The sequence below is a fragment of the Pedobacter sp. ok626 genome (assembly GCF_900100435.1).
Taxonomy (GTDB): domain Bacteria; phylum Bacteroidota; class Bacteroidia; order Sphingobacteriales; family Sphingobacteriaceae; genus Pedobacter.
The window spans coordinates 1-115,343 of the sequence record NZ_FNEX01000007.1; the positions used below are offsets into that span (position 1 = coordinate 1).

Consider the following 115,343-nt stretch of genomic DNA (forward strand, 5'->3'; position numbering starts at 1 on the left):
TATCGTAAACAACGCCCCGTCGATGTAGAACCCGTATTTGCACATATCAAAGCTAATCGTGGCTTCAAACGGTTTTTATTGAAAGGGATAAGCAAGGCTGAAGTAGAAGTCGGGTTGCTTTCCATCGCTCACAACTTAAAAAAATGGAAAGCGTAAAGCTTTTTGTATCGTTGTTTAATGCTAAAGTACACCGGGGAACATAGATGCATACACAAATCAACGTTCAACCAAAACTTGTAGCTTTGATCTGAAAAAAGTAGCTAATAACTCAAAAAATAACACAATAAAAAAACCGTCTCATAATTGACTTATGAGACGGCTACTAGTTTTATACATAATCAAAAAACTTGTTTACAATGGTTAATGTTTCCCTTTTCCATTGCCCTTTCCGGCTCCATGACCCTTCCCCTTGCCGTTCCCATTCTCTTTTGAATACATTTTTTTGGCTTGTCCAGGAGACATTCCATGAGGATGGCCTTTAACTACATAATAGCGTGGATCGTCACTATATTTGATCACCTTTTGCCCTTTTACTTTTTTATATTTTCCATAGCGCACCCTATCATTATCAAAATTATGATAGGCGTCCCTTGAATTGATTACTACCTTATACCCATTATACAGATCGTATCCGCTATACCTGGAGGGCAATGATACTGAAAAGTTCCATCTACCATTATCCATGTAAATAAACTGTCTTTTTGGTACATAATAGTAACTCTCAATGTCCGGAAGGTAATAGTAATCTACATGATCGTAACCAACAGGCCCCCATAGGGGTTGTGATCCGATATTTACGTTTATACTCACTTGTGCAGAAGACCGGAACGAAACAAAGCCAATTGCAATAAGAAGAGTTAGAAATATTTTTTTCATAATTATAGTCGGTTACCTTAATAAACAATTGAATCACGTAATTGTTATTTATTATTATTGCTTAAGTGTAATCGTACCTAAACTGGTGTTTTGACCAAGAGCCACATTAACATTTGTAATGGTACTGTCTCTGTAGCCAACTACGGGAACAAATTTTACTGAATAGCTACCTGCCCCAAGTCCACCAACAGTAAATTTACCAGTCAAAGGATCCGCAATTGTACCTACGGTATCAGTTCCTGCAATTACCAGCACCTCTGGATGACTCAACAACGGCAATACAGTTCCAGATACTAAGCCCGACGTTGCTGCTGTGACCCCTCTAACTACAGGTTTAAGCAAATACTTACCATTTCCAGTGCTCACAATAGATTTCGCCGCATCAAAATCAAGCAATAATGAATACGTTACCCCCGGAACCAATGATGGGTTTGCTTTAAGTTTAACTTTCCAGCCAGACGATTGTCCACTTGGAGTAGTGAGTGCCTGTGAAACCCCACCGACCACAATAGTATTTCCTGAATCATTCAATACTAGTCTAATTTCAGTGATTTCCCCGCTTGGCATTTCTCCTGAGGCAACCAGAATATCAGGATTACTGCTACCAATTCTAAAATCCAGGATATTAAAAATATTTGTAGTGGAAGCAAAAGTATAAGGCTTACCATCTGAAAATAGTACGATTTCCTTAACACTCAGGTTGATTTTGTCAAAGTTTCCAGGTGCATCAGTCATTCGGATCTCGACTTTGGTTGTTCCGCTCGCAGAACTATCACTGTCCTTTTTGCATCCAATAAAGAGCGCAAGTCCTGCAAAAAAGCAGGCTAATCCAGAATACATGATTCTCTTTTTCATAGTTTTAGATTTTAGTGAATATTAACATTTTCGTTACTCAAAATTGCAGTGCGAACATGAATTCAACATGAAATTCTGAGTTTATTTGACCCCAAAATTTCATCTTAAATTCATGTTCAATGGTGACATTTGTTACGGTGACAAAATCTTTATATTTACATAATGAACAGACCACTCATTTTCAAGGCGTTGTTAACTTTTATTTTTTCCGCCCCCTTTTTGCTTTGGGCGAGCGTACCGATGAAAAAAGGAAATTTAATCGATACTGCTAAGTACCAATTACAGGATGAGAAAAAGGATAACAAACAAAAACCTGATCAGAAACCGGAACCCAATAAACCCGATATCAGAGAAGTACCTAAAGCCCGTAAACAAACCCGACCTCCTGTAGTGGTGGTCAAACCAAATATTAAAGTAAAGCCTATAAAGGTTATCCGTCCAAAGATCAAAAGACCGTAGTGCATACCCTATGATGAGATTTATATTTCTACTAGTCTTGATTTCTATGGCTTCCTATACTGTGCAGGCACAGCAGGACAGTACTGAAAAAACAACCCTCACTTTAGCCGCTCTCTACAGCAGCAACGTGAGTTATTATGGGCAAGCTACGAATGAAAAGCTCCCTTATATCCTGATTAATGCAACAGTCAGGTTTCCAATTGGCCTGTATTTTTCTGCAGGTTCATATAAGCTTTTAAATTATGGTGGAGGTTTATCTGAAACAGATCTTGGAGCTGGTTTTGATTATGACTTTAATGATCAATTCAGCACGGGAATAGCTTATACACGTTCCTTTTTCCCTTCAAACTCGCCATTATTACAGGCCTCGAACGAAAACAATTTGAATTTCTCAGCTAAGTATAGCTGGCCCTGGCTCAAAAGCTCATTTAGTGCCGACTATGCTTTTGGGCAACAGAATGATATTTTTCTAAGCCTTACGCATTCCAAAGAGATCAGCATAGGCAGTTTATTTAATGAGAAAAACGCCCTTTCAGTAGAACCTGCTATAGAACTGGTAGCAGGCACACGGCATTTTTATGAAACCTATACAACAAAAAAGAACAATCGGGACAAAGCGAATGGAAAGGGCAAAGCTCCTGTTTCAGCCGGGAATTCAAATTCAACGATCACCACTACGGTAGCTTCTGACAGTTTTAATCTATTATCTTATAATTTTAAACTCCCACTTAGCTTAAGTAGGGCCAATTATATCGCAGAAGTTAGTTATCAATTATCCGTTCTTGGACCTAAAGCCGAAGCTGAGTTAAAACATCAGCAATCGTTTTTCGGTCTGGCTTTTTACTATCAGTTTTAATCCAAATTCCTATGAAAGTATTAATCGTTGAGGATGAAAAAACACTGGCGCATGAAATGGATTCTTTTCTAAAAAAAAGCTTTTATCTATGTGATATTGCGCATACCTTCAAAACCGGGTTGGAACAATTAGAACTGAATAAATACGACTTTATATTAATAGATTTAAGTTTGCCGGACGGCGATGGATTGGAAATCCTGAAAAGAGCCAAAAAGAACAATCCTGACGCGGCTTATATCATTATTACCGCAAGAACTCAGCTAAAAGACAGGATTAGTGGACTGGATCTTGGTGCCGATGATTATCTGGCCAAACCATTTTACCTTTTAGAGCTGCAATCCAGAATGCAGGCCATTGCTCGCCGGAAATTCAGCATCACCGAAGAATTATTATCTATTGGCGAATTCCATATAGATCTTCCAAAAAGAGTAGTCACATTTGGCCCGGAAAAGATCGAACTTTCTCGCAAAGAATTTGACCTACTGAGTTATCTTCTACTCCATAAAAATCGGGTATTGACCCGTGCTCAACTGAGTGAGCACATTTGGGGCACCTTTGTTAATGATGATTACGATTCAAATTATATAGACGCTCATATCAAGAACATTCGTAAAAAATTAAATACATGGGCGGATACAGAATGGCTGGAAACAGTGCGTGGTGTAGGCTACCGAATTAAAAAATAACATGAAATTATCTACTAAACTTACGCTTTTCATTACCGGATCAAAACTGGTAATTGTATTGTTATTTGTTCTGGCGTTACCATTTCTTGTGAAACAGATCGCTTCAGAATATACCAATTATACCTTAAAGCAGCAGCGGAAAAAAGTGCTCGATATCATAAAAAAGAATGGCACTGACTATTACTTTCAGGGTGAGGCTAATTATGGCAGCTATACGATGCTTAAGGAAGAGTTCATAGCCTTACTACCGGTAGAATCCAACCTAAACATGGATACGATTAAAAATTCGCAACGTCTTATAGAAAGGGATACACTGAACTATCGAGTACTGAGCTATACCTTTAAAAACAAGGATAAGAATTATCTATTGGAGATCGGCAAAACAACTGCAAGTATCAATCAGTACAACAAGCCTTTACAACGATTTGCCTTATATGTGTTGATCACGCTGATTGGGCTGACCATACTCATTGACCTTACTTTTATTCGTGTGTTGATCCGTCCGCTGGCAAAAATTATAAAGACAAAGCTAATAAACCGGAAATTCCCGTTTAAAGATGGGCAAAAACGGGTTCAAACCAGTACAACTGATTTTAAATACCTGGATGAATCTCTAATCCTTTTAATGAATCAGATCAATGAAGCCTTTTACAAGGAAAGGGAATTTACATCTAATGCTTCCCATGAGCTAATGACACCTATAAGTATTCTTCAGAATAAAATGGAAAATCTGCTTACGGACGAAACCCTGGATGAGCCATCTACTTTGGCTATCATAGAGATGATGAAAACTGTAGACAGGTTAAAAAACATCACCAAATCTCTGCTGTTGATTTCCAGAATTGAAAATGAGCAATACATCAGAAAGGAACAGGTAAAGCCGCTAATACTATTTAACGAGATTGTAGAGGAGATCAGTCACCGACTCGAGGAAAAACACATCAAAATTATTCTGAATGTCTCAGCAGCGGCAATATTGGAAGGAGTTAATAAAGACTTGTTGTTTCAATTGTTTTTTAATCTGATTCACAATGCCATAAAGTTTAATCGGAATGAGGGAAGTATTTTTATAAAAGACAGCTACTTAAATAATGGCGCTTATGAGATTATTATTACTGATACTGGCATCGGAATTCCTAAAGAGGACTTACCATTTGTTTTTGACCGTTTCATGAAAACGAATCTATCTGGTGATGTAGGATATGGTTTAGGATTAGCCATCGTAAAAAGTATTGCGATGTACCATCAAATACAAATTAATGTTCAATCTGAGATTGGTGAGGGTACGACTTTTAAAATAATATTCCCTAAAAATTGATATTGCGACACCGCTTAATTACTAACTATCCTCCAATTTTGCACTTCTCAACCTTAAAGAGTTTAAAATAACCGATACGGAACTAAAGCTCATCGCCAGCGCTGCAATCATAGGTGAAAGTAGGATCCCAAAAAAAGGATATAGAAGACCCGCCGCGACTGGTATGCCCAAAACATTATATCCAAGGGCAAAAAACAGATTGCCTTTTATATTGCCCATTACTTTATGGCTCAGCAACCTTGCTTTTGCAATACCATTCAAATCACCTTTTACTAGAGTAATCGCGGCGCTCTCTATGGCTACATCTGTTCCTGTGCCCATGGCAATTCCAATATCTGCCTGAGACAACGCAGGGGCATCGTTAATGCCATCACCTGCCATGGCGACCTTTTTACCTTCGGCCTGTAATTTCTTTATTTCATTCAATTTATCTTCCGGCAACATTTGCGCTTCGAAACCATCCAGATTCAAAGTTTTGCTTACGGCTGCAGCGGTATCTTCATTGTCTCCGGTAAACATTATAACCTTCACCCCTTCTTGCTGAAGCTTATGGATAGCTGCTGCACTGGAGGCTTTAATTTTATCAGAAATTACCACAAAGCCAATAGCTTTATTTCCAGCTGCCAAATAGGATACTGTTTTACCTTGCTTTTGTGCTGCTTTGGCTTGTTCTTCCAACTCAGGAGCAATTTTCGCTTTAACATGCTCCATTAACTTCCGGTTGCCTAAAGCCAATTTTTCTCTCTCAAGCTCGCCCGTTACGCCCTTACCTGTTACTGCCTCAAAATTTGAAATAGGCTTAATGCCAACCTTTTTCTCTTTGCCATAGTCTAGTGTAGCTTGGGCCAAAGGATGTTCACTACTACTGTTCAGTGCTACGATTCTTTCAAGTATATCTTTTTCGGTAAAATCAGAATCAGCACTAATAATGTTTTCGACTGATGGTTTGCCTTCCGTAACCGTTCCTGTCTTATCGATAATCACGACATCGATGGCATTCATTTTCTCTAAGGATTCTGCATTTTTAATGAGCACGCCAGACTGAGCACCTTTTCCTACGCCTACCATAACCGACATTGGTGTGGCAAGCCCAAGCGCACAAGGACAGGCAATGATTAAAACAGCAATCGCATTTACAAAGGCGTAAACATAGGAAGGTTCAGGCCCATATACTGCCCATACTCCAAATGTAGCGATGGCGATCAGTACCACTACGGGTACAAAATATCCTGAAATCTTATCTGCTAACTTTTGAATCGGTGCTTTGGAGCGACTAGCAGAGTTTACCATCTCAATAATCTGGGCCAATAGTGTTTCTGAGCCTACTTTTTCAGCGAGCATCACAAAAGTTTTATTCCCATTGATTGTACCCGAACTTACTTTATCTCCGGGCCCCTTTTCCACTGGAACAGGCTCCCCGGTGATCATAGATTCATCAATGGTAACCTCTCCATCTTTGATACTCCCGTCAACAGGTATTTTCTCCCCTGGCTTTACCCGCAGCATATCATCCTTCTGAATATCATCTATCGAAACCACAGATTCTTTACCTCCTACAATCTTTGTGGCCGTATTTGGAGCCAGTTTCAACAGTTCTTTAATGGCACTATTGGTCCTACTATGTGCCCGGGCTTCTAAAAGTTGTCCAAGCAATACCAACGTAAGAATAACAGTTGCTGCCTCAAAATACACATAAACAGTACCATGATGTGTTTTGAATTGGTCTGGAAAAACACCTGGAAAAAGAAGGGCTACAAGACTGAAAAGCCAGGCCACCCCAGCACCAATGCCAATCAAAGTAAACATATTCAAATTCCAGGTTATTATGGAACGCCAAGCCCGCTCAAAGAACATCCGGGTCGCATAGAAAACTACCGGAAGAGAAAGTCCAAATTGCAGCCAGTTCCAATATTCAAGCCCCATCAGTCTGAATAGTGGATTATTAGGGATCATCTCTGTCATCGCGATCATAAAAATGGGGATAGTAAAAAGGGCCGCTATCTTAAACTTAGTCAGCAGCTGTTTGTAGGTCTTATCTTCTTCCTCACTTGTGCCGGCAATAGGGATCAAGTCCATTCCGCATATAGGGCAGGCTCCGGCTTCATCTCTGATGATTTCAGGATGCATTGGGCAAGTAAACTGTGTCGTTTTGTTTAACACAGGCTCCTTTAAAAGATCCATACCACAAACCGGACAAGTTCCAGGTTTATTATATGTTTTATCTCCTTCACAATGCATTGGACAATAGTATACGCCTCCTGCTTCTTCGTTATTCAGCTTCGCAGCAGTTTTATCATGATGCTGGTGGTTTGAATGGCTCTGGTGATCAGCATGCTTGTCTTCGGTAGGTTTCATGATAAGATGATTAATAAGTTAATAATTTAATGTGATTCCAGCCCCGTAGCCCATATCACTATCATAGTGGGTAGATAGACCAAAATACTTAGTGACGATGTATCTAAATCCAGCCATATATTCTTTATCTGTGTTGACCATGAATTGAAACCGGAGTCTTTCGGAAATAGGTATGTCTTCTCTCCTCAATTGAAATCTGACATTTCCTTTATGATCTAATGAAGCATCTGCTACAACTAGCATTGGCAAAGTATACTGAACCCCTAAATGAAATACGTGTCTAAGATTTTTGGTATTGCTTTGTCCGAAAAGATTGTCTGCTGGGGATAAGAATTGCCCAAAAATATTTTTGACCATTGGGTCAACTGTTCTTTTACGAAGGTCCCAGCCAATATAAGGGAACAACCATTGGTTTCGACCTATATATCTTCCAAAATGACTTTCCGTTTCATAACCCATTTCTTTATCAAAGCCGACTCTCCATTCTGCAGTGAAACGATAACGGGTGTTGGACAGCATAATTTCGCCATCACTGCCATTGGATTCAATTCCTATTCTTGCCATAGGATGAATTGCCTGGTCGTCGTGAAACAACATTCGCTGGGCCATTTTCGGATCAGGAATTTCAGGATTGGGTGCTGTGTTTTCATAACTGAAAACACGTCCCATTCCACTCATCATGTGGTATAGGATATGGCAGTGAAAAAACCAATCCCCACCAGCTTCAGAAGCCGCAAATTCTATGGTATCCCTTTCCATCGGCATAATGTCTAAGACATTTTTTAGTGGAGCATTTTCCCCTTGCTCATTTAGCACCCTAAAATCATGACCATGAAGGTGCATAGGATGACGCATCATACTATTATTGAATAAGATGATACGCACATTTTCACCCTTCTTAATCAGAATTTTATCGCTTTCAGAAATAGTTTTGTTATCCAAAGTCCATACATAACGGTTCATATTCCCGGTAAGATTAAACTTTAGCTCCTTCCATGAAACATTGGGTAAGGTTGTTTTTTTCGGGTCACGAAGCATTCCGTAATTTAAGGTAACGATGTTTGAGGACTCGGGATACATAACTGCATTCATATCCATGATCTGGTTCTGCATTTTCATCCCCTTCATTTCGATCATGTTACCTCGCATATCCATCATGTCGTTCATCATCTTCATTCCGGCAAAATATTCCAGCTTTGGCAATTTCTGGGCTGGAACTTTTTCTCCTTTGCCCAACCACAATGAAGCAGATTTTGTCCGGTCTTCGGGTGTTACCAAAAACTCATAGCTTTTATTTTCTGGAATGCTAACTACAACATCATAAGTTTCAGATGCGGCTATGATTAACCTATCCACTTCCACAGGCTCTACGTCATTTCCATCAGAAGCCACTACAGTGATTTTACCTCCTGCGTAAGTGAGCCAAAAATAGTCGGATGCACCGCCATTAGCGATACGAAGTCTTACTGTATTTCCGGCTTTAAATTGAGGTTGTTCATTTTGGTTCTTGCCATTGATTAGAAAGGTATCATAATATACATCGCTGACATCCATAGCATTCATGCGTTTCCACTCATTGGCAACTTTGGTTTTGAAATGCCCCGACCTGATGGCCTCTGCATAACTTTGAGTAGTTCCCTTTTTAATGGCAAACCAATCGTTAGCATTTTTCAGACTCCGGTTTACCTCCTCAGGTTTCATATCCGTCCATTCACTGATGACCAATGGAATTGTTGGAATGTCCCACTCTTTCCTTTTGTTGAGAATAAAAGCACCATACATACCAATTTGCTCCTGAAACATGCTATGACTATGATACCAGTGTGTCCCCGTTTGAACGATAGGGAATTTATAGACATAGGTAGCATTTGGCATAATTGGCATTTGCGTAAGGAAAGGAACTCCGTCCATTTTGTTCGGCAGAAACAGTCCATGCCAGTGAAGAGATGTTTCTTCCTTCAGGTTATTATGTACATATATCAATGCCGTATCACCTTCAGTAAAGGTTAACGTTGGCATTGGGATCTGTCCGTTTACCGCAATTGCTCGTTTTGTTTTTTTTCCATAAGTGACCGTAGTGTCTGCTATGTAAAGGTCATAACGCACTGTCCGAGGGGGTTGATTACTTGAAATGGTTTTTCTTCCCATTCCATCATTCTTTTGGGGCATATTTTTCATGGGCATTTTCATTCCCTTCATATCCTGCGCAGAAGCTGCAGAATAAAGGATCAATAAAAAAGCCATTAGTATGTTTTTCATTGCTATGTGATTAAAGGTTAGTTAGAAATTCTTTTTACTTAAACTATCCTTTGAATTTTGAACCCAAATGCATTTTTGCTATCCTAAAGCAGAATTATTTGATAAAATCTAAAAATCAATTGTACAGCCACAACCCCCAAATGAGGGTGAAGCTGTACAATCAACAAACAGGATTACTTTAAAGTTTCCTTTATTGCCCCACAGGTTAACATTTGTTTACCGTAATAAGGATTTTTGATCGCTGCATTATCAGAAAGCCAATAACTTTTTTTCATTGGACAATAATCATAATAAACCGCCTCATTAGTAAGCTTTACAGTTTTGGCCAGTTTAAAAAGATCAACTGAAAAGTTCGCGAATTGCGCTCTTTGTTGGGATAGGTCTTTGCTTTCGGAGATTTGTTTAGCGCCAAGTGCTAATTTATCTTTAAGGCCTATAAAAGCTGTCTTTTCTTGTCCAGACAATGATTTCAGATCTATTTCGGCTAATGTTTTAGAAAATTCAGTCGCTGATGAAGCTGCAACAGCGGCATCGGAATTCACCAACGCATTTTTGATGCCGTAATAAGAAGTTAATAATGATTGCGTTTGATTATTTTGAGCGAAAACAGGTTTAATCCATGCAGTAGCTATTAAGACAACTGCTAAAAATATATTTTTCATGATTCAATAATTTAATGTTTATACTAATTTTTGTGCGTAGCAATAGCCTGGTAAAAATGTACTTACAGACTAGTTCGCTATAAATCAACTCCTAGCAATTAAATTTTATATCTGAAAACTCTGAATAACGATACGGATGTCTTCGTTTGGCGGTCGGGATCGATGGTCTACATAAAAACGCTGTTCCAGTTGAGTACTGATTAACGGAGCGAACAACTTATAAGAAAAATCAGGCAACCAAATGAAAGACAAAGCAACCTGTGCTTTAGCACTGTCTGGAATTAGTTTGCTCTGGGCAACCAAGTCATTTACCAACGTTTTGCAACAATGATCTTCGGTTGAAGAAATGAGTCTTGTTATTGGCTTATCCTTCTGTCCGTGCCTATCTGCATGAGAATGATTTTCATCATGATGATTTCCCTCCATTGTTAAAGCACACCCCAAACCAACAACGGTATTGAGTAAAAATATCACTAACAGACAGATAGCTTTACTTTTCATGATGATACAAATCTATATAAAGATGCAAAATTACATTTACACTATTTCGAGTTTTTTTTATATCTAATTGACCTTAAGCATATCTATTTAGCTATATTGCCGCCAAATCTGAACAAAATTTGCAACGAATAAGGTCCTTCATACTGACTCTAATAGACTTTTTCTATCCACCCTTTAAGAAGGTGGTTGGTCAACAGACTTTCAGGTATGCGGTATGTGGGGGAAGTAATGCCATGCTGAATCTTCTGATTTTCTCCCTTAGCTATAATCTTATATTTCATACCGATATCATATACCTATTGGGGCTTCCGATTACCAGATATATTGCCTCTTATATTGTTGCGCTTTCCGTCAGCTTCCCAATAGGTTTCTGCCTAAATAAGTATGTGGTATTTCAACAATCAAATCTTCAAGGGAAAACACAATTGATGCGTTATGGCGCATTAACTTTCAGCACAATATTTTTAGATTATCTCCTATTACATTTATTGATAGGATATTTCAAGCTTTGGGCAACTGGTTCGCAGGCATTCATCATCATTATCCTCTCCTTAATCAGTTATTTGGTTCAAACCCACTACTCTTTCAAAACGGTAAAAAAGTAGTTATAAATTAGCTGTAAACTGATGGCTGGTGCCATTCTTATAGCTCTGTTTATTTAGCCAAGCCATTAAAAGATCCATTCTGCTGATCATTGAATCCCCGGAGTTTTTGCTCACATACCCTGGAAAGCCATACTTGTTTTTATCAGTCAGATCTGTAAATTCCCATGGGTGAAAATATAGGTTTACATAACCATCATTTTTATAGCTTCTCTTTACCAGATATTTGTAAATCCATAAGGGGAAGTTGTGAAATGAAAGCCAGAACAAAGGTATCCTGAATGTAGGACTAACCGATGCTGGTAGTTGCCAAACTTTGCCCTGCCGAAAATAAGTCCTGGAAATATGTAGGTTGTTATATCTGCCAGGCAACCAGGTTGGATTAATCGAACTGTTATAGGAATAACCAGCATCTTCAATTGCCTTTTCGTCAACTGGCATCATTCTGGGCATGCGAAAGCCATGAATTTCTGAGCCAAATAGCTCTTGAAGCTTCAATTTAGAAGCCAACAAGTCAGTTACCTCAAACTTGGAATGGTAATAGCCATGTGAAGCGAGTTCATGTCCTTCATTCTTTATTCTTTCTATAATATCCGATGCGTTGATTGCGAAAGTTGCCGTAGAAAAAAAGGTAGCTTTTATATTATGTTTTTTTAGCAAGTCTAAGATAACGTTAGTTCCCTGAACAGAAATCGTGATCTGATCCTCAAAATCAATGGTTTTGCCATATTCAAACGGCATATCAAATTCTTCAATGTCAAAACTAAGTAGTACCATTATTTGATATTGTCAATGTTTGTAGATCTGATGATATAGTTTGGCCTGTTTTTGGTCTGCATAAACATCTTTCCTATGTATATTCCAATTATCCCCAGAATGATCAGCTGCAATCCCCCAAAAAATGCAACGGTACTGATTAGTGAGGCCCATCCACTTACCCCTTTGCCAATACATAACGCATGTATGACGTATGGAATATAAAGCAGGGATAGAAATGAAAAGAAAAAGCCCAAATATACTGCCATATGCAACGGTTTAATGCTCAAGGATGTGACCCCATGAACGGCCAAACGCATCATTTTACTCCTATTGTATTTACTTGCCCCAGCAAATCTCTGTTCGGGTATATAATCAATTGCAAACTGCCTAAAACCGAGCCATTTGACGAGTCCTCGAACGAATAAGTCATTTTCTTTAAAATCTTTAAAGACATCAATTGCTCTACGGTCCAAAAGCCTAAAATCAGCAGTTCCAGGTTCTAGCTCAATATCAGAAAGAAAATTAAGCAACTTGTAAAAATAAGCAGATGTTTTTCGTTTCTTGTAGGACAGCCTTTTATCTTCCTTTCTTCTCGTATAAACCACATCGTATCCTTCCTCCCATTTTTCGAGCATCTGAATAAACATTTCAGGTGGGTGTTGCAGATCAGCATCGAGTGAAATCACACAATCGCCCTTTGCAAAATCAAGCCCTGCTTTCAATGCTGGTTGATGTCCAAAATTCCTGGAGAATTCGATGTAGAAGAAATTATCTTTAACCCTTGCCAGCTCTTCAATAACTTCAAGAGTTCTATCTGTTCCTCCATCATCCACGACAAGTACCTCGAATCTATAGTTCAGCTTCTCGAAAACCTTTTCTATTCGATCAACAATGACAATGATGTTATCCTCTTCGTTATGAGCAGGAATAACGACTGAAACCAGCTTAGGCATTTGATTCATTTGTCTTTAGGTTATAAGCGTCGACCAGGGTAAGCAACCAAACCACAAAAAAGGGCACACACAGCATCATCGACAGCATGGGATATTTTAAGGCTAAGGAATGAAATAAGAACTGAGGGAAACTACAGGAGAATATGACCACTAGCCCCAATAAATAGTGCTTCCAAATCTTCTTTTCTGTTAGCAGGTACCATATCCCCACACCTGGTATGGCTATGATATAAGTGCAATCTTCCGATCCCGTACTGAACAATACGGTAAACATCAATGTTGAAGCTAAAATCAGCAATTGAAAATTCTGATCCGCATATCTTTTAAAATTAAGATAAGGAATGAGGAACAGAACGCCACCAATCATTAAGAATGTGAGATTTGAGATGCCTGGATTAGACAATGCACCTCTTAAAAAGCCCATTATCGAAATATTATTATCCGATATATTGATTGCGTTCTTATTGGTGAGTGAAACCGCCCATCCCTTATATGAATTAATGATAAATTCTGGAGAGGAGAAAAACATTGGCAATACGAAGAAAACTACAGCCCACATCAATAGGTAAAGCACAAACCTCTTTTTATCCTTCACGAATAAAAAGAAAGCAAGTCCGACAATACCGTAGAGCTTGATGAACGTTCCCAATACAATAAACAGCGTAGACCATAGACCTCTTTTTTTATTCAACTGCGTATAGCTCAAAATAATAATTGACGCAATTAGAGGATTTGATTGTTCACTGAGTAAGGAGGAAATCAGGCATGGTATCGCGATAAGGAAGATTAGGTTTGTCTTTTTTAAAGGAAGGGTATTTATAGCAAAAAACAGTGCGAGCGTAGTGAAAAGATCCCACAGAAATAATCCCAGACCATTGGGTAACAAGGCAAATGGCATAAAAAAAACGCTGAAGACCGGCCCATAATGATTAGAATCGAAGTGATACTGTGGATATTCAGCATAGAAGGAAGTCTGATTGATCAGATTCCTGAAGGTATTTTCAAAAATAAGGTAATTGTTATACCTATGCGTAATCAACGATTGTGCGGCTAAAGCAACGGCAAGCAGGAGCCAAATGCTTAGCGATATAGTCTTGTTTCGGTCCAGTTTGAAACTGGATGGAGTTGTTAATAAAGATTTTATAAGAGTCATTTATGTCCCTGAAAAGTTACAATGTAAGTACTATTAATTTAATTTCAAAAAAGCCCTACAAAATTAACTCAATTTAAAATAACAATAATAATCCGAATGTTAAAGTTGGATTAAATTATAATTTTTCTGTGGCGACAAAGTAAGTGGGATCTTCATAAATATTGACTGAAATAACTTCATCGGCGTTTTTCAACAGCCTACGGCAATCATCACTTAAATGTTTTAATCGAAGTTTTTTGCCTGCTTTATTATACCTTTCAGTTAATTTGTTTAACGCCTCTATTGCAGACATATCCGTAACTTTGCTCTCTTTAAAATCAATGATCACTTCTTCTGGATCATTTAATACATCGAATTTTTCGTTAAAGGTTGCTACAGATCCAAAAAATAAGGGTCCATATATTTCATAGTGCTTTACCCCATTTTCATCAATGTATTTCCTGGCTCTAACTCTTTTGGCACTTTCCCATGCAAATACCAAGGCAGAAATAATAACGCCTATTAAAACAGCTAAAGCAAGATTATGAAGCCATACCGTTATCACCGCGACCAGAATCCCAACAAATACGTCTTGCTTTGGCATTTTATTGAAAATTTTAAAGCTGATCCATTCGAAAGTCCCTATGGCAACCATGATCATCACACCGGTTAATGCTGCCATTGGCACTTGACCAATGAGTGGTGCTCCAAATAATATAATTAATAGAATGGTTAAGGATGCGATGATCCCCGATAACCTTGCTCTTGCTCCCGCAGATAGGTTTACTAAAGTTTGTGCAATCATCGGGCAGCCTCCCATTCCAAAGAAAAAGCCATTTAAAATATTCGCACTTCCCTGAGCAATACATTCTTTATTGCCATTGCCCCTTGTTCCAGTGATTTCATCTACCAGATTTAAGGTTAAAAGGCCTTCTGTTAAACCAACTCCTGCCATAATTAAAGCGTAGGGAAAGATGATTTGTAAAGTTTCGAGGTTTAGCGGGATATTTGGAATATGAAAAGGTGGAAAACCACCACTTACTGAAGCAATATCACTCACTGTTTTGGTATGTATACCAAAGCCCAGAACAATAAGAAAGACAACAATAATCGCGACTAATGAAGGTGGTACTGCTTTAGTAATTTTAGGAAATAAAATCACGATAGCGATAGTTAAGGCGACTAAACCTGCCATGATCAACAAGGGTTCGCCCGTTAACCAAGTTAATTCACCATCTACAACCGTTTTAAACTGTCCGAGTTGCGCCATAAATATAACAACGGCCAATCCATTTACAAAGCCATACATTACTGATTGGGGAACTAATCTGACGAATTTTCCTAACTTGAATAGACCGACCAGAATTTGAATAATACCTGCTAATGCTACCGCAGCAAATACATATTCGATACCATTGGACTTCATTAATGCAATCAACACGATGACTGTGGCACCTGCTCCTCCCGAAATCAGGCCTGGTCTGCCGCCAAAGATAGAAGTAACAAGCCCCATAATGAAAGCGGCATATAAACCAACCAATGGAGGAAAGCCCGCTAAAATGGCAAATGATAAGGATTCGGGCATCATAGTCATGGCCACAGTGATTCCCGCCAGAATTTCAGTTTTATAGTTGATCTTTTGCGAAAAGTCGAAAAAACGTATAGGAGAAGACATTCTTTAATATTTGAACATCAAAAGTAACGAAAATATTGCTGCTTGGCCTTGGGCTATGCCAACAAGGCATCTGACAATCATCTTTCTTATCTTACATCAATGCCAGGCAAACGGGCCATACCTATTTTTGTATTACAAAATAAGAAAGGAAATTTATGGCACAGTTTGTTTTACATAAAGGGAGCACCAGGGGACACGCCAATCATGGCTGGCTGAATGCTCATCATACGTTTAGTTTTGCAAATTATCACGATCCGGAAAGAATGCACTTTGGTGTATTGCGGGTTTTAAATGATGACAGTATTGACGGGGGAATGGGGTTTGGCACACATCCGCACGACAATATGGAAATCATTACCATCCCTCTGGAAGGCGCGCTAGCACATAAAGACAGTTTAGGAACATCCTCTGTCATACAACACGGAGATATACAGGTGATGAGTGCGGGTACGGGTGTACAGCATAGCGAGTTTAACGGCAACGCTGATCAGACCGTAAAATTACTTCAGATATGGCTGTTCCCCAACAAAAAAAATGTGACTCCACGCTATGGACAGATTACGCTGGACATTACCAAAAGACACAATAACTTCCAGCAGATTTTATCTCCGGATCCGGATGATGCAGGAGTTTGGATACATCAGGATGCCTGGTTCTCTTTAGGTACTTTTGATGAGAATTTTGAAACCGATTACCAGATCAAAAAACAAGGAAACGGGGTTTATGCTTTCGTTATTAAAGGTAGCGTAACCATTGATGGACATGAACTGAGTACCCGTGATGGATTGGGTATATGGGATACGGATAAAATTAGCTTTAAATTCAATACGCCAGACACAGAAGTACTGTTAATGGATGTACCAATGAAACTATAAATCCCTATGAAAAAACTGACCATTTTATACGTTGGTCGTAACCAGGAGATTACCGACACCATGAACCGCCTTTTAAATGCAAGGGAGGAGTGGAAAGGAATTACAACCTGCCTGGACGAAGAAGCACTGGTAATGGTTAAGGATACGCACATAGATCTGGTATTGCTGGGTAACGGGATCTCTGCTGTAGCAGAGGAAAAACTAAGGGCTGGCCTGATACGTGTCAGGCCAGCCCTTAAAATTATTCAGCATTACGGAGGTGGTAGCGGATTACTTTATGGCGAGATTATGGCGGCATTTCGATTAGGAGTAATATAGATTTCTTTCTTTTGCATATTTATACTGAAGTTATACCTGCTAATCAGTCCTACACCAATAGAACCATCAAAGCCGGGATCCCAGCTTTCGGTTTGGCCCCCTCCGGCCATAAGGGTAACCGACATGTTTTTAAGAGGCGGTACATTTGAAAAAGAAAATGCGGCTGCCTTTCCGGCGAAGGTAGGGGTGGTCATTCCCATGCTTACTGTACTCCCGTGACTTTCGGATTTGAAGCCACTTACCAGCAGCTTATGCTGCTTTACAAACGGACGGAAACAAATCAGGTTGTAAGCTGCGCCGGTATCAAAGACAAAATTACCGGTATGGGGCTGATCTGCTGTAATGCTTAACGTTCCATGGATGATAAACAACCCGGCAGGAATGGTAAAAGGAATGGCAGTGCCTCCTTTTTCTTCAAAATCTCCGAAATTGTAAAGCAGCAATTCCTTGCGGTCATAATCTACTTTAACAATATAATGCCGGGCCAGCGTATTACCGATGATCCCATCGGTTCCCTCTTTATGCATTTCCTTGAATATAGCGATACTCTGATTTTTAAAATCAAAACTGCCCATGTGTACTGTATTTCCGCTGGAAATTGAAATGTCCATAGATCCACCTACTACTGAAGCTTTCTGAGTACGGGTAACCTTTAAACCGATAGAATCTGCCAGACCTGCTCCTACAGCCATCCCATCGGCCCCTGTGTCAAACAGCAGCTTTAATGGACGGGGAAAATCATTTAGTTTTACGGTAAGGATAATGGTGCCATTGCGACTTTCGAATGGAATTTTGGCAACTAACTTTGCCTGCTGCTGCGCGATAGCAAATTGCTGCAGGCAAAGTAAGAATATGACAAATAACTTAAATCTAAGGTTATCCATTTATTTCGCTAAGGTTTTTTCAAGTAAAGCTTTAAGCTCCGGATTAGATGGTCTGGGTGAATCTACCGTTACGATTTTCCCTTTGCGGTCAAAAACCAGGAAACGCGGAATAGTATTCACCTTATAGTATTGTGAAAACTCATTTCCAGGGCCACCTGCAAATAATTGTGTGCCACCTAGCTTTTCGTCTTGGATCATCTTCAGCCATTTGTCTTTGTCTTTAGGGGCGTCGGTTGATAAGCTGATAATCTCCACATCCTTTCCTTTCATTTCCTCTTCAAGTTTCTTAAGATGAGGAATTTCTGCTTTGCAAGGACCGCACCAGGTGGCCCAAACATCTACCAGCACAACTTTACCTTTTAATGAAGCCATAGACACTGTTTTACCTTCTTTATCTGGATAAGAAAACGCATAAGCATCATCACCAGGTTTTAGCGTAAGTAAAGGGGTCGCGATATCCAGGTTTCTTTTCTTCTGACCAGCGGTCAATATATATTTTCTGTAAGCATCCATCAGGTCTTTGTAGTCAGTATAATTTTTATACCTCATAGCAGTTTCCAATACAGCATCTCCTTTAAGCGTATCGTTGGGTATAAAAGAAAGTGTGCTTTTAAGCCCTTCCAAACCAGGAGCATATTTTATATTCTGCTGTCTCAAGTTTACGCTGATAGTCGCACTTAAAACCCTACTGCCCCATGGATAGCTATATAACAGGCTTGTATTTTTTGCCAGATCCTTTGCTTTAAGCGTAGCATAGTAAGGACTGTACTCTTCAACCGAAGGATGCGCAGAACGCGGCGTGTTCAGAAAATTAGTGGCATAGTTTACCATATCCAACTGAATGATGTCCTTCATCTGCTGATTGAACTTTTTATTTTTGGTAGTTTTTCCGTTTAAAAATGTTCTGGATTGTGCAGCAATTGTTTCCAAGTCAGGAAAGAAGTCTACGAAAGTGCTATTTACGCCCATAAAATTAATAGACTTCTGGTAGATAGGATCACTTAGTTTATTCCATTGATCCAGCAAAAGGTTTTCCTCAGTGTTGTTTTTTCCGGTAAGCTCGTAATTTTTCTCATCAAGCGTTAACGACAGCTTATCTCCGGCTTTCAGGTAAAACCTGTAATTTTCGTTAGGGCTTACTGCGGTTCCGGTGCCAATTACGTACAGACCTTCATAGCCAGGGTAAAACAAGAAGCCAAATTTACCATCCTCAGCTGGTACCGAGCTGGCAATTTCGATTGTTTTTCCTTCATCAACCTTGAATAGTTTTACTGCAGGGCGTTTCTTTTTTAACAAGCCGGTTACTTCAACCGGGGTTTGGGCAAAGGCAGTCACTGTTGTTAAAGACAACAACCCTGCGACAGCTAACTTTTTAATATTCGAATTCATTTTTTTCATTATTTAGATATTAGCGCTCTCTGTAATTTATGCTTTGGACCTTTCCAAAGCCCGTATAAGTGTCCAACAGTACCAGATCTCCCATTATCGGAGGGACATCATATCGGCTAAGTGATCCATTTTCCCCCTCGGGCTTTGCAGGATCATAACTTGCCACCATTAGTTTATTCAAATCCGGGTATTTAACTGTGCTATTAAATTCATAGAACTTCAGAAGCGATACCTTTTTAGCCCCAAGGTCCAGCATCATTTTAGTTTGTTTGGCAGACATATCATATTCGTACACTTTTCCAGCGACACTATAGAAGATATATCCCAAATCCGGGCTTACCGCATAAAACTCTGCTTTTGCAAAATCAGCAGCAGTTATCTCAGCGAAATAAGACTGAAGGTTATCGCTGCTTCTAAAACGGGCAAGGTAAAGTTTAGCCGTACCTGGGTCCTTTAAAATAGAAAACACTTCACCTCCATTAAATCTGACCCACTTCATATAAACCATATCCATTCCTGTGCTAAAGCTAAATTTCTTAAGGTCAATCGTAGGATCCTGAATTACGGTACTGGTTGGAGCTTGTCCTACATGCTTAATGAACCGTCTGTTAACTTTATCATAAAAAATGGCGTGATCTGCACTTACAGGCTGACTTGCAATAAATGGAGCCACTTTTATAGCCTTTTGTTCTGCAGCTATGTAACTGATAGGAGCTGTAAAATAAATATTTTGAGGCCGATAGTAATAATAAGCATTCTCTTTGCCAACCATATAAGCTGCATTCCCCCCTGCATTTCTGATTTCATCTGCATAAAATCCTGCCGGTATATCTCCGTACATTTCATTTTTTAAGCCCATTGTGGGTGTCCATTTAAAGGTATTAGGCTCCACCTTCTCCGTGCTTTGATCTGTACCAAAATAAATACCGTAAGATATTTTATCTGGTCCAAGCAATAATCCGGTATTATAACTATAGGTCATAATCGGCTTGCCCTTTAATGTGAGTTCTGACGAGGTGGTTCCCAATAAATCTTTGATCAATTCAAACTCACCTGTTGTCTTTTTGGAAAGCATATCTACGCGGGCTGTTCCGTTTACATCACACATCAGGAACCAACCTTCATTGATTTCGTTAACAACTTTCAAAAAGAATTTCTTACGGTATTTAACCCCACTAGCATTATCAGTTACCCCATAGTAAAATTCATATGTGCCGGCTATCAATGGCAGTAAAACATCAAGGTTCTTAGTCGTCGCCAGAATTTTCATTACAACTCCTCCACCTCCATTTGGAGAGATGTAAGCCCATTCATAACTATATTTATTGACATCTGTTCCCGCATCTAAACTAAATGTAAGTTCTGGATTGATCTGAAGACGTTTGCCAAAAGTTGCGGTTATGTTGTCGGTAATTCCACCAAATTTGACCACCTCATTTATTTCATTGTAATTATAATTACCCAAATCCTTTTTACAGGAAAGCAGGGTGGTTGCTGCCAATGTGGCAATAACGAATAGCTTATATATTTTTTTTAACATAACTTTTAATTAAAAGAGATAAATACTATTGAGCAGATGGGCCCATCACCATTTCTGTGCCGTCGTCCTCATATACAGTTTTTCCTGCCAAGCGCATTTCGTTCAGGTAGCGCTGCATGTATAAGCCGTAGCCTAAAGTTTCCCCGATCTGGACTGATGTATCTAAATATGCGGGATCTACATTCAAAACTGTAGTCATCAGCTCCAGCTTTTTCCGGCTAAATTTCCCAAGATAACCATCCAGCCAACGCCCCGGCCTCTTAATGATGTCATTAATAAAATACCTGTATTTTATATAGCTTATTTTCTGCTTTGTCGTCGCATTGATTGTCTTATCAATCATTGGGGTACTAAAGTTCTCATTTGGTTTCAGATCAAAAAATAGGGTAACGCCCTTAGTTTGCAGATCTGTAGTACGAAAGAACTTTATCCTGACGGTATCAGTAACCGTATTTTTCTTAATTGTGAATACCTTTGGCAGCACGTCATAATGGGTACCAGCAATAGCTGTTGAAGCTGGATCAATAACAAGTTCATAAGTTCTGTCCTGGCTACTAGGGGTACTAACAGTGGTTGTAATCACCGTTACGACTGAATCTTTCACTTTTGCCAGCGAAAAGGATAAAACGCTGGAATCGGTTAATACCTCCCCCTGGAACTTCAATCTTCTATTTGTTTCATTAAAATAGACAGAAGGTAACCCTTCATAAGTCTTCAGTTCTTGCTTCTTACAGGAAAACATGGTAATTAAAAGCAACAAAACTGAAATATGTACTGTAATTCTTTTCATCGAATGTATATTTTAGTGTAGGATTATTAAATATTATTGACGGTATTGGCTCTCCGAGGCCGGAAGCGGCACCACGAAACCGATAGTGATGTTACCACTACCCGTGCCACTGCCCACAGATGTTATATTTCTTCTTTTATAATAATAGAACAACTGACCTTCTCCAAAAAACTCTTTTTGGTATTCCTTCTGCAGTTCCGTATTTATATTTACTGTTGCAGCCAGATTACCAAGGCCACGGTTTAAGCGTACGGTATTCAGATATTTAATAGCTTCAGTCGCAACGGGCTCACATTCTGCAGCTATATAATATAGCTCACTGATTTTTAACAAGGGAATGGCGTAACGGAACATCATTTTCTTTTCTACAACGTCAGCGTATTTAAAGAATGTCCTATAGCTTTTAATACCGGTTGTTGGAATCTGCCAGTTCAAGTTATAACGGTAGTCGCTTTCATTAGACTCAAATACTGCCGAAAGCCTGGTAGCAGCCGGAGCAAGAATTTTAGCATCTGCTACTGAAGGATCAAATATGAGATTGTATCTGTTATAAAGCTGTGTGTTTTGGACGCCCAAAATCATCTCTGAGGTAAACACCCTATCAGGATTAATTTTTTCACTTAACGCATTTTGCAAAGTTGTCCATGGAAATTTATCTCCATTTTGTATGACTGCTTTAGCAGCTGATAAGGCAGAAACTTTGTCGCCACGGTACATATTGGCCCTAGCTTGTAACCCTTTAACTGCATAGTAATTAAGTCTGTAATTTCGACTGTTGTTAAAGAAATTGACTTCAGCGCCGTATTCTGGAATATTAACTCCACCTGTTATGATCGGGTCGGTCTTTAGAAGTTGCTCTGCATGGGCCAGATCTGCAAGAATCTTTTGCATGACGTGATTTGCCGGTAACAAGGGATTAATCGCCGATTCCGAGCTGGTATAATAAGGAATTGATTGTTTTGTGGAATCTGCTGTATTGTATCTGGGACCAAACAGACGAAGCACGTCCAGATGCAGCATGGCTCTTAATCCAATGGCCTCACCCCTGTAAATGGAATCGGTATTGGCATCCAACACCCCCTTGTATTTTTCAAGATTCTCCAGGAAGCCATTAACGTTTAATATGTTTGTATAAGCTTTCGTCCAGATACCATCAAACCTGGTGGTTGCGGGTGCATCGGCATAAGCGTAACTGGCTATTTTATTCCAGTCGTGCGTTGAAGGTATATTGTACCGTTGTGCCAGCACATCCACGGTAGAAAGTGTTAAACTTTCCCCATAAGAATCGGTATTGGCCAGATTAATGTAAAAACCATTCAATACAGAATTAATTCCACTAACGGTAGAGAATACCTGGGTCTCTAGAACTTTGTCTTCAGGTTGTATATTCAGGTATTTTTTGCAGGATGACAAAGCCATAACTGATAGCAGCAGGGTTGTCATCAATTTGATATATTTCTTTTCCATTGTAAATGAATTAAAATGAAGCTCTCATGCTTAATGATACTGTTCGGGCAAACGGATAATCGATTCCACGCTCACTTCTGACACTAGAAATTCTGAACGTTTCGTTAGAAATTGCTGTGAAATTCAATGATCCGATTCCGATTTTTTTCATCCAGTTTCTGTTGTCAAATGTATAACCCAAACTAACTGACTCAGCGGCTATTGTATTTTCCCTTTGTACGAAACGAGACGATTGAATTGGTGTTGCGGTCGTCATATTGATTGCCTTGAAACGGGCTACATCACCAGGATTTTTCCACCTGTCATATAAAGCTCTTTTGTCCTGGTTCAGTGTAATCCCTGAAAAACTTATATTTTCAACTTTATTAAACAATGCAGTATTGTATATATCAGATCCAAATCTGTAACGCAGATTAATACCAAGATTAAAGCCTTTATAACTAAAATTACTGGTCATTACGCCTTCTATAGTTGGTACAGTATTACCTACCATCTGAATATTCCCTTCATTATAATCAAAAGAATACTGTCCACCTTTAGTCAAAAACACCTCTCTACCAGTTGTTGGGTCTATACCTAATGATTGGGCAGCCCAAATAGCTTCTGCACTGTACCCATCATTAAATCTGATCAATGATTTACTCAGCTCCTGCTTTTTGTTTAATGAGTTTAAGGTATTGCTGAAGCCTCCATATTTACTTTTGTAAGCAGCACCGGTAACACTTAACATCCATACAATTCGCTGATCAAGTTTATAGATTGGTGCATAAGACAATTTAAACTCCATCCCATTATAAGTTAAATTACCCACATTCATCGGGTAGTTAAATACGCCAGTTGAAGAAGGTAAATCTACTCCTACTACAAGAGGATTGGTCTTCTTATTATAGGCATTGATATAACCACTTAACCTGTTGTTTAAAAATATAAAATCGAGGCCTAAGCTAATCTGGGTCGTCTTTTGTGGCTGCAGGTCGGGATTGCCAAGCGTAGTTAAACTCACACCCTGGCCAAATTGATTATAGTTGACATTACTGTTATAGTCATACACTGAAATAGAAGTGACACTGCCATAGTTCTGGTTTCCAGTCACCCCAATATTTCCATAAAGTTTTAACCTGTCTATCCATTTTGTATTTATCAAAAAGTCTTCTTTATTAAGATTCCAGCCAGTTCCAACTGCATAATAAGGAGAAAATTGTTTGTTGTTACCAAAAGCCGTTGACCCGTCTAAACGATAGGAAACGTCGAATAAATAGCGATCGTCGTAAGCATAATTTCCTGAAAAAGTTCCGTTTAGAGTACGATATAACCCTGCTGCTGCTGTTGGAGCACTATTTTGAACATAGCTATAGGCAAATCTAGGATTACCATTACTCCCGGCCGGAAAACCCTCTGCACTTGAAGAAAAATTCTGAATGCTATTTTCATTAATCGTACCCCGAAGATTGGCATTGATCACATGTTTTCCAATCGATTTATAATAAGTTAATAACAGATTACTCTGATAACTAAAATTGTTGGTCTTATTATTTGTGTATTTTCCTTTCTGAAGCACACCAACATCTTCAAATGTGCTGCTTTCAGGTGCCTCAAACCTTTCTGTAGTAGTGTTTCCTTTGGTGATTTGCAACGATCCCACTATTTTTAACTCCTTGGTTAAATCATAGGCGATATTAAGGTTATTTTGTACTTCAAGGTTTTTACCGCGGTTATATTGAGGCAAAGCTGCATCAAAAAGTGGATTTCGCACTGTCACATAATTCAAAAGACTATTAGAGGGGTGTGACCGTTCAAGATATCTTTCAGTCGAGTTTTTAATGAAGTAAGGATTGGCGTTGACATATTTTGAAAAGGAACCATAAGGAGATTCTGTAGAGGAGTAGCCTCTAATGAAAGTAATATTATTGACATTCAGTCTGTTTTTTCTATAAGTCAGGTTAATACTACCGCCATAGCTATCCCGTCCCGAGCCCTTCATTGCCCCGCTTAGTGTCTTATAATTCATGCCCACCCCATAGGTGAAGTTGGCATCTCCGCCTTGTGCAAATATCGATGAGTTATTTGAAAGTCCTGTTTGCAGTGGCTCATTAAGCCAATAACTGTCTACCCCTTTCTTTACCGAAGAAAGATGATCATTATAGAGCTGGTCCAGGTAAACTTGAAGACTGGGCTCACTTGCCAAGGCCGAATAGCGCCCCGACAAAAGTTCAAATTCGAGTTTTTCGGCCGAGTTCATCATGTTATACCCTGATATATCTGGTAGCTCCATTCTAAAATCATTAGTATAAGTAAACTGAAGTTCACCGGATTTAGGACGAATGGTCTCAATAACCACGACTCCGTTAGATGCTCTGGCACCGTACAGGGCAGTTGAAGCTGCATCTTTAAGCAATGTTACCGAACCTACACGATTCATATCCAAATCAACAATAGTTTGTAAGGTAGCTTCAAATCCATCTAAAATAAATAAGGGCTGATTAGGATCTGCTCCAAACTGATCTTTTAAACTGGCAGAAGGCACACTGGATTTACCTCGGACTTCTATTTGCGGCATTACGTTCGGATTTGAACCTGCCAGGTTATTTACATTGATCACAAAAGAAGGATCCAGGGTTCTTAAACTCTGAACAATATTATTGTTACCGATGTTTTTTAGCTGATCCCCACTAAACGTTGCTGTTGCACCAGTAAAGCTGTTTTTGTTACGGGTAATACCGGTACCTGTAATTACCACATCTTTCATATCGTTCTCTTCTATCTTCAATTTAATAGTCAAGGGAGATTTAGCTCCTTTAACTTTAATTTCCTGGCTAACATAGCCGATATAGGAAATGATAAGTACATCATTTTCAGAAGCAGGCATAATTAAAAACCGCCCCTCCTTGTTACTAACGGTTCCTCTGCTTAAATTACCTTTAATTTTAATCGAGGCCCCCGAAATAGGAACATTGCTTTCGTCAAGTATAACCCCACTCACAGATAATTGCTGTACCACTACAGATTCGGGGAGATTCTTTTTGATAATGATGGATTTATCTTTTATTTCAAAGGTAAGATTCTGTCCATATAGGCAATTTATCAATGCATCCGCTAGGCGTATATTCTTCAAATCGACATCAATCGGATGCACCGATTTCATAATTTCCGCATCATACAAAAAATCATAACCAGTCTGATTTCTGATTTCCTTAAACACTTTTTTCAGTGGAATATTCTTTTCAGAGAGCGTTACGCGTTGGCCGAAAGAAGCGGCATTGACCTGCAATAAAAACATGGTCATCATAATTATGATCATTTTCATAATCAATAATAATTTGGGCGGGAGCCAAAAATTTGGCACGCCTAGGTTAAAAGCATTTGATTTCATACTTTTGAAATGGTTTGAGTTGATATTGAATGGTTGGACTAATTATTCTTCTCTCCTTTAAGGAGAGAAAGGTTACCTCAAACTTTTGCCGGATTGTGCTTCCAACACTTTCCGGTTTTTTTATTTAAAGCCACCTGATTTTCAACTCTAGCTTGGTTTGTGTAGTAGTTTCTTCATTCTTATTGGTCTTTATATTTAGGTATTTAGTTAATTACTATTTAGTTACAACAATCCTTCTTCCTTCTATGGTAAAATGAACTTTGCCTGTTGATTCGATAAGTGACAAGACCTCTGAAATGCTCTTAGCGCGGGAAACTAATCCTTCCAAGGTTACATTTTTAGGCACGTCATCGCGATAAATAACCTGTACATCGTACCAACGGGCTATTTTACGCATAATACTCTCCAACCTTTCTTCTTTAAAGACAAAGTCCCCATTTTTCCAATCTATTTCATCTTCTACCTCTACTGTAAGAACTTTCAGCCCATTGGATTTCAATTCTGCCTGCAGGCCTGGCTTCAGTATGACTCCAGAAATCCCACTTGATTTAGGGATCACTTGTACGCTACCTTCCAGTAAGGTAGTTTTCGTACTGTTGTCATCGGCATAACTTTTGACATTAAAGTGCGTGCCTAAGACTTCAACTTCCTGCTTATCTGTTGCGACAATAAATGGCTTGTGATTAGCTTTTTTTACTTCAAAATAAGCTTCGCCCTTCAGCTCAACTCTTCTTTCATTCATCGCAGTAAGATTAGCCGGATACCTTAAAGATGAGGCTGCATTTAACCAGACTTTAGATCCATCCGGTAAAAGGATTTGATAATATCCTCCACGTGGGGTTTCAATAGTATTAAATTGCATCTTCTCCTCCCCCTTACTTTCAACAACCGTATAAATCAATTGCCCATCTGCCGCTTTTGTAATTGTTATACCTGACTGATTGGCGAATGTTCCTTTAGAAACATTACTTAAATCGATCTTTGAACCATCAGCCAGGGTTAGCATCGCTTTGTTACCCCCCGGAACAATTGTCGCTAAGCCTGAAAGATCATTTACAGTCTGATCTTTAGCACTTTGGTAATAAATCAGACCTACTGCCATACAAATGGCAACCGATGCGGCTATAGCAATTCTCGGCCACAATCTGACCGCCTTGCCCATACGGGAATGAACTGGTAACTCCATCCATACTTTAGCTTTTGCTCCTATTACATCTTCTGGAATCAGATTGGTTGCTTCATCTTCAAAATTAAGATACCAGCTTTCCAGCATGGCGAGCTCCTCATCGGTGCAAATGCCAACTTTATATTTTATTAATAATTCCTTTGCTTCTTTGTTTTCCATTGATACTTGAAGAGAAGTGCCCCCTTTAAACTATAGACGGCAAGACGGGTAGGTATGGGGTAGATAGAATTAATAAAAATTTAAAATAAACTTTACATGCTCAAAAAAAGGGTCATTCCGAGCTTTGAACGCAGAATCTTCAAGGCATTATTGACTTGCTTTCTAACGGTTTGTTCAGATAAATTGAGTTGTTGAGCAATTTCTTTATGAGTCATGACATGCTTACGGCTAAGTTCAAATACCTCGCGCATTTTTGGTGGGAGCTCAGAAATACCCTTTTCTATCAAAGAGGCAAGTTGCCGTTCCCTGACCTGGTGATCTGTAATGCAATAACCGGTTTCAATAAAATGCTGTAATGAACTGACATATTTGTTTTCTACCTGCTGGTGAGCGATGACATCCATAATTCTGTTCCTCACAGAAGTATACAAGTAAGCTGCTAGACTTGTCCTAATCATTAAACCGCTTCTTTTGCTCCACAATCCTGCAAAAAGCTCGTGAATTACGTCCTGCGCTTCCTCTTTATCGCGTAAACGATTATATGCATGAATGTACAATTCGTCAAAATAGCGGTTGTAAATTACCGTATAAGCGCTGGCATCCCCCTCTTTGAGGAGATTTGTTAATTCATGATCCGAAATATTTTTTAAATCTACGTCTTGCATTTATCCCCGGGAGATCGAAATGCGCACATTCCCAGTGCAATAATAGGAATTTATATGCTTAAGCGTATAAGATTTTATAGCCCTCCAATTACTTCGTCAAGATTAGTTAAAAAAGATACTGCATTTTCGATGTTAAATACCATTGGCGGTTTAATTTTTAAAACATTATGAAATGGCCCGTCTGTACTAATCAAGAAACCGCGGTCTCTCATTCGTTCCACAATCACATCAATCTCTGGCACGGCAGGCTCCAACGTTTCCCTGTTCCGAACCAATTCGGCACCAACAAATAACCCTTTGCCCCTCACATCTCCAATGATGGTATGTTTCTCCATCAATTTTCTAAGGCCTTCGAGAAGGAAGTCACCCGTTTCGAGCGCCCGTTGCTGCAACTCCTCATCACGGATCACATTCATCACTGCGATACCGGTCTCCATTGATACTGGATTACCACCATAGGTATTAAAATACTCCAATCCATTGTTAAAAGCCGCAGCCACTTCTTCTGTCAATACGACAGCAGCAAGCGGATGGCCATTCCCAATTGGTTTTCCAAGCACCACAATATCGGGTTCTACATCTTGTAATTCAAAGCCCCAGAACTTTTCGCCTACTCTGCCAAATCCGACTTGCACCTCATCAGCAATACACAAACCTCCGGCAGCCCGTACATGACTATATACGGCCTTTAAATAACCATCGGGCAATGGTATTTGTCCACCAACACCAAGTAACGTTTCGCAGATAAATGCAGCAATACCAGTTCCCTTGTCAGCCAATTGTTTAATGATACCAGCAATATCCGCCGCATATTTTTCTCCTGCATGTTTGTCTCCATATCGATAATGTCCCCGATACAAGTCTGGGTTCATTCCTTTGTGAATGTAAGGTTGTTGACCGGATCCACCTTTACTATCAAATTTATAAGGGCTCAACTCCATTGCCACTGTGGATGTGCCATGATAGGCATGATCTAATACTATGACGTCCTTTTGTTTCGTAAAATGCCGGCTTATACGAATCGCAAGATCATTGGCCTCACTCCCAGAATTGCAGAAATAACAAACGTTTAGCTTAGCTGGTAAAGTAGAGGTCAGCAATTTAGCATAATCAACCAGACCATCGTGCAAATACCGGGTATTGGTATTCAATTTGGCTAGTTGTTTTTGCATCGCTTTAACCACCACAGGATGGCAATGACCTACATGGCTCACATTGTTTACACAATCGATATAAGTATCTCCTTTATCATCGTAAAGATACTGTAGTGCCCCTCTGGTAATTTTTAAATTCTTTTGATAACTGATGCTCAGATTCGCGCCGACTACCTGCTTCCGCTCCGTTTTTAAAGCCAAATCCAGGTCCTCATGCCCCAATACAGTTGCATAACCACAGCATAGGTTAAACTGATTTTGCGCATATAATGGGTTGATTTTTATCCATTGATACATAAGTGTCCACGCATCCTTTTCTGATATAAAATGGTGCGCATTTTCGCTCTGACTTCTTTGCAAAGCAGAGGTAGTAACACTTTTACAAAGACGTGCAGCGATCAGGTAATACAATACCGATAGTTCTTTTTCCAAAAGCGGATAAATTCGGTGATAACTTTGTATTAAGGTTAAGGCAGCACTTAGGGGATCTTGTTTTTTAAACATCACATAGGTGCAGGCAATTGCGACATTATTAATCAAGTGGCTCTCTACCATATCACCAAAGTCGATTATTCCACTTACCTGCCCATCTTTAACTAGCACATTATAATCATTCGCATCGTTGTGGATCACTGCTTTTCTAAGCTTATGTAGTAAAGGTGTAACCTCCATTTCATACTGCAATAGAAAGTAATCCACCATTGTCCTTTTCTCGTGATCTTTAATCTCCTGTAAATAATCACGACAGTTCAGCACTTGAGAAAGGTCCCATTCCGTAAAACGGTAGGCGGCGGGATGGCTAAAATCTTTAAGGTTAAGATCCATATTAGCCAGGGTGGCACCAAGACTTTGAATCGCCTCGGGCGGACAATCCTTTAAATCGCCCATAAAAGTCCCGTCGAGATAGGACAATACCCTTAGATACAAAAAACTGCTATCAACTTCTAAAACGGTATAAGCTCCGCCATCTAAATTGGCCAACACATTTTGTATCCTTATATTTTGATCCTTCTTTCTTAAATGAGCCATAGCTTTAAGCTGCGCTTCTAAAAAGTAAGGATCAAGAAGATCTGTGGTTGCCTTAGCAATAAGCTTAGTTCCTTCGGCATCCTGGATCAGGAAATTCTGATCTTCATAACCAAGTATTTTCTCTATGGAAGAAACTTCCATGTTATAGTGTTTCTGGAGTAATTCTTTTAAGTATTGTTCGGAAATTATCATATCCTATTTTCTTTTAACATCATTAATAAGTGAGCGGCCGACCAGCTAAAACTTTTTGCATTTAAACCCTTTCCGCTAAGCGGATGATAATTTTCCCGAATTGGCCCCTGTCCGGATAAACCTTCTGCGTTTTCGAGTAGCTTACCTAAGAAATAACGCGCCTCTTTATGGTATCCGTACCGCTGCAGGCCACTTAATCCAAAATACACTTGATCCAGCCAAACCGGCCCTCTCCAGTAACCTTTGGTTGGATCAAATTTTGGATGATCTGCCGCCAGTGTAGGTAAGGGAACCAGGGTGTTAAACTTACTTTTCTTTTGCATCATTTGCAATACCAATTCAGCCTGTTTGGGGCTGGATAATCCGGCCCACAATGGTATCCAACCTTCTGGCCCCTCTGCTGTTATCCACTGCCCATCCATTAACCTATCATAATAATATGATTTTGTCTCGTCATAAAAAGTGGCATCAATTTGTTTCTTCAATGGGGCGAGTTGCTTCCGCCATTCTATAGCTTGATCTTTTAAGCCCAAAATAGCTGCAATTTTAGCCAGGTACTCCTTTTCAGTATACAGATAGGCGTTTAAATCTACAGACTCTTGGTTTAGTGACCATGCCCTGTCATTATTTTTAAACAGTACAGCCTGATCAAAACGAACGGCATTATCCATTCCACTTTCCCAGGCCGCAGCAATCCGGGTTCCATCAGTAGAGCCATATTCACATAGCCCGTTTTTATTATGGTCTCGGTTTTTATACCACCAATTGTGGTATTTGACTAGCTTAGGATAAATACTTTTCAGAAAGTTTTTATCTGGTGATTGCTCATAAACTTTCCAAACACCCCAGGCTGCAAGCGGAGGTTTGGTATCACGCCAATTGTTTTCTTGCTTATCGGCGTAAACACAATCTGCAACCATTCCATATTCATCCTGATAATCGAACATGGAAAGAATATTATTCTTTGCCAGCTGAGGATTAAAATAGCTTAAACCTACAGCTTGTTTCCAGCTATCCCAACTCCAAAAACCATAAAAGCCCTGGTAATTCAAGGATGGAAATACACCATCATGTAGCAAATCTTTTGCTTTGCTTCTCCAATTGGTCATTAGGGTTACAATAGATTTTACCGCGATCCTTTTTTGTATGGAATCCTTTACTATAGCCCCAGGGGCATTAAAATAACTATTCAGGTAATTATTCCAACGTAACCTGTTCGCCTTTAGTAAGCTATTGAAATCGCCAGCAGCTTGGACCATTTTAGGGGATTCCAGATCATACCGTTCCGTATGGGCTATACTATAAATTTTCCCTGGCAGCAATGCAAATCCAGCTTGCGTCGCCTTATACCCCTTATTGTACAATTCAAAAGTAAGTTTATTCTTTTCTGGAAAAACGACCTGAAAGCGATGGTTACCATTAAAATCTACAGCAATACCATTTCCCTGCTGTTTCAATCTGGTTTCTGTTAGCAACACCTGCCCTGACCAATCCAATTGCAGATTTTTTTTTACTGAAGAAAGGTTGCTGATATGTGTATTAATCATGGCTTCGCGGCTAGACACAAAGATCAGTTGCAGCTGGATCTTTAATCCATCAATCCTCAGCTCCTGTGATAACAGACCTGGATAGTAATGAATTTCGACCCTGGCTTTACTTAAATTAATCAACTTTCCAGATTCCTTTACAGATAACTTAGCCATTGCATTAGCCAACCAAATCCCATTTATATCCATCACCATGGGACCGATAAAAGTGCCGTAATCTGCAGCATCAACTGGTAGCGTGTAGGCATGCCATGCCCCCATATCCGAAAACACATTAGCTTCTATTTCAGTGGGATTGTTTACATGGTAACCTAATTTTAAAACATCTGCGAATTGCTTTGCTGAACCTTGTCCAAAAGTTGTACTCAGTAGCAAACTGAGTATCCCTACTAAATAATACTTCATCTTAATCCTTTGCTCTTTCTGTTAGAATTTCTTTACTAAATACTGGTCGTAGTGTAAACGAGTAGCGATAATCTTTGTATGGGAGACGGTATTGCGGGTGAGTTTGTGCTCCCCAACTATTGTCTCCACCTATGCCCATCTGTTGAAAATCTATATTCCACCAAATCAGATTTTCATCAACCATTGAACCACCGTGGATATTCTCTTTGGCATCCCTATCATAGTCGAGGTTTTTCATATCAAAATGTAGTACCCCTATACTTAAGGCCGTTTTACCAATAGCCATTAATCCTGTTCCGGCGGGATTCTGCAATGCCGCCCAACTTACATCTGTGCGGTAACCGCTTTCTTGAGCCCTCGGATAAGGGTAAAAAAGCGCATTTGCTTTCACTTTATATAAGTCAACAGCAGACGCATAGTTTCTATCTATATAGTTATCATATGGTCCCCGTCCCAACCAACTTACCTGATCATAACTTGGATTTAAGATCACACGCATCCCAATTCTTTGTGGTTCCGGGTATTTCCCCTTCCCTGTTTTCAACTGATAATCCACTACCACATCTCCATCGCCCTTCACCTCGTAATTAATATTGACATTTGCATCTACTGAGGGCAGAGAATAAACTGTTTCCACTTTGTAAGCCGAAGCGGAAATCTTAGTATACTCCAGACCTTTCAATTGCGCTGTTTTGAACGCGTTTTGCCAGGCCTGACTCCTGATCTGCAAGCTATTGCCAATATCGTTATCTGTTGCTGCCCGCCAGAAGTGAGGTTCCAGGGCTTGTTGTATCAATTCCTTATCAGCCACCCGATAGCTTTCCAAAAGCCCGGTTTTTTGGTTAAAGCCTACAGCAAAACCTTTTCCTGAAAAGAGCAACTTACCATTATCATTTTTCAATGCTAATAGCGCTATTTCCTTCTCCATAGCCATTTCTACATCCGCTTGTATAGGCAACATAAACTGTTCCTTTGCAATTACAAAACCCGCGGGTAATAATGCTGTCGCTTTCCGATTCTGGAACTCAAGACTGATGTAATACACGACGCCTCGCTTTGGCATAAAAGAAGGTACATTTAATCCAACATCCTTAGCTTCTCCTGGCAAAAGCGATAACTCCTCAACATTGCCTTGAGCGACAATTCTTCCATCTCCTTTAATGAGCCAATTGAGCTTATAATTGGCCAGATTGGTAAAATCAAACCTGTTTGTAATCCTAAAAATATATTTACCCAGATCTTTAGCTTCAAAACCAACATTCTGATAAACCTTTTGCAGCTCGTAAGCCTGGGGATGAAAACTGCGGTCCGCTGCTAACAAACCATCGGCGCAAAAGCTAGTATCGCTGGTTAGTCCTACCGTTCCCATATCGCGACCAAATCCCCATATTTTATTTCCTTTTTTATCTTTTATCGCAAAAGTCTGATCACAAAAATCCCAGACAAAGCCCCCCTGCAACTGCGGATACTTATAAATCAAATCCCAATCATCTTTCAGGTTACCCCCACTGTTACCCATCATATGTGCATATTCGCACTGAATCAAAGGACGGTTACGCCAGGTTTTTACATAGTTTTCCATCACTGTGATCGATTTATACATAGGACAAAAGATATCAGAATAGCGTTCGTCTTTAGCCGCTTCGTATTGTACAGGTCGACTATCATCATTTGCTTTTAGCCAGGTATAGCAGGCCATGAGATTTTCACCAAAACCACTTTCATTTCCAAGCGACCAGGTGACAATGCAGGTAAAGTTCTTATCCCTCTCCCACATGCGCTGCACCCTATCCAGATAAGCTTTTTTCCATATCGGCTTGTCGGACAAAGTTTCCAAGGGAGTAAGACTCATCCCATCACATTCTATATTCGCCTCATCCACAACATACAATCCGTATTTATCGCAGAGCGCATACCAGCGCTCCGCATTGGGATAATGACTGGTGCGTACTGCATTTATGTTCATTTCTTTCATCCGGCGGATATCGAGCAGCATATCTGCCTCAGTAATCACTTTGGCCGTATTCATATTGAACTCATGCCGATTTACCCCTTTGATTTTAATTGGCACTCCGTTGACAAGGAACAAACCTTTTTTTACCTCCACTGTTCTGAAGCCAAGGGAATGAACTATACTCTCCACCTTTAATCCCTTCTGATTGAGGTGTGTAATTTTTAGCTGATAAAGATTGGGGTGCTCTGCATTCCAGGATTTTACGTTGGATATTTTTGTCTGAAAACTCAACCTCTTATCTGTCTTAATTGGCTGTTGCGACTGGTAGATAACTTTACCTGAAGCATCCAAAAGTTCCGCCTTTAGACTCCCTTGTTCTTTTTGACCCGGAGTTTTATTAAAGTCCACGGTCAGTGACAATAATCCATCTTTATATCCCGCATCAAGCGTGCTGGTGACTCTAAAATCAAACAAATGAAAAACTGGCCTAGCGATAAGGTAGACACTTCTCTCAATTCCACTTAATTTCCACATGTCCTGCCCTTCCAGGTAAGTCGCATCACTAAAACGGAATACCTGTAATGAAACCGTATTTCTACCTGTTTTAAGGGCCTTAGTAATGTCAAATTCTGTAGGAGTTTTGCTATCCTTGCTAAAACCAATATACTGGCCATTGATCCATAGATAGTAGAATGAGTTTACTGCACCCAAATGGATAAATATCTGTTTCTCTATCCAGGATGGATCGATGGTAAATTCTCTTTGATAGGACCCTACGGGATTATAATCTTTGGGAACAAAAGGTGGGTTTGGAGGAATTGGGTACTCTACATCAGTAAAGATATACTTATCAAAGCCTTCTGTTTGCCAGTTTGCAGGTACTTTTATCTGCGACCAATTTTTAGTTTGTTCGGGACGCTTAAAAAAATCGAGCGACCTCAATGAGGGGTTCTGTACCAATTTAAATCTCCACATTCCATCTAATGAAAGCTTTGCCGCTTCGCCCGGAATAAAATGAGCATGCGCGGGAGAATTATTAAAAGAAGGTTGTTGTGGATTTTCCCAGTCATTTTGCTGCGCAAGCAACATTTGGGGGATCACAAGCAAACAATATAGCAGGAATTGGAAAGTTTTATAGGGATTCATCGGCAGATTGTAAAAAGCAGGGGGTGGCCCGAAAGGCTGTTAATCCTTCCAAAATACCCCCTACAGGTAAAAGTTCAATTAATAAGCGCTGAGATTAATGCGCTTGGGGATTGTTGTTTGTTTCTTTCAGTGGAGTAGGATAGAAAGCTTTGTCAGCCGTGAATTTTCTTCCTGCTGCCTGCATATTCTGATCCAATAAGCCCCAACGTCTGAGATCATAGAAACGACTACCTTCAAGTGTAAACTCCATCACCCGCTCATGCATAATGATATTGAACACAGCCTGCTTGTTTCCTGTTGGTGCATCTGGAAGGTTGGCTCTTTTCCTTACCTCGTTAACAGACTTTATCGCATCAGGGTTATTTTGCTCATTCAATACCTCAGCATACATTAATAGCACATCCGCGTATCGCATAAGTGGGAAGTTAATGGCGTTGGATCTGCCTAAGCGATCTTGATTTGCAGGAGTCCATTTTCTAAACGCAATGGTTTGTTTACCTACACCAAAAGCGGCATTATAAGTGCTTCCATATACTTGGGGACTAGCTGGATTGTTAAAATAAGGGTCATTGAAGAAAATACTTGGGTATACCCTTCCATCATAGCTGCCACCGGTGGCAATCTTCCCTTCTTTTAGCATTTCGGTCAGGAGTCGCGGTGTTCCATAAATCTCCCCGTATCCACCAAGTTCTGCTGCGGCTACCCAATCACTCAGGTAAGAACGGTAAACAGCACCGCCAGTTGCATCGGCCGATTGCTGAAGTTCAAATACTGATTCTACGCTGTTTTTTGTAACGCCATTAAACATATCGCCAAAGTTCGGATCAAGGCTATACTTTTTGGAAGTAATCACAAGCTCCAACCACTTTTTTGCCTCTACATAATAAGCAGTCGAATTGGCTTTGTCATCGCCGGCACGATAAAGGTATACTTTACCTAAATAAGCATCTGCAGCCCCTTTTGTCACCCTACCCAACTCCGTTGCTGGCCTATCCGAACGTAGCGGTAGATCAGGCTCTGCCTCTTTCAGGTCTTTCAGAATAAACTCATATACCTCTGCACGAGAAGAGAAGGCCTTTGCCAAATCGCCTTCAGAAGTAGGCACTTTGTCTCTAATAATGACCCGACTAAAATTATTCAATAGCTTAAAGTGATAGTAGGCTCTCAAAAATTTAGCTTCTGCAAGAATTTGCTTTTTACTAGCGTCATCAATAGCTGCACTAGTCATTTTGCCTACATTTTCGATCACCTGATTGGAGAAGTTGATTCCCTTGTAATTCTCTCGCCAAAGCAGATCGATGGCATAATTCCCTGAGGTGAAATTAAAATTATAATGCTCTACCCACCATGGATAATTAAAGGCATCGGATCCCGGCAAGACATAATCTTCGCGATAAAACTCGCGTACAGAACGAGCTTCAACATAATTGTCCCAGCCTACAAAGCCTTCCAGTTGAGAATATGCAGCCGCCAGACCAGACAAAGCCCTGTCTTTATTGGTCCAGAAATTATCTACGGTTAGCTGATCCGGAATTTGTTGGTCCAGCTCACTCTTTTTGCATCCAGATGCTGTCAGCAATGCGATGCACAATCCTATATATAGTTTATTTGCTTTCATTTTTAGAAAATTGAATGGTTTAAAAAGTCAATTGAACACCTGCTAACAACCTCTTGTTTTGTGGATACAACATGCGGTCTACTCCAGTATCCAGCGCGCTAAATGTTCCAACTTCTGGATCCAAGCCGGTGTATTTGGTAAAGGTTACCAGATTCTGACCGCTTAGATAAATCCTCAATTTCGAGAACTTCATTTTCTTTAATACATCGTTTGGTAAGGTATAGCCCAGCTGAACTAGTTTTAATCTTAAATAAGCACCATTTTCAAGAAATCTCGTCGACTCTCTGGTATTCAAATTTGGATCGCCAAGTACCGCCCGTGGCATCGATGTGTTGGTATTTTGGGGAGTCCAGGCTGTTAAAGTATTGGCCAGGAAATTTCTTCCCGCATCCATTCCTTCGAGCTCAAAACGATTTCCATTGTAAATTTTATTGCCACCTACACCTTGCCAGAAAAGTGACAAGTCGAAGTTTTTAAAGCTTACACCAATATTTAAACCGTATTCATATTTGGCAAAGCCTGAGCCCTGATAAGTTTTATCTTTCTCATTTATTACGCCATCGTTGTTGGTATCTCTAAAACGAACGTCACCGGCAACAGCATCAGGCTGTAAAGGATCTCCCGCAGCATTCTTATAATTTGCCGCTTCTGCATCCGATTGAAACAATCCATTAGCTTCATACAAATAGAAAGCTCCGATCTCTCTACCCACAGTAGTTTGAGTAGGAATATGATCTGTGCCGAACCTTAGACCTGTACCAAACAATACCTGATCTGGATTGGCCAGGCTAATTACTTTATTTTTTAATAAACTGAAGGTACCGCCTAAATCAAAGTGCCAGTCGTTTTTAGTAAACTGGTAATTCGTTTCCAGTTCAAGCCCCTTATTAGAAATCTTTCCCACGTTTAAAATTGGATCCAGCAAACCCGCTGAAGGCGGAACTTCTTTTGTGATTAATAAACCATCGGTAATGTTATCATAGTAGTTTATCGACCCTTTTAATGAATTATTGAACAATCCGAAATCCAAACCTAAGTTTTTCGACTTCAGCGTTTCCCATTGCAAATCACGATTTAACAGTGAGTAGCTTGCTGATCCAGGCCATGGCGTAGAACCTGAGCCTTGCACATAACCGCCAGACCAGTTGTTAACCGTTGTGATTAATGCCTGATGGTCATAATATCCCAGTGCACCTTCGTTGCCCAACTCTCCGTAACTTGCTCTTAATTTTAAATTGCTTAACCAGCTTACATCTTGTAAGAAAGCTTCTTTGTTGATGTTCCATCCTAAAGCGACAGAAGGGAAAACACCGTAACGTCTATCCTCCCCAAAGATTGAAGAACCATCGCGACGTACAGATACCTGCAACAGGTATTTATTATCATAAGCATAGTTTAATCGCGCCAGCGTTGATAAACGCACGTATTTATTGTTTGATCCTGCGGCATTAAATGTTCCGCCAATACCTGCTGTAATGGTGTTAAAATCAGGATTACTAAAGCCTGCAGGCACTTCAGTCTCTACAATATTGCCATTTACAACTGTCCGCACAATGGTCTTCCCATCGACCGTTGCACTTAAAAAACGATTGGTTTTCTCCTGTGCAGTATAACCAACTACCAATTTGAAACTGTGTTTATCAATATCCAGATCGTAATTCAATAGATGCTCCATCAGGCGCTCCTTGTAATTTGAGGTACGGTTAAATACTCTTGGAAAAGACACCAGTGGATCATTAGCATTTGCCCTGAATGAAGGACTATGCTCATAATCATCCGTTTGTGCATTGATATAACTCAAATTGGCTGTATAGCTTAATCCTTTATACAGCTTAAGATTCAATTTTACATTTCCTGCAAGGTATTTTGTTTTTGAATTCGCATCCCGAAAATGATCGATACCGATCGGATTTTGGAATTTAGGCAATCCATCTACGGTTAAGGCATATCCGTATTGCTCCTTGTTATCGAAGACCGGAAGTAAGGGTGATTGGAAATAACTATCCTTTACATCGAATTTCGCCGCCTCCGAAACAGTTTCAGTATACACAATATTACTGCTTACATTAAGTATACCCTTAGTGAAATCATTTCTTGATTTTATTGATTTCTTATTGAATTTAGAGCCAATAAAAGTTCCCTTGTCATCTGTTAAATCACCACTTAATGCATAGGTCAGGTAATCACTTCCACCGCTTAATCCTATGTTATAATTCTGCGAAATACCTCTTCTATTGATCAGATCCTGCCAATCGGTATTGACGCCAGTGTTTTTTGTTAAATAGGCAGGAAGGTTGGCAGGCAATACACCCGCATTGGTATACATTTGAGTATGCACTTTTTTATAACCATCGGCATCCAGGAATTTATATTTTTCTGTTGGCGTAATGGTACTGTAAAAACCAGAGAAATCAATTATAGGTGCTCCTTTTTTTCCTTTCTTAGTGGTAATCAGAATTACACCGTTGGCACTATTTGATCCATAAATAGATGCAGCAGCACCATCTTTTAAGACTTCTACTGAGGCCACATCATTGCTGCTCAAGTAGTATGGATCTCCTGGCACACCATCAATGATATATAGTGGCTGGTGCATACCAAATGTACCAATACCTCTTAAACGCACATCCGAAGCTTGACCTGGGTTACCACCTGGGCTACTTACTGATAGCCCGGCCACCCTTCCTTGTAAAGCATTCACAGGATTATTAGCGGCAACCTTGTCTAAAGTCTCACCACTTACCGAACTTACGGCACTGGTCAAATTGCTTCTTTTTTGCGTACCATATCCAATCACCACCACTTCGTTCAATCCCGTCATATCCATCACCATCTTTACTGTGATCTCTTTTCCACCAACAACGGTCACTTCCTGAGTTTTAAAACTCACCGCCGAAAAAACTAGAATATCGTTAGCTGAAGCTCGGATAGCGAAATGCCCCGCGGCATCTGACACTGTTCCTGTAGTAGTCCCTTTTACTTTAATGCTGATACCGGCTACCGGCTGGTCAATCTCATTTAGCACCTGCCCTTTTACAAGGTTGTTCTGAGCAAAAGTTTCGCCTGTGACGAATAACAGGAGTAGTCCAAAAAGAAAATGAATTGGCCATCGTAAATTTTTAATCATAATATTTGGTTTTAAGGTTGATCTAATGCCGGACCTTCTGATCCGGCTGATTGGTTACTCAAACCTAAATATTAACTGAGGTAAAAAACGATTTTCAGCACCCCTACATCATACACAATTCACCACTACACGACCTCTACAAGCTGCGTTAAAGCGCATTAAAATGCGTTTTAGTAGATTTAGAAAGATTTCAGAAAATCATTCAAGCTGTCATTGGTTGACAATCCAAAATGTTTCCTCAACCGGTATCTTGCCATCTCTACAGACTTAACTGAAATGTTGTTTAGGGAAGCTATCTCTTTAATAGAAAGATTGAGTCTGATCTGTGCGCACAACCTTCGCTCATTTTGGGTAAGCGTAGGGAATTTTTGTTGCAGATTGTAAAAGAAGTCCTGGTATTTGGCTTCAATCTGTAAGTTGAAATCTTCAATATATTTTTCGCTATTTACGTCGTAGCGAAACTTATTAACCAGCTTATGAAGTCGCTGCATGGCATCTTCGCCTCCGCTCTTTTCAAGAACGGTTAATTCTTCCATAAAATTACCGATCACTTCATTTCGATGAGACATGTACATAGAGTAGTTTTTGAGCTCAACATTATTAAATTCAAGCTTATTGCTAAGGAGTTGCTGCTTCACTTCGGCCAACTCTGTTTTTTTCCGTTGCCTATTTCGTAGTTTATTGTAAATTAATAAGCCTATAATGATCAGCAGCACGACTATGATAGCCAAGGTATTCCGCTGATATGATTTTAAGCTCTTTTCGAGATTTAGTGCCTTAATTTGTCGCTCCTTTTCTTGAGCTTCCCGCTTCATCGTCAGTGTTAACAAAGCATTAACCTTGTTTTGAGATAAAAATTCTTCACGGATGGTATTGTATTTCTGGATGCACTCGTAAGCATTCTTATAATCACCGGTAAGCTGGTACAGTTGAGAAAAGATCTTATAATAGTCGAGCAATTTTTCCTTTTTAGAATTGGAGGTAGATTTCTCTATGTAAACAAATGCCTTGTCCAGGGCTTGCTTAGCGTCCTGATAGCGTCCAAGCTTAACTAAAGAGAAGGCCATTTGATTGTTTATTTCTGCAAGTGAAAGAACCTGACCTGGTGAGTATTCGAGCGCCAACTGGAAATAAAGTATTGCTTGCTTATAATCCCCGGTATTATTGCTACTTATTCCAAGATTATTATAGGCAGCACTAATTAAAGCCTTATTATTGAACTTTTTTGCATGTACCAATACCTGTTTAAAATAAACGACGGCTTCCCTAAACTCATTTTTCAACTGATAAATTAGGCCAATTGCATTCAAAGAGACGGCGGCTTTTTGTTTGTTCCCGGCCTTTTCATACAAATTGTAAGCCATCGTATGATATTTAAGGGCAAGCTCTGCATTTTCGACATCATAATATATCCAGCCTAACAGCGTGTAAGTAGCTCCAATTTGTTCGGGGCTTCCCTTTTCTTTATAAATCTCTAGTGCATTAAATCCATATTCAAGGGCCAGATCATAAATATCATTGTACAAATATCCCTCAGCAAGAATCACTAGAGCATCAGCCTGTTGTGACTTTAATCTATTCTCATAAGCCAGCAGATAAGCTTTATAGGCATAAGCAATTGCCTGATTTGTAGCATCACTGTTTAACTCCTTAGCTTTTTTATTTAAAACACCAATTCTCTCAACTATAGAATCTTGTACCAATATGTGATCGGATCCGGCGGCGGAGTTGATACCACAGATTGCACAAAGAAAGAAGAGGGCTATAAAACAATTTATTCTCGGCATTGATCCTTATTTTTTCTTTCTTAAAACGAAATTACAATATAGACAAAATAGGTATTCAATCTTTTATTTCTCTTAATATTGCAGGAACAAATAAAGAATTATGGATTTTTACGGATACGTCAATACAGCTCAATTAGATCTACCTGAAAATGCTCCAACAGGTTACCCTTTTGATATTCCGACCATACGAAATTTCAAAAAAATGACTTTTCACCCAAAAGTGACCTATTTAATCGGTGAAAATGGAATGGGCAAGTCAACTTTATTGGAAGCAATAGCAGTTAATTTAGGATTTAATGCAGAAGGTGGTAGTAAAAACTTCAACTTTGATACGCAAGCTACCCATTCCAACTTACATAATTATTTGAGAATTTCTAAGGGTGTTCACAAGATGCGGGACGGCTTCTTTTTGAGAAGTGAGAGTTTTTACAATTTGGCTTCTGAGATCGATTCAAGGGATTCAGAACCAGGAGGAGGAGGACGTATCATCGATTCTTATGGAGGCAAATCTTTGCATCAGCAATCTCACGGAGAGTCTTTCTGGGCGCTATTTATGAATCGTTTTGGTGGCTCTGGACTTTATATTTTAGACGAACCGGAGTCTGCATTGTCCATTACACGTCAAATGGCAATGCTGGCACAAATGGACAAGTTAGTTAATCAACGTTCTCAATTTATCATTACCACGCACTCCCCGATTATATTAGCCTATCCAGACGCCACTATTTACCAGATGACGCCGGAAGGGATAAATAAAGTGAAGTATAAGGAGACGGACACTTACCAACTATATAAGGGCTTTCTAGATAACCCTGAGCAAATGACATCAATCTTATTGAGTGATTAATCCTACACGAATCTTTTTCTTAGCTTAATTGCTGGTCTATTATTTATTGTGTATTTTGTTGAATAGTGCTATTTTAATGATATAATGCAGAACAAAGAAATAGAAACCTTTTGTCCAGCCAGCAAGGAAGAGTGGAGACAGTGGTTAAAAGAGAATCACAGTTCGAGCCAGTCTGTTTGGCTTGTCCAGTATAAACAAAACTCGACCAAACCGAGTATGAGCTGGAGCGACTCAGTGAACGAAGCGCTTTGCTTTGGCTGGATTGATAGTACAAGAAAAACAATTGATGAGGAAAGCTTCGCACAATTCTTCTGTAAGCGGAAGCCAACCAGCAATTGGTCAAAGATCAACAAAGCAAAAGTTCAGCGCTTAATAGAAGAAGGATTGATGGCAGAAGCCGGTTTTAAAAGCATTGAAATAGCAAAGAAAAACGGCTCATGGTCCATTCTGGATGATGTTGAAGAATTGATCATACCGAAAGATCTGGAGATAGCATTCCAATCACAGTCTGGTGCAGAGGACTTTTTCAACAGTCTGAGCAAGTCTGTTAAAAAGATGATACTGCAATGGCTTATTCTTGCCAAACGACCAGAGACCAGACAAAAAAGAATTGCGGAAACAGCAGAACTCGCAGCTCAAAAACTAAAGCCGAAACAGTTTAGATAAAGGAAAAAGCAAAATATTCAATATAAGTTCCCACTTTTGTTGAAATTTTGAGCGATGCTCAGATTGTAATTTGAATAAACACCATAAATATTGAAACAAGCTAGCGAAAAGCCTGAAGATCACAAACTCAAAAGAGGTTTACAAAACAGGCATATTCAATTAATTGCCCTTGGCGGAGCCATAGGAACAGGATTATTTTTAGGCATTGGTCCGGCAGCTGTATTGGCTGGTCCTTCTGTAATTTTAGGCTATGCACTAGCCGGTATTATTGCCTTTTTTATTATGCGTCAGTTAGGCGAAATGGTGGTTGAAGAACCTGTTTCGGGTAGTTTTAGTCACTTTGCCAATAAGTACTGGGGATCTTTTGCCGGTTTTGCTTCTGGCTGGAACTATTGGGTGCTGTATATCCTGGTAAGTATGTCGGAATTGACTGCCATAGGCATTTACGTGCATTTCTGGTGGCCGGAAATTCCACTATGGTCATCGAGTCTTTTCTTTTTTATAGCTATCAATGCCTTAAACCTCACGTCTGTAAAGGTATATGGTGAGGTAGAATTCTGGTTTTCCATCATCAAGGTCGTAGCCATTATTGCCATGATCATTTTTGGCATTTATTTGCTTTTTAGTGGTAGCGGAGGCGAACAGGCCAGCATTCAAAATTTATGGAACGATGGTGGCTTTTTTGCAAAGGGCTTATTTAGTGCAGATGGCAAAGGGGGCTTTCAGGGATTGTTTGCCGCCATTGCATTAATCATGTTCTCATTTGGTGGACTGGAATTAATTGGAATAACAGCTGCAGAGGCAGAGCAGCCTGAAAAAACAATTCCTAAGGCTACCAATCAGGTAATTTACCGGATTCTGATTTTTTATGTAGGTGCGCTTGTCATCCTATTTTCATTATCCCCATGGAAAAACATTACGACCGATAGCAGTCCGTTTGTGATGGTTTTTGAAAGCTTAAAAGGCTTTCAGTTCACCCTTATGGGCAAAACCATCTACTTTACAAGTTTGATTGCTAATGCGCTTAATGTTATTGTATTGACAGCGGCTTTATCTGTCTATAACAGTTGCGTTTACAGTAACAGTAGAATGTTGTTTGGCTTGGCTGAACAAGGAAATGCTCCTTCTTTCTTATCGAAGCTGAACAAAAACTCGGTTCCTATAAATGCAATTCTAATTTCTAGCTTATTTGCAGCAATATGTATTATCGTTAACAAGCTAATGCCGGAGAAGGCATTGGAGATTTTAATGTCGCTGGTCGTATCCTCGCTAATTATCAATTGGCTGATGATCAGCATTACCCATTTGAAATTTAGAAGGAGTAAAGAAACAGCTCAGGTAAAAACCAAATTCCCTTCTTTTATCTATCCGCTATCGAACTATATATGCCTGATATTTCTATTAGGTATTTTGGTAATTATGTGGATAACGGGGTTAAAAATTTCGGTCGAGTTGATTCCAGGATGGATTCTATTACTGTATGTTTGCTATCTGTTGGTGAGAAAAAATAAAGCAAAAGAAACCATCTCATAATTCACTTATGAGACGGTTTCTTTTGGCTGTGATTACCAAATATTAAATTAATCTGGATTTTGTACAATATTTGTACTTGTTTTTATTTCAGCATCCGGAATTTTTAATAGCAGCTTATTACTATTCCAGGGAAGAGCACGGGTACCAGTCCCCACAGTTTTATGCATGCGACGCAAGTTATGTAAACGATCACCCTCAAAAGCCAATTCCCTGATCCGTTCTTTTTGTACCTCAGCTAAAATATTAACGGCAGAAATGGGCACTGGTGCCTCAGCATATCCACTATTAACACGCTCCCGAACCAAGGTAAGATCTGCCAATGCATCAGCGTAAGCCTTTGCATCCGTTGTGGCTTTCATGGCATTAATTTCTGCCCGGTTTAAAAGTAATTCCGGAGAACGAATCAATGGAATATTTTCGAGCACTTTGTTGTACTTTTTAGTGTACCTCTTCGTACCAACTATAGTAATCAGTGCATATCTGCCATCCACTTTCGCAGCAGGCGTAATTGTAAATTGCGCATCTGTTAAAAACTGAGAACTAATGGATAAATGAGGATTTACAGAAGTGCTATAAAGATACTTTCTAGTAATTGCAGTATTTATTGGTGAATTTGTAGCACTTATAAAATCAAAAATCGTTTCAGTAGGCGCACTGGCCTGGGCCCCGGTAGTATTGAAAGGGAATAGTGCAATTGTAGCTGCATCTGCCGCAGTAATACCTGCCGGATAAACCTTACTGTTGCGATACAATCCAAATCGCTCCATTTTTCCTGCTTCAGGACCAATTACTTTATTCACTTGTAATATGGTATTGGAATAATCGTTCATCTGAAAATAAACCCTTGCCAATATAGCCGATGCAACATACGTTGTCGCTTTCCCCCTTCTTGCTTGATAAGGAGGGAGCAATAACTCTGCTGCTTTAAGATCACTAATGATGGATTGATATACTTCTTCTACAGTAGCACGCCCCTGTCCAATAACTTCTTCAGGTTTAGTAACATTAAAAACAGGTTTTGTTCTTAAAATTACCCCACTATTAGGTGCTGTAGAATTATAGCCATACTGATGTCCATAAAACCTGACCAGTTCAAAATAGGTCAGTGCACGGATAAATAATGCTTCTCCTTTTATTGCATCACGTTTAGTATCATAAAATTCAGGATCTTTTTCGCTGGTTATTATTTTATTATCTATTGCATAAATAATGAGATTCGCATTTTGAATCGCCCTGTAAGCCAGACTCCAGCTTTTTTCATATTGGGCCGCTTTCATGTTACGATTAAACAACTCCACATATGGATCATTTGGCAAATTCTCAGTTACATTAATTTCAACATGATCAGCCAATAATTCCGGAAAAACTTTCCAATATCCGGAAAGCGTTTCATCATGCGCTATCGCACTATAAGCTCCATAAAGTAAATTATCTATGCTACTTGCCGATTCCAGAACATCATTTGTGGTCAACGTTGAATGATCAGTTTCTTCAATCTTCTTACAGCCAGAAAATATAGCAACTGTCAGTAATAAAAATATTATCTTCTTCATTATACTTATTTTAATGATTAAAAATTCAAGTTAAAGCCAGCAGCAAAAGTCCGTACCTGTGGAAGATCCATATAGGTGATCCCCTGGTACAGATTTCTATCCAGGCTGGCACTGTAATTTCCAGCTACTTCCGGGTCCCACCCTTTAAACTTAGTGATGGTAAACAGGTTCTGTGCAGAAACAAATAGTCTCGCATTTTTAATAAACTTAACTTTCTTCAGATCATTTTTGAAAGAATAACCTAACGTAATATTCTTCATTCTAAGATAAGAGGCGTCATGTAAAAAACGGGTCGTATTACTGCCTGCAACCGGATCATTATAGACCAATCTTGGATAATCAGCATTTGTATTTTGTGGTGTCCAACGACCGATAGCAGCTTCCCGTAAATTATTCTCTCCTCTTAAATAACTCAAGTCACGTTCCCCCTCGTCCAATACATAGTTCCCATAAGAGAATGTCATTAACACACCTAAATCAAATCTCTTATAGGACAATGTATTATTTAAACCTCCAAAAAACTTTGGTGCTGAAGGTTTATCCGATTGGGCAACTCTGGCATCATCTATTTGCGATGCGCTGGTTGCAGCCACTTTTTCACCTGCTAAATTATAAATCAATTCCTGACCAGTACTCGGATCTACACCGGCATACTCAGCCAGATAGTATGTACCAACAGCTGATCCTACCTGTGTAATGATATTCTTATGATAACTCAGTTGCGCTGCGGTAAGTCCACCTAAATTTAAAATCTTATTTGAATTCGAAGTGACAACCAGGTCGCTCGTCCATTTAAGGTTCCTTCCAACCAAATTCTTACTGGAAATACTTACTTCCAAGCCCCTGTTACGCATAGATCCTGCATTTATTAACAATGCAGATTCTACCACCCCTGCTGATAATGGTGCATTGTAAGCAAGGATCAGGTCATTAGTAACCTTGTTATAAAAATCAATTGTACCTGAAATTCTTTTATTTAAAATGGTATAATCTATACCCACATCAAACTGCGTTAATCTTTCCGGCTTCAAATCTGCAGTACCCAGACTTTGCATATGCAGGCCTGTTTGCAGTAAGTAGCGAGAATCTAGATTTATATTCCATCTTTCCAATGAAGCATAATTTCCGATACCAGAATTTCCCGATTGACCATAGCTTACTCTAAGTTTTAAGGAGTTGATGACAGCAGATTTTTTCAGGAAATCTTCTTCTGAAAGCAGCCATCCTACCGAAACTGCTGGCGATGTAACATACTTATTGTTGGCGCCAAAGCGCGAAGATCCATCTGTACGAATGGTAGCCCCAGCTAAATATTTATCTTTAAAAACATAATTTGCATTTGCAAAAAAACCTAAAAAAGCAGCCGTATTAGCCACTAGCGCAAGTGGTGTTTTTTGATTTTTATAATTGGCAGTACTAGGTTCTCTGGTAAAATCATTTCCAAATCCCTCACCTTCAGCAAAGAATATTGGATTTTCACTATAATTATATTCAACACCTGCTAAAGCTATGATCTTATGTTTTCCAATACTTTTTTTATAGTTTAGAGTACTATGCCCATTATACAGGTTGTTTGAATATTTTTCATATCCTGCATATGCAGTCGGAAAACCCTCCCTTCCCGTACCAGAGCCAATGGAACCATTACGCACAACTTTCGCCAGATAGTTGGAACGCTTAATGTAATACCTCTCCAATGAGGCATCTGTATTTAAAATCAGGTCTCTGTTAATGTTGTAAGTAAAGTTTGCTGATAGAAAATACCTGGAAGTTTGCTCCTCATTGTTAAAGTATTCTTTAGATTGAAAAGCGTTCACATTATTTCCAGGCACATTAAACGTATTGGGGTTTATTGCAGAAAACAATGATCCATCTGGGTTAAGATAAGGAAACACTGGTAAATTACTTTGCGCAGCGTTAAAGCCACCACCCACACTTCTACCAACCGGCATCGTACTGTGATTTGAATAGTACATACCCATATTAACCCCAATATTTAATCTTTTGGTGATTTGATTGGTTACTTTTAACCTGGTCGAATACCGCGTTAAATCATTCCCATTCAAAACGCCTTCCTCATTACGATAAGCACCAGATAAGTAGAAATTAGTCTTGTCACTCCCGTAAGATGAAGTTAATGAAAGTTGCTGGACATTACCCATATTGAGCAGCTCATCCAGGTTGTCATTATCTGTAGCCTGCGCAAGCGCTCTGTCAAAACCAGGCCTAACAGGCAAGGGACCATTTCCGGTACCACCACCATTTACCCAGGATTCATCTAACAATTGAAGATATTGGGCACCATTTAAGCTATTGATCCGTTTGGTTAAATCGGTGACCCCTTGATAGAAGTTGAAATTGATATCACTTTTATTTTTTTCACCCTTTTTAGTTGTGATCAAGATAACGCCATTGCCTCCCCTTGCACCATAAATGGCAGTAGAAGCAGCGTCTTTTAAAACTACAAGAGAAGCCACATCATCTATATTAAAATCACTTAATGGGTCAAATTGTGCACCCCAGTTACCCCCTGCTCCCTGTTCACTAACTTCACGAGGGCCTGAATAAACAGGTACACCATCAATTACATATAAAGGTTCTGAATCTGCAAAAATGGAAGAGTTTCCTCTAATTCTGGCACTCACTGTGCTTCCAGGCATACCATTGGCCTGAACAATATGGAGTCCGGAAACTTGCCCAGCCAAAACACTTTTGATATTCTGGGGCAGCAGGTTCTTTAATTGTGTGGCTGACACCGGGCTTACCGATCCTGAAATATATTTCCCAGGAATGGCATTGTACCCAATATGAACCAGCGGGCTATCTAAAGATTTAATCACTTTAACAGGCAATTTGTTGTTTACCTGAGCCAAAGCAGTACCTGAAACTGTGAGGGCCATTATAAAGCTTAATATTTTTCTTATCATGAGCATATTTTTATAGATCGCTATACTTCCTATTTCTTAATTTCTAAATCCACTTTATCATTACCTGGAGATTGTGCAGGTACAGGTGTACTTGTTATTAGATTTGAGATGGGTACATTGACCACCCTTATACCCACATAACTAAAAACATTATTCCTGTTTACCCTGGCGATATAATAACTGTTAGGCCTAAGCAACCCCATCCCTGGTACCAGTACATCGGCGTTAACAGAAAGTGTTGTAAATTGATTGGCAACAGCAATTGAATTAAAGGCTGCGGCATAAGTAGATGGGTTGGCCGTATATTTAGCAGCATCAGCCAACTTAAAAAGTGTATTATTCTGACTTGAAAAACCAGTTGTTAAGGGATAATCCTGGCCTCTATAAGACTGATAGCTGATATAAGTCACAAGATCTTTTGTTGTGGCCGGACCCGACACAGCCACACCAGCAGTATTTAATAAATCAAAGGCTGCGAATTTAAATATGGAATTTGAGGGTCTGTACAAGCGGACAGCCTGCAAACCTAAACTTTTCATCTTCACTGTATATTCCCCTTCGTAAGTTCTACTTGCTGTAGTCCCTATAAATTTGAATTTCATATCTGCATCAATAACCACTGCTGATGGTGGCAAAGCGTATTCAAATTCACCATTGCCAGCAGTAAATTCTGATGTTTCAGTTACATCAGGATATTGAGGCAATGAAACATAATCATTACTTCCCGGAAATTTAAAGCGAACACCAAAAGATGTTACGGGTTCCGGAGATTTAACCCTTACCTGAAATGTGATAATAGATCCGGGTAAAGCTTCCTGATAAGGCTTAACAGGGCTATATGATATACCTTCAGGAGGCGAAATCGTAACATCCCCCTCAACGCTCTTCCTACATCCCGATACCCAGGTTAATCCACATAGTAATATCAGAACTAATATATATCTCATCATATTATAAGTTATTGGAATAAAATATTTTGCTAATTTTTATTAATAGTTATTTTCTAACAGCGGGTTTTTATCCTGTTCGGGTAAAAAGTACTTAAGCACTGTTTCCAATCCGTCCCAAGGCAATGGTGCAACAGAAGGGCGATTTCCAGGAGGAATATCAAGCTTAAGTCTTTTCAGGTTCCATAACCTGTCTCCCTCAAAGGCCAATTCCCTTAAACGCTCCGTTCGTATAGAATCCAATAAATCAGCCTGATTAATTGTAGGTAACAGCGGTGAAATTCCTGCACGCAATCTGGTTACATTACAATCTTTAACAGCAGCATCTATATTATTATCCATCGCATAAATTTCGGCACGGCTTAATACCAATTCGGCCGATCTTATCAATGGAAGACTTACCTGGGCCAGGAAGCCATATTTCGCCGGCATTAATTCTCCGGAAGATAAGGTTCTAAACAATTGTACTTTTCTCTGATCTATATAGGGTGCTTTATTTGAGAATTTAGCAAGCTTTTCAAATGATGTAGAAGCTACCGAATTAACTCCTTGTGCATTAACAATGGTACCTGCTGTGGCTATTGTAAAAGCTTTAAATAAACTATAACCCTGACTGTTCCACCAATGACTATGGCCATTACCAGCATTCGGTTTTGTATCCATCCAAATAACTTCACTATTTGTCAGATCCTGCTCTTCGCCACTCATAACCCAGACACCAGTAACATCAGGATGAAGTGCATGCCGGCTCAGACTCCCGGGAGTAGATCCAATTGTTCTATCAATTACCTCCCTGGCTTTAACATAGTTTTGTTGTTGAAAATAAACCCTGGCCAATACACCCCGGGCAGCATCTCTATAGGCTCGGCCATTATAATTTGGAGAATGTACGCCTGGAATAAACCTTTCTGGCAATAACTGTCCAGCTTTGATTAAATCATCTATAATAAACGCGTATACCTGTGCAACCGTAGCACGTCGCTTAATCTGGCTTTCCCTGTCTGAAACGGGTTCTTCGTTAATGATGATACCCGGGTGGGAATTATCCGGAGTAGCTCCCCAGGCTTTAGCGAAAAGTTTTACAAGCTGGAAGTGGCATACTGCACGCACAAAATAACACTCCCCCATTACCCGGTCTTTATTGGCCGCAAAATCCCTATCGTTCTTCGCAATGTCATTTTGAACAGCCCTGAGCGTTAAGGTCGCAGTATTGATGGAATTGTACATTTCCCGTAACTTGATGTTATTTACTCCCCTCAGATCAGTCGGCGTCATGGTCTCTTCTGCTACCGCACGCAAGTCTCTTTTGTAAAAATTAAGATAATTGGGGTAATTGTCCGGCTTATAGTATATTTCGTCAGACATGAGTACCGACCAATGGGTATGATGTATCATATTGGCCATTGTAAAAAAATAGGAATAACCAACAGCCGCATCTACGCCATCCATGGTACGTAAAGCAACCTCTTCCACAGCGACAAAAGCGGGAACAATCTCCAGTTTTTTTTCGCAGCCAATAAAACCCAATATTGGCAACATAAATAGTAAAAATATTTTCTTTTTCATCTTTATATGATTAAAAACCTATGTTAAGACCTAAGGTTACTGACTTACTAAGCGGGATAACATTTCTGATCACACCGTAAGCGACATTCCGTTCTCTGTAGTTTGTTTGAATGGTTATAGCTTCAGGATCAACCCCTTTAAATTTAGTCCACATCCATAAGTTTTGTCCGGTCAAATTCACTCTAACAGACTTCATTTTTATCCTGGAAAGCAGCCTTTCAGGCAGTTCATACGAAATCTGCAGGTTTTTTAAACGTACGTAGGATGCGTCAGATAAGAAACGGGTAGTGTTCATAGAACGTAGTGGATTATTTTTATTGTCACTATAATACACCTTAGGAATATCACTATTCGGATTGTCTGGTGTCCATCTATTTAAAATAGATTCAGGAAGATTTCCGAGGAAAACATTCGCAATTTCCGAGTTATTTTTCAAACTGATATTACCAACATAGCTCATCGCTCTTTCACCCGCATCTAACAGATAGTTTCCAACCCGATAAGAGAAGAATACATTCATGCTAAATGATTTATAAGAAAAAACATTACTAAAGCCACCATAAAATTTGGGAGCCGATGGTTTATCATATTGCGGTTTACGTGCATCGGCTAATTGCTCAGCGGTTAAGCTCGTGGCTAAAACAGTGTTGTTATTTTTATCACGAATCAGCTCTCCTCCAGTAGCCGGGTCTACACCAACATACTCAACCAAATAAAAAACTGGCGCATTTTTGCCTGGGTACAATTGCACATCACCCTGCCCACCGGATACGGTTTTAGGGTCCAGTCCTCCAAGACTTACTATTCTGGTAATATTATGAGAAATATTAAATGATGATTTCCATTTAAAAGCCCCTGTAAGGATATTTGAATTGATGGAAAACTCTAATCCTTCATTATACAGACTACCACGGTTTTCCAGAAAATCTAAATCAAGAGTTGGCACATTATACCCAAATGTGACAGGAACAGGAATTGACAAGAGCATGTCGGTCGTTATATTTTTATACCATCCAACAGTACTCGAAATTTTTCCACGTAAAAACTCCATATCTATACCTGCATCGTACTTTGTACCTTTTTCCCAATGCAATTGTTCATTTGCAGGTTGAACGGGCATGTTAGCTGCAGTACCTAAATACCCGCTAACACTAGGTGATCCTGTTTGCCATGTGTTCTTGGCAGAAAGATTACCTATACCCCCAGAGTTGCCCGTCAAACCAAAACTTCCTCTGAATTTCAAGAAAGTAAGCACCTTGTTCTTTAAAAACTTTTCATCCGAAGCTATCCAGCCTAATGAAAAAGCTGGAAAAGTGCCAAATCTCTTATCTCCACCAAAACGTGAACTACCGTCACGATTTACTACTGCAGAGGCCAGGTAACGCCTGTTGTAATTATATTGCACACGAAAGTAATACCCTAGTTTTGCATCTGGATTTCCCTGTACACCTGTTTGATAATTATTTCCAATACGTCCGGTCTGAGATGGATAGATCAAATTACTGTTGATCAGGTTATCACCATACAAAGCTTCATAAAAACCATTGGTGGTAGAAAAACGCATTCCCATTACACCATTTAAATTATGTTTTTTCTTAATGACCCTGTTATAAGTAAAGAAACTATCAAAGGAATTAGAATATCCATAAGAATTTGTATGTGTAGCTTTTCCTTTTTGATCATTTGCAAAAACGCTTATAGTAGCATCATTGGTTACATTAAGCAGTCCTGAAAGGACAGAAGGTGCAGATTGGTCCCAGTCTTCCCTTTGAGCCAGGGTCTTAAATTTCAAACCTTTAATTACATCAACTTCTAAATATACAGATCCCCCTATCCGGCTTCTTTTGTTCAAAGAATTATAAAGATCGCGGTCTTTAAAGGCTTCTGGATTAGTCCAAGGGTTAAAATAAGAACCATCGGCATTGTAATATGGATAGATCGGTAAATTAGAGCTAAGCGCCCCTCCATATCCACCTAAATTAAGGGTACTGCTAGAACCCAGTTTATGCTCAGTATTGTAAGATGGAGTTATACTTGCTCCAAAGCGTATTCTTTTACTCAGGTCATGATCAATGTTAAGTTTGAAGTTAAACTGATTCATGTCGGTACCTTGAATGGTACCCACAGTTTGTTTATAGGTACCACTTAAATAATATTTCGTTTTATCTGTTCCATTAGAGGCCGAAACCGTTAATTCACGAAAAACTCCGGTTTGCAATACATGGTCAAATGCATTATTATTGGTAGTATCTGCCATTCCGCGTGTATAACCAGTCATACTGGGCAGCGGACTGGCAGGCAATGGCAAATTAGCATTGGCAGGATCACTGTAAAATGTATTTCTGTAAGCTTCGTCAAATATTTCAAGCAATTGTGGCCCGTTCAGTAATTTCTTTTCTTTAGATATCTGTGTAATACCTGAAATCACATTAACGTTAAAGCTGGTTTTTCCCGCCTTTCCACGCTTGGTGGTAATGAGTATAACACCTCCGCTACCCCGTGCACCATAAATAGCACTTGAAGCAGCATCTTTTAATACCTCAATAGATTCAATATCGTTGGGGTTAATATCTGCCATCACATTTGTATGGCTGCTGTTTTGATCGTTTCCATTGCTTTGCGGTGCATCACCATCTCCATTCAGTCCCTGCATTACCGGAATTCCATCCACCACATATAATGGACCTGCACTACCATTAATAGTATTCATACCACGTATTCTCACATTAACTGCTGCACCAGGAACACCACTTGATTCGTACATTTCTACACCTGGCATTTGCCCTTGTAAAGCATTTTGAAAACTGTTTACATTGTACTTTAAAATTTCTTCTCCTTTAATACTGGAAATAGAACTTGTAACTTCCCGTTGCTTTTGGGTTCCATAACCGATCACCACAACAGCATCCAGGCTATTTACGTTGGGCTTCATTTTTACATCAATTACAGTTTTTGATCCAACAGGAACTTCAGCAGCAGTATACCCTACATAAGAGAACACTAAAATTCCCTTTGCCTCCGGCAACTTTATGGTATATCGACCATCAGTATTGGTAGTCGTTTTAATCGTAGTTCCTTTTAGTGTTACGATGACACCAGGAAAAGCAGTTCCGTCCTCGTTAACAATTTTACCATTTATTGTTACTGGAGGCAGCAGCAGTTTTAGGTTTATATGACTTGCAGAAAGAGCTTTAGAATGGACAAACAATCCACAACAGATTATAGCCATTACAAGTGGAAAGTAGTAATAAAATCTTCTTTTCATTTGAAATTAATAAAAAAATTAATCGTAAAAACTTCGACAGATTTAGTTATCGAATAATTAATTGAAGGAATGATATCATGTAATCATTCACGATTACCCCGAGGGTAATCACCGCTTTTAAATAAGAGGGCTACTACTTGATGAGTAAAAATTTTCATATCTGATCTATTTGGTTTAATTGGTTGTTGTGAAACTAATTCTATAAAGTACATTTGGCGTATACACTGATCTCATTTCAGTATACTATGGTTACAAAATGGACAAAGAATGCTAAAATATGCAGCCCTACAAAATCGTAGTATGATGAACGGGATTCAGCTCCTGCTGTTTAACCATTTCATCAAACTTTGCAGCACGTTTATCGTCAAATTTCGCCAGGGTTACCCACTCTTTGCTCCCATAAACTCCTGCTTTCGTATAATCAAAAGGCTTAAAGTTTATTTTGGACATCAGGCTTTTGTTCTTTATTCTGAAGTCTAAAGTGGCCGGATCAGCAAATTTAGGATCAGCAATAATGGAATGTTTATCTTTTCCGGCTTTCTGCCAATCTTTAAACGACTGTTTGGCTATACTGATATCGCGGGTTCTGGTATCCCAGTAGGCATTATAATCTGCAACGAAATTAGTTTTATCCCACCTGATCCCTGTTAAATTACCTTGATTGTAACAAATAATGTTGTTGGTAAAATTGAAGCCATTGTGAGGTTCAATCCTGGTCGATTCCAACTGGGCACGTATCTGATTATAGAATATATTGTTACGGATAGTATTGTCCTTTCCATAGTTCTGATGAAAAGCAGAACTTTTACAGGAATACACCAGGTTATTTTCCATTACAATACCGGTAGAGCCTTCATCTGTATATAAGCCCCATCCGCCATAAGTCCGGGAATACACATGATGAATAACATTATTACTCACAGAAGTACCTTCGGAAGGGCCTAAGGTATAAACGCCGCCCATATCACTCAATACACCCCAACCCACATGATGAATATGGTTAAACTCAATTTTATTCCGTTTTGCAGTACTCTTCCCATAACCCCAAATCCAGCCGGCAGAAATACCGGAATAACTAAAGTCTGCAATTTCATTATGCGTCAGTTCGTTATCACTTGCTGTAAAAATAACCAGGGCAACGGCACAAGGGAATACGTACCCACCACCACGAACAATGTTGTTATTTACAACAATATTCCTGGTGTTTTCGCCACCTTCTGCAAGGTTTATTTCTCCGATCTTAATGCCTCCCGCCCCAAGGTCGTGTAAATAGCAGTGCTCAACTTTACTGTCGGAACAAGCTTTTCTAAACCAAATTGCATTACTGCCTGTATGTGCAATTTCACAATTGATGAATTGAATTTTTGTTGCATAATCAACCATTACCGCCGCTTCAATTGAGGCCGCAGCCTGCATTGGCTCATTACCCGACTCAGGCATCTTATAACCGGCTACCTGAAAGGAAATATTCTCAAAACGCAAGTTCTCAACCTTCTTTTCTTTACTGCCTTGTATGGTTAAAAATTTATCATGTACAGGTGCAAAAAAAGTTGTTTCCGAAATGGATTCATCCGGTTTAGGAACATAATATAAATAGCCCGTAGATACCTCCAAATACCATTCGCCGGGATCATCTAATCCTTTTTTTACATTCTCAATAGTAAACAAGGTTTCTTTATCTATTTTATTCCAGGGCTTCATACCCTTGCCCACTATATAAATCGCCGTATCCTTTGCACTGTAGCGAAATATTTTTTTTCGGGTATTGTCCCATTTATGATAAAATGTAACCACTGCATCCTGTAATTCAGCAGCCGGAATGGTATTGAGAATCGCAGCCTGTTCCGGTAAAAGACTTATCTTTTGTACGCCCAGGTGGGGAACAAGTTCGGTCCCTTTTTCTATAATTACTTCCTTCACAGCTTTTGGCCGATAAAAATCCAGATTAGGAAATTTAGCTCTTACTGCCCGATTTCCAGAAACATACAACTGCTCGAAACCCCATCCTAATCGCTGAACTTCAGGAAGGTGGGCTCTCCATAACCGATCATTTACCTTTTCAAAGCCCTTTACTTCTATTCCTCCATAAAAAACGGGCCTGGCACCTGCCTCAGCAACATAACTAACCGATATGGTGCCAGAACCACCATCTTCTGCCGTATATACCACCGGATCTTTCATAAAATAATTTCCAGCAGCAATAACCACCTGAATATCAGCCAGATTACCCTGATTTTTCAGCGCTCTAATTTTATCTCTAGCTCCAGCTAATGAAGCAAGCGGGCTTTCCCTGGTACCAACGTTTGCATCATTACCGCGGGTTGATATATATATCGTGGTTGAAAAAGCACTGTTTGCGATGAGGATTGAAATAACAAAAATAAACAGGCTTTTAATTTTAGTATTTAGCATAAACATAATTTCTATCGGTTAAATGTGATTGTCTTGATATCAAATGCAATCCATATACCTATTTCCTTACTCGTAGTTTTGTAAACAAAATATAGATTTTGTAATCCTTTCACCGGCTCTATAGGAATTTCAAAATCTCCAGATTTTTTAGTTAAATCAATGTATTTACTCCCTATGACTGGTCCATTTTCAGAACCTGTTCTAATCTCCAGGGTGCCAACCAAATTGTTCGTAAGCGCATTTACTGTTAAAGACTTAATATTCATAAGGTCAAGGCCTTTAAATACAATATAGGCGCCATTCTTTGTAAATCTAACCGTCTCTTCGGCTCTCTTATTCATCACTACATGACTGGTATCATAATTATTAGCTAGTAAAGTCGCATTTCTAAGTACCAACGTCTCTGTGGCAGTTAAAGCCGGCATACCATTCGCGCCTTTATCTGTATAACTTGCCGTAAAATAATAAACCCCTTCCCGGCTTGTCTGTTTCAGCGTTTTCAAGGTACCATTCATTGGCAAAGAACCTGCATCTTTAGGCTTCGAAAGTCCCAGAATATAATCTATCATATCAGAGACAGCAGCTTTGGTAACCTGCGGATGTGCAGACATTGGAACTTCGCCCCAACTACCACTACCCCCTTCTTTAACTTTACGAATCAACAACTCTTTATCTTTTATCTTGTAACGTGCTGCGATCTCCATAAAACTCGGACCTACGGTTCTTTTATCCATAGCATGACAAGCATTGCAATCACTTGCTGCCATCGCCAAACTCCCTTTATGCTGTATGGCATTCCCCGAATGTCCTTCGGAACTTACCGGCTTCAACAATATCAGATCTTTTCCTTCCGGTAAATAATCAAAGCGAACTTTAACATCCGCGGCATTCTTGCTGCCCTGACTTATTACACCATCCTCCTTATCATTCACTTTTACAGCATAAGTAAACTCCTGATTAGCCCAGTAAAAAGTCCGGTTTAAATTTGTCTCAACATTTACCTGAGGTGCTTCATTCCCCGCTTTAATTTCTAAAGAGGTTTTCTGAAATTCACCTTTCTGATCTGTTACCGTTAGCGATACCTTATAAAGACCCGCCTTATTAAAAGTATGTTCCAAAACCTGGGTTTTACCTAATACAGATCCATTAGCCAACTGCCATAGGTAAGTTAACTTATCCCCCTTGTCATAATCAAATGAATGCTCAGCCGAAAGCCTCACTTTCAGCGGTACTGCCCCCACAGGTTTATCTGCAGTAGCTTTAGCTACCGGTCTACGGTTATTTTCATAAAACTGAATTTTAACTAATCTGGAATCATCATTAACAGACTTCCAGAAATTCCCATATTCTAATATATACAAAGCTCCATCCGGGCCAAATTTCATATAAATAGGTTTTGAGAATTTTGTAGATGGCATGAATGGTTCGATACTTTTTAATCGTCCCTGATCATCAATAGATACCGTCATGATCCAGTTTCTGGCCCAATCAAAGATGAAAACCTTACCGTTATAATAAGTAGGAAAAAGATGCGTTGCATTTTTATAAAGATCACGGTAATACACAGGACCAGCCATTGATGAGCGCCCACCGTTCCCAACAATCGGAAACTCTGGAGATTCTGTATAAGGGTACCAGAGAAACGCAGGTTGCGCAGGTGGGAGATTTTTTGAGCCTGTATTGTTAACCGATAAGTTTACCGGTGCTGCGGGATCAAATTTTTTGCCGGAAAGTCCGGTAGCAAAATCATAACTTGTATAGGGGATATTGTTACCAATAAAATAGGGCCAGCCAAAATTACCAGGAGCTTTGGCCTGATTGAACTCATCATAACCCCTTGGGCCCCGGCGATCAAGACTATCGACACCTGCATCGGGACCTATTTCGCCCCAATATAAATACCCGTTTTTCTGATCAATAGAAATGCGATATGGGTTTCTATTGCCCATCACATAAATCTCTGGCCTACCTTTACTCCCATCTTTTGGAAACAGATTGCCATCTGGAATCGTGTAAGAGCCATTATCAGCAGGTTTAATCCTTAAAATTTTTCCACGAAGATCATGCGTATTGGCAGCAGATTTTTGCGCGTCATAAGAAAGCCTTCCGTCACGCTGATCAATTGGCGAATAACCACTGGACATCGAGGGATTGGTATTATCCCCTACTCCAATAAACAGATTGCCCCCAGGCCCAAATTCCAATGATCCAGCCGAATGACAACAACCACGTATAACAGGTATTTCTATCAGTATCTTTTCAGAAGATAAATCAAGTGCCTCATTAGACAATTTAAACCTGGAAACGCGTTGCCCCACAACTTCATTTACAGGCTTCTTTTCTCCGGCAGGTCTTTTAACCGTCGGAGAATAAAATAGGTAAATCCATCCATTCTTTTTAAAGTTTGGATCCATCGCTAAACCCAACAAACCATCCTCGCTGTCAATGTGAACATCCAATGTACCCAATAGCTTTACCTTTTTACTCTCCGGCTTATACATTCTGACAGCCCCTCTTCTTTCAATGTAAATTACATCCAGATCAGGGGTAATGGCCAATTGCATAGGCTCCAGAATCTTCTGGTTCAATGTCTCCAAAGCAAACCTGTTCTCATCCGGTTTGGTTCCTTCTGAAGTAATGCCCGCAGGGATAATCGGTTTAACCGCTTTACCTGGTTGTTGTGCAGAACAAGGGCTAATGAATAAAAAGCCACATCCCAGAATCACCACTAAAAGAAAAATTCTCTTAAACATTATTAATACTTTTTTTTCGCACATAAATCGCTTATAAAAGGTCGGTCAACAAATAAATACTAACCGCTATAAATTTTAAATACTTTGTTGCATTGCTTATAGCTATGCAAGCCTGTTTACTCTAACAAGTTTCCGACAACCAAAACATTACCTACAAACCAACTATTTTCCTTGTAGTCGTCCGGATTCAGTATTGTTGTATTTCTTGTTAATAAAATTTTTGCTTTATCAAACTCCTTTGCCGATACCACAAACTTCACTTCGTGCACTCCATCAGGTAACGCTTTTAAAAAGAAAGCGTTCATTCGATAATTGTTTCCCCAGGCATCAAACCGCATCACCTCAGTGGTTGGTTCTCCATCAATAATCACCTCTACAATACCACTTTTAGGTCCTATTAAATCGTAAACACCCAAAGCTGTACCGCTAAACTTAATGGTAAAAGAAGCACCCGCTTTCCTGGCTTTGTACAAAACAGGCATGTTATTTTTAAACTTCTTTTGCAATTCATCTGTTTGAGAAAGCGCTTCCCAATCATTTTTGGTTGCAACTTTTGATAGGGGTAGCGTCTGGGCTTTTTCCCAGTTATCTTTTATATAAGCTTTTGGTAAAGCATGAGACTGCCCTTTCGCAAAAGAAGACATCCTCTCAAAATTCCTGGCCACTACCTTTGCATAAATAGGATGACCGGAGGCCGTTAGCGGATGTGTCTTATCTTTGGTAAATACAATTTTATCAGGGTTTTCTTCTGGATTGCCGGTAAACACAAGCTTACCAGCATCTAACAGACGAATCACCTCTACCCCCATGTGGATGGAAGGAATATTATAATGCGCCGCAATTTGCTCCATCGCTATTGCCGTAGGCTGAAAGCGGCCCGCCTGCAAATCTTTAACGCCATTTTCTGCAATGGTATATACAAAACAGATATCTGCATTGGGGTATTTACGCCATGTTTTTCGCACAATACCTTCCATACTTCTGTGAATCCCCTCTGCCGGCAGACCACTATCATTAACTGCAAATTCTACAAAGATCAAGTCAGGACTTTCGCTTAATACGTCATGTTCCAAACGGAAAACGCCCAGATTAGAACCTGTACCACCAATGGCGGCATTAACCTGTTTAAACGTAGCCTTTGGATAGGTAGCAGTAAGCCAGTTAAAGCTAAGATCGCGCCAACCACCTGTCGCCTGTGTAATGCTCCCCCCAAAATAGGCGACAGTAACCGCCTTACCAGATTTCACTTTTCTGAAAAAATTTGGAAGGCCTCCTCTCTGATGAAATTCTTCCAACTTTTCAGAAGGAACCTCTGCACCAAAAGTCGCGGCACCAGCAGTCATCCAAAAGGATAAAAGCAGACAAAAGCTAAGGAGGCTTCTGGTATTTAAAATACATAAATTTATCATGGTTTTTAACTCAATTAAATTCCTTTATTTTAATGCTTCTGAAAGAGATTTTATCCCCATGATCCTGCAATAGAATACGTCCCTTTTTTGCCAGTCCGAAATTTGGTAAATCCTTATACCTGCTTTCTTTAACCAAGCTAAGAAACTTAGTACCTCTCACATACTCCAATACCTTATACCCATTTAACCAATGCTCTATGCGTCCATCCGGATATGCTCTGATTATTGCATGGTTCCAATCTCCAATTTTCCTAATTTCAATCTTTTGAATCTGTCTTTTATCAGCTGGAATTATATCATCCAGCGATGCCAGACTGCGGTTCTTGTTTTTTCCCAAGACAGAATCGGGATAACGGCTATCGTCCAAAAGATCGTACGCTAACCCATTTGTTTTTCCACCAGTGTTATCAAGCTCCGAGAAAAAGTATTTAACACCGGTATTGGTGGCCTCATTCAATCTAAAATCAAATTTCAACTCAAATGCAGTATACTCCTTTTCGGTTACGATACCTCCCCCAGAAGTCGATTCAGTACCTCTGGCACTACCTTCTCCGCTTAACGTTCCCGTTTTTATGTCCCATCCTTTAGCAGGGAACTTAGTCTCGTGAACACCACGCCAACCTTCAGTAGTCTTTCCATCCCATAATAATTTATATCCATTTTTCATTTCCTGAGGAGATAAATCATTAGGAATATTGTTAAAAACGAATATATCATCTAAAGGAGAGGGCTTAAGGCCTTCGGTCTTGATCATTATATTTTTAAATCGAACCTTTTTATCAGGAAGAACGGCACTATTAACTCCATGAAGCTGCAGGGCAATAAATCCGGAGGCAGAAGTCGCATCTAGCACATGTGCTATCGGGACGCCATTGATCCATGTCCGGATAGTATTTCCTACACATTCGACACGGCATTTGTTCCACTGCTCTGCTTTAAAAGTGTTTCGCCCTTCAGGGTTATATCTTGAAGAATAAAGCCAGCCTCTGCCGTTTTCTTCATAGATACCACCACTTGATGAACCTGGATCCTTTCCTGCAGGCGGGGCAATTTCAAACTGGTACCCATAAACACGGCCATTTAGATAATCCTTAGAACTTTCACTACGAAGCTGAACACCTGAGTTTAAATTGTTTTCTGAATATATCTCAAATTCCAGGAAGAAGTCTCCATAAGACTTTTCAGTACACAAAAATGAATTTTGATTTTCCGTGGCAATCGTGGTTCCAACAATTTCCCCGTCTTTAACTTCAAAAGGAGCCTTACCGTTTAATTGTCTCCAACCTTGCAGGTCTTTACCATTAAACAAGGGAACCCATCCGTCACCTAGCCTAGTGGTCGCTCTGAATTTATCTTTAATAAAGTTTTGGGGATTTGCTGAATCCTTAGGCGACACATATAGCTTGTGCCGGGCAACTGCTGTTAAGGAAAAGAGGCATAAAAAGGTCAAGGCAATCTGTTGTGTACATTTCATTTTTATTTTAATTTGGTTAGCGTTGGTTAATGCTCCTAAGATAAATATGGTTTAAGTCAACAAACTGTACCATAGTAACAATCTATTGTACTATCAGAAAAAACAAGCAAACAGCACTAAACAAGCAACACAAACCGAATACTAAATATGAATCCGTTGCTGCTGTCTATACTCACTAGGGGAACATTTGTAGCGTTTTTTAAATTCCCTGAAAAAATAACTTTGATTATTAAACCCGGATCGATAAAATATTTCGGAAATTGTAAGCTGTGTATTTTGCAATAACAGCACTGTTCGCTGCAAACGGATATGCTTAATAAATTCCGGAGGCGTCATATTAGAAAGAGATTTAAGTTTGCGATACAACTGCATTCTACTCAACGCAAGTTTCGACTCCAGATAAGTTGCATCCAGATTAATATCTTCAATATTACTTTCAATAATCTCTACCAGCTGATTCAAAAACTGCTTATCTGCATCAACCAGGTTTTTCTCTCCCAAACTTATTACAGCTCCATCTTTCTTAAAAATATCATGCAGACGCTCCCTGTATTCCAATAGTTTCTTTACCCTGACCAGCAAATGCATTGTATCAAAAGGTTTAGGGATGTAAGCATCTGCACCAGCATCATAACCTTCTGTTTTCTGTTCCATGGCAGTCCTTGCAGACAACAGAATAAAAGGGATGTGACAAGTGTCTGGTGAGTTCTTCACTTTAGCGCAAAACTCAAGTCCGTCGATATCAGGCATCATCACATCACTTATAATCAGGTTTGGACTTACAAACTTCAATAATTCAATCGCCGCTCTGCCATTCTCTGCCTCATAGAGGATGTAATTTTCCTCGAGTACATCCTTAAGTAAATAACGGATTGCCGATTCATCTTCAACAATCAATATAGTTTTTTTCTCTACCTGTCCCAACTCCTCCATCAAGGATCTCTTGTTATTCTCCTTTGTACTCAATTTCGTTTCACTATCCGTATTCGCAGTAATTGCCCTCAAAAGGTATGATGCCGTATGAGTTGATGGCTCTGCACCATCCTCGTGATCTGTCCTAGTAGATAAAGCAAGTATGGTGGTAAAACATATCCAACTATGATCATTAACAACTTGAATGTCTCCCTTAAGCAAGTGAACCAACTGGCGGGTAAAAGCCAGGCCTATACCATTACTATAATGATCTGACTGGCCACCATCGACCACAAAAAACTGATCAAATATTTTACTTAACTGGAGTTCAGAAAGCTGGCAGCCTGAATTTTTAATTTCTATTACCAGCTGGTCCACTGCTGAGTTCCTGGTTACAGAAAATATAATCTTTTGATCAGGATCAGAATGCTTGAATGCGTTGGACAATAGATTAAAAATAACTTTTTCCAGCTTGTCCCTATCCATCCACCCAACAATTCCAGCTTCAACCTCTATAGCATACTCCAAATTCTTATCATCGCATAAAGACACAAATAATTCACCAATACTTACCAATAAACCAGATATATCGAAGTAACTGTCCTTACTTTCCAGATGTCCGGCTTCTGCTTTTCTGAAATCCAATAACTGGTTAACGAGGTAAGTTAATCTGGAAGATTGCTGATGCACGATAGATAAAAAATTATGCTCTTTAGGATGATCAACCAGATGGCTGCTGCGATAAATGACACGCTCAATAGAGCCATTAATTAATGTGAGTGGCGTTTGCAGTTCATGCGTAATATTCGTAAAAAAGTCAAGCTGTTCCTGATGGATGTTTTTATCTTTCAAGCGCAGCAATCGTTCTGTTTCAAATGCATTCTTCTGCTTCGTCTGCTTCTTCATATATTTAAAAACAAGCACAACACTGACAGATACCAACATAATGTAACTTGTTATTGCCCACCATGTTTTCCATGGTGGTGGTAAAACATTAATTTTAAGCACAGCAGGTTTTTCATTCCATACGCCCATGTTATTTCCCGCTTTAACCTTAAAATAATAAGTCCCTGGGTCTAAATTAGTATACGTTACACTTCGTTCATTTGCCTTAACATAAATCCAATCCTTATCAAAGCCTTCCATTTTATAGGCATAAGTCATATTTGCGGGATCCGAAAAATGAAGCCCTGTAAAACCAAGTGTAAAGACATTGTTTTTATGACTAAGGGACAACTCTTTGGTTCGGGCAACAGTCTCTTTTAAAATCACATCGCCATTAACCACACTATCAATCCCAACTTCATGATTAAATATTTTCAGTTCCGAAATCAATACCTCAGGTACAATCGATCTTCTTGAAACCATATCGGGGTCAAATATGAGTAAGCCATCGGAAGTACCAAAAAGCAACTGATGCTCATTATACTTAAAGGCAGAACTACTACTAAAACTAAGCATTGGCAAATAATGCTCAAATTTTTCCTTTTCCATGTCGAACCTCATCAACCCTTTAAGTGAGCTGATCCACAGGATTTTTCCTTTCTCTGGTAAAATACCATTTACAGCTTTATCAGATAATCCATCGCTCTCCAGATAGTTCTTTATCTTGTATTGATAAACCCCATCCTTTTGTCCCGAAATGCTCAGTTTACTTAGTCCGGATTCCGATCCCGCCCAGATCACATTCTGTGGGTGTTCGACTATAGAATAGATGATATTTCCCGTCACCTGCTTTCCTGAGGCATCCGGTAGTACCCTTATAAACCTACCTGTTTCAGGATTAAATAAGTTAAGGCCCAAACTCTCAAAACCTACCCATATCATTCCCTTATGGTCTTCATATAGTGACCGCACAAATGCGGAACTGAAACTACCGGGATCCTTTTGATTATGCTGATAAGTAACGGTAGAGCCATCTGGCTTAATCTGTAAAAGCCCATCATTTTTACCCAGCCATAAGTTTCCTTTCGAGTCTTTCAAAAATGCAAAAACGGCACCGCCAGCCAGAATCATTTTCGAAAGTGCGGGATTCTGTTGGTTCAGCAAAGAAGCTCCGCCCAAAGTCCCTGTATAAACATGTTCTGACGCATCTATAAAAAGTGATCGGTGTGCATTAAATGAAGAAAATGCAGATGGCATCCTATAACTCAGGGTTGTATTTCGTAAAAGATTATAAGAATACAGTGCATTTTTTGCTGTTCCGATCCAGATATTCTGACCATCCCGCGTAAAAACACTACGTACTTCATCTTCGGCACTACGATTCTGAAAAGTAAAATACTGAAAGGGTAACATCTGCAGATTCAACTTGTTCAATCCCATTTCTGTACCACACCAAAGGTTATTTGTCCGATCAATAAACACCTGATAAACCGTATTATGGCTCAAACTTTGATTATTCAATGGATTATTTTTGTACAACTTAAAGCGAGCCGCAGTTGTACCAGGCTTCTCGATACTTGCCAAGCCACCATCAGTTGCCAGCCATAAATCCCCATTGGAAGTCTTACAAAGATCAAATACCTCGGTATTTGAAAGATTTTTTTTATTCCCTAAAAAAAAATTCAAATCATCAAACTGCTCATATTTTCCAGCCCTGGCGTTATAACTAAGTCTGATAAGGCCCTGGGCGGCCGTAGCAACGTAAAGGTCACCATTATTTTCGAGCATAGACCAGAAATAGTTCCCATAAGAATCTGGCTTTACTTTAAGTTCGTAAAAACTGGAGATATCAGTTCGAGTATTGTAACGTACAACCCCCGCCGCCGTCCCAATCCAAATATGATCATCTACAGATTTAATAATTTTATTGATATACGTATTAAAAGGAAACTGACTAAATTTCTCAAATTTTCCTGTTGCAGGATTAAATCTGGCCAGACCATCTTGAGTGCCAACCCATAACTTTCCTGAAGGGTCGAAATGCAGCGCTGTAATTTTATTAGAAAACAGCGATTTACTGTCGTTAGGTATGGACTTAAAACTGGTAAACTTTTCTTTTTTAGTGTCAAAAAAATTCAAGCCATTTAAAGTCCCTATCCATATATTCTGATTACTGTCCTCACAGATTGCAAAAGTCCAATTACCTGAAATACCAGACGTGTTATTTTTATGATAGTATTTTTTAAAGTCATAACCGTCGTACCTTGCCACTCCGTTCATGGTACCCACCCACAGATGGCCTCTGCTATCCTGAAACAAAGATCTGACTCTATTGTCTGGCAATCCATCACGGCTTAAAAACCTATTGAACAACAACTCCGGCACGACATGGGTTGTGGCATCCTGCCGACCATATGAAGAAAAGGAAAGCAGGAAAAACACGATAAACAAAGTGGCTCTCATTTTTACTTCAGATAGCCTCCAATTTTAAGCAGACTGGCCCACAATTCATATCCCTCAGCGATGAGATGAAGGCCATCTTTTGTAAGGTTAGCTTTTAAATGCTGGTTTTCATCAACAAAATTGGGATATAGATCAATAATTGTCACCTTCTTAGTTGCTAGTTTTCTGATCTGCTCATTCAACCACAATATGTGTTCATCTTTACCGTAATGATTTTTAAATTTTGCGAAACTACTGTTCACAGGCAATAGGGTATAAAAGTAAATTTTCGTGCGCTTGGAGCCCTTTCTGATTCTACTGATCATACTTTTATAGTTTCTAAGTATTATCGTATCCGGAATATTCACGGAGATATCATTAATTCCGATCAGAATAAAAACCTTGGCAGGTTTACGATTAATTACTTCGTCCAGTCTTTCCAGGACACCAAAGGTAATGTCACCTGAAATCCCTCTGTTCCTTGCATTAGGGAGATCTAATAATTTACTCCAGTTGGTACCGGCAGTAATGCTATTGCCGAGAAATATAAAATCTTTTTTGGATTTAGGTTCGGCACTGAACTTAGCAACCAGTTCTTTATACTTACTGGTGCGTTGGGTACTGTCCCATTTTACTGTCTGCGCAAATGAACTGCTAACGCTTAGCAGTGTGATTAATGAGATTGTGGCCAGGGCCCTAATAAACTGTTTCATTGACATGTTATTTTAATACGTGCTAAATCTTTTCTCTGTTCCAGGTAAATATGATAAAGAGAACAAAAGCAGGAAAAACAATTATAAGCTTTATGAACTTAATTAATCATACAGAATATCAAATACCCGACGTTTACATCATTAAGTGCATAACTTTGTTAAAATAGTACACTTCTTCGAATAACTCGATAAAATGGAACAGGATGGGGATTGGAACCAAATATGAATGGTGCACTGAATGGAACAAGATTCTCTTATACAAACCGCAACACAGTTTATAACCTGGAACTGGAAGTTAACGACTACTTAATAAGCACAAATGATCTTTCAACAAAAAGCAAAGAAAGCTTTGGCGCTAATAAAATTGGCAATATAATTACCTCTTATTCCAACAACGAAAAAGCCATGACACTTCAGATTGAGACAGCTACTAGTCCAGTATTAAAATGAAAGTTAGTTAATAGAAAACCGAGACCAGATTACAATCAAGGGAAGTAACCTGGTAAAGGCTATCAACTATCCATAAATAGTGTGGTTAAGAATTTAAAATCAAAAAATGGTGGTAGCTTTTCAAGCTAACACCTTTGCAATCGGCCACTCAATTTCTTGGTAAAAAGTCATAAACATCCTATTCTCCGTTTTCAATATCAGACACCCACAAATTCCCAGCTCCAAAGTTAGCTTCATGAGATTTTGAAGCTCTTATTATTAAAGATCCCCCTTTTTGAATCTCATCATGCGTCAACCAGGCTCTGTCTAAAGCTTTACCATTTAATGAAACACCTTCGATATAAATATTTTGGTCACCAAAATTTTCGACTTTGATCTTCAAAGGGTTCGCGCCGGATTTGATGACGACAGATTCGAAAAGCGGCACATTAAGATAATACACCGGCCAACCCACACAAGCTGGCTGAATACCCATAGCTGAAAGTACAAACCATCCTGACATTGCACCTGCATCGTCATCCATTGTACGGATGTAAGCTTTAGACTCGTTTTTATAGATACGGTCAATAAAAGAACCTATCCCTCTACTGTTGTCATTAAAATAGTGCTGGATTACAGTGTCTACAGCCAGTTGATGCACCAGCTTCTGATATTTCCATGGTTTTGTTGTTGCCTGATAAAGCTCCTGTGTTTGCAAATCAGGTTCATTGGCTTTATTAAAATAGTCGTTATCAAAGAAATCGTCAAGTTGGGTTGTGAAATTTTGTTGCCCACCAGTAAGTTCAACCAAACCCTTTAAATCGAAAGGCACAGCCCATCTGTATTGTCTAATCGTTCCCTGGTATAAACTACGTGCTCCCATTCGGTCAACATCCTTTGCTGATAGGTCCTTAAAATCTTTTAACCAATACTTTTTATATTCCAATGCGCGTGCTTTATATTTTTCACTCCGCGCATCATCACCAAATTTCTTGAACAATCCTGATAAAGCCCACATATCATAAGAAGCTTCGAGTGACTTATCTGGTTTACTAAAGTCCAAACGATTTGCTTCTGCAAGAACAGAATCTTTAATAGCAGGAAAATCAATCTTATAGCCTTTCCTTACTGCATCGAGTAAAACAACCATTGAATGCTCCGTTCTGACTGTATTGGAAGGTTCTGTTGGACCTGCAAAATCTTTTTTTCCATAAGGATAAAGATTGGCAACAGAACCCACTATATCTCCATAAGTTTTGGGATACAATACAGAAAGCAGTGGAAGCTGACTTTTATAATTGTCCCATATTGCCCATCCATGATACCGTGTGCTATCTGATCTACGCAAACTTCCATCTACTGCTCTGTAAGCGCCATCAGCTTCCGAAATATTATAGGGTGATTGTATAACGCGATAAAGAAGTGAATAGAAGAGCTTCATACGCGCTGCATCACCTTTTACTTCCACTTTACTTAACAGGTCATCCCATGCTACTGCACTTTTTTGCTTTGCAGATGCGAAGGTATCTTTTGTATTTGCCGACTTAACGGCATAAGACGTATCTACGGCTGATATGCCTACACTGACCTCAATATCCTTTGCCTCGCTCGATGGCACAGCTACAAGAACATGCCCCCCTTGATCTTTCCATACTACAGATTGATCAAACTTTAATTGATAATAAACCTTATAGGTACCGGCACGACAGGTAGTTTTTGCCTCAATCCAACCAATAATGGCATTTCCTTCTATCACATGCGATTCGTCTACAAATGCATTGTTAAATGTATGACCAAGATCAATCAAGAAACCTTTTTTACCGACTGGCATGCGGTACTGATGCAATCCTTTCTGTTTAGTCACCACAAAGCTTGCCCTAATTCCATTGGTAAATCCTATCTGATAAAACCCTGGGCTAGCTTGCTCAGATGATTTGATTAAAGGTTTATTATCGTCATTATCTCCCAAAAAAGGCTTTACAAATAAAATCCCCCCACTCCCCTGACAGCCCACCCCCTCAAACCTACTGTGGGTAAAGCCAACAACTTCTTTTGCCAGATGTTCATAGCCAGTATGTGTAGTGGGATAGGTCTGAGGAGCAATGCTAATTTCACTATGTGGATAGGAAGCAGCGGGAGACATCTGCCCATGGTCGCCTGAAGACCCAAGAAATACATTTACCAATTTGCCTTTGCTGTTGTATTTAGTTTGGGAAAATCCTGCATTAACAAATATCAATAGCAGCCCCATTAAAAAAAAAGAAGTAATCTTCATAATATGCGTGTTTTGTTTTTGCGTATTCATTCTATTGAAAACAAAAACCAATAATAGAAATATAATTAATAACGTTTATCTGTTAATTAGAGATTAAATAATCTCTCTGGGTTTCGTACAAGGTTTATATTATATAAATCTTAAGAAATTCATAACTGCGCTTACCCTTGATCTGGACAGAAGACCTTATATGGAGCCTATTTGCGGATCAGTGTACCCATGTTCTGCTGTTTCAACACGCCCTGCAAAGCTACGCCCAAATTTCTCGTATCCCTCAATAGTTATATATAAATCGTACCAATGATGACACTTGTGTAAATTAATGGGCAGTAAGTAATGCTTTCCTGCCTCCAATCCAATATTATGATGCGGTAATTGATAGGCTTTATGCTTGATGCTAATATTAACGAATTTATGATGGCTGTTTTTAGCCAAAATTTCGATATTTCCTGCAGCAGTATAGTTAACATTGATAAATACATCGGGATCATTTTCATCCCCATTAAAACCTCTGAGAAAACCATTTGGTCCCAAAAGTTCTATTTGATAATTACCATATTCGAAGCTATCGAGCGACCAATCATAAGTTAATTCATCACCAGGTTTTACAGCAAAAAACCAATTGGCTATTGCTTTGCCTTGTCGTTCCAAATCTGGTTTAAGGCCATAGCCATTAACATTGAAAGGCACTCCTGCTTTCAGACCGGATTTCATGGAAACGGTTAGCACATTTTTTATCTTGTTTAACACACCATTGGCATGTAGTTCATAAGGTAATGCGCATGAGAAGCGTGTTCCTTTCTCCTGTCGGGGAAATGTGCTAAGCAACTTTGGGTCTTTATTTACCTTGGCTATATCTTCCGGGCTTAACGATTTAAAATTACCTGGTAAAGGCTTAAATTTAGCCTGATGAATATGCTGAACGGTATTTTTTAGTTTTAACGAGCTTGGATAGCTTATTTTTTCACCATTATACGGCCGAAATACCGAGGTAAGATCACCGCAAACAGTCCGTCTCCATTCACTAATATTGCTTTCTTTAAGTTGCTTACCCGTTTTTTTACTCAAAAATACCTCTAAAAAACGAAGACATGAAGTATGGTCGAATACCTCAGAATTTACCCAGCCACCACGTGTCCAGGGCGAAGCAATTACCATGGGCACCCTAAAACCCAACCCAATTGGGCTCACACGTTTGCGAGAGGCTGGTGATGGTCGATTCGCCTCATCTTCTGCAGTAACGTGCTCAACTGCAGTATCTATCCCTTCGGAACAGATACCTGTTTCTGGCTTAGTGGTAATTGGCGGAACGAATGGCGCAACATGGTCAAAGTAACCATCGTTTTCATCGTAGTTTAAAATAAATATGGTCTTCTTCCATATCTCCGGGTTTTGGGTCAGTATATCCATTACTTCCGACACGTACCAAGCACCATACCAGGGAGAAGTTGGATGATCAGAAAAGTTACCGGGTGCAGCAAGCCATGATACAGTAGGCAATCGACCATTTTTCACATCCTGCCTGAATTGATATAGCGTATCACCCTTTGGAATCGCCACTTGGCGTTCTTCGTTACCGTCTTTATAAGTAAAAGTGGTAAGTTGGCGATAATTCGGATCCTTAATATTTGTTACAAAGGCCCTTTGATGAATGCTTTTTTCAAAGTCTGTCAACTTATCAAAAGGTTTTGCAGCGAGTTCATCCTGCTCCTTTTTCCCCTTTTCGAGTTGTACCTTCTTTTTTAAAATACGCTCGGCAATAGCAGGTGTGCTCGTCTGTTGTTGTAATTCGGATATCTCTTTTTCGAGCAAGGCTATCTTTTTAGGTAAAAATTCTAAATGCGCCTTATGCAGTTTTACATTGTATTGCTTATAAAATTCAAGGTTGTTATCGGCAAAGTTCGATAGCCAACTGCCTTCCTCGCCAACAAAACCAGTTTCGATGCTTAGTTCGTTTTGGTATACTTTCCACGATACCCCGGCTTCTTCCATTCTTTCGGGAAAAGTTTTGCAGCTGAGATCACGAAAGTTGATTTCATCATTAAATACCAATGCACGCGATTGCGCATTTTGCTCTTCGCGTATAGTACCTGCCCAAAAATAAGAGCGGTTTGCGCTGGTTCCAGTTAATGATGAACAAAAATTTTGGTCGCACACGGTAAAGGCATCCGCCAATGCATAATAAAAAGGGATATCCTTACGGTCATAATACCCCATGGTAAGCGGCATATGGGCATAATCTTTATCGCCCGAGCGTTTGCTCTCCAACCAACCGTCCATGGCGCCATTGTTATGGGCATCTACCTGGTTCTCCCAAGAGTGGGGCAATGATTGCATCCAGGTGGCTTTGGAGTTTTTTATATCGAGGTTGAAGGGAATGTAGGTTTCGTTCATTTTATTACGCTGCAACCATACGGTATTGAGGTCGGGCATACGCATAGCACGAGGATCATCGAAACCACGGACACCTTGCAATGTGCCATAACAATGGTCGAAAGAACGGTTTTCTTGCATGAGGAACACGATATGTTCAGCATCAAGATAAGTGGTTCCTTTATCGGCATTAATGGCCAATGCTTTTTGAATAGAGCCCGGCAAAACGGAGAATAAGCCGGCATAGCCGGTTAGTAAGGTTGCCTTTTTAATAAAATCGCGACGGGTATCGGCCATAAAAAATAGCTGCTTTTTAAAATTGTTATACGAGTTATTTATGAATTGCCTCAAAGCTAAGCTTACCATCATAATTTGTAATTAATAAACAGTTAATAAGTGGCTTGATTAGAATCGAATGAAGGTATGTTTTAATGCAGATATGCAATTAATCAATTATTAAGTATTTATTAATAAGGGCGAACGTAATTTACGGGAATTAGCAAAAAATCTTCATTATAAAATACCATCATAGTTGACAATGATTAAAACTAAACAGCTGCTTACATCAGCACTACTATCATTCACATTTTTAAGTACAGCAACATATGTTAAGGCGCAAGACAGCAATGCTGGCGAGGCTAACTTAAAATATATTGATCCGCGCATTGGCAATATAGGTGCTTTATTGCAACCCACCAGACCAACTGTACAATTGCCCAACCAGATGATCAGGATGTACCCTCAACGAGCCGACTATGCCGACGACCAAATCCTGAATTTTCCTTTAAACATTGTTTCGCACCGTCTTGGCGAGGTATTCTCTATTAAACCAATTGTAAAGCCCATAACCACTGACGCTTGGCAGCAAAAGCAAGCATACGACCATGATCTGGAAGTTACCCGACCATGGTATTATTCTACTTACCTGTTAGATGACGAAACAACTATTGAATTTACAGCAGCAAAAAAAGCAGGTATCTACCGTTTCAATTTTTCAGCTGGAGCAGCTAATAAATCTGTTTTACTTGGCTTGTACAACGCAGGCGCAGGTTCGTGGAAGTTTACTGGAGGAAACGAAGTTATGGCTACCGAAACCTACCGCGACAATATAAAAGTTTACATGTATGGTATGTTTAGTGCAGTAGGCAAAGTCGGTACGGTTACCGGCAATGAACTATCAGCCAAAAACTCGGTTGAAGGCAGACGTGTTAAAGCTTATTTAACGTTCCCCAAAAATAGTAAAGACGAAATCGTATTCAGGTATGCCATATCCTACATAAGCACTGAGCAAGCCCGTAAAAACTTCGACAAAGAAGTAAAAAATAAAACGTTTGAGGAAATAAAAACCAACGGCGAGAAAATATGGGCCAGTGTTATCAATAAAATAACTGTTGAGGGTGGCACAGAAGCGCAAAAACGTTCGTTTTATACCGCCTATTATCGTTGTTATGAGCGTATGGTTGATATTACCGAAGACCATAAATATTTCAGTGGGTATGACAACAAAATTCATGATACACAGAGACCGTTTTATGTAGATGATTGGGCGTGGGACACCTATCTGGCACTGCATCCGTTAAACAATATCTTGAATCCTACAATGGAAGATGATATGCTCAACTCCTATGTAAACCAATATGAGCAAAGCGGCTGGATGCCCACATTCCCCGTTTTATTTGGCGATAATCCATGTATGAACGGATTCCATTCATCAATCATAATATTGGATGGATACCGCAAAGGCCGCAAAAACTTCGATATACAAAAAGCCTACAACGGAATGTTTAAAAACGCAACACAAGCAACCATGCTACCATGGCGAAATGGCGATAAAACCCCACTTGATGATTTTTATTACAAAAACGGCTATTTCCCAGCTTTAAAACCCAATGAGCGGGAAACAGTTACAGCCGTTCATCAATTTGAAAAACGCCAAGCAGTTGCTGTTACGCTAGGTGCCAGTTATGACGATTGGGCGGTTAGCCAGTTAGCTAAAGAGCTTAACAAAACAAATGACTACCAACTCCTTAACAAACGTTCATTCAACTATAAAAACCTTTGGAATAAGGATATACAGTTATTTATGCCCAAAGACAGCGTCGGTAAATGGATCATGATTGATCCCAAATTTGCAGGTGGCATGGGCGGTCGTGATTATTATGATGAAAATAACGGATGGACCTATTTATGGCAGGTACAGCACGACATTAGCGGATTAATTGAATTGTTAGGTGGGCAAGCAGCGTTTAAAGCTAAACTCGACCAACTATTTCATGAACCACTTGACCGCAGCAAATACGAATTCTGGAGTAAGTTTCCTGATGCTACGGGGTTAGTTGGACAGTATTCAATGGGCAATGAACCAAGCTTTCACATACCTTACCTCTATAACTACGCTGGCGCCCCATGGAAAGCGCAAGAGCGCATAAGACTGCTGCTAGACCTTTGGTTCAAAGACAATGTATTTGGAATCCCTGGCGATGAAGACGGGGGCGGTATGTCGGCATTTGTAGTATTTTCTTCAATGGGCTTTTACCCTATAACACCCGGCATCCCAGTTTATACTATCGGCAGCCCCGTATTTGAAAAAGTTACCATAAACCTGCCCGAGGGAAAGCAATTCACCATGTCAGCTGCTAATTGTTCGGTTATTAACAAGTATATACAAAGCGCAAAGTTAAACGGTAAGGTTTTAAATACGCCATCGTTTACCCATGTCGAATTAATGAACGGTGGCAAACTTGAGCTGGTTATGGGACCCAAACCTAATAAAACCTGGGGTACAGGCAAATAGCGGCTACCAATAAAAGATAATTAGCCAAACAGCGCAAAATCTATTATATAAAATCAATAATTCTCCATCACCCTACACCATCGTAATGTTTAAACTAAAACTTTTTTTTAGAATTTACTTGCTCCTCTGCGGACTTGTAACTGCCACCTATGCACAATCAAATTTTAAGCTGGTTGAAAATTTTGACAACACTAAACCTATCTATGATAAAGTAGGCCGAGGCATCTGTGTTACTCAAAATTCTGTTTTAACCACTAAAGATGCCTACCTATGCTTTGGCGAGAAAACCTGGGCTAACTATGAAATTACTTTTAGCGCAAGAGTGCCGCAAACAGAGGAACAGGTACAAATTTGCGCGGGTTTCAGAGCTGCCAACCGCGACGACCGGTATATATTGATGTTAAAAGGCGGTATTCAAAAGTTTTTATACCTTGCACGTTTAGGCTATATGGGTTCAGATGATTATCTGACAATAAAGCAATTGGATTTTCAGCCGGTGCCGGGCAAATGGTATACCTTCAAGATACAGACAGCTAATAACCGTATCAGGGTATTTTTAAATAACGAAACCGAGCCCAGAATAGACTTTACAGATCAGTTATCTCGCTTTGCTCCTGCGGGTAAAGTAACGCTTGGAGGCAGTTGGATAACCAACGAATTCAAGAATTTAACAATCACTTCTTTAGACACTGCACACATAGGATCACAGTCGGTAAAAGAATATGCCCCAATGGCTATAAACAAAGAGGCCAAACGCATTGCCGAACGCAATCGATATAAGCCTTTATTGATAAATAAAATAAACGCTGGTCGTACCGAAATATCGCTTAACGGCAAATGGTTATTTGCCCCCGATTATGAAGTAGCAAGTGATGATATGGCTACATCGGCAACCGAAAGCGACCAAAAATGGCATGTAATGACTGTGCCCAACTTTTGGAATCCCCTAAGGGTGTGGCTATATGGCGAACGTTACAACGGTGGTAGCAAAGGCGTAGCCGACAATTTTTTCCAGAAAGAAACCGACCGCTGTGAGGCCTATACTTTTGATTATCAAAAAACTAAAACTGGCTGGTATAGGCACTGGATTACACTACCGCAGAGCGCAAAAGGCAAAAAGCTGCAGCTTGCTTTCGATGCGGTGTCAAAAGTTGGTGAGGTTTATATTAATGGTAAATTTGCTGGCAAACATATTGGAATGTTTGGTGATTTCAAGGTAGATGCAACCCACTTGATGCGTCCCGGCAAAAACCTGATTACCGTAAAAGTAGTATCCGAATATGTAAAAAACATAAAAGATCCCGACAAGGTAGTTGGTGTTGCTGTTACGGTTGATGTTACCGAAAAAATGGTAAAAGACCTTGCGCACGACTTCTTAACTGAAGATCCCGCCGGTATCTGGCAACCCGCATCATTAATTATTACCAACCTCGTAAGTATTGAAGATGTATTTATTAAACCCGGATTAACTGGTGCCGATTTTGATATTACCGTTAAAAATAACGGAAATGCTCCTGCCTCTTTTTCTGTAGCAACTGATATCAGCGATGCGAGCTTACCCAGCGTACTTTACAAAGGTCAATCTTTAACCGGTTTAACGATTAAAGCCGGTGAAGAAAAGACCTTTACTTACAGCATTTCTAATTTAAAGCCAAAGCTATGGTCACCCGAACATCCTAATTTGTATAATTTCAATTTTGCATTAGTCAATGAGGATGGCAAAACGCAGTTGGATGCCAAGGTTATTCGTTCAGGTTTCCGCACATTTAAAGTGCAGGGCGACCGCTTTTTGTTAAACGGGAAAAATTACTGGCTGCGTGGCGGCAACCAAACAGCACAACCGTTAGCACCAAATGATACTGCACTAGCATTTAAATTCAGTAGACTGATGAAAAAAGGTAACATCATGATCACTCGCACACACACTGCCCCCTACACTGAAACCTGGATGAACGCATCAGACGAGGTCGGTATTGGCGTAAGTTTCGAAGGCACATGGCCTTGGCTGTTTTTAGGGACTAGTATGCCCGAGCAAAACCTTATTGAGCTATGGAAAACGGAGTTTTATGATATCATCAAAAAATACCGAAATCACCCTTCGCTGATCATTTGGACCGTGAACAACGAAATGAAGTTTTATCAGAACGATCCAGACCTTGACCGCGCTAAAATCAAAATGCACATCATATCAGATGTGGTAAAGCAAATGCGGGTGATCGACCCCTCGCGTCCTATTGTTTTCGATTCAAATTACAAAAGAAACATAAAACGCTTTGGTGCCGATTTTTTTAAGGACATCGACGATGGCGACATTGAAGATCCACATGGGTACATTAACTGGTACAATGGTTCGCTGTTCGATCAATTTGATGGCCAGTGGCAAAAAGGCAATAAAACAGACGGCCGTCCGCTAATAAGCCAGGAAATGTCAACCGGGTATACCGATGAAACGGGGCACCCAACGCGGTTTTACAATTATATGCACCAAACCCCATCAGCACTTATTGGCAAGTATAGTTACGAGTATAACGACCCTAAATACTTTTTAACCAGCCAGGCATTCATTACCAAAGAACTGGCAGAGGCATTGAGGCGCAGTAATGATAAAGCAGCCGGAGTATTACATTTTTCGGCATCTACCTGGTTTACCAATGTATACCAACATGATAAAATAAAACCTTGGCCTGTTTATTATGAAATGAAGGATGCGCTGCAACCTGTTCTCGTATCGGCCGAGTTATGGGGAAGGCATTTTTATGCCGGCTCTCCTTTATTTACCCGTATCTGTGTGATAAACGATAAAGAAGATGGAAGCATATTGCCAGCAACCGAATTGAAATGGGAACTAACAGATAACACAGGGAAAGTATTTGCTAGCGGCCAAAAGCCCATTGCAGCCATTGAAAATTATGCCCGCCAATGGATTGAGCCTGAAATTACCATCCCCAAAAATCTCCCTCAACAGCGTGTTAACGGAAAGCTAGTTTTACGTTTACTGGCCGATGGAAAAACTATAGCCCAAAACAGTTACAATTTGTTGTTTATGAACCACAAAGAGTTGGATGCCGAAAAACTGCAGGGTAAAAAAATTGTGGCGGTTGACTTTAATAAAACTATTATCCCATCGCTGGAGTACATGGGCATAAAATATAAAAATGCAACTACCGTTACCGCAGCACTTGGGCAAAAAGCCGATGTGCATATTTTTTCGGGTCTTGATAGTGCCAACACCACCCCATCACAAATCAGCGAAATTAAATCTCTACTTCAAAAAGGTGGCCATATATTGATAACCCACTCGGGTAATTTTCCCCACAAACTGTTCCCAGAGTATATCAGAAGCATTGTCGAAGTGCCCAATGAAGTAGCGAATATAGACATACCCGAATCGGATATTTTTAATGGAATTGAGCCCCTTGATATAAGATATTTTAACAATAATAAAAGAGAAAAGCCAACTGTAATTGCTGATGCTTTCCGTATTAACCGCAGTCCCAACGTGGAACCACTTTCTTCATTTGTAAAAATTCATGGCTACCTGTCGAGCGATGTTGGAGCCCGGATGAAAGCGCTCGACAAAATCAAGGGCTTTCCATTGGTGAAAATAAAAGAAGGTGCAGGTAGCGCTATTCTGTCAGCAATATTATTTGAAAAGGCCACAACCGACCCAGTAGCAGCAAAACTGCTGGTTAACATTTTAACCGGGCTGGCTAAATAGTATACGTCATTCATTCAAAACTATATCAAATAAAAATGATGCGTAACAATTACGCATCATTTTTATTTTAACATGAAGTATTATTTTGATAAAACAAAATTAACTTTATACCATTGGAAAATATTAGTTATTCTGTATAGTTTTGACAGTCCATAGCCTTCGCATTATAAATTGCTAAAAAATAACTATCGATGAACAACCTTTACTTGTTAAGCAATGGCTTTGAAATGGATTAATAATGGTTATAAATGAGATTGATTTGTCGTAGCTTTAAAGTTGTATTCTTTTTTATCCCCTTTTGTTTTTGTGTTGCATTAAAAAGTTATGCCCAATCCTATGGCTTGGGATTTTCAAGTTATGAAAGCGTCCAGGATAAAAGAACTTCGCTTGATTTAAGTTCGAGTAAAACACTATGCTTTAACGGTAACTTCGAAATGGACTTTGATTTGGCCTTTTTCCCGAAGAGCCACTATTTTGGTTATATCTTCAGAATAATTGAAAATGATTTGCGTAATATCGACCTGGTTTACAATACCTCCGCCGAAAAAAAATACCCTTTTGACATTGTAGTAGGCGAAGCCCGTACAGGAATTTCTTTTAGTATTGATGCCAATAAGCTCTATGACCAATGGAACAAACTGCAGATAAAATTCGATTTTGACACCGACAGGATTATATTACATAGCGGTAAAAACATCTACATCAAAAAAGGATTACATCTTAAAAAGAACGCTTGTTATAAGATTTTCTTTGGAGTAAACAGCTGCGATGCGTTTCGCAGTACCGATACCCCACCAATGAAGATTAGAAACATTCGGCTATTTGACGACGGGAGAATAAGGTATCAATGGCCATTAAATGAAGCCAGTGGAACTATAGCTCATGAGATTATTACTCAAAACAACGGAGTGATTGTAAACCCTAAATGGGTTGCGGCGATGCATCATGAGTGGCAGGCTGTAAAAAGCTTTAAGATTAACGGGACAGCAAGTGTTGCGTTCGACTCCAATGCCGGAAAACTTTATCTCATCGCCACCGACTCCCTCTATACTTATTCGGTAAAAAACCTTGCTTGGGACAAAAATGCATATAGCAATGGAGAAATTATCCTTAACCGTGGCAACCAGGCTATTTACGACCGTTTTAGCAACAGCCTCTACAGCTTTTATACCGATAAAATGTTTGTAAGCAAGTACGACCCTGTAACCAAAAGTTGGGACAAAAATTTTAAATCCGATCGAATAACCAGTTACTGGCAGGTAAACAAATTTATTTCGGCTGCAGATAGCTCACTGTATATTTTGAATGGTTATGGCCGCCTGAATTACAAAAAGCAGGTTCAACAGGCCAACCTTGTAACGCGCAGCTGGGCCTTTGATAGCGTTAAAGGCGACTTTTATATGCCCCGCTACCTCGCGGCTTTAGGAACAAACGCTAATGCTGATACGGCCTATATTTTGGGAGGCTATGGTAGCAAAAGCGGCCAGCAGATCCTTAACCCAAAAAACACCTATGATATGATGCGCTTTGCGGTAAAAGATAAAGCGTTTAAAAAGCTTTTTGATTTAGCAGTCAAAGGTGAAGAATTCACGTTTGCCAACTCATTGGTAATTGATGACAAAACAAAGACCTATTACGGACTGGTATTTCCGCAACATAAATACAATTCATCGTTAAGGTTACTTTGCGGCTCATTAAATAATCCATCTTATGATTTAATTGGCGATAGCATACCTTATACCTTCCACGATATTCGTTCTTTTGCCGATTTATACTATTGTGCCGAGAGTAAAAAATTTATTGCAGTTACACTCTTGCGCGATGGCAAACAAACACAGGTAAATGTGTATTCGTTGTTGTCGCCACCTTACAACCCAGTTACACAGGCTGGTGTTAAGAGCAACGCCGATATTTTGCCATATATAGTTGGCACTTGCATTGTATTTTTTGGCGCTGTGATGTCTATTAGCTTCAGTAGAAAACGTAAAAAGGCTGTGGTTAGCCTCAAGATAATACCTACTCAAATTGTTGAAGAGGAAAAGGCTGACATGATCCCCTCCATGGTGGAAAATGCTCCGAATCCTAAACCTAAGGATAGCATCCCCATAAAACCTACAACAAACCCCACAGCGTTTGATAATAAAATAGAATATAAGAACACCATTCTGCTATTTGGAGATCTTCAGGTTTTTGATGCGGAAGGCATCGAGGTAACCAAACATTTTTCACCTTTGATAAAGGAACTGTTTTTAATCATTCTGCTACACTCAGTTAGGTGGGGCCGGGGTTTAAGTTCCGAAAAACTGAATGAGATTTTATGGCATGATAAATCGGTGAAGAATGCTAGTAACAATCGTTCGGTAAATATTGCCAAGTTAAAAAACCTGCTTGATCGGTTAACCGGGTGTAGCCTATCAAAAGACACAGGCTACTGGAAGATTGATATCGATAATACTAACATCTATGTTGATTATTATAACTATTTGAGTATAGTAAAAGATAAAAAAGACCTTAGCCATCAGAAGATAAAAAACCTGTCGGCTATCACGCTAAGAGGCAATTTTTTGTCGAACATTGAGTATGAATGGCTCGATGCGTTTAAATCAGAAATATCTAATGAAGTAATAGATACCTTTCTCCATTTCGCCCATTTAGAAAAAACAGCCCATGAGCCGGAATTTTTAATTGAACTGGCCAATTACATATTTTATTTCGACCAAGTAAATGAAGAAGCCATGACCCTGAAGTGTAATGCACTCGTTAGCCTTGGTAAACACTCGTTAGCTAAACAGGCCTTTGAAAATTTTAGCAGAGATTATAAAGCCATTTACGGCGAGGAATTCAAGCGCGGATTTCAAAACATCCTCGAATAAGCAAGCTACCTGCTATAGGTAACTTAATTAAATTAAATGGCGGCAGCAGAAATTGCTACCACCATTTAGTTGTTATTTAGGTATGTTCACCAATTTTGGTGCATTGTAATTGTAACGTTTGTTCACATTATCTGCCGTTCGGACACCAACCCTAACGTAGTACTGCCTGTCGGCACCTAAGGGGGCTTTTGTTGTTATACTAACTGTTCTGCCTAAATCGGGGTTGCCACTACCCCCATAAAGTATTCCGTTAACCGGCACAGTGGTACTGGTATAAGGAGCAACAGTATAATTTAGCTGCTGTGAAAGCAGGTTATTAAAGCTGTTGTTTCCAACCAGATCGGTAGTACCTACATACAAATAAGCATCGGTTACACTAAACTGGCGGCTTACATCAGTTGTGCCACGTGTAAACCTCACTTGTACGGTAACTGTTTTATCCGCATTTACCACAGGTTCTGCAACCCATTCAACTTTTAAAAACGGATCCACGGTGAAGTTTACGTTGGTGGTCCCACCTTTTATATCAACGGTTTTACTACCATTGTCAACTTCCAAACCCGTTGTTGAGCTGGTATAAACCAACGGTACAAAAGGCCCGCCCGACGGATAAATTCTGTACCTGCCTGTAAATACTTTGGTGTTAATATAAGTGCCATCGCGCTGCACGTTATAATCCTGACTGGTAACTCCTTCCCCATTGTTCCAGCTTAGCTCCCATACCCTTATAAATGTATTGCTTGTGCCTGCTTCGGTTTGCAAGGGTTGGCCAGTACTCGAGTCGATGATCGCACCGCTAAGTATTTGGTCGGGACCAGGATAAATATCATCTTTAATACAGGATGATAGCATCGATATTACCATAAAGGCCATTATTGGATATATTATTTTTTTCATGTTATTATCTCTTTTGAAAATTTGTTGCAGACCTAGTTAAGGGGTATTTTGGTCTAAAGCTGGATTTGTTCTGTTAAGTTCGCTTGACGGCAACGACTCGTAGTATGCCTTAGGGCCAAATGTGAACTGCACGTTTTTCTCCGACTTACGTTTATCGAAAATATAATTGCCGCTGTCTCTCACATATATTGGGTTTAATACAAACCAAACCCTGTTCTGAATTTCGGCATCACCAATTCTCCAGCGTCTAACGTCCCAATAAATTTTGTTCTCGAAAGCAAGTTCTTTACGTCTTTCTTTCCTTACAATATTAATATCATTTAAACTGGCGGCCGATGTTAACAGATTAGCCCCGGCTCTTGTACGAATGGCATTGATCTGTGTATATGCATCGATTAGGTAGCTGGTACCCTGATCAGAAGTAGCAATACCTGCCAAAATCAATTCGTAAGCGGCCTCGGCACGATTTAGCAGGACTTCGGCATAGCGCAATTCAACCCATGGTTGTACGCAAGAGGACTGGGTGATTTGTGATGCAGTTTTGCTTTCATCCAAATATTTACGTTGGAAGAAACCGGTCATGGTACCTGCATCCCGGCTTCCATATATACCACTTAGGCCTCCTGAGGCCAATTTTCCGGTAGGGGTGTAAGCTGTAACAGGCACATTAACTACCGGGTTTCCCAACTTATCGGTTGATGCAGTCATTACGGCCGTAACTGCACTCGAACTGGTATAAGGATTAGTGACAACAGGGTAAGGTTCAATACTACCCGCGAAAGGCGATATACCTGCCGCACTGCTACCTGTGTAGATTCCACGGCGTATATCAATAACCTGATTTTTAAACGTAGCACCCGGAACCAGTATACTACCTAATAAGCGTGGCTCAGCATTGGCAAAAAAGCTGTAAATAGTAGGATACTGTGCAAATTTGCCTGTGGTTTGGTCAATTGTTTTTAAAGAGCCATCGGCGTTCCTTGGTAAACCATCGTAAAGTTCAACAAGATCAAGTGTTGGATCATGGTAAGAACTAAAACCCAGCGGACTTTGCATCTGAACAGGAACCGCGTAAACGTCAAAAGCATGCGCTGAGTTGGTCAGGCTGTATTCCTTTACCAGCATCGATTCCTTGTTTGCGGGACTCACATCAAAAAACAAGTTGTAAAAGTTAACGGCTTTATCGGGCACCTGATTGTAGAGCGCATAAGGACCATTTGCTACAAATAAGGCAGCATTATAACTCTGTTTAAAATAGCGTACAGCCTCAGTAGCCGGGATACCTATAATACGCTTATCACCTACGGTAGATGTTTGGATAAGCTTATTATATTTTGCAATAGACCCTGCATATAACGCGGTGCGCGACAATATTCCTGCTGCCACATATTTATTAACTCTGCCCCTGTTTTCGCTTGTAGCAGGCAATAAGGTCATCGCTGCCGTAAGTTCAGCATTTATAAAATCCCAGGTTTCCTGCTCTGAACTTCTTTGCATAGTTACAGACTCTTCAGGGGTAAGCACTGAGACTACCAGGGGTACACCACCATATCTTTTAGCTAGTGCGTAATATGTGTATGCCCTTAAAAAACGTGCTTCGCCTAACCAACCATTAACTTGCTCGGTGGTAAAGTTTGATGAATACTGCGGTAATGTGGCTATAAAATAATTGGCATTGCGAATGAGGGCGTACGCGTCCGCCCAATACCCCGATGAACGGTTCATGTCTCCGCTTGTCAGGTTTTTGTTAAATAGCTCACCGGTAAATACATTAACATTCAAAATACTATTAACGGTGTTGAAAGAAGGGTTTGAGCCTGCGCCATTCCCATACTTAAAATCCTCTATAGGAAGACTGGTATATAAGTTAGCCATGTAGGCTGCTATGCCCGATGCGCCTTTAAACACATCGGCATCAGACACCAAACTAACAGGTGCAACATCTAACTTGTTGCAGGCCGTTGTCAGTAAATATAATACTGCAAATAAAAACAAGTTCTTTTTCATTTTCTCATTTAATTAAAAGGTTACGTTTACACCGAGGTTATATGTTTTGTTCAAAGGGTATTCGTTTGAGCGGTTGGTGTTTGGGTGTTCGGGGTCATAATTTTTAAGTCCGGTTACAGTGAACAGGTTGTAACCATTCCCATATATTCTTGCTTTTTGAACACCCACTATTTTACTCCATTTTACTGGTATCGTATAGCCTATCTCTAAGCTTTTGAGGCGCATATACGACGCATCTTGCTGATTGTATACTGATGAGGCGTTCGGGTTGGTACCCGATGTTGAATAATAGCCCGGAATGTACTGGGTATGTGGATCAAACATGTCGGCATTTGGGTCTACAGGGCGCCATCTGTCTAAGAAATAGCTAAACGCGTTATCATTAAACTGCAAAGGGGTTAACGAGGCGTCATTATAACCGATCGTTCTGCCCGCAGCGCCTTGAAATAACATGTTCAAATCAAAGTTTTGATAATTAAGCGCGATGGTTAAGCCCATATTCACCAATGGTATGCTACCGGTGGTTCCAATGATGTACTGATCGCGCGAATCGAACGTACCATCACCGTTCCAGTCCAGGTATCTATAATCGCCGGGGAGTAAATTCAGGTTACCGCTGCCATAGTTTACTTTCTCGTTGTAGATATCGCTGAACGAGTTAAAACGGCCATTGCTTCCGTAGCCCAGCAAAATGTCGTTGTACCTGTTTTGATTTGTGGTTGCCAACCAGTTAGCATACGAGTTTCCTGATGTTCCGCGTACTACCGAAACGTTTTTAGTACGGGTAACTGATGCATTTCCTGTTATAAAAATTCCAAGATTACCAATTCTGTTGCGGTGGGTGAACTGAATATCAACACCATTAGTTTGATTGCTGTTTAAGTTTTGTTGTGACAATGCGGCCCCTAATAACGATGGATAAGCTGATGTTGGTGCTGCAAGTATACCTTTCCGTTGTCTTTGAAATACATCAACCGAAAAACCAAACAGTCCTTTCCAAAAGTCGGCATCTAGACCAATGTTTATGGTGTGTATAGTTTCCCACGTAGCAGCTGTATTAGGGATCTCTCTAAAGCCGATATCTTTTACATATGTACCGTCAAAAACATAACCTTGGCCCTTACCTGTTACACTGCTTCCGGTTCCCGGGTAATCATATGCGGTTAAAAACTGGTAATCGACATTGCTGGCATTACCGGTTTGACCGTAAGAGGCGCGCAATTTCAGGTTATTGATAAACGAAAGTGAGCTATGGTTTTTAACAAAACCCTCTTCTGAGATGCGCCATGCAGCAGTTGCACCTGGAAAGAATCCAAACCTACGGCTTGGCGAAAAGTTAGATGACCCATCTCGCCGGCCTGTTGCATCAAGCAGGTATTTTCCTTTGTAGTCGTAGTGCAGTATACCGATTAGGCTTCTGGTGGCACTGTTAGTAGGGAAATCGCCGCCAACCTGCTGTGTATAGGATTGGCTGCCTATCGTTACATCACCACCTGCTGCCAACTGGTCGAGCGTGCTGATGGCAACAAACTTACGGCCCGAGAAGCCAAAAGTCCGCATGGTTCCTTCTTCATATAAAACAGAGCCGCTAACAGTATGTTTTTCTTTAATAGTACGGTTATAGTTTAACGAAAACTGCATTAAAGTATTTGGTGCCGTATTGTAATACTGCGAAACCACCGAAGGATTGTTTTGCTGCGAAATCATATAAGCTACGCTACCATCACTTTGCGGAACTGCCTGATAAAGGTCGAACTGTCTGTTAAAAGACTTATTATCATCAACAACATTATCATAACTATATAAACCTTTTACTTTTAAACCAGGAATAAACGGGACATTGTAAATAAGATCGAACGATGATTGCAAAGTTTTCTTATTATTGTTACGATAACCAACAATATCCAGGTCACTGTAGGCAACGGCGTTAAAACCATGGTCGCCAAAGTTGTTCAGGTGATTACCTGGATCGCCAGCATACGAAGGGTAAATTGGCGGATTACGGTATACGCTGTTAAACATCACCTGAAAATCCTGGGTAGGATAACGTCTGGTATCAGCAATATAGTTGAGATTCACGTTGGCAGTTAACCCCTTCGTGATATTGGCGGTAAGGTTTGTCCTGAAACTATATTTATTATACGTTTCTGCATTAGTTCTATAAAAGCTAGATTGGTTTACATATCCAGCTCCTATATAATAAGTTACTTTCTCTGTGCCTCCAGTTAGCGCAATATTACCCTGTTTTTGAGGCGCGTTTAGCCTGAAGGTTTCTGCAAACCAATCGGTGCTTTTTTTGGTGCCTCCTGGAGTAAATTCGGCTATCTGCGCATCGGTATAAGTTTTAACTGGGGCTGTGAGGCTGCGCATTGATTTTTCATTGATCAATGTCATATATTGCACTGCATCCAAAGGTGTTTGCACGCCTGCTGCATGTTGTATACCCTGATAATAGCTTAAAGAAATTTGCGAAGTACCGGCTTTACCTTTTTTAGTAGTAATCAATACGACACCATTTCCCGCGCGCACACCATATACAGCCGCCGATGCATCTTTTAACACTGATATGCTTTCAATATCATTTGGATCAAGGCGTTCAATAGTGGGACGCGGCACACCATCAACAATAAACAATGGAGTACCAAAGCCCCTGATATCGAAATTGTTGTTAAAGTTCCCTGGTTCTGAAGTATTTTGCACTATACGTACACCTGGTATTTTACCGGTAAGCATATTTGACAAACTCTGGCTTTTGGTTGTTTCAATTTCGGCCCCCGTAATACTTGCTACCGCTCCTGTAAGCGATACCTTTTTTTGTGTGCCGTAACCAACTACCACAATTTCGTTAAGTCCGCCTGTTTTTGCACTAAGTTGCACGTTAACAATTGTTTGACCGGCAATTTTAATTTCTTTGGTTTCATAGCCAACACTTGAAAAAATAAGTGTCGAGTTTGGATTATTTACATTTAACTTATATTGGCCTGCAGCATCGGTAACAACACCATTTTTTATGCCTTTTTCAACCACAGTTGCACCAGGTATTGGACTGCCGGTTTCGTCAGTAACTATGCCGGACAATGATAGTTTTTTATAAATATCATTATAAGTTGATAAATCACTTCCTATGTCACTTGTTACGGTGTTAATTTTTAAGTTCGGATGCTTGGCAAATGGGGCTGCATTAGCCCTTTCAAGCACAATAAAGAGTAATACAAGCAGGATTTTAGAGGCAGGGAGCCGCTTTATCCTGCACGTGAGTGCAGTAAAATTTTTATACATTTGAATTGGGTTAAAATAATTGGGGAATCTCAATTAACTGTTATCCGATAGCTAACTATGGCTACCATTTCCGCGAATGGTACGAACATTCCCGGTTTTATATTTTACTTAATATTGCTTGGCTATAATAATCCTCCTTTCTTTCACTATAAATGCATTTTTTATCGTTTTAACAACAAGCTAAAGCACATATTTTGAGCTTCGTCGTAATTCATTGGAAAATTAGCGTACCCCCACTAATAATTGCTTAATTTTTCATTAACAGGTTAAGAATGTGATAAGAGATAATAATATCTTAATATCAGCGTAGAATATTTGAGTTGCGACCTTTGAGTGGACAGTAGGTTACATCAGGAAAATTCTTATAGTCTCCAAAATACATAGTCTTTCTTTGCTACATTGTTTAACAAAACACGAAATGTCCACGTTAAAGGCAATAAGATCATAAAGAATGAGGGATAGCAATGGTCTCTGAGTAAAGAAATTTCTTCGGTACAGAAATCATTTTTATACCTTACTTTTGTCAAATGTCCGGAATTTACATCCACATCCCCTTCTGCAAAAAAGCCTGCACCTATTGCGATTTTCATTTTAGCACCTCGTTAAAGTACGTTGATGAAATGACGGATGCAATTTGTGCTGAGATCATTAAAAAAAAGGATAGGATAACCGATCAGGTGGGCAGCATCTATTTTGGTGGTGGAACTCCTTCCGTACTGCCAACAAAAGGATTTGAGAAAATATTCAATACCCTAACCCAACATTTCTCGATCTCATCGAATGCTGAAATTACTATTGAAGCAAATCCAGATGATCTGAATGCAAAGAAGATAGCGGAACTCAGGCAACTACCTGTAAATCGCTTCAGCATAGGTATACAGTCTTTTTTTGAGGAAGATCTAATCTGGATGAACAGGGCACATACTGCAAATGAAGCCGAGGATTGTATCAAACGCAGTCAGGATGCCGGATTTGAAAACCTGAGCATCGACCTGATCTACGGCTATCCATTATTAACAGACAGTAAATGGCTTAGCAATATCAACAAAGCCATTGAGTTTCAAACACCTCATATCTCAGCCTATTCTCTTACTGTTGAGCCCAGGACCGCCCTAGCCAGCGCAATTAAGAGAGGGCAACAACCACCAATAAATGACGAGCAAAGTGCAGCCCAGTTTATCACTTTAATAGAAAAACTAAAAGAAGGTGGCTTTGAACAATATGAGATTTCTAATTTCAGTCAGCCTGGGAAATATGCCGTTCACAATACCAATTACTGGCGTGGCATACCATATCTAGGCATTGGTCCATCGGCCCATGGTTTTGATGGTCAAACCAGATATCTGAATGTGGCGAACAATGCACAATACCTGCAACATTTGGAAAAAGGAGAATTGGCAGAAACTATTGAAGAACTTGACCTATACGATAGGTTTAACGAGTACATCATGACTTCCTTGCGTACGATGTGGGGAACTGATTTAAATAAAATCGCTGCAGACTTTGGGAAATTATTTTTAGCAGACACCCTAAAAGCGATTAAGCCTTTTATAGAGCGTACCTGGCTGACACAACAGGATAATCATTTGATTCTGACACAGGAAGGTAAATTATTTGCAGATTACATCGCTTCTGAATTATTTTTGATTCAGGATGACCATCTTTAACCATCAATATAATAAACATGAAGAATAAGGTTATTTGGATTACCGGTGCATCGTCCGGCATTGGTGAAGCATTAGTATATGCTTACGATAAAGCAGGTGCTAAACTTATCTTATCATCTCGCAATAGGGATGAACTTTATAGAGTTAAAAGCAACTGTAAAAGTCCTGTTAACATCCATGTACTACCATTAGATCTTGAAAACACAGCAGCTCTAACAGATAAAGCTGAAGAAGCGCTTCGCATTTATGGTCATGTAGATATACTCATCAATAGTGGCGGCATCAGTCAACGCAGCCTTGCCTTAGAAACAACCCTGCAAACAGAGCAGCGTCTGATGAATATTAATTTTTGGGGAACAGTTGCACTTACTAAAGCTGTATTGCCAAATATGATTGCTAAAGGTGGTGGAAAAATTGTTTGTATAAGCAGTCTGGTAGGTAAATTTGGCACGCGCTTTCGTTCTTCTTATTCGGCATCAAAACATGCTTTACATGGCTATTTTGATTCTTTACGCTCGGAAGTATTTGATAAAAACATCCAGATCACCCTCATTTGCCCGGGTTTTGTTAAAACCAATGTAACGCTAAATGCGTTAACAGCTACGGGAGCTCCTTATGGTATAAATGATCATGGCGTTGAAACCGGAATCACCCCAGAAGAGTGCGCGAAACAAATCATAAAAGCCGTCAATACTAATAAAGAAGAGGTATACATTGGTGGCAAAGAAGTGAAGGCCATTCTATTTAAACGCTTCTTCCCTTTACGTTTCTCTAAATATTTAAAAACTGCTAAAGTAACTTAACGCAAACGTTTGTGTTATTTTTTTTAATATTAGTTGACAACACACCTAAAGCCGGTATTTTCTAGTCCTGTATCAACTGAAGACTTCATTTTAGAGCTTACTCTGTAGCCTTTGCAGTAAGATGAATGGCACATGAAAGATCCACCTCTGATGATCTTTTTAGGAATGGTAGGCTCATCAGGATCAAAGCTTTCTGCAGGTCCTTTAGGATTGCTCTGTTTACCTTTCTGAGTTTTATAATAATCAGGTGTATACCAATCGGCAGTCCATTCCCACACATTGCCAGACATATCATACAATCCGTATCTATTTGCAGCGAATGACTTTACTGGAGCTACACTTGCAAATCCATCTGTTTTCAAATCTGTATAAGGGAATTCACCTTGCCAGGTATTTGCTTTGATCTTACCTGTAGCTAAATCTTCGTCACCCCAAGGATACTTCTTGCTTTTAAGTCCACCGCGGGCTGCATATTCCCATTCAGCTTCCGTAGGCAGACGCTTACCGGCCCATTTTGCGTAAGCCGCGGCATCTGTCCAGGACACTTGGGTAACAGGGTAATTATCTTTACCAATAATATCGCTTTTAGGACCTTGTGGATGCTTCCAGCTAGCGCCTTCAGTCCAACTCCACCATTGCGATACATCGTTAATATTTATACGTTTAACGGGCTTCTTAAATGTCAAGGAAGCTGGTTGCAGCAAAGCATCAGCTGGTTTAGGTGTTCCCGGTGGCAGCTGCTTTTTCAATTCCTCCCAATCTGGCTTCCGCTCCGCTTGAGTTACATAGCCCGTAGCTTTTACAAAACGTGCAAACTGCGCATTGGTAACTTCGGTTTCATCGATCCAAAAACCATCCACTTTCACATCATGCGCAGGATATTCATCCGGACGACCTTCAACATCGGCCGCACCCATTGAAAAATCTCCGGTTGGTATAAACTTCATTCCCTCATGCGAAGCCTTTCCTTTAGTCTCCTTTGAACCCAGGGAATCTATCCCTGTTATGGCTCCAAATCTTTTAGGTAGCTTCGCATCACAGCAGCTTAAATCTTTCTTCTCAGTAGTCGCAGCAGACTGCGCATTCGTATTATTTTTTTGCTTACAGGAAACAATAGAAAGCACTGCAAACAAGGATAAAATAGCTATTCTCACCGCGCTAAATTAATGATAAAAAGGACAGTACAAAAATCTGCTACCTCATTACACCGATTTTGTTACCTTCCCAGTCAGGAAACAGTACTTTATCGTTATTGATATTCAAATGCTTATCAGCGACCTCACTAAACACACTTCTAAAATCAGTAGTCACAGCAAGATCTCTACCATCTTCAAGATTCTCGATAGCCAGTGGATTTACAAGACCATGCACCAATCCACCATTAACGCCATTGCCCAAAATAAAGTTACAAGATGCCCTTCCGTGATCCGTTCCACCAGTACCATTTTGCTTTACAGTCCTACCAAATTCAGTCATTGTCATTACTGTTAGATCATCCTGATAAGTTCCCATATCTGTCCAAAAGGCCATCATACTTTGACTCAAATCATTTACATTTCTGGCAAAAATCCCGGTGTCAGCACCTTGGTTAAAGTGAGTATCCCAGCCTCCAGATTCAGCAAAGGCAACTTCCATTCCAACATCCATTTTTATTAACTGAGCGATCTGTTTCAACGAATTGCCCAGCGCCGAATTAGGATATACAGCATTATTTGATGGTTTATAGTTTTTTGTATCTACTTTCTGGAGCATTTTCATGGCATCAAAGCTTTCCTTTCCAGTTTCTTTTAACAAGCCAGATGAAGTGGTGTCATACAAATCTTCAAAGCTTTTTGCGGCCATGTTTGCACCTTTAACATTACCCCTTAACTGGATGTTAAAATCCTGCAGGTTGCTAATCGCTACTGCGGGGTTATCACCGTAAAAGGATCTTGGCAAAGATGAAGTTAAGCTAACACCCTGAAATGGGGTAGCTGCTTCATGCCCCAGTAAACCAACTGCACGGTTTAGCCAACCGCTATCTGTTCCTTTTCTAAAGGGAGTACCGGATTCCATATAATCCTGCGCATCGAAATGCGAGCGGGTATTATTTGGTGAACCTATACCATGTACGATTGCCATTCTCTTTTCCCTAAACATGCTTTCGAAAGCCGCCATTGAAGGATGCAGCCCAAAACGACCATCCAGATCTATTAAAGGCGTTGTTTTACCACCCTTAGCAGCGCTCATAAACAAGGTTGGCCGCGCAGCCTTTAAGTAATTATCAGTGAATGGGGTTACGGCCATTAAGCCATCCATTGCCCCGCGCTGAAAAATACACACCATTATCTTTTTCCTTTTAAACAAGCCCGGAGCTTTTGTTCCAGCAACAGCTTCGGCTAAAAAGCCAGGAATACCACCCATTCCGATGCCAAATAGGGCTAATCCACCTGCTTTTATAAATCCTCTTCTTGAAGTCATGATTATATCTTTAAGGTTTATTTACGTTGAAATTCTGGAGAGCCTATAATTACGCCGACTACTTGAGCCAACATGGTATTGTTACCAGTAGCGTAGGCAATTTTATTTGCTTTTTTGCCGTAGCCTTTGTTGGCAACCTTTGCTTCCTTTTTATCGGTTTGATCCATGCTTTGCATATCAGTACTAGCCATCGTATCCATAGTTGGAGGTGGCGAAGCTTTTGCGGCTGCAGTTTCTATCTTATTGACCAAATCCGGATCATTTAACATCGGTTTTAACCGTTTAACCGTTTCCTGTACATCACGTTCGGGCATAATCAGCTTACAATAAATCAGTAATGCTGCATCTGCACTTTCCGGCTCATGATTGTTGTTTAGCGAAGCCAGATTTATCTTAACTCCGGGAATCCTTTGCGTAGCTAAAGCCAGTCCAAAATTCATCCTATTTAACAAGGAGCCTGTATTGATCCAGTATTGTCCCTTATCCGGAAAACCAGTAGGTGCTTGATAAAAATACATCTTTTGACCCATTTTATTGATCCAGGTATATAGCTGATAAGGTTGTGTAATCTCCGCATTTAAGCTCCGTACTGCACTTATGGCTAACTCAAAAGGAGATTTTGTTTTCTCCCTTAAGGATTCTTTACTCCAAAATTCTGGGGAAGAAACCATAGTAATCATTACATCTTTAATATCACCATCCGTTTTAAGGAAGGTTTTAGCCATCTTATCTACCAACGAAGGGGCTGGATTATCACTAACAAACCTTGTAGCGATCTTTTTGGAAATGAATTTTGCAGTTGACGGATGATGCGCCAGCATGGTAAGTAGCTCCACTCCTTCGTCATATCCATGATTTGCAGGAAAACGTTTACCTAATACCATTTTCTCACCATTATCGTGTCGCGTTGGCATAAACAAAAAGTCGCCATCACGTACAAAACCACGTTTCTCTAACGTACTGGCATCCAATTTATCTAAAATATTTCTGCCTGCAGAGCCATAGCCATTATCACCCATAGGCGCAATACCCCAGCCCGTTAACACTCTAGCAGCTTGAGTAACATCACTTTGAGTATATCCTCCGTCTACACCCAAAGTATGTAATTCCATCACCTCACGGGCATAATTTTCATTCAATCCACCTTGTTTCTTTTTCTGCTGTTGCTTTTTATTCACCGCCGGATTTGCGAATGGCCGACCATTTGGGCGCCGATTTACTTTTTTAACACCTCCCATTTCCATCATCATACTGCCGTCATTATTGGCTACAGGATTTCCGCTACTTGAAAAGTTATCCAAATACGTCAACATAGCTGGAGACTTTGCCGTAGCCAGCAACAAGGTTTGAAACTTACCGGTAACATTAGGCCTGATCACATCCCGTTCATAAGCAGGAATAAATGATGCACTTTGATTTTTTGTTAGAGAAACATTGAAATGGTTAAACCAGAAATCGGTTAGTAATTCATGTAATTGGTTATTGGTATATGTCGCTCTAAGTATTTTTTGATTGAAAAACTGGCGGAAAAGTTCTTGTTGAGGCTTATAACCTTTCGACTCCATAAAAGCTTTTACTTTTGCTCTATATTCTTTTCCATCGGATTTATTGACAGAATCTTTATTGATTACCCCTTCCTTAACGGCCATTCGTACTGCTAAGCCATTACGAGGATATTTATTCTCGACCTCTGTATTACTCAAATTGATATCTTCATACTGACTTAAAGATTTATTTAAAGCTTCGTCATCAATCTTTCCATCCAGCTGTTTCAGAAACCACTTTTCCAGCCCCATCTTGACTACCTCATCAATATCTTCGGGTTTTGCCCCATAGGTAAACCTGCTTAAAAGATGTGCTGCAGCCTGTCGCTCGTCCAAGCCAGCTTGTTTATAAGGGAATGCAAATTTTACCGCAGCTAATTCTTCCTTCTGGAAGGCCGAACACAATACAGTAATAAAAAGTACGGCTACAAATGAATAGATAACTTTTGCTGGTGTTTTCATACTAAGTTACAATTTGATTATAATGCTATGACAATAGAAATCCAATAAGGATTAACCCAGTCTAAAAAAAATATTACTATCCTAAAAGTACAAAAAAATGGGCTACGATCCTCGCATTTAATTACATACCAACAATCCCCATGTTTTAATTCAGAAAAAGGACCGCAAAATCGTTTAGGTAAAATCCATCTTAAAACTTTCCACGTATCTGACTTTATAAAAACAGAAACTATGAAACGAATATTTCTTTCCGCAATTGCCTTAGTAGCTTTGGCATGCACAACACAAGTTTACGCTCAAAAAAATCCGATGGTTGGTGGAGCGGCCATGTATGCTACTAAAGACATTGTAGACAATGCGGTAAACTCTAAAGACCATACCACATTAGTCGCTGCAGTAAAGGCTGCCGGACTAGTTGAAACTTTAAAATCGGCCGGACCATTCACAGTTTTTGCACCAACAAATGAAGCATTTGATAAACTACCTGCCGGAACTGTCGCGACCCTACTAAAACCTGAAAACAAAGCAACGCTAACAAAAATATTAACTTACCATGTAGTGCCGGGAAAATGGACTGCTGCTGAAATTGAAAAAGCGATCAAAAAAGGCAAAGGTAAAGCAGAATTAAAAACCGCCAGCGGAGGTAAACTTTGGGCCTGGATGGAAGGTAAAAAGTTAATGATTAAGGACGAAAAAGGCGGTAGCGCAACCGTTACCATTGCCAACGTAATGCAGAAAAATGGTGTAATACATGTAGTAGATACAGTATTGATGCCTAAATAAGAAGCTGAGGGGGATTTGTGAAGGCCGGCCCTGGGGAGGTGCCGGCCATTTTTATTTGAGTATTTTTAAGAATAGTGTGTCTGCTAAGCTTACATCCAATCAGGCTTAGGCATATCTTTGAGGTAATAATCAAAAAATCCCATTACTTTTCTAGTAAAATCTTCACGATTTTCTTTCTTTTCCAATAGATGCCCCTCACCACGGTAATTAAGCATCCAGGCGGGTTTATTCAGCCTTCTGAGTCCTGTAAAGAACTCTATTCCTTGCTCCCAAGGCACAGATCCATCCTGATCATTATGCATCATCAAAACAGGAGTTTTTACGTTAGGTAGGCCAAACAAAGGCGAATTTTTGATATAGGCCAATGGATTATCCCACAAAGTTGTACCCATACGGCTTTGACTATGTTCATACTGAAACATCCTGCTTTGTCCGGTTTCCCAACGAATGCCGCCATAAGCACTCGTCATATTAGATACAATTGCCCCAGCCATAGCGGCCTTAAATATATTTGTCCGGGTAATTAAATATGCAGCCTGATAACCGCCCCAACTATGACCATTAATACCAATCCGATCCTTATCGATAAAATCATTCGCTGCAGTTAATGCCCTAACACCACTTACTATCGCATCATAAGAACTTGCTCCAGGCTCAGCTGTCCTAAAAACTACATCAGGAATAAAAACCAGATAGCCATTGCTCACCAAGTAAGACCAATTGACAACGGATTTCATGGCATCCGGGGCATTATATCGATGTAATAAATCGCTACGTTGTTCATAGAAATAAACGATCATCGGATATTTTTTACTTGGATCAAAGTTTTCTGGCTTACACAAAATACCTTGTAAAGAATCCTTGTTAAAACTTTCCCATGTAACCAACTCTGAGGTCCCCCAATTATATTCCTTTTGTTGAGGATTAGTAATCGATACCTTTTTTATGTTATTAAAATTCTGATCCGAATAATGCAATTCAGGGTATTCAATAAAATCTCCCTTTTTCCAAAGACAAGCAGTTCCATCTTCTGAGATCTTCAACCCACCATATGTATGACCGGAAAGGGCCAGTTTATCAAAGCTGCCATTTGGCTTAAGGACAAAATAACCATCTTTTTTGGTTTTAGATTGAAAAGCCGTAAAATATTGACCGGCTTTCAAATCTATATACCGCTCCGTTTTTTCCGGTTTGATGTATCTAAAGACAATGCCTTGTTTCTGCCCAAGACCCATTGTTAAGCAAACTGGTGCATTTTTACCTGAAGCATCAATTTTCCATAAATCATATTTACTATGTACCAAAAACCAATGGCTTTCTGTGTCCCAGCCAGCATCCCCATAATGAGTAGAGTGCATAGGCATATCCAGCTCATCATTGTAAAAAACATCCTTGATATTGCGGGTAAGGTTTCTTTTCTCCAATGTTTTTGTATTCATGCTGTACCAGGAACTATCCATTGGCTCGTACCAGCTGACATACTGCTTATCAATGGAAATTTTTGGAATATAATATTTCCTTTCCAGCACCATTTTATTTTTCCCGGTCTCCATATTAACCAGGTAAACATCGTACAACCTACTTGGTTCAATCCCGACTAGTTTTTGATATCTCAAATCACTAAAGCCAATGGATATGTCTTCTTTATCACCTTCTGGAAACTGCAAATAAGGCATTTCTGAATCGCTCAGCGGAACTACTTTTTTATTTCCAATTACATATTGATAAAAATTACTCGTGTTTGTGACGATTCCCTTTTTATCCATAGGAGGGATTGTTGACTGATCCCATTTCCAAATATCAACCAGAGCTTTCTTTTTCTTAACGCTATCGGCTACAGTATAGGGGCTACTTTTAAAGTAAACTTTTTGCCCATTTGCAGAAAAACTAAGGAGCTCATTCGCTGAGATCCGATATCCTGAAGGTAAGCCCCGCGTGCTATTGGTAATTGAATCTAATCGCTGTCCACTTTTAGTTTTTACCACACAAATCTTGTACAAGGTATCCTTAGCTTTTATAGCTTCAGAGATATAAGCCAATTGATCCGACTTTTTCGAAAATGTAGCCATTGTATAATTCACCTTTCCCGATGCGATCACTTTCTTCTGACCAGAAGGGATATGAAACAGCGACAGCCTACTGATTTTCCTTTCCTGCTGCAAAATCAAAATGTAATTCTGATCATCTGAATACCTATGCTTTAAAACAGATTCAAATACCACAGAATCTTTGGAGGCAGGATTGTAAAGCGTCAAATTGTTCAAGATTGTAGTCTTCTTAACCGTAGAATCAGCTTTGCTTTTACGAATAATCTGTAACAAACAGGGAGATGATTTTATAAAGCTAGCGGTTGGCTGTCCTTTAAAGTCGGTCAACTCCCCGGTTAACAAGTTGCGCAGTCGAAAAACTTTATTCTTCGCTTCTGCCCCGGAAGAGACCATGTAAGTACAGAACTTTGAATCAGCACTGAACTGTAGATTTGCTCCATTAGGAATGGAATCCATCTTTTCTCTATTCCCTAATAAAAGGAGTTGGAATGCAGCTTTGTTTTTGATCTCATATCCGAACCATTTACCATTCGGGGAGATATTATCACCCGAGAGATATTTCCAACTGTTATAAGTAGTATGGTCTAACGCTTTTTTGGATTGCCCAGATAAATCTTTCGCAAATAGCAGAAAGAAAAATACGAGCTTATAATACAGAATTACTTTTGTCATTAATCAAGGAATAATATGGGCTAATCTCTTTTATATTGGGGGATCGTTGGGTTAAGACTGATAACTTTGGGAGGCAAAGGCAAAATGTACCTCGGATCATTGGCGGGAAGTGTCCAACTCTGGCTACCTGCAGTATGAACAATATCCTTTTTCAAGTCAGCCTCTCTGTTCAATCGTTTCAGGTCAATCAGACGAGTACTTCCTGCAAAAGCGAATTCTCTACGTCTTTCATCTAGTACAATCTTTAATGCAGTTTTAGCATCAACCAATGGCAATGGTTTATTACCAACAATACGCATATTACGCAAGTCATCCACTAAAGCCAAAGCTTTTTGAGCGTCACCTTTACGAGCATATCCCTCTGCAGCAATCAAAAATAATTCTGAAGAATTAAAGCCTAAATTAAAAAACACATAAGGCACCCACATGCTTTTCCCTGGAAAATCGTAGGTCTTATTAGAAAGCGTAAAACGCTCATCAGCAAAGAAAAGTAATCTACGCTGATCTATTGCGCCAGTGGGTAAATCTCGGGTGTAGGTGGCCAACAAATCTGTACTGGCATAAATCTTCGCAGAGAGGTTAATCAGTCCATCTCCATACCTTGCATAAACACTCTCTACATTGTCCTTAGCTTCTGGAAAGACCTTACCCGTAACCTTGTCATAGATCCGTCCTACCCCATTGCCTGCAGGATTTATGCTATACAATTTCATATCTGTTAACGACTTATTGTCCAGCATTGCTTTCTCTGCATAAATCCTTGCGTTCTCATAATCCCCCATATACAAATACATCTTCGCCATAAATACATTGCCGACTTGCTTCGAGGGCTTAAAACGATGTGGTGTCGTGGTCGACAAATGAGGTAAAGCTTCATTCAAATCCTTTAAAATCTGATCGTAAACTTCTTGTACCGTATTGCGCTTATAAGTTTTATTGATATCTTCAGATAGAACTAGAGGAACACCTAAATCATTAGCAGCAGAATTAGCATCATAATCTTTTGCATAAGTATTTACCAGCAATAAATATTCAAAAGCACGACCAACTTTGGCTTCCGCGGCCAAGGCTTGCTTTTCTTTTGCGCTTCCATCGGTACAAGAAAGTACATTATTGATGACCACATTAAAAGTGTAAATTCTCTTATAGGCATTTTGCCACAAAGGATCATCCATTCCAACACTAAAAACTGCACCGGGAGCAAAAGAGTACAGATTCCGTTGACCTTCATCCGCCAATTGATATTGACCAAGAAGAACTGATAAATCGCCCAATAAGGCATCATCCGTTAGGTAAACGGTATTAGAATGATCTGCACTCATCATTGTCTTGAGATTCAACAATTTCACATAGTCATCGTAAAATTCAGGAATCTGAATTCCTTTTGGCTTGATATCAAGGTATTTTTTGCAGGAAGGCAATAAAAACAGCAGCAAAGCCGATAATATTAATGTTATATTTTTCATCTGATTAAAAATTAAGAGATAAGCCAAGGGTATAAGTTGGAGGTTCCAAATTACCTCTGGAAGGTGTTAAGGAAGAGCCATTCCAAACCTCAGGATCAAGTCCTTGATTATTTGCAGCCCATCTCCAGGCATTCTGTATCTGACAAGAAATCCTTACATTATCCAACCCGTATTTATGAACCGTTTTAGTTGGTAATTCATAGCCGATTGAAATATCCCTAAGTTTGATATAATCGCCTTTCTGAACATGCTTATCAGCCGCCGACCATAGATTTCCCAAATTAGCATTTACACCTGCTCTATAAGCTGGAGCTTTAGATGGATCATTTTCATCTCCTGGCTTTTGCCAGAAATTCGCAGTCATTCTGTCGACATTTGCAGAAATACCGGTTCCAACAATATAATTACCGAACATACTTCTCATCACGTGCCCACCATAGTAGATGAACATAAAGGATAAATCGAAATTCTTATACTTAAAATTGTTTGATAAGGAGGCTGCATAAGGAGGAACCGTTGTTCCTGCATATTGCAAGTCTTCCATCGTAAGATTTCCAAATGACTTTACAATATTCCCATTTCGATCATACCCCTGTGGTGCCCCTGTGTTGTCAAGGCCAGCCCAGCGCACCGTATAAAGGCTATTTAATGGTTTTCCTTCACGAATCTGATCACCGTTAATATAATTAATAGCCGCACCGAGGGCATTCTCTATTCTGGTTAACTTGTTTTTATTGTATGAAAAATTCATGGATGTTCTCCAGCTAAAGTCAGTTCTAACAATATTTTGTGAGTTTAAAGAGACCTCCACACCACGATTGTACATATCTCCATAATTTACAGTCAATTCAGTCCATCCTAGAGTCGGATCTGCATTCTTCGATTTTAACAAATCTGTCGTGCTCTTATTATAAACTTCAATACTTCCACTCAATGCTGATTTAAAGAGATTAAAGTCAACGCCCAAATTAGTTACTCTTGTTTTTTCCCAACGCAAGCCAGAATTAGGAGGGAATTGAACTCTGGATGAAGGTTCGTTGATGTAATCATTTATTCCACCGTCAATTACCGTCAAATATGGCCCGCTCTGTTTAGCGATGTTACCATTTATACCATAGGTAGCACGTACCGACAAGCGATCCAACCAATCTAAATCATGCTCGGATATTAAGTAAGATCCACCAGCAGACCATAATGGGCGATATTGATATTTAGGATCTGTTCCGAATAAATTAGATTGATCCATACGAATGCTGGCGCTTGCTGTAAAGCGACGATTATAGGTATAAGATGCATTCCCATAAAAAGAGACGTAACGATTCTCCGTAGAGAAAAAGCCAGCTCCCATACTGTTGAATCTATATACCCCACCCAGTGCCTGTGTACCTGTCAAATTAGCTAATGATTTTTCATCTATCGGTTTAAATGAAAGGCTATTATCATCATAACCTACTCTATACAATGATGTTGATGAAGATCTCACCTTCCGTTGTTCGGCTCCGGCAATTACAGCAATTCCGTGCTTGTCATTAATTGTTTTATTATAATTCAATTGAGCCCGCAAAGTATGTGAGTCTCCATCTCCGCGGACTTCCTTAATCTGACCGCCGGTTGGGATATTCTGAGTAATAACACCACTTTTTATCTGAGTTGCGTCGTTAATCATTGTTCTTACAGCCCATGAATCTTTACTGTAGAATTGTTTTTGATAATTATTTCTCAATTCCTTTTGATATTTTAGGTCTAATGTTAAGCCCTTAATCAACTTAAAGTTAAGGCCAACATTAAAATTCTGATACTTATCCTTAGCTTCAAAGCGATGCCTATCCAACTCTCGCAGTGGAAAATAACTTTCATTTAACAATCCCAATCCGGTTAATCTATCCAGTTCGCCTTGAGATTTTGCCTGATACCAGGGTAGTTCATTGCCATTTTCATCCTTAAACAAGAGATAAGATGCCTTTCCTGCACCAGTGTACACGCTCATTCCTGAAAATCCATTGCTATAGTCTGCTCCTGTGAAACTTCCTAAAATAGCGGCATCCAATCGTAGCCAAGGTGCAATATCGAGGCTATTTTTAAAATTATAACCAATCCGATCATTAGTTTGAGCCCGTTCATATGGCATTCCTTCCAAATAGTTTACAGACAAAGCATAACGATGTTTTGCCGTACCGCCAGATAAGGATAAATTGTGCTGTTGATCGACCGCTCTTTTCCGTAACAACTCGTCAGTAAGCTGACTTTTACGATCTCTATTCCGATAAACATCCAATTGCCTATTCAATTCAGCCTCAGTTATTTTATTAGCCGTACGATCAAAAAATAACTGACGAACCTCATTTACATAAAGTCCTGGTTGGATTACTCCGGGACTCAATTTGTAAAGCGTCTGCTGAAAATCAATAAACTCTGAACTTGACAATAAGTTATTATAGTCAACATCAGGAAGCGGCGTAAATTTCAGACTCCCATTGTATGAAATTCTTAATGGTCCTGCCACCCCCATTTTTGTTGTAATTACAATTACACCATTCGCAGATCTGGCTCCATAAATAGAAGCCGCAGTAGCATCTTTCAACACCGTTACACTCAGTACATCCGAAGGATTAATCGCATCTATTGAACCTTCGTAAGGTACTCCATCGACTACATAAAGTGGTGCTGTCGTTCCTGAGATCGTTGATTTTCCCCTCACCTGAATTGTGCCCTTATAAGAAGTTAAACCGGCAACCTGCCCCTCTAATCTGTCAAGGATATTGGTCTGCAGTTTACCCACCAAGTTCTTTTGGGTAACAACACCATAAGATCCCGTAGCGCGTTCTTTTGGTATTTGCTGATAACCTGTAGATACCATCACCGATACCTCCTCGAGTTCATTCTGATTTATTTCTAAACGAACTGTTATAGGAGAAACCTGACTTGCAGGCACTTCTTTTAAAGTATAGCCAATAAATGAAACCACAAGTACTGCCTGTTCATCAATCCCATTTAGTTCGAAATCGCCCTTACTATTCGTCGCGGTAGCAGTATTTGTACCCTTAACCTTTACAACGGCACCTACAAGTGGTTCGTTCTTTTCGTCCAATACACGGCCACGCACATCTATAGCAGTAAAGAGCGCGCCTATCCGATCACGCAATGAGATCTCTTTTTTCCTAATCACGACTGTTTTATCGAGAATTTCATAAGTTAACTTCTGTCCCTTTAAGCTTTCACCAATAGCCGATTTTAACGTGGCATTATGTAGCTGAATTGTAACCGGACTCGCATTTTTAAGCAAATAGTCTGCATACACAATGTCATATCCACTTTGCTGTTTTATTTCTTTTAACACAGATTTTAGTGAAACCTTAGTCCTTGAGAGATTAATATTCTGTGCGTAGGTACCTGCACTGGCTTGCACAAAACAAACGGTCATTATAATTATGATCAATTTCATAATCAATACAGCTTTTTTTCTAGTCTGATTATTGCTCACCGACCGGCGGCCCGAGGTCATAATCAAAAATAACCCTAAAGGCAGCCGTGATTGCGACATGCCCTGGTTATAAATATTCAAATTCATACATTTCATCTTTTTTAGTCGCACTTAAAAGGTCGATGAAACCCTGACATTGCTTTATTGAGCAATATTATCTAAGTTTGACTTGGTTTGAGTTGATATACAATAGTTCCACAATTATTTGATCCCAGACTGGCTTTTAGCTGGTCTTAGGAAAGGTTAACTCAAATCTTGCCAGGCAGTGCTTCGACCCATTGCCTGGCTTCATTAAAAGCCACCTATTTTAGAATTAATTTTGCCGTCGTAAATTTTTAATCATTATAAATTGATTTAGGTTAGGTTCATTTATACGGGTAAGACACCTATCTTATCAACAGGGAGTACATATAAATAAAAAATAATTAATTATCTCTTCTTAATCAGGATCTGATTTCCTTCAATTTTAAAACTAACCTCTCCTGTGCTTTCTAAGATTTTCAGTAAGCTCGAGATATTTTCATACCTGGATATGGTTCCTGTTAGCTTTAAATCTTTAACATCATCTTGAAAGATAATGCCCACGTTATACCAACGTTCGGCCTGCTTCATAATGCTACCAAGAGGTTCGCTATTGAAAATAAACTTTCCATTTTTCCAGGATGCAACTTCTGCTGCGTCAACATCTTTAACGGCTAAATGAAGATTATCAGTTACTACCGCCTGTTGGTCAGGTTTTAGGGTCACCTTACTTTGCTGCCCTTGACTAAGCATGGTAACTTTAACAGATCCTTCTAAAAGGGTCGTTCTTATCTCTCGTTGGTCGGTGTAACTATTGATGTTAAAATGTGTACCCAGGACTTCAACCTCTTGCCCTTTAGAAGCCACTATAAAGGGATGTTTTTTATCTTTAGATATCTCAAAATAGGCTTCTCCATTCAACTCAACCTTCCGATGAGCTAAGCCCGAAAATGTTGATGGGAATTTCAAGTTACTGGCTGCATTAAGCCAGACTTTACTCCCATCGGGCAACACAATTTGATACTGTCCACCACGGGGAGTATTTGCTGTTAACCACTTCATTCCCTCAGCTGACTTTAGGATATCCGTACCATCATTATACATCAACTTATCTGCTTCGATCGTGACCCCCACTTTTGCATCATTTAAATTGATAATCTTCCCATTCGCAAGTGTCAAGGTTGCCCTATTATGACCTGGAGCAATATCATGATTAAACTGATGCTGAACCATCATTCCGGAATGCGGTCGACTTTGATCCTTATAAAACCAAGCCCCTATGCCCAGCACGAAAATCACTGCAGCTGCAGTAGCTATATAAATGAAAGCAGAATTCTTCCTTATAGGCCTAGGGGCATGTATCAAAATATCATTCCATATTAATTCCTCAGTAATCGCTAAATCAGCTGTAGAATCAAGAACAATATTTCTTTCTCCCCGTGAGTTATACCAGGATTCAACAATAGCCTTCTCAGTGGTACCGCAATCATCCTCCAAATACCTCTTTAGAAGTGCTTCTGTTTCTTCTTTATTCATCATATTATAATCCTAAGCTTTTCCTCATAGTGGTAAGACACCTAACCTCCTTTATGGGAGTACCCGCAATAAAATAAACAAGGTGGCTAATGGTATTTTAAATTTTTTCCTAAGTATGGTTACCGCTTTACTAACTTGTTTTTTTACGGTCAAGTCCGAAATGCCCAGTTGTGCTCCGATCTCTGCATGCGACAAGCCCTGATTCCTACTCATTTCAAATACCTCTCGCATTTTTGCCGGCATATTTAAAATCTCTTTTTCTATTAAGCGTTTTAAATCATTGTAGCGTACTAACTCATCCGTTTGTACATGCTCCTGATCAACAAAGGCACCCAGGTCAGTCAGATAGTTTTCTTTTATCTTTCCATGACGGATAATGTTTAATATGGTATTCCGAACTGCTTTGTATAAATAAGCGCTTAAGCTAATTGTTGGCTCAAATTGGGTATGTTTATTCCACATCCCAGCAAAAACTTCTTGTACAACATCCCTGGCCTGATCTTCCTCTCTAAGCATATGCCGCGCATGAAGATACAATACAGACCAATAGCGCTTATAAATTTCAGTAAACGCATCGTGATCCCCCTGCCTTAACAGGGCAATTAGATCTTGATCGGCATGATTACTGTAGCTCATCTTATTCTTCTTAATAAACGCATCCAATGAATATGCAATTTTAACTCATATTCCCCGCATCTCATAGCCAAGTAAAAATATAAACTAACAATTTCATTCCAATTCGTGTTTATATAATTTTGCTTCATCTTAACATCTTATTTATATGAAGTTTGACTTAACTCCTATTGATATCGTTAATGATATCAACAAAGCAGATTTTGAAAAGTACTATTTAGCTCCCCGCAAACCACTTATTATAAAAAACAGATCTAAGTCATGGCCTGCTTATAATAAATGGACCCTCGATTACATGAAAGCCGTAGTTGGTGACCAAACCGTCCCACTTTACGATAGCTCCAAAGCCGATCCATCTAAACCAATCAATGCCTCCGCTGCAGAAATGAAGTTTGGAGATTATATTGACCTGATTAAACATACACCAACTGACCTACGTATATTCCTTTTCGACCCAATTAAGCAAGCGCCCAAACTATTAGAAGATTACCTGGCACCAAAAGATTTAATGGGAGGCTTTTTAGATAGCTACCCAAATATGTTCTTTGGGGGCAAAGGCTCTGTTACATTTTTACATTACGATATAGATATGGCTCATATTTTCCATACCCATTTTAACGGGCGTAAACATGTGATCTTGTTCGAGAACAAATGGAAAGAACGTTTATACCAAATACCGTATGCTACGTATGCGCTGGAAGATTATGACGTAGAAAATCCCAACTTCGATAAATATCCTGCATTAAAAGGCGTTACAGGAGTAGAAGCATTCCTTGAGCATGGTGACACACTCTTTATGCCTACCGGATACTGGCACTGGATGAAATATCTGGATGGCTCTTTCTCTATTAGTTTACGAGCCTGGGACAAATCATGGGCTGTAAAAGCAAAAAGTTTATACAACCTGACACTCCAACGCAAGTTTGATGATTTTATGAAAGCCAATTTTAGAGAAAAGTACATGACCTGGAAAGAGGAACTAGCTATAAAAAGAGCCAACCGTGCACTGATACTAAATAAACCTGATTAACAGATTAAAAAAAAACGCTAAGTTTGCTTTAAATAAGATCGGTAATTGGCATTAAGCCGCTCACAGGTATCTTATTATTAAACATATGAGCTTTATTTTAAAGCCGGTAGATACCGTTGAAAGCATCAGCCCTGCTGATTTTAAAAAAAATTATCTGGATGCTCGTCGTCCTTTAATCATCAAAGGGTTAACCAAAAGCTGGCCTGCCAGAGAAAAATGGACAACCGACTACTTGAAGCAAATAGCGGGAGATGTGAACGTGAGCCTGATGGACAATTCAAAAGCCGATCCATCTAAGCCAATCAACGCATCGGTTGCAGAAATGCGCTTTGGCGATTATCTGGACCTGATTAAGTCTAAACCGACCGAACTAAGGATCTTTTTTTTCAACCTGTTTAAGCACGTACCTAACCTGGTTGACGATATCGTTATTCCTAAAGACTTAATGGGAGGCTTTATTGAAAGTATGCCCGCTATGTTCTTTGGAGGTTCAAATTCTGTTACTTTTTTACATTACGATATTGATCTGCCTCACCTTTTCCATACCCATTTTGGTGGCAGAAAACACATTATATTGTTCGATAACAAGTGGAAAAAACGTTTGTATTGTATCCCTAATGCAACTTATGCATTAGAAGACTATGATGTAGCCAATCCTGATTTCGAGAAATTTCCTGCTTTAAAGGGCGTGGAAGGATATGAAGTATTTCTTGAACATGGTGATACTTTATTTATGCCAACAGGTATGTGGCATTGGATGAAATACCTGGATGGTTCTTTCTCCCTGAGTCTTAGGGCATGGGATGCCTCTTTAACCCGAAAAGCACAAAGCGTATTTAACCTTGCGATTAAAGGTGGACTAGACAGCGTACTAAAAATGGCCTTTAAAGCCCCGTATGCAAAATGGAGAGAACGATTGGCCATTAATAGGGCCGAAAGAGCTTTAGCTAAGGGCGAACCAAAATAATTACCACCCCGTATTTTGACAGCGACATAACATTACTGATACCAGAAACTTTTACCTTCGATAAATCGTTTATATTGAGATCATGAGAGGGTACCATTTTTCTGACTATAAGCCTAATAACTCCCCAAGTGGAGGATTTAATGAGTTGCTAAATTTATTTACCCAACTGCTCAATTACACAGCAGGTGACGCAGGCGACGCATTGGCATGGATGAATGAATTGGACAAGCAATACAAATTGACCAATAATGAGTATGCTATGGGTGATTTTATTGATGACCTCAAAGACAAAGGCTACATCACAGAATCCCCCGTAAATGGAGATATCAAGATCACTGCAAAAACAGAACAAACCATACGCAAGTCGGCCCTTGACGAAATCTTCGGCAAACTAAAAAAAGCTGGTAGAGGAAATCACAATAGTAACCTATCGGGTATTGGCGAAGAAAAGAACGCCGATAGAAGAGAATATACTTTTGGGGATAGTCTGGATCAAATAGATATGACAGCCTCCATCCACAATGCCCAGATCAATCACGGCATCGGTAACTTTACCCTAACGGAACGGGATCTGGAGGTAGAAGAGAAAGATTTCAAAACCATTACTTCGACCGTCTTAATGATTGACATATCTCATTCCATGATCTTATACGGCGAAGATAGAATAACGCCTGCCAAGAAGGTAGCCATGGCACTTGCCGAATTAATTAGAACACGCTATCCTAAAGACACTTTAGATATAGTAGTGTTTGGCAATGATGCATGGACCATTTCGGTAAAAGACCTCCCCTACTTACAGGTTGGCCCTTATCATACCAATACTTATGCCGGTCTTGAACTGGCAACAGATCTACTGCGCAGACGTAAAACGAATAACAAGCAGATTTTTATGATCACTGATGGTAAGCCTACTTGTTTAAAAGAAAATGGGCGCTACTATAAAAACAGCATGGGACTGGATAGGAAAGTAATTAGTAAAACCTTAAATATGGCGGCGCAATGTAAGCGTCTTGGCATCCCGATCACAACCTTTATGATTGCTCAGGATCCTTACTTACAACAGTTTGTACGAGAGTTTACACAGGTAAACGGTGGAAGAGCGTTTTACAGCTCCTTGACTGGATTGGGAGAGTATATATTTGAGGATTATATTAAAAATAGAAGAAAAACCGTAAGGTAGGATAAGGATTAAAGAACAAGATATAAATGGACCACAGCACGATAAAAACCCTTGGTGAGCTAAAGGCCGCCAGATACAAATCATTATCCGTTAAAGATGAGCTCCGTAAGAACCTGATCAAGCAACTTAAAAGCAGATCGCAAGGATTTCAGGGAATTTTAGGTTATGACGAAACCGTTATACCTGAACTGCACACTGCCATTTTATCCCGACACAACATCCTGTTACTTGGTTTGCGCGGACAGGCAAAAACCCGTATTGCTCGCTTAATGGTTGATTTATTAGACGAATATATCCCATATGTAGCCGGCAGCGAGATTTTTGACGACCCGCTTAATCCCATTTCCTGGTACGCAAAGCATGAAATATTAATTCATGGCGACAATACACCAATTAGCTGGCAACACCGTTCTGAGCGCTATACTGAAAAACTGGCAACGCCAGACGTTACTGTGGCGGATCTGATAGGTGACATTGATCCGATTAAAGCTGCTACGCTAAAACTTACTTATAATGATGAGCGTGTCATCCATTTTGGATTGATACCAAGAGCCCATCGCAGTATATTTGTAATCAATGAATTGCCCGATCTTCAGGCCAGGATTCAGGTAGCATTGTTTAATATGCTGCAAGAAAAAGACATCCAGATTAGGGGATTCAAGCTGCGCTTGCCGCTTGATGTTCAGTTTGTATTTACGGCAAACCCAGAGGATTATACCAATCGTGGTTCTATTGTTACTCCTTTAAAGGACCGTATTGAAAGTCAGATTCTTACCCATTACCCTAAAACGATAGAGATTGCCCGGGAAATTACCCGACAGGAAACAAGGATAAGCCCGGAAAGATTGAGACAGGTTCATTCCGACGGAATGATCAGAAGCCTTATCGAACAGGTGGCCGTAGAAGCTAGACAAAGTGAGTTTATCGATCAAAAATCAGGGGTTTCGGCAAGACTTAGCATTTCAGCTTTTGAAAACCTGATCAGCACAGCTGAACGGAGAATGCTCCTAAAAAGAGAAAAAAACACTGAAGTTCGCTTAGCAGACCTGATCGGCATCATTCCTGCACTAACCGGAAAAATCGAATTGGTTTATGAAGGAGAGCTGGAAGGTCCAGCAAAAGTTGCCCACACGCTTATTGGAAAAGCGATTAAAAAGTTTCTCACGCTTTATTTTCCTGATCCAGAAAAAGTTAAGAAAGACAAACAGGGTAATCCTTACGAAACGATTACACACTGGTTTACAGAAGGCAATACACTAGACATAACTGACAAATTAAACAACGCGCAATACCAAAAGGAATTGATGAAAGTTGATTCACTATTTGATTTGGTGAAGTTTTATCATCCAAATGCATTTGAAAATCAAACCTTCTTACTAATGGAATTGGTCTTACATGGACTGGCTGAATACTCTCAGCTTAATAAAAAATACTTGCCTGGGGGATTTGGTTTTTCAGACATGTTCGAAAGTCTGTTTAACCTTAATATGCAGGATGAAGACTAACATTACAACAATTTTAATTAAACAACACATTTAACTATGGGAAGATTACCCCTAATCATATTTTTATCCGTTTTCCTTTTAATATTTGACTATTACTGCTTCCGTGCTATATTATCAGTATTTAAAAACTGGAAGCCACGTACCAAAAAGCTGTTCACTATACTTTGGTGGACTTATACCATTGGCCTGGTGATAGGTATTTTCGCAGGAATTTACCTTAATCTGTACCTGACCATAAGAGCTGTTGTTTTAGTAGCGTTCTTTTTAACTGTCGCCTGCAAAATGGTCATGTTACCCTTTTTATTAATTGACGACTTAAGAAGAGGTTTTATTAAGCTGCTGAGACTAGCCAGAAAAGAAAAAAAGACAAGTCCGACACCATCTATTAGCCCTACAAATGGAGTCGCCCCAATCAGCCGCTCGGCCTTTATCGTTAAAGCAGGAATATTGACTGCTGCCGTTCCTTTAGCTTCCTTAAGTTGGGGAATTGTATCTGGCGCCTATGATTACAAAATAAAACGCAAAACCCTTATCTTACCAAATTTACCCAAAGCTTTTGACGGCATAAAAATGGCACAGATCTCCGATGTCCATTCGGGTAGCTTTTACAACCCCAGAGCCGTTCTTGGTGGTGTTGAAATGTTACTTGGAGAAAAACCCGATTTTGTTTTCTTCACCGGCGATTTGGTAAATGATATGGCTTCAGAAATGCGTGGATATCAGGATATTTTTTCAAAGGTAAAAGCCCCACTAGGTGTATATTCAACCTTGGGAAATCACGATTACGGAGACTACCATTTTGGTAAAGCTCCATCTGCCGCAAAAGCAAAGAACTTACAGGATGTGATAAAAACACATAAAATAATGGGCTGGGATCTGTTGATGAACGAAAACAGAAGGTTAAAAGTTGATGGCGAAGAAATTGGCATCCTGGGTATAGAGAACTGGGGAATGGGCCGTTTCCCAAAATACGGACGTATGGACCTTGCTGTTAAAGACACCGATGACTTACCCGTTAAATTGCTTCTTTCTCATGATCCTTCGCACTGGCGCGGACAGGTGCTTGAAAAATACCCGCAAATAGACGCCATGTTTAGTGGCCATACCCATGGAATGCAGTTTGGCGTGAGAACTGAAAGTTTTCAGTGGAGCCCCGTACAGTATATTTACAAGGAATGGGCTGGACTGTATCAGGAACAAAAACAGCAACTCTATGTAAATGTGGGCTACGGATTCTTAGGCTATCCGGGAAGAGTTGGAATCTTGCCAGAAATAACGATATTTGAATTAAAGCGAGCCTAATTCAAACCAAAACCATACATGATTAAAAAAGTGCTCTTGCCAATTCTCGACTTTTTGCTTTTCAGCAATTTGTTTATTGCCATTTGCGCCGTTGCTCAGGGGCTGGTCACCTACCACTTATTAAATGTAGCCCCTGATAAGTACATTCTGGCCATCATATTTTTTGGCACCATTGGCATCTACAATTTTAGTATGCTGCTGTCTAAACCAAAAGACCCAAAACACTCACCATACATAAGGGTAAGATGGATATTTTCACATCACAGGCTGATCATATCTATTACCCTAATTTCGGTTCTCTGCCTGATCCCCCTAGGTCTACTTTACCTCAGTATTGAGGCCAAACTGCTCATGATATTCACTGCGGTACTTGCTTTAGGCTATAACATCCCGTTTTTAACGCTTAATAACCAAAAAATAGGTCTGCGGAACATTCCGGGCATCAAGTTATTTTTAATCGCTCTAGTGTGGTCTGTAAGCTGTGTGCTGCTACCTGTAGTTGAGTTGGAACACAACTATCAGATCAATATTTCAACAGCGGAAACTTTATTGCTGGTTGCTAAGCGCTTCCTTTTTATAGCAGCAATTACCATCCCCTTCGACATCAGGGATTTATTTCAAGACAAACTTTACGCATTGAAAACTATCCCTGTAATGTTAGGTGAAAAAAAAGCATATATCTTTTGCCAGTTCCTGCTAATAGGTTACTTAGCCTTGCTATTGCTGTTTAGGCAAGCTGCTATTTCAGATATTATTGCACTAACCTTAACCCTACTACTTACCGGCTGGTTAATTTTCAAATCCAATATCAAAAAGAATGAATATTACTATTTCTTTTATATCGATGGAACCATGTTATTGCAATACGTTGTACTGGTAATAGCGACTTGCCTTTCGACTTTAATTTAAGCCGGATTAAAACGATAGCCCACTCCCCTAACGGTTTGCAACAATTGCGGGTTATCAGGATTCAATTCAATCTTTTTACGTAAACGTACTATATGCATATCAAGGGTACGCGTATTTACATCCGAATTGTATCCCCAAACCACCAACATCAATTCATCTCTGTTGATGACTTTATTCGGGTTACGCAAAAAATAAAGTAATATTCTATTCTCCAGAATTGTTAACTCAATCTTTTTATCATCTCTAAATAGCGTATGAATATTAGGATGATGCTCCATATTGCCAAAACGATGCACCTCAGAGCGATCGTTGTGTAAAATAAATTTCACCTTACTGTCCAACATTGCAACCAGCACATCCATATTAAATGGCTTAGTTACATAATCCGAAGCGCCAAAGTTATAAGCATCAATCTTATCTACATCCTGAGCTTTGGCCGTCATCATAATAATCAAATTATCAAAGCCTTGTTTCCGTACATCTTCACATACCTGGGCGCCCTGTTTGCCAGGTAACATCCAATCCAACAAAACAATATCCGGTTTATCTGCTAATATGGTACGTTCTGCAGCCTCACCATCTCCAACTTCCGAAACTTCATATCCTTCAGATTTCAAACGGTGTACGACTAAAAAACGTAAGTTTTCATCGTCTTCAACTATCAGTATTTTAACTCCTTTCGACATATCTTTAATCATTATAGGGTAATACAATTTTAAATTCTGATCCTTTATTTACTTTGCTCCTCACAGTAATCTCCCCTTCCATAAAATTAACCAGTTCCTTACAAAAAGCCAACCCCAATCCCACACTTCCATTTTGGTTGTACTGGTTTTGAATGCGGAAAAACTTCTTAAATATATTATTAATTTCTGACGCAGGTATACCTATACCCTGATCCGTGAACCTAAATACAACTTTGCCTTTAATTAACCGGGCACTGATATGCAATTTTTTACGCTCCGGAGGAGAGTACTTATAAGCATTCTCTGCAAGGTTATCAAACAAGCTACCCAACAATACCGGGTCAGTTACAAACGTGGTAAAACCACTCACTTCATAAGTAAAATTAAAATCAGGATGTTTTAACCGATGCGACTCTATAGTACTTTCAATAAAATCTACCATACGGACCCGATCCCGATTTAGCTGTATTGATTTATTCTCTATTTGCGTAAAAGCAAGCAGCTTATTCATCAATCCATTTAACTTATCCGCTTCTTCATCCAATATTTTACCGTACAGTTTAAGCTCCCGCTCACTAAGCGCAACTGCACTCTTAATGTTATTACCTGCTATCTTTATCACGCTGACCGGCGTTTTAAACTCATGTGTCAGGTTATTTACAAAATCATACTGCAACTTAAACATCTTC

General features: G+C 39.6%; 75 protein-coding genes (1 of these 75 running past the window's edge). 24 read left to right on the forward strand and 51 right to left on the reverse strand.

Annotated features, from left to right (window positions below; translation table 11 throughout):
• A partial coding sequence (locus tag BLS35_RS11445) for a transposase (RefSeq protein WP_175459569.1) occupies positions 1 to 156 on the forward strand: 156 nt, incomplete at its 5' end.
• 204 nt (positions 157 to 360) lie between these two features.
• Here the strand turns inward: BLS35_RS11445 and BLS35_RS11450 are convergent.
• Both BLS35_RS11450 and BLS35_RS11455 read right to left on the reverse strand, forming a co-directional pair.
• Positions 361 to 876, reverse strand: coding sequence for a hypothetical protein (locus tag BLS35_RS11450; protein WP_090781027.1), 516 nt, complete (start codon positions 874 to 876; stop codon positions 361 to 363).
• A 54-nt stretch (positions 877 to 930) separates the two neighbouring features.
• Entirely contained in the window at positions 931 to 1,731 is an 801-nt protein-coding gene (locus tag BLS35_RS11455) for a DUF4382 domain-containing protein (RefSeq protein ID WP_090781029.1), read from the reverse strand.
• Positions 1,732 to 1,893: 162 nt separating this feature from the next.
• Here BLS35_RS11455 and BLS35_RS11460 point away from each other — a divergent pair, with 162 nt between their 5' ends.
• From BLS35_RS11460 to BLS35_RS11475, 4 genes are read left to right on the forward strand one after another with little or no spacing between them, the layout of a single operon-like run.
• Positions 1,894 to 2,190 (forward strand): hypothetical protein, encoded by a 297-nt coding sequence (locus BLS35_RS11460; RefSeq protein ID WP_090781031.1) that lies wholly within the window; start codon positions 1,894 to 1,896, stop codon positions 2,188 to 2,190.
• Between the two features lie 10 nt (positions 2,191 to 2,200).
• Positions 2,201 to 3,046, forward strand: a complete 846-nt coding sequence (locus tag BLS35_RS11465) for a hypothetical protein (RefSeq protein WP_254778832.1) — start codon at positions 2,201 to 2,203, stop codon at positions 3,044 to 3,046.
• Positions 3,047 to 3,057: 11 nt separating this feature from the next.
• Entirely contained in the window at positions 3,058 to 3,732 is a 675-nt protein-coding gene (locus tag BLS35_RS11470) for a response regulator transcription factor (protein WP_090781033.1), read from the forward strand.
• Between the two features lies 1 nt (position 3,733).
• Positions 3,734 to 5,050 (forward strand): sensor histidine kinase, encoded by a 1,317-nt coding sequence (locus tag BLS35_RS11475; RefSeq protein WP_090781034.1) that lies wholly within the window; start codon positions 3,734 to 3,736, stop codon positions 5,048 to 5,050.
• Positions 5,051 to 5,071: 21 nt separating this feature from the next.
• Here BLS35_RS11475 and BLS35_RS11480 read toward each other — a convergent pair whose 3' ends face one another.
• The 4 genes from BLS35_RS11480 to BLS35_RS11495 all read right to left on the reverse strand — a co-directional run bounded on the left by BLS35_RS11480 (position 5,072) and on the right by BLS35_RS11495 (position 10,827).
• Positions 5,072 to 7,405: a copper-transporting P-type ATPase gene (locus BLS35_RS11480; RefSeq protein ID WP_090781036.1), complete on the reverse strand. Its 2,334-nt coding sequence runs from the start codon at positions 7,403 to 7,405 to the stop codon at positions 5,072 to 5,074.
• A gap of 18 nt (positions 7,406 to 7,423) precedes the next feature.
• Entirely contained in the window at positions 7,424 to 9,553 is a 2,130-nt protein-coding gene (locus BLS35_RS11485; RefSeq protein WP_371328244.1) for a multicopper oxidase family protein, read from the reverse strand.
• A gap of 284 nt (positions 9,554 to 9,837) precedes the next feature.
• The gene (locus BLS35_RS11490; RefSeq protein ID WP_090781038.1) at positions 9,838 to 10,326 is read right to left on the reverse strand and encodes a DUF3347 domain-containing protein; all 489 of its coding nucleotides are present in this window, start codon (positions 10,324 to 10,326) and stop codon (positions 9,838 to 9,840) included.
• A gap of 105 nt (positions 10,327 to 10,431) precedes the next feature.
• Entirely contained in the window at positions 10,432 to 10,827 is a 396-nt protein-coding gene (locus BLS35_RS11495) for a hypothetical protein (protein WP_090781040.1), read from the reverse strand.
• Positions 10,828 to 10,946: 119 nt separating this feature from the next.
• Between BLS35_RS11495 and BLS35_RS11500 the strand changes: the two genes are divergently transcribed.
• Positions 10,947 to 11,432: a GtrA family protein gene (locus BLS35_RS11500; RefSeq protein WP_132225981.1), complete on the forward strand. Its 486-nt coding sequence runs from the start codon at positions 10,947 to 10,949 to the stop codon at positions 11,430 to 11,432.
• Here BLS35_RS11500 and BLS35_RS11505 read toward each other — a convergent pair whose 3' ends face one another.
• The 4 genes from BLS35_RS11505 to BLS35_RS11520 form a co-directional block, all read right to left on the reverse strand.
• Positions 11,433 to 12,206 carry a polysaccharide deacetylase family protein gene (locus BLS35_RS11505; RefSeq protein WP_090781045.1) on the reverse strand — a complete coding sequence of 258 codons (774 nt, stop codon included), beginning with the start codon at positions 12,204 to 12,206 and terminating at the stop codon, positions 11,433 to 11,435. It lies immediately after the preceding gene.
• Positions 12,206 to 13,150, reverse strand: coding sequence for a glycosyltransferase family 2 protein (locus BLS35_RS11510; RefSeq protein ID WP_254778837.1), 945 nt, complete (start codon positions 13,148 to 13,150; stop codon positions 12,206 to 12,208). Before BLS35_RS11510 ends, BLS35_RS11505 begins: the two co-directional genes overlap by 1 nt.
• Positions 13,134 to 14,294: a glycosyltransferase family 87 protein gene (locus tag BLS35_RS11515; protein WP_090781047.1), complete on the reverse strand. Its 1,161-nt coding sequence runs from the start codon at positions 14,292 to 14,294 to the stop codon at positions 13,134 to 13,136. Before BLS35_RS11515 ends, BLS35_RS11510 begins: the two co-directional genes overlap by 17 nt.
• A 115-nt stretch (positions 14,295 to 14,409) precedes the next feature.
• Positions 14,410 to 15,948, reverse strand: coding sequence for a SulP family inorganic anion transporter (locus BLS35_RS11520; RefSeq protein WP_090781048.1), 1,539 nt, complete (start codon positions 15,946 to 15,948; stop codon positions 14,410 to 14,412).
• 155 nt (positions 15,949 to 16,103) lie between these two features.
• Between BLS35_RS11520 and BLS35_RS11525 the strand changes: the two genes are divergently transcribed.
• The gene (locus tag BLS35_RS11525; RefSeq protein ID WP_090781051.1) at positions 16,104 to 16,823 is read left to right on the forward strand and encodes a pirin family protein; all 720 of its coding nucleotides are present in this window, start codon (positions 16,104 to 16,106) and stop codon (positions 16,821 to 16,823) included.
• Positions 16,824 to 16,829: 6 nt separating this feature from the next.
• The gene (locus BLS35_RS11530) at positions 16,830 to 17,141 is read left to right on the forward strand and encodes a hypothetical protein (RefSeq protein ID WP_090781053.1); all 312 of its coding nucleotides are present in this window, start codon (positions 16,830 to 16,832) and stop codon (positions 17,139 to 17,141) included.
• On the opposite strand, the gene BLS35_RS11535 is transcribed toward BLS35_RS11530, so the two are convergent.
• The 14 genes from BLS35_RS11535 to BLS35_RS11600 all read right to left on the reverse strand — a co-directional run bounded on the left by BLS35_RS11535 (position 17,099) and on the right by BLS35_RS11600 (position 42,550).
• Positions 17,099 to 18,025 carry a retropepsin-like aspartic protease gene (locus BLS35_RS11535; RefSeq protein WP_090781056.1) on the reverse strand — a complete coding sequence of 309 codons (927 nt, stop codon included), beginning with the start codon at positions 18,023 to 18,025 and terminating at the stop codon, positions 17,099 to 17,101. The genes BLS35_RS11530 and BLS35_RS11535 overlap by 43 nt on opposite strands.
• Positions 18,026 to 19,414 carry a TlpA family protein disulfide reductase gene (locus BLS35_RS11540; RefSeq protein ID WP_254778839.1) on the reverse strand — a complete coding sequence of 463 codons (1,389 nt, stop codon included), beginning with the start codon at positions 19,412 to 19,414 and terminating at the stop codon, positions 18,026 to 18,028.
• 19 nt (positions 19,415 to 19,433) lie between these two features.
• A complete protein-coding gene (locus BLS35_RS11545; RefSeq protein WP_090781057.1) occupies positions 19,434 to 20,954 on the reverse strand; it encodes a PKD-like family lipoprotein in 1,521 nt (506 codons plus the stop codon).
• A gap of 25 nt (positions 20,955 to 20,979) precedes the next feature.
• Positions 20,980 to 21,744 (reverse strand): DUF4843 domain-containing protein, encoded by a 765-nt coding sequence (locus BLS35_RS11550; RefSeq protein WP_090781059.1) that lies wholly within the window; start codon positions 21,742 to 21,744, stop codon positions 20,980 to 20,982.
• A gap of 33 nt (positions 21,745 to 21,777) precedes the next feature.
• A complete protein-coding gene (locus tag BLS35_RS11555) occupies positions 21,778 to 23,211 on the reverse strand; it encodes a RagB/SusD family nutrient uptake outer membrane protein (protein WP_090781061.1) in 1,434 nt (477 codons plus the stop codon).
• A 10-nt stretch (positions 23,212 to 23,221) separates the two neighbouring features.
• Positions 23,222 to 26,515 (reverse strand): SusC/RagA family TonB-linked outer membrane protein, encoded by a 3,294-nt coding sequence (locus BLS35_RS11560; protein ID WP_165973294.1) that lies wholly within the window; start codon positions 26,513 to 26,515, stop codon positions 23,222 to 23,224.
• Between the two features lie 280 nt (positions 26,516 to 26,795).
• Positions 26,796 to 27,926: a FecR family protein gene (locus BLS35_RS11565; RefSeq protein WP_090781065.1), complete on the reverse strand. Its 1,131-nt coding sequence runs from the start codon at positions 27,924 to 27,926 to the stop codon at positions 26,796 to 26,798.
• A gap of 92 nt (positions 27,927 to 28,018) precedes the next feature.
• Entirely contained in the window at positions 28,019 to 28,591 is a 573-nt protein-coding gene (locus BLS35_RS11570) for an RNA polymerase sigma factor (RefSeq protein WP_090781067.1), read from the reverse strand.
• Between the two features lie 74 nt (positions 28,592 to 28,665).
• On the reverse strand, positions 28,666 to 30,966 hold the full coding sequence (locus tag BLS35_RS11575; protein ID WP_090781069.1) for an aminotransferase class III-fold pyridoxal phosphate-dependent enzyme: 2,301 nt from the start codon (positions 30,964 to 30,966) through the stop codon (positions 28,666 to 28,668).
• Positions 30,963 to 32,918 carry an MGH1-like glycoside hydrolase domain-containing protein gene (locus BLS35_RS11580; RefSeq protein ID WP_090781071.1) on the reverse strand — a complete coding sequence of 652 codons (1,956 nt, stop codon included), beginning with the start codon at positions 32,916 to 32,918 and terminating at the stop codon, positions 30,963 to 30,965. The genes BLS35_RS11575 and BLS35_RS11580 overlap by 4 nt, the downstream gene beginning before the upstream one ends.
• 1 nt (position 32,919) lies before the next feature.
• On the reverse strand, positions 32,920 to 36,018 hold the full coding sequence (locus BLS35_RS11585; protein ID WP_090781073.1) for a glycoside hydrolase family 2 TIM barrel-domain containing protein: 3,099 nt from the start codon (positions 36,016 to 36,018) through the stop codon (positions 32,920 to 32,922).
• Positions 36,019 to 36,112: 94 nt separating this feature from the next.
• The gene (locus BLS35_RS11590) at positions 36,113 to 37,636 is read right to left on the reverse strand and encodes a RagB/SusD family nutrient uptake outer membrane protein (protein ID WP_090781075.1); all 1,524 of its coding nucleotides are present in this window, start codon (positions 37,634 to 37,636) and stop codon (positions 36,113 to 36,115) included.
• A 19-nt stretch (positions 37,637 to 37,655) separates the two neighbouring features.
• Complete coding sequence (locus BLS35_RS11595) at positions 37,656 to 40,763, reverse strand: SusC/RagA family TonB-linked outer membrane protein (RefSeq protein WP_090781077.1); 3,108 nt, start codon at positions 40,761 to 40,763, stop codon at positions 37,656 to 37,658.
• Positions 40,764 to 40,942: 179 nt separating this feature from the next.
• On the reverse strand, positions 40,943 to 42,550 hold the full coding sequence (locus tag BLS35_RS11600; protein WP_090781078.1) for a tetratricopeptide repeat protein: 1,608 nt from the start codon (positions 42,548 to 42,550) through the stop codon (positions 40,943 to 40,945).
• Positions 42,551 to 42,650: 100 nt separating this feature from the next.
• On the opposite strand from BLS35_RS11600, the gene BLS35_RS11605 reads away from it, so the two are divergent.
• The 3 genes from BLS35_RS11605 to BLS35_RS11615 all read left to right on the forward strand — a co-directional run bounded on the left by BLS35_RS11605 (position 42,651) and on the right by BLS35_RS11615 (position 45,596).
• Positions 42,651 to 43,397 carry an AAA family ATPase gene (locus tag BLS35_RS11605; RefSeq protein ID WP_090781080.1) on the forward strand — a complete coding sequence of 249 codons (747 nt, stop codon included), beginning with the start codon at positions 42,651 to 42,653 and terminating at the stop codon, positions 43,395 to 43,397.
• Positions 43,398 to 43,481: 84 nt separating this feature from the next.
• Positions 43,482 to 44,063: a YdeI/OmpD-associated family protein gene (locus tag BLS35_RS11610; RefSeq protein WP_090781082.1), complete on the forward strand. Its 582-nt coding sequence runs from the start codon at positions 43,482 to 43,484 to the stop codon at positions 44,061 to 44,063.
• Between the two features lie 90 nt (positions 44,064 to 44,153).
• Positions 44,154 to 45,596, forward strand: a complete 1,443-nt coding sequence (locus BLS35_RS11615) for an amino acid permease (RefSeq protein WP_090781084.1) — start codon at positions 44,154 to 44,156, stop codon at positions 45,594 to 45,596.
• A gap of 47 nt (positions 45,597 to 45,643) precedes the next feature.
• Here BLS35_RS11615 and BLS35_RS11620 read toward each other — a convergent pair whose 3' ends face one another.
• From BLS35_RS11620 to BLS35_RS11670, 11 genes are all read right to left on the reverse strand, one after another.
• A complete protein-coding gene (locus BLS35_RS11620; RefSeq protein ID WP_090781086.1) occupies positions 45,644 to 47,149 on the reverse strand; it encodes a RagB/SusD family nutrient uptake outer membrane protein in 1,506 nt (501 codons plus the stop codon).
• Between the two features lie 17 nt (positions 47,150 to 47,166).
• Entirely contained in the window at positions 47,167 to 50,076 is a 2,910-nt protein-coding gene (locus BLS35_RS11625; RefSeq protein WP_165973295.1) for a SusC/RagA family TonB-linked outer membrane protein, read from the reverse strand.
• Positions 50,077 to 50,105: 29 nt separating this feature from the next.
• Positions 50,106 to 51,026 (reverse strand): hypothetical protein, encoded by a 921-nt coding sequence (locus tag BLS35_RS11630; protein ID WP_132225982.1) that lies wholly within the window; start codon positions 51,024 to 51,026, stop codon positions 50,106 to 50,108.
• A gap of 39 nt (positions 51,027 to 51,065) precedes the next feature.
• Positions 51,066 to 52,589, reverse strand: a complete 1,524-nt coding sequence (locus BLS35_RS11635) for a RagB/SusD family nutrient uptake outer membrane protein (RefSeq protein WP_090781092.1) — start codon at positions 52,587 to 52,589, stop codon at positions 51,066 to 51,068.
• Positions 52,590 to 52,599: 10 nt separating this feature from the next.
• Entirely contained in the window at positions 52,600 to 55,854 is a 3,255-nt protein-coding gene (locus BLS35_RS11640) for a SusC/RagA family TonB-linked outer membrane protein (protein WP_090781094.1), read from the reverse strand.
• A 285-nt stretch (positions 55,855 to 56,139) separates the two neighbouring features.
• A complete protein-coding gene (locus tag BLS35_RS11645) occupies positions 56,140 to 58,266 on the reverse strand; it encodes a right-handed parallel beta-helix repeat-containing protein (protein ID WP_165973296.1) in 2,127 nt (708 codons plus the stop codon).
• An 11-nt stretch (positions 58,267 to 58,277) separates the two neighbouring features.
• Entirely contained in the window at positions 58,278 to 61,019 is a 2,742-nt protein-coding gene (locus tag BLS35_RS11650; RefSeq protein WP_165973297.1) for a PQQ-dependent sugar dehydrogenase, read from the reverse strand.
• A 116-nt stretch (positions 61,020 to 61,135) separates the two neighbouring features.
• A complete protein-coding gene (locus tag BLS35_RS11655; RefSeq protein WP_090781099.1) occupies positions 61,136 to 62,428 on the reverse strand; it encodes an SGNH/GDSL hydrolase family protein in 1,293 nt (430 codons plus the stop codon).
• 10 nt (positions 62,429 to 62,438) lie between these two features.
• Positions 62,439 to 63,902, reverse strand: coding sequence for a 3-keto-disaccharide hydrolase (locus tag BLS35_RS11660; RefSeq protein WP_090781101.1), 1,464 nt, complete (start codon positions 63,900 to 63,902; stop codon positions 62,439 to 62,441).
• A 141-nt stretch (positions 63,903 to 64,043) separates the two neighbouring features.
• Positions 64,044 to 68,162 carry a hybrid sensor histidine kinase/response regulator transcription factor gene (locus tag BLS35_RS11665; protein WP_090781103.1) on the reverse strand — a complete coding sequence of 1,373 codons (4,119 nt, stop codon included), beginning with the start codon at positions 68,160 to 68,162 and terminating at the stop codon, positions 64,044 to 64,046.
• A 2-nt stretch (positions 68,163 to 68,164) separates the two neighbouring features.
• Complete coding sequence (locus BLS35_RS11670) at positions 68,165 to 68,854, reverse strand: GDSL-type esterase/lipase family protein (RefSeq protein ID WP_090781105.1); 690 nt, start codon at positions 68,852 to 68,854, stop codon at positions 68,165 to 68,167.
• Positions 68,855 to 69,076: 222 nt separating this feature from the next.
• On the opposite strand from BLS35_RS11670, the gene BLS35_RS11675 reads away from it, so the two are divergent.
• Positions 69,077 to 69,304, forward strand: a complete 228-nt coding sequence (locus tag BLS35_RS11675; protein ID WP_090781107.1) for a hypothetical protein — start codon at positions 69,077 to 69,079, stop codon at positions 69,302 to 69,304.
• 178 nt (positions 69,305 to 69,482) lie between these two features.
• Here BLS35_RS11675 and BLS35_RS11680 read toward each other — a convergent pair whose 3' ends face one another.
• On the reverse strand, positions 69,483 to 71,558 hold the full coding sequence (locus tag BLS35_RS11680; RefSeq protein ID WP_090781431.1) for a glycoside hydrolase domain-containing protein: 2,076 nt from the start codon (positions 71,556 to 71,558) through the stop codon (positions 69,483 to 69,485).
• A gap of 186 nt (positions 71,559 to 71,744) precedes the next feature.
• Positions 71,745 to 74,300: a phosphocholine-specific phospholipase C gene (locus BLS35_RS11685; protein WP_254778841.1), complete on the reverse strand. Its 2,556-nt coding sequence runs from the start codon at positions 74,298 to 74,300 to the stop codon at positions 71,745 to 71,747.
• A gap of 169 nt (positions 74,301 to 74,469) precedes the next feature.
• On the opposite strand from BLS35_RS11685, the gene BLS35_RS11690 reads away from it, so the two are divergent.
• The 3 genes from BLS35_RS11690 to BLS35_RS11700 all read left to right on the forward strand — a co-directional run bounded on the left by BLS35_RS11690 (position 74,470) and on the right by BLS35_RS11700 (position 83,316).
• Complete coding sequence (locus BLS35_RS11690) at positions 74,470 to 76,725, forward strand: GH92 family glycosyl hydrolase (RefSeq protein WP_090781109.1); 2,256 nt, start codon at positions 74,470 to 74,472, stop codon at positions 76,723 to 76,725.
• 85 nt (positions 76,726 to 76,810) lie between these two features.
• Positions 76,811 to 80,443, forward strand: a complete 3,633-nt coding sequence (locus BLS35_RS11695; protein ID WP_090781112.1) for a glycoside hydrolase family 2 protein — start codon at positions 76,811 to 76,813, stop codon at positions 80,441 to 80,443.
• 248 nt (positions 80,444 to 80,691) lie between these two features.
• Positions 80,692 to 83,316 carry a Kelch repeat-containing protein gene (locus BLS35_RS11700; RefSeq protein ID WP_090781114.1) on the forward strand — a complete coding sequence of 875 codons (2,625 nt, stop codon included), beginning with the start codon at positions 80,692 to 80,694 and terminating at the stop codon, positions 83,314 to 83,316.
• Positions 83,317 to 83,388: 72 nt separating this feature from the next.
• On the opposite strand, the gene BLS35_RS11705 is transcribed toward BLS35_RS11700, so the two are convergent.
• The 4 genes from BLS35_RS11705 to BLS35_RS27780 form a co-directional block, all read right to left on the reverse strand.
• Complete coding sequence (locus BLS35_RS11705; RefSeq protein ID WP_090781116.1) at positions 83,389 to 84,213, reverse strand: DUF3823 domain-containing protein; 825 nt, start codon at positions 84,211 to 84,213, stop codon at positions 83,389 to 83,391.
• A gap of 36 nt (positions 84,214 to 84,249) precedes the next feature.
• Entirely contained in the window at positions 84,250 to 86,220 is a 1,971-nt protein-coding gene (locus BLS35_RS11710; RefSeq protein WP_090781118.1) for a RagB/SusD family nutrient uptake outer membrane protein, read from the reverse strand.
• A gap of 12 nt (positions 86,221 to 86,232) precedes the next feature.
• Positions 86,233 to 89,499, reverse strand: a complete 3,267-nt coding sequence (locus tag BLS35_RS11715) for a SusC/RagA family TonB-linked outer membrane protein (RefSeq protein ID WP_090781119.1) — start codon at positions 89,497 to 89,499, stop codon at positions 86,233 to 86,235.
• A gap of 362 nt (positions 89,500 to 89,861) precedes the next feature.
• The gene (locus tag BLS35_RS27780; RefSeq protein ID WP_165973293.1) at positions 89,862 to 90,089 is read right to left on the reverse strand and encodes a hypothetical protein; all 228 of its coding nucleotides are present in this window, start codon (positions 90,087 to 90,089) and stop codon (positions 89,862 to 89,864) included.
• Here BLS35_RS27780 and hemW point away from each other — a divergent pair.
• Both hemW and BLS35_RS11725 read left to right on the forward strand, forming a co-directional pair.
• On the forward strand, positions 90,027 to 91,166 hold the full coding sequence (gene hemW / locus BLS35_RS11720) for a radical SAM family heme chaperone HemW (protein ID WP_090781121.1): 1,140 nt from the start codon (positions 90,027 to 90,029) through the stop codon (positions 91,164 to 91,166). The genes BLS35_RS27780 and hemW overlap by 63 nt on opposite strands.
• A gap of 17 nt (positions 91,167 to 91,183) precedes the next feature.
• The gene (locus BLS35_RS11725; RefSeq protein WP_090781123.1) at positions 91,184 to 91,969 is read left to right on the forward strand and encodes an SDR family oxidoreductase; all 786 of its coding nucleotides are present in this window, start codon (positions 91,184 to 91,186) and stop codon (positions 91,967 to 91,969) included.
• Between the two features lie 29 nt (positions 91,970 to 91,998).
• Here the strand turns inward: BLS35_RS11725 and BLS35_RS11730 are convergent, their stop codons facing one another.
• From BLS35_RS11730 to BLS35_RS11740, 3 genes are read right to left on the reverse strand one after another with little or no spacing between them, the layout of a single operon-like run.
• On the reverse strand, positions 91,999 to 93,123 hold the full coding sequence (locus tag BLS35_RS11730) for a formylglycine-generating enzyme family protein (protein ID WP_254778843.1): 1,125 nt from the start codon (positions 93,121 to 93,123) through the stop codon (positions 91,999 to 92,001).
• A 40-nt stretch (positions 93,124 to 93,163) separates the two neighbouring features.
• Positions 93,164 to 94,429: a DUF1501 domain-containing protein gene (locus tag BLS35_RS11735; protein ID WP_090781125.1), complete on the reverse strand. Its 1,266-nt coding sequence runs from the start codon at positions 94,427 to 94,429 to the stop codon at positions 93,164 to 93,166.
• Positions 94,430 to 94,446: 17 nt separating this feature from the next.
• Positions 94,447 to 96,435 (reverse strand): DUF1800 domain-containing protein, encoded by a 1,989-nt coding sequence (locus BLS35_RS11740; protein WP_090781127.1) that lies wholly within the window; start codon positions 96,433 to 96,435, stop codon positions 94,447 to 94,449.
• Between the two features lie 231 nt (positions 96,436 to 96,666).
• Between BLS35_RS11740 and BLS35_RS11745 the strand changes: the two genes are divergently transcribed.
• Entirely contained in the window at positions 96,667 to 97,218 is a 552-nt protein-coding gene (locus tag BLS35_RS11745) for a fasciclin domain-containing protein (RefSeq protein WP_090781129.1), read from the forward strand.
• Between the two features lie 89 nt (positions 97,219 to 97,307).
• Here the strand turns inward: BLS35_RS11745 and BLS35_RS11750 are convergent, their stop codons facing one another.
• The 5 genes from BLS35_RS11750 to BLS35_RS11770 form a co-directional block, all read right to left on the reverse strand.
• Complete coding sequence (locus BLS35_RS11750) at positions 97,308 to 99,938, reverse strand: alpha/beta hydrolase family protein (protein ID WP_090781131.1); 2,631 nt, start codon at positions 99,936 to 99,938, stop codon at positions 97,308 to 97,310.
• A 20-nt stretch (positions 99,939 to 99,958) separates the two neighbouring features.
• The gene (locus BLS35_RS11755) at positions 99,959 to 101,404 is read right to left on the reverse strand and encodes a RagB/SusD family nutrient uptake outer membrane protein (protein WP_132225983.1); all 1,446 of its coding nucleotides are present in this window, start codon (positions 101,402 to 101,404) and stop codon (positions 99,959 to 99,961) included.
• A 4-nt stretch (positions 101,405 to 101,408) separates the two neighbouring features.
• Positions 101,409 to 104,972 (reverse strand): SusC/RagA family TonB-linked outer membrane protein, encoded by a 3,564-nt coding sequence (locus BLS35_RS11760; RefSeq protein ID WP_165973298.1) that lies wholly within the window; start codon positions 104,970 to 104,972, stop codon positions 101,409 to 101,411.
• A 342-nt stretch (positions 104,973 to 105,314) separates the two neighbouring features.
• Positions 105,315 to 106,445: a FecR family protein gene (locus BLS35_RS11765; RefSeq protein ID WP_090781137.1), complete on the reverse strand. Its 1,131-nt coding sequence runs from the start codon at positions 106,443 to 106,445 to the stop codon at positions 105,315 to 105,317.
• A gap of 48 nt (positions 106,446 to 106,493) precedes the next feature.
• Complete coding sequence (locus BLS35_RS11770) at positions 106,494 to 107,078, reverse strand: RNA polymerase sigma factor (protein WP_090781139.1); 585 nt, start codon at positions 107,076 to 107,078, stop codon at positions 106,494 to 106,496.
• Between the two features lie 145 nt (positions 107,079 to 107,223).
• Between BLS35_RS11770 and BLS35_RS11775 the strand changes: the two genes are divergently transcribed.
• From BLS35_RS11775 to BLS35_RS11800, 6 genes are all read left to right on the forward strand, one after another.
• On the forward strand, positions 107,224 to 108,105 hold the full coding sequence (locus BLS35_RS11775; RefSeq protein ID WP_090781141.1) for a cupin-like domain-containing protein: 882 nt from the start codon (positions 107,224 to 107,226) through the stop codon (positions 108,103 to 108,105).
• An 85-nt stretch (positions 108,106 to 108,190) separates the two neighbouring features.
• On the forward strand, positions 108,191 to 109,072 hold the full coding sequence (locus BLS35_RS11780) for a cupin-like domain-containing protein (protein WP_090781142.1): 882 nt from the start codon (positions 108,191 to 108,193) through the stop codon (positions 109,070 to 109,072).
• Between the two features lie 82 nt (positions 109,073 to 109,154).
• Complete coding sequence (locus BLS35_RS11785) at positions 109,155 to 110,252, forward strand: vWA domain-containing protein (RefSeq protein ID WP_090781145.1); 1,098 nt, start codon at positions 109,155 to 109,157, stop codon at positions 110,250 to 110,252.
• A 26-nt stretch (positions 110,253 to 110,278) separates the two neighbouring features.
• Positions 110,279 to 111,757, forward strand: a complete 1,479-nt coding sequence (locus BLS35_RS11790) for a sigma 54-interacting transcriptional regulator (protein WP_090781150.1) — start codon at positions 110,279 to 110,281, stop codon at positions 111,755 to 111,757.
• Between the two features lie 36 nt (positions 111,758 to 111,793).
• Entirely contained in the window at positions 111,794 to 113,059 is a 1,266-nt protein-coding gene (locus BLS35_RS11795; protein ID WP_090781152.1) for a metallophosphoesterase, read from the forward strand.
• Between the two features lie 18 nt (positions 113,060 to 113,077).
• Positions 113,078 to 113,968: a UbiA prenyltransferase family protein gene (locus tag BLS35_RS11800; RefSeq protein WP_090781154.1), complete on the forward strand. Its 891-nt coding sequence runs from the start codon at positions 113,078 to 113,080 to the stop codon at positions 113,966 to 113,968.
• On the opposite strand, the gene BLS35_RS11805 is transcribed toward BLS35_RS11800, so the two are convergent.
• The gene (locus BLS35_RS11805) at positions 113,965 to 114,654 is read right to left on the reverse strand and encodes a response regulator transcription factor (RefSeq protein ID WP_090781437.1); all 690 of its coding nucleotides are present in this window, start codon (positions 114,652 to 114,654) and stop codon (positions 113,965 to 113,967) included. The two genes, BLS35_RS11800 and BLS35_RS11805, sit on opposite strands and share 4 nt — an antisense overlap.
• A gap of 4 nt (positions 114,655 to 114,658) precedes the next feature.
• Positions 114,659 to 115,343: the end of a sensor histidine kinase gene (locus tag BLS35_RS11810; protein ID WP_090781156.1), read on the reverse strand. 983 nt of this gene lie beyond the right edge of the window; 685 of the gene's 1,668 nt are visible here — the last part of the coding sequence; its start codon lies beyond the right edge, outside the window — the gene reads right to left on this strand; its stop codon occupies positions 114,659 to 114,661.

What these genes read in the sequence shown, in the direction of transcription:
- BLS35_RS27780 (WP_165973293.1), bottom strand. Translation starts at nt 90,089, where the DNA reads ATGAAAATCGCAATAGGTGCAGGCTTTTTTGCAGAAGGGGATGTGGAT.
- BLS35_RS11785 (WP_090781145.1), top strand. Translation starts at nt 109,155, where the DNA reads ATGAGAGGGTACCATTTTTCTGACTATAAGCCTAATAACTCCCCAAGT.
- BLS35_RS11640 (WP_090781094.1), bottom strand. Translation starts at nt 55,854, where the DNA reads ATGAAAAGAAGATTTTATTACTACTTTCCACTTGTAATGGCTATAATC.
- BLS35_RS11740 (WP_090781127.1), bottom strand. Translation starts at nt 96,435, where the DNA reads ATGAAAACACCAGCAAAAGTTATCTATTCATTTGTAGCCGTACTTTTT.
- BLS35_RS11705 (WP_090781116.1), bottom strand. Translation starts at nt 84,213, where the DNA reads ATGAAAAAAATAATATATCCAATAATGGCCTTTATGGTAATATCGATG.
- BLS35_RS11795 (WP_090781152.1), top strand. Translation starts at nt 111,794, where the DNA reads ATGGGAAGATTACCCCTAATCATATTTTTATCCGTTTTCCTTTTAATA.
- BLS35_RS11525 (WP_090781051.1), top strand. Translation starts at nt 16,104, where the DNA reads ATGGCACAGTTTGTTTTACATAAAGGGAGCACCAGGGGACACGCCAAT.
- BLS35_RS11455 (WP_090781029.1), bottom strand. Translation starts at nt 1,731, where the DNA reads ATGAAAAAGAGAATCATGTATTCTGGATTAGCCTGCTTTTTTGCAGGA.
- BLS35_RS11775 (WP_090781141.1), top strand. Translation starts at nt 107,224, where the DNA reads ATGAAGTTTGACTTAACTCCTATTGATATCGTTAATGATATCAACAAA.
- BLS35_RS11620 (WP_090781086.1), bottom strand. Translation starts at nt 47,149, where the DNA reads ATGAAGAAGATAATATTTTTATTACTGACAGTTGCTATATTTTCTGGC.
- BLS35_RS11480 (WP_090781036.1), bottom strand. Translation starts at nt 7,405, where the DNA reads ATGAAACCTACCGAAGACAAGCATGCTGATCACCAGAGCCATTCAAAC.
- BLS35_RS11685 (WP_254778841.1), bottom strand. Translation starts at nt 74,300, where the DNA reads ATGATGGTAAGCTTAGCTTTGAGGCAATTCATAAATAACTCGTATAAC.
- BLS35_RS11665 (WP_090781103.1), bottom strand. Translation starts at nt 68,162, where the DNA reads ATGAGAGCCACTTTGTTTATCGTGTTTTTCCTGCTTTCCTTTTCTTCA.
- BLS35_RS11565 (WP_090781065.1), bottom strand. Translation starts at nt 27,926, where the DNA reads ATGGAAAACAAAGAAGCAAAGGAATTATTAATAAAATATAAAGTTGGC.
- BLS35_RS11460 (WP_090781031.1), top strand. Translation starts at nt 1,894, where the DNA reads ATGAACAGACCACTCATTTTCAAGGCGTTGTTAACTTTTATTTTTTCC.
- BLS35_RS11715 (WP_090781119.1), bottom strand. Translation starts at nt 89,499, where the DNA reads ATGTATAAAAATTTTACTGCACTCACGTGCAGGATAAAGCGGCTCCCT.
- BLS35_RS11515 (WP_090781047.1), bottom strand. Translation starts at nt 14,294, where the DNA reads ATGACTCTTATAAAATCTTTATTAACAACTCCATCCAGTTTCAAACTG.
- BLS35_RS11495 (WP_090781040.1), bottom strand. Translation starts at nt 10,827, where the DNA reads ATGAAAAGTAAAGCTATCTGTCTGTTAGTGATATTTTTACTCAATACC.
- BLS35_RS11510 (WP_254778837.1), bottom strand. Translation starts at nt 13,150, where the DNA reads ATGAATCAAATGCCTAAGCTGGTTTCAGTCGTTATTCCTGCTCATAAC.
- BLS35_RS11485 (WP_371328244.1), bottom strand. Translation starts at nt 9,553, where the DNA reads ATGGGAAGAAAAACCATTTCAAGTAATCAACCCCCTCGGACAGTGCGT.
- BLS35_RS11645 (WP_165973296.1), bottom strand. Translation starts at nt 58,266, where the DNA reads ATGCTAAATACTAAAATTAAAAGCCTGTTTATTTTTGTTATTTCAATC.
- BLS35_RS11535 (WP_090781056.1), bottom strand. Translation starts at nt 18,025, where the DNA reads ATGGATAACCTTAGATTTAAGTTATTTGTCATATTCTTACTTTGCCTG.
- BLS35_RS11650 (WP_165973297.1), bottom strand. Translation starts at nt 61,019, where the DNA reads ATGTTTAAGAGAATTTTTCTTTTAGTGGTGATTCTGGGATGTGGCTTT.
- BLS35_RS11520 (WP_090781048.1), bottom strand. Translation starts at nt 15,948, where the DNA reads ATGTCTTCTCCTATACGTTTTTTCGACTTTTCGCAAAAGATCAACTAT.
- BLS35_RS11545 (WP_090781057.1), bottom strand. Translation starts at nt 20,954, where the DNA reads ATGTTAAAAAAAATATATAAGCTATTCGTTATTGCCACATTGGCAGCA.
- BLS35_RS11605 (WP_090781080.1), top strand. Translation starts at nt 42,651, where the DNA reads ATGGATTTTTACGGATACGTCAATACAGCTCAATTAGATCTACCTGAA.
- BLS35_RS11505 (WP_090781045.1), bottom strand. Translation starts at nt 12,206, where the DNA reads ATGGTACTACTTAGTTTTGACATTGAAGAATTTGATATGCCGTTTGAA.
- BLS35_RS11575 (WP_090781069.1), bottom strand. Translation starts at nt 30,966, where the DNA reads ATGATAATTTCCGAACAATACTTAAAAGAATTACTCCAGAAACACTAT.
- BLS35_RS11560 (WP_165973294.1), bottom strand. Translation starts at nt 26,515, where the DNA reads ATGAAAATGATCATAATTATGATGACCATGTTTTTATTGCAGGTCAAT.
- BLS35_RS11675 (WP_090781107.1), top strand. Translation starts at nt 69,077, where the DNA reads ATGAATGGTGCACTGAATGGAACAAGATTCTCTTATACAAACCGCAAC.
- hemW (WP_090781121.1), top strand. Translation starts at nt 90,027, where the DNA reads ATGTCCGGAATTTACATCCACATCCCCTTCTGCAAAAAAGCCTGCACC.
- BLS35_RS11670 (WP_090781105.1), bottom strand. Translation starts at nt 68,854, where the DNA reads ATGAAACAGTTTATTAGGGCCCTGGCCACAATCTCATTAATCACACTG.
- BLS35_RS11695 (WP_090781112.1), top strand. Translation starts at nt 76,811, where the DNA reads ATGTTTAAACTAAAACTTTTTTTTAGAATTTACTTGCTCCTCTGCGGA.
- BLS35_RS11595 (WP_090781077.1), bottom strand. Translation starts at nt 40,763, where the DNA reads ATGATTAAAAATTTACGATGGCCAATTCATTTTCTTTTTGGACTACTC.
- BLS35_RS11470 (WP_090781033.1), top strand. Translation starts at nt 3,058, where the DNA reads ATGAAAGTATTAATCGTTGAGGATGAAAAAACACTGGCGCATGAAATG.
- BLS35_RS11750 (WP_090781131.1), bottom strand. Translation starts at nt 99,938, where the DNA reads ATGACAAAAGTAATTCTGTATTATAAGCTCGTATTTTTCTTTCTGCTA.
- BLS35_RS11735 (WP_090781125.1), bottom strand. Translation starts at nt 94,429, where the DNA reads ATGACTTCAAGAAGAGGATTTATAAAAGCAGGTGGATTAGCCCTATTT.
- BLS35_RS11755 (WP_132225983.1), bottom strand. Translation starts at nt 101,404, where the DNA reads ATGAAAAATATAACATTAATATTATCGGCTTTGCTGCTGTTTTTATTG.
- BLS35_RS11580 (WP_090781071.1), bottom strand. Translation starts at nt 32,918, where the DNA reads ATGAAGTATTATTTAGTAGGGATACTCAGTTTGCTACTGAGTACAACT.
- BLS35_RS11760 (WP_165973298.1), bottom strand. Translation starts at nt 104,972, where the DNA reads ATGAATTTGAATATTTATAACCAGGGCATGTCGCAATCACGGCTGCCT.
- BLS35_RS11765 (WP_090781137.1), bottom strand. Translation starts at nt 106,445, where the DNA reads ATGATGAATAAAGAAGAAACAGAAGCACTTCTAAAGAGGTATTTGGAG.
- BLS35_RS11655 (WP_090781099.1), bottom strand. Translation starts at nt 62,428, where the DNA reads ATGATAAATTTATGTATTTTAAATACCAGAAGCCTCCTTAGCTTTTGT.
- BLS35_RS11450 (WP_090781027.1), bottom strand. Translation starts at nt 876, where the DNA reads ATGAAAAAAATATTTCTAACTCTTCTTATTGCAATTGGCTTTGTTTCG.
- BLS35_RS11780 (WP_090781142.1), top strand. Translation starts at nt 108,191, where the DNA reads ATGAGCTTTATTTTAAAGCCGGTAGATACCGTTGAAAGCATCAGCCCT.
- BLS35_RS11635 (WP_090781092.1), bottom strand. Translation starts at nt 52,589, where the DNA reads ATGAAAAAGAAAATATTTTTACTATTTATGTTGCCAATATTGGGTTTT.
- BLS35_RS11475 (WP_090781034.1), top strand. Translation starts at nt 3,734, where the DNA reads ATGAAATTATCTACTAAACTTACGCTTTTCATTACCGGATCAAAACTG.
- BLS35_RS11625 (WP_165973295.1), bottom strand. Translation starts at nt 50,076, where the DNA reads ATGATAAGAAAAATATTAAGCTTTATAATGGCCCTCACAGTTTCAGGT.
- BLS35_RS11680 (WP_090781431.1), bottom strand. Translation starts at nt 71,558, where the DNA reads ATGAAGATTACTTCTTTTTTTTTAATGGGGCTGCTATTGATATTTGTT.
- BLS35_RS11530 (WP_090781053.1), top strand. Translation starts at nt 16,830, where the DNA reads ATGAAAAAACTGACCATTTTATACGTTGGTCGTAACCAGGAGATTACC.
- BLS35_RS11790 (WP_090781150.1), top strand. Translation starts at nt 110,279, where the DNA reads ATGGACCACAGCACGATAAAAACCCTTGGTGAGCTAAAGGCCGCCAGA.
- BLS35_RS11745 (WP_090781129.1), top strand. Translation starts at nt 96,667, where the DNA reads ATGAAACGAATATTTCTTTCCGCAATTGCCTTAGTAGCTTTGGCATGC.
- BLS35_RS11540 (WP_254778839.1), bottom strand. Translation starts at nt 19,414, where the DNA reads ATGAATTCGAATATTAAAAAGTTAGCTGTCGCAGGGTTGTTGTCTTTA.
- BLS35_RS11700 (WP_090781114.1), top strand. Translation starts at nt 80,692, where the DNA reads ATGAGATTGATTTGTCGTAGCTTTAAAGTTGTATTCTTTTTTATCCCC.
- BLS35_RS11590 (WP_090781075.1), bottom strand. Translation starts at nt 37,636, where the DNA reads ATGAAAGCAAATAAACTATATATAGGATTGTGCATCGCATTGCTGACA.
- BLS35_RS11570 (WP_090781067.1), bottom strand. Translation starts at nt 28,591, where the DNA reads ATGCAAGACGTAGATTTAAAAAATATTTCGGATCATGAATTAACAAAT.
- BLS35_RS11725 (WP_090781123.1), top strand. Translation starts at nt 91,184, where the DNA reads ATGAAGAATAAGGTTATTTGGATTACCGGTGCATCGTCCGGCATTGGT.
- BLS35_RS11550 (WP_090781059.1), bottom strand. Translation starts at nt 21,744, where the DNA reads ATGAAAAGAATTACAGTACATATTTCAGTTTTGTTGCTTTTAATTACC.
- BLS35_RS11770 (WP_090781139.1), bottom strand. Translation starts at nt 107,078, where the DNA reads ATGAGCTACAGTAATCATGCCGATCAAGATCTAATTGCCCTGTTAAGG.
- BLS35_RS11710 (WP_090781118.1), bottom strand. Translation starts at nt 86,220, where the DNA reads ATGAAAAAGAACTTGTTTTTATTTGCAGTATTATATTTACTGACAACG.
- BLS35_RS11805 (WP_090781437.1), bottom strand. Translation starts at nt 114,654, where the DNA reads ATGTCGAAAGGAGTTAAAATACTGATAGTTGAAGACGATGAAAACTTA.
- BLS35_RS11555 (WP_090781061.1), bottom strand. Translation starts at nt 23,211, where the DNA reads ATGGAAAAGAAATATATCAAATTGATGACAACCCTGCTGCTATCAGTT.
- BLS35_RS11660 (WP_090781101.1), bottom strand. Translation starts at nt 63,902, where the DNA reads ATGAAATGTACACAACAGATTGCCTTGACCTTTTTATGCCTCTTTTCC.
- BLS35_RS11630 (WP_132225982.1), bottom strand. Translation starts at nt 51,026, where the DNA reads ATGATGAGATATATATTAGTTCTGATATTACTATGTGGATTAACCTGG.
- BLS35_RS11610 (WP_090781082.1), top strand. Translation starts at nt 43,482, where the DNA reads ATGCAGAACAAAGAAATAGAAACCTTTTGTCCAGCCAGCAAGGAAGAG.
- BLS35_RS11465 (WP_254778832.1), top strand. Translation starts at nt 2,201, where the DNA reads ATGATGAGATTTATATTTCTACTAGTCTTGATTTCTATGGCTTCCTAT.
- BLS35_RS11490 (WP_090781038.1), bottom strand. Translation starts at nt 10,326, where the DNA reads ATGAAAAATATATTTTTAGCAGTTGTCTTAATAGCTACTGCATGGATT.
- BLS35_RS11600 (WP_090781078.1), bottom strand. Translation starts at nt 42,550, where the DNA reads ATGCCGAGAATAAATTGTTTTATAGCCCTCTTCTTTCTTTGTGCAATC.
- BLS35_RS11585 (WP_090781073.1), bottom strand. Translation starts at nt 36,018, where the DNA reads ATGAATCCCTATAAAACTTTCCAATTCCTGCTATATTGTTTGCTTGTG.
- BLS35_RS11690 (WP_090781109.1), top strand. Translation starts at nt 74,470, where the DNA reads ATGATTAAAACTAAACAGCTGCTTACATCAGCACTACTATCATTCACA.
- BLS35_RS11800 (WP_090781154.1), top strand. Translation starts at nt 113,078, where the DNA reads ATGATTAAAAAAGTGCTCTTGCCAATTCTCGACTTTTTGCTTTTCAGC.